The sequence below is a fragment of the Paraburkholderia translucens genome, assembly GCF_020881035.1.
Classification (GTDB): Bacteria; Pseudomonadota; Gammaproteobacteria; order Burkholderiales; family Burkholderiaceae; genus Paraburkholderia; species Paraburkholderia translucens.
The window spans coordinates 55696-166450 of sequence record NZ_JAJITC010000015.1 but is presented as its reverse complement, the minus strand read 5'-3'; the positions used below and the strand labels follow the sequence as shown (position 1 = coordinate 166450).

Sequence of the window (110755 nt, the reverse complement as noted above, 5' to 3'; positions counted from 1 at the left end):
TGAGCTGCTTGGTGTTCATGAGGCAAGAAAAAGCCCCTAAGAACCAAGTTCAAAGGGGCTTCGAAACAACGCCGGCGTCAGTCTACCCAAACCAAATCGTCAACAGATTAGGCGATGGGCTTGCCCGATTGCGCCGCTTTTTACCGTGACCGACGATCAGACCTCGGCCGGCAAGCCGTAGGGCAGCGTCAGGAAGCGCAGCGCCGGGCCGTCGGCCGCGCCCAGATGCACGCCGCCGCTCTCGAGCGCCGCGAGCTTGATCTCGACCAGCACATCGACGCCGCCCTCGTGCGCCGAGGCCGCGTTGACGATCATTCCGCACGGCTGGCCCGGATCGTCCGAGTGGAACAGCTCGGTGCCGGGGCGGACCATGTCCAGCTCGCCCGCGACGTTGGCGAGCGACGTGCGCCGCTTGATCGTGCCGCGATATTGACTGCGCGCGACCACTTCCTGACCCGGATAGCAGCCTTTGCGGAAATTGACGGCGCCGAGCACGTCGAAGTTGACCATTTGAGGCACGAACTGCTCGACGACCGGCTGCGTGATGCGCGGTTCGCCGGCGCGGATGTCGAGCCAGTCCCACACCGCCGGCGATACGCATTTGAGCTTGCCGTCGAGCGACGGCAGCAGCGCTTCGACCTGCGCCTTCGGCCCGACCCACAGATAGCGCAGCCGCTCCAACGCATCCGGCACGCGGATCAGCGTGCCCGCCGTGCCGTCGACCTGCACGTGCACGCCGTCGGGCAGCGCATCGAACACGCCGGAGAGCGCGCCGCGCACGTCGCCCGCGAGGCCGATCACCGCGAGTTCGCTGCTCGCGTCGGCGAGCTTCGCCTTGGCGCGCAGCACGAACATGGACAGGCGCTTTTGGACCGCGGGCTGCACGTCTTTCGAGACCAGCAGGCGGATCGTGTCGCCGCTGCGCCAGCACAGGAACGACGCGAGCAGCCGGCCCTTTGCCGAGCAGTAGCCGGCAAGGCGCGCGTTCGCGGCGTCGAGATGCTGAACGTCGTTGGTCAACTGGGCGTGCAGGAAGCTTGCCGCATCGTCGCCGGTCGTATCGATCACGCCGAACTGCGGCAGCGGCATGTAGGCGCCATGGTCGAGCACGGCGGCGAAATCTTCGGCCGACGGGCGCGGCAGCACCGGCAATGCGGCGGGCGCGTGAGCTGAGGCTTGACCAGATGCACTAACGAGCGGTGTGTTCATGGATTCCGGGAACAGTCAATTCTGAATTTGGCTAGGGCAAGCAGCCATTATATTCAGTCCGATCCTTCTGCGTTTTGTATGTCCCTGGTGAATAGAGGCTTTCCGAGAGCCTTATTTGGCAAGGGTTTGCTCTTCGTGCCCGCCGGTTGCGCGCAAACTGGGACCATGTTTGCGTGCTGTGCCAGATGGTCAGGCGCAAGATGGGCATGCCGATGAGTGTGCCCATTCTTCGCCCACGCACAATTCCATCACACGGTGGAGGGGTGCCCCGCCTGGACGTGCTACGCCGCCGAGCTAGCGGATCGGGATAGTGCGCGGGCTCGCCGCCTCGCGGTCGTACGGCTACATGCGTAAAGAAGCCCGCACCAGGCGGGCTTCGGGCGCAACTGTGGCGCTGCAATGAGGCTATTTCACCACGAGGCGGCTAGTCGTCAAGCGCGACGGTGCAACCGATCGCCTCCATCATTGCGCGCAGATCCGCTCTTCCCCGATGTAGCGCTCGACGTCCTTTCTCGACGGCACGAAAAGCAGACTGCCCCGTTCAATCTCGCGCAGATTGCCCCCGCGACCTGCAGATTGTTCATTCTGAAGATGGGAGGACGCGCTGCATCATTCGTTCTCCCAAGCAGTCTGCGCAGGCTATCCATTCCCACGACGTCCGGGGTCCACGACTCCGGTCTCGCCCACTGCAGAAGTCATCGCGAGCGGCCTGCAAGGCCACCTGCAATTCGTCGTGCTCCTCGCGCGAAAGCTGTCCGCCCACCCCGCGCCACCATGAAGCAATGCTGAATCCCCACGCCTCCTTTATGTCCATGAAACTCCGGCTGAACCGCATCCCGACTCCATGCTATTCGCTGTTAGACCGACCGCAACGCTAGCAGGCAGCGACGGTATAGGAAATGGGCGGTGGATGGTTTCGATGTTCAAGATGGTGCGGGCGAGAATGTAGGCCCGTCGCTTCCTGTGCCGCTCGTGCCCGCTGTGGACGCCTACCTCGTCGCGCATAAGGCCGACCGGCTCGGTGTCTGCGCCAAGGGCGATTTCGTTAGTCAGCTGGTGGATTCGCAGGCGAAGAGTGGCGCCCCGCGCGGGGCCGGCGGAGCGCTTGTGACCAAAGCGGGCCCACATCTATACAATACGGGGCGGAAAGGTTCTAAAAGCCTGCAAGGCGGCGAAGTCCCAACGCTGACCGGCGCGAGACTTTTTCGTTGAAAATCAGTTCGTTGCAATCTAACCGCTACTTCTTTCCTGTCGTGTCCCTTTTGAAGAAATGTTCCGTCGCCGGCGCACTTGTCGTTGTGCTGGCCGCGGCGGCCATCGCCGCCGGATACTACTGGGCCACCCGTCCGCTCGAATTGACCCCGGCGCAACTCGACGTCACCGTCAAACCGCACAGCAGTCTGCGCAGCGTCGCGCTGCAGCTCAATCGCGGCGGCGTGCCGGTCGAGCCCGAGCTCTTCATTGCGATGACGCGGCTGCTGGGCCTGCAAAGCGACCTGAAATCGGGCAATTACGAGTTCAAAAGCGGCATTACCCCGTACGAGGTGCTGCAAAAAATCGCGCGCGGCGACGTCAACGAATACGTGGCGACGATCATCGAGGGCTGGACCTTCAAGCGTATGCGCGCCGAACTCGACGCGAATCCCGCGCTCAAGCACGACACGCTCGGCATGAGCGATGCCGATCTGATGAGCGCGATCGGCGCGCCGGAGGCGTCGATCGGCAACGGCGAGGGGCTGTTCTTCCCGGATACCTATCTGTTCGACAAGGACACGAGCGATCTCGACATTTACCGCCGCGCGTACCGTCTGATGCGCGTGCGTCTGGACGAGGCGTGGCTCGCGCGCGCGCCGAACCTGCCGTACAAAACGCCGTACGACGCGCTGACGATGGCGTCGATCATCGAAAAGGAAACCGGCAAGCCATCCGACCGGCCGCTCGTCGCCGCGGTGTTCGCCAACCGTCTGCGCGCGGGCATGCCGCTGCAGACCGACCCGACCGTGATCTACGGGATGGGCGACGGCTACGCCGGCCACATCAGGAAGAAAGACCTCCAGACCGACACTCCCTACAATACCTACACCCGCATGGGCCTGCCGCCGACGCCGATCTCGCTGCCGGGCGTCGCGTCGCTGCAGGCGGCGCTGAACCCGGCGCAAAGCAGCGCGCTGTACTTCGTGTCGCGCGGCGACGGCAGCAGCATCTTTTCTGACACCCTCGGCGACCATAACAAAGCCGTGGACAAATACATTCGAGGCCAATGATGGCGCGCGGCAAGTTCATTACGTTTGAAGGCATCGACGGCGCGGGCAAGACCACCCATCTGGGCTGGTTCCGCGAACGGCTCGAAGCGAAGCTCGCGCCGAGCGGCCGCGCGATGGTGATGACGCGCGAACCGGGCGGCACGCCGCTCGGCGAACAGATCCGCGAGATCGTGCTGCATCAGAAGATGGACCTCGAAACCGAGGCGTTGCTGATGTTCGCGCTGCGCCGCCAGCATCTGGCCGAGGTGATCGAGCCGGCGCTCGCGCGCGGCGACTGGGTGCTGTCGGACCGGTTCACCGACGCGACCTTTGCGTACCAGGGAGGCGGCCGCGGCTTGCCGCGCGACAAGCTGGAGACGCTCGAGCGCTGGGTGCAGGGCGGATTCCAGCCGGATTTGACGGTGTTGTTCGACCTGCCGCCCGCGGTCGCGAACGAGCGGCGCAGCGCAGCGCGCAATCCGGATCGCTTCGAGAGCGAGTCGGCGGCGTTTTTCGAGCGCACGCGCGCCGAATACATGCGTCGCGCCGAAGAAGCGCCGCATCGCTTCGCTATCATCGACTCCTCGCAAAGCATAGCGCGGATCCAGAAACAACTTGAAGAACTTATTTTAAGCCTTTGATTTTAAAGCGATATAATCCTTCGTTATGGTGGTCCGCGAATTCACGTGTCACGTGAAATTGCGCTTACAACGCATTGATTTAACAAGATAAACGATGATCTATCCGTGGCAAGCCGACGACTGGAACCGCCTGCAGCAACTGCGGGGCCACTGGCCGCACGCAATGTTGCTGCACGGCCAGGCGGGCATCGGCAAGCTGCGCTTCGCACAGCACCTCGCGCAGGGTCTTCTGTGCGAGGCGCCGCAGCCGAACGGCGAACCCTGCGGTGCGTGCGTGGCCTGCAACTGGTTCACGCAGGGCAATCATCCCGACTACCGCATCGTGGTGCCCGAGGCGCTCGCCGCCGAGGCCGGTCCCGCGAGCGCCGCCAACGGCGCCGAGGACAAGGCCGAAAAAACCGACAAGCCCGATGGCGACGAAGGCAAGAAGACCCGCGCGCCGAGCAAGGAAATCAAGATCGAACAGGTCCGCGGTCTACTCGACTTCGTCGGCGTCGGTTCGCATCGCGGTGGCGCACGCGTGGTCGTGCTGTATCCGGCAGAGGCGCTCAACGTCGCGGCCGCCAATGCGCTGCTGAAGACGCTCGAAGAACCGCCCGCGGGCGTCGTGTTCCTGATGGTGTCGGCGCGCATCGACCGTTTGCTGCCGACCATCATCAGCCGCTGCCGTCAGTGGCCGATGAGCGTGCCCGCTCCGGACGCCGCCGTGCAATGGCTCGCCGCGCAGGGCGCCGAAGACGCGCCCGCGCTGCTCGCCGAAGCGGGCGGCGCGCCGCTCGCCGCGCTCGCGCTCGCCAGCGACGAAAACCGCACGCTGCGCGACTGGACGCTCAAGCAACTCGCGGCCGGCGCCGGGTGCGACGCATTCGCGTGCGGCGAGGCGCTGCAGAAGCTGCCGGTGCCGCTCGTGCTCGGCTGGCTGCAGCGCTGGATGTACGATCTGCTCGCGCAGCGCACCGCTGGCTCGCCACGGTATTTCCCGCAGGCGTCGGCCGCGCTCGCGCGTTGCGCCGGGCAGGCCGACGCCAATGCATTCGCGCGCTTTCTGCGCACCGTTACCCGCCAGCGCGCCGTCGAGAACCATCCGCTGAACGCGCGGCTCGTGTTCGAGGAACTGTTTATTGGTTATCGCTCGCTGTTCGCGTGACCCGGTCGTAAAGCATCCTGTCTTTTTCATTCAAGCCTAGTCACCATGAGCCTCTCCTACCGCGACGCCACGCTCGACGATCTGCCCGCGATCGTCGCCATCTACAATTCGACCGTTGCGTCGCGCCAGGTCACCGCGGACCTCGAACCGGTCAGCGTCGAGAGCCGGCACGCGTGGTTTCATGCGCACGGTCCGCAGAAGCGGCCGCTGTGGGTGGTCGAGGACCCGCAGCAGCCGGGCCGCGTCATCGCATGGCTCAGCTTTTCCGATTTTTATGGCCGTCCCGCCTATCAGCGCACCGCCGAAGTCAGCATCTATCTGGACCAAAGCGCGCGTGGCCAAGGCCTCGGCAAGCAACTGCTGGCCGCGGCGCTCGCGGCGGCACCCGGCCTCGGCATCGACACGGTGCTCGGCTTCGTGTTCGGCCACAATGAACCGAGCGTGCGGCTGTTCCGCGGCTTCGGCTTCGACGCTTGGGGCACGCTGCCGCGCGTCGCGGTGCTGGACGGCGTCGAGCGCGATCTGGTGATTCTCGGCAAGCGCCTCGCGCACGCCAACTGAGCAAGCCGTAACAACCGGCCTCGGGCACGGAATGGCCCGGCCGCCAGCCCATTTTTCGCAGGACCTGATCATGTTTGTCGATTCGCACTGCCATATCAACTTCGAAGGACTCGCGGACCGTCTGCCGCAAGTGCTCGAAAACATGCGCAGCCATTCGGTCTCGCACGCGCTGTGCGTGTCGGTGGATCTCGAAACGCTGCCGTCGGTGCTGGACATCGCCACCCGCTACGACAACGTGTACGCGTCGGTCGGCGTGCATCCCGATCACGAGCACATGCGCGAGCCGAGCGTGGCCGAGCTGGTCGAGCTGGCCGGGCACCCGAAGGTCGTCGCGATCGGCGAGACCGGGCTCGACTACTACCGCCTCGAAGGCCGCTCGATCGCCGACATGGAGTGGCAGCGCGAGCGCTTTCGCACCCACATCCGCGCCGCGCGCGCGACCAATAAGCCGCTGATCATCCACACGCGCTCGTCGTCGGAAGACACGTTGCGCATCATGGCGGAGGAACGCGCGGGCGAGCCGGGGGGCGTGATGCATTGCTTCACCGAGCCGTGGGCGATCGCCGAACAGGCGCTCGCGCAGAATTTCGACATTTCGCTGTCGGGCATCGTGACGTTCAAGAGCGCGACCGAGGTGCAGGACGTCGCGCGCCGCGTGCCGCTCGACCGTTTGCTGATCGAAACCGACTCGCCGTACCTGGCGCCGGTGCCGTATCGCGGCAAATCGAATGAACCCGCGTATGTCAGTTATGTCGGACGCTTCATCGCGCAGCAACGCGACATGCCGGACGAGGCGCTAGCCGCCGCGACCACGCAAAACTTCTTCAGGCTGTTCGGGATTGCCGCGCCCGCTGGTGCCTGACATCAAATCCGCGTAATATCAAATGGATAGGGAAGTTTCCTAAAGTACTCTATGAGAAATATTTCGACGTCGAACGCTGCTTTCCAACCGGCCGGCACCGGTCCGGCCGCCCGTGCGCTGGCGCCTGCCCGCCGCCTTGCGTGCGCCGCTGCGCTCGCATGCGCCGCGCTGGTGGCACTGCCCGCGCAAGCGGCGCCCATCGACTCGCTGATCAAGTTCGTCAAGTTTGACGACGTCGACGGCGTCAATAAACTGCTTGCGAAGGGCATGGACCCGAACAGCGTCGACAACGAGGGCATGCCGCTGCTCGTGATCGCCGCGCGCGAGAAGTCTGACAAGGTCGCGGCCGCGCTGCTCGCCAATCCGAAGACCGACATCGAGATTCAGGACAAGGCCGGCGAAAACGCGTTGATGATGGCCTCGCTGGTCGGCGACCTGAACCTGGTGAACCTGCTGATCGCGAAGGACGCCGAGGTCAACAAGAAGGGCTGGGCGCCGCTGCACTATGCGGCCGCGAACGGCCACGACGACATCGTCAAGGTGCTGCTCGACCACTCCGCCTACGTCGACGCGGGCTCGCCCAACGGCACCACGCCGCTGATGATGGCCGCGCGCGGCGGCCATGTGTCGACCGTCAAGCTGTTGCTCGACAACGGCGCGGACCTGTCGGTGAAGAATCAGATCGGTATGACCGCGCTCGATTTCGCGAAGACCTACAAGGAGCCCGATGTCGTCGAAGGGCTCACGGCGCGCATGCAGCAGACCCAGCAACAGAAGCAATGATGCACTCGGCAGCCGGTCTGCTGCCGCGCAAAACAGTGCAGAATGACGACTTTGGCGCGCCGCGCGGCGCGCCGTCCCGATGCGGCAGAAAGACCGCGTGACAAACAACCCTGGAAAGGAACACCATGCTGCGGGCTTTGATTTTCGCCGGCGCGCTTGCCCTGCCGCTTTCGGCAGCCGCGTTTACGGGGGGCGACCTCAACAAGTTGTGCACAAAGACGGACGTGGCTTCGCGTAGCGCCTGCGCGGCCTACATCGAGGGCGCGGCCGACGGCATCTTCAACACGATCGACGCGATCGGCGGCACCACCGGTCCGCGCGTCGGCCAGTACTTCTGCCTGCCGCCGGACGCACGCTCGGCGCAGTTGACCGACGCGGTGCGCAAGTACATCGCCGAGAACCCGAATGCCGTGGGCTACAACGCGAGCACGGCGATTTCGCTGGGACTCGGCAAGGCGTTTCCCTGCAAGAGCGGTGGCTGATCGATAACCGCCGGGTATCGGAGAACCGTTGTACCACCCCGGTGCGATCGTGTGCACCGGGCGTCGAGATCCATCGCTGGCGTTGGCGGCGATGATCCTGGAGGCCAGTAGTCCCGCAGGCGCGCCGCCGCTCACCGAGCACGGAGGAGATGCCCGTTATGCCTACTATCGACGACTTCTACCGTGTGGCCGCCGCGCCGCTGCATACATGGTTCGGCGCGCTGATCGTGATGGCAATCGTGACGATCGTGGCCATCGGCATTCACCGCTTCGGCGCGCGGATCGTGATGCGCCTCGCGCAGCCCTATCCGCTGACGAGAGTCGTGCTGCGCTACATCGACAAACCGTCGCTGTTCGCCCTCGTGATCCTCGTGTTCGCGTGGGTCTGGTCCGAGGCGCCCGATACCCTCAACTTCATCGAACCAATGCGCGACGTCACCGGCATCGCGCTGATCGCCGCGCTCACGTGGCTGTCGGTGCGCGTGGCCGCGGGGATCGGCGAAGCGATCGTCCGCGCCCATCCGCTCGATACCGCCGACAACCTGCACGCGCGCCGCATCCATACGCAGGCGCGCGTGCTTGCGCGCTCGGTGATGATCGTGATCGTCTTCATCGGCGTGGGCGGCGCCCTGATGACATTGCCGAACGTGCGCCAGATCGGCGCGAGCCTGCTCGCCTCGGCTGGTGTCGCCGGTCTGGTCGCCGGTATCGCGGCGCGGCCGGTGCTCGGCAATCTGATCGCCGGTTTGCAGATCGCGCTGTCGCAACCGATCCGCCTCGACGACGTCGTCGTCATTCAGAACGAGTGGGGGCGTATCGAGGAAATCACGGGCACTTACGTGTCGGTGCGGCTGTGGGATCAGCGCCGGCTGATCGTGCCGCTGCAATGGTTCATCGAGAATCCGTTCACGAACTGGACGCGCAGCAGCTCGCAGATCATCGGCACCGTATTCCTGTTCGTCGATTACCGGATGCCGCTCGCGCCGCTGCGCGAGGAACTCGCGCGCATCGTCGAGAGCGCGCCCGAGTGGGACCGCCGCGTGCAGGTGCTGCAGGTGACGGACTGCACCGAGCGCGCGATGCAACTGCGCGCGCTCGTGAGCGCGCCCGATTCCGGCCTCGCGTGGGACCTGCGCTGCCGCGTGCGCGAAGGACTGCTCGATTTCATTCACCGTCACTACCCCGAATATCTGCCGCGCGCGCGCGCCGAGGTGTCGGGGGCGCCGGAGACTGGCGGCGCGGGACCGACCGACTGGCAGCCGCGCAGCCGGCAGGCGCCGGCCGGCAGCACCGCCGCGCATACCGAGGCCGACCCGGTGGCGAGCCGCCTCGGCCGGCCTGGCACGGCCGAGGCCGCGCAGAAGGCGAAGGAGCAGGCGTAGCTGCACGTCGTGAATCGCGAATCGCGAATCGCCAATCGATGCGCGGGCATGTCGATTGCTACCGTTGGGGCGCACCACGTCCGCTCAGGGGGCGCGGGACGCGCAACGAACTACGGAGGAGATGCAACATGGGCCGACTGATCGTCGTGTCGAATCGCGTCGCGAAGCCGACGGAGACCAAAGGATCGGCGGGCGGACTCGCGGTCGGCGTGTTCGGCGCGCTGAAGGATGCAGGCGGTGTCTGGTTCGGCTGGAGCGGCGACGTGGTCAGCGAAACGATCGCCAACGCGGGGCCGATGCTGGAACAGGACGGCGCGGTGACCTTCGCGACCGTCGGCCTCACACGCAAGGACTACGACCAGTACTACCGCGGCTTCTCGAACGCGACCCTGTGGCCGGTGTTCCACTACCGCAACGACCTCGCGCGCTATGAGCGCGCGGAATACGCGGGCTATCGGCGCGTCAACGCATGGCTCGCGCACAAGCTGATGAAGCTGCTCGAACCCGACGACATCATCTGGATTCACGACTACCATCTGATCCCGTTCGCGGAGGCGCTGCGCAGCGAAGGCGTGACGAACCGGATCGGTTTCTTCCTGCATATTCCGTTTCCCGCCCCGCAGCTGCTGCTGAATATTCCACCGCATGAAGAGCTCGTGAAGTCGCTGTCGTGCTACGACCTGCTCGGGTTCCAGACCGTCACCGACCAGCAGGCGTTTCACGACTACGTGACGCGTCATGCGCGCGGCACGGTGAGCGCGAACGGCATCGTCGAGGCGTTCGGCCGTCGGCTGCGCACCGGCGTCTACCGCATCGGCGTGTTCCCCGACGAAATCGCCGAGCAGGCGAAGCGCTACGAAAGCCGCCAGCACGTGCTCGATCTGAAGCAGAGCCTCGAAGGACGCAAGCTGATCATGAGTGTCGACCGGCTCGATTATTCGAAAGGACTGGTCGAGCGGTTTCGCGCGTTCGAACTGCTGCTCGAACGCTCACCCGAATGGCGCGGCAACGTCACGCTCGTGCAGATCGCACCGCCCACGCGCTCGGACGTCGCGACCTATCAGAAGATCCGCCAGGATCTCGAATACGAAGCAGGGCGCATCAACGGCCGCTACTCGGGGCTCGACTACACGCCGATCCGCTACCTCAACCAGCAGTACGACCGCTGGAAGCTGATGTCGCTGTTTCGCGAGTCGCAGATCGGCTTCGTCACGCCGCTGCACGACGGCATGAACCTCGTCGCGAAAGAGTACGTCGCCGCGCAGAATCCCGACGATCCGGGCGTGCTCGTGCTGTCGATCTTCGCGGGCGCGGCCGCTGAGCTTTCCGGCGCGCTGCTCGTCAATCCGCACGACGCGATCGGCATGTGCGAAGCCCTGCAACGCGCGCTGCAGATGCCGCTCGATGCGCGCCGGCGGCGTCACGAGATCGACATGGCCGCGCTGCGTAAGAACGATCTCGGCGTGTGGCGCGATACTTTTCTCAACGATCTGCGCAGCGTGCCCGCGCGCGCTTCGGGCGAGGGCGGCGGCCACAAGTGATGTTGCCCGCTGTCACCGGATGTAAGCCGCATGTAACACCACCGAGCAATTGCAAGGCCTGCCGCTCTTTGCGCCCAGGCCAGGCAATACTGTCTGCAGCGACGATGCACACGACGCTCACGCGCGACGTGCATTGATCCAACGTCATGGCGCTGTCATACTCGCCATCGCCGACGGCACCGCGGGTTGCGCGCCAGCCGTCGGCTCACGGAGACACAATATGAAGATTGCGCAGATCGCCCCGCTGACCGAATCGGTGCCGCCGAAGCTTTACGGCGGTACGGAGCGCGTCGTGTCGTACATCACCGAAGCACTGGTCGAGCAGGGCCACGACGTGACGCTGTTCGCGAGCGGCGACTCGGTCACGAGCGCGAAGCTCGAACCGGTGTGGCCGCGCGCGCTGCGCCTCGACCCGGGCATTCGCGATCGCATCGCGCCGCATATGCTGCTGATGGAGCTCGTGCGCCGCCAGGCCGAAGAGTTCGACGTGCTGCATTTTCACCTCGACTACTACTCGTTCTCGGTGTTCAAGCGCCAGGACACGCCGTTCGTCACGACGATGCACGGCCGGCTCGATCTGCCCGAGCAGCAGCCGGTGTTCGACACGTTCAACACCGCGCCCGTGATCTCGATTTCGAATGCGCAGCGTCACCCGCTGCCGCAGGCGCACTGGCTCACCACCGTCTATCACGGCTTGCCGGAGCGGCTCTATACGCCGCAACCGGTCGAGCAGAAGTACCTCGCGTTTCTCGGCCGGATTTCGCCGGAAAAACGCGTCGATACGGCGATTCGCATCGCGGGCCGCTGCGGCTTGCCGATCCGCATCGCCGCCAAGGTCGATGCGGCCGACCGCGAATACTTCGAGCGCGATATCCGGCCCTTGCTCGACCTGCCGTACGTCGAGTACATCGGCGAGATTGCCGATCATCAGAAGGCCGAGTTTCTGTCGGGCGCGCATGCACTGCTGTTTCCGATCGACTGGCCGGAGCCATTTGGTCTCGTGATGATCGAGGCGATGGCGTGCGGCACGCCGGTCATTGCGTTCAACCGCGGCTCGGTGCCCGAAGTGCTCGAAGAGGGCGTGACCGGCTTTATCGTCGAGGACGAGATCGGCGCGGTGGCGGCCGTCAACCGCCTGCACCTGGTGTCGCGCGCGGGCGTGCGGCGGCGCTTCGAGGAACGCTTCACGTCGCACCGGATGGCGCGGCAGTATGTGGAGGTGTATCAGTCGATCATTCGAGCGCAGAAGCGCTCGAGGTTCAAGGTGGTCGATTCGTCGGGCGGCTGACGCGCGATCGTTGCAGAGGGCCGGCGAAGGGCGGCGCTGTGCGATGCGCAGCGTCGTCTTTGATGGGAGCCGGAGCCCCGCGGCAGCTCCTCAAAAAGCCGTGCGAAAACCCCAGTGGGGCGCTTCGCGCGGCCTTTGCCGCGATGCGATCGGGCGCGCGAGCCGGGGTGGTCAGATCTTCAGCCGCGTGACCTTCGTGCCTTGCAGCGACACGTCGCCCATCAGGCCCGCGTTGGTCAGCACGAACACCTGCACCGGCGCGGTGGCCGTGGTCGTGTCGATTGCGCCGTTCGCGCCGACCTTCACGAGCGCGACGGACGCATCGACGCCGGCCGACCACCCGTCCGCGTTACGGAATTTGTCGAGCGAATCCTGCGTCATGAACAGGAAGATGAGCGCCTTCGACTGCGCGCCCGCCGTCAGGCCAAACGAGCCCGACACGGTGCTGAAATAGCCGACGGTCGCGCCGCCCACACGCAATGCGCCTTCGCCGTACTGGCCGCCGACGATCAAGCCCGCCTGCAGCACCGAGGGGAACACCAGCACGCCGCGCGCCTTCGACACCAGCTCGCGCGAACCCGGCACGGTCGTAAACAGCTTGGACAACGTGCCGTCGACGCTCGCGTCGATCGCCTGTCGTTTCGAGGCGTCGATGTGGGCGTTCTCCGGCGTGCTGCCCGTCGTCGTGCACCCGGCGAGTGCAAGGCCTCCGAAAGCAAGCGCAGCGGTCGTCTTCAACATGAAGTGTCGTCTTTGCATCGTTGTTCTCCGTCGTGGATCCGGGGCGCAACCGTCGTGGTGCCGCCCGGTTGCCTCTCAGTTATAACACAGGCTAGTTCAAAAGGCGCGCCGCGCGACCACGCGAAAAGCCTTATGGAACAAGGCTTTGAGCCGGATCACAGGAGGCTGTGCAGTAACTTTGACCGGCCGCTGGCCCGGCGTCGAAGCACGCGTCGAGCGATGAGCGGACGGGGCGAGGCGGCAGAGCGCCCGAGGCGCCGGAATCTGCCGGCCGTTCGAACCGGGTGGGCGATGCGCCGCTTTTTACCGATTTTCGCGTGGCGCGGCGGGCCATCGACATGAAAATGAAAGTGTTGTTTCGATGCAGCGGAGTTGCAGCAGGGCGCTGGCGGGACGGCCGCCTCTCACCCGTGGTTCGCCGGACTTTTAACCGAGGGCGGGCGCCGCAGCGCGCGGCGCACCATGCCGATGATCGCGCCGATCGCGAACAGGATCGCCGCGGGCACGACCCAATAGCCGACGAATGCGTGCCACAGATAAGCGAACAGCGTCGAGCGGCGCACGCTGTATTCGTCGAGCGCGTCCTGCTGGCGCCGCGCGTTGGCCGCCAGCACGTCGGCCGGGCAGCCGGCGGCCTTCGCCTCGTCGGGCTTGCCGTGGCAATGCGCGGGCGCGCCGGCCGCGCGCTGCGCGTCGGTGAAATTCCAGGTGGTGAGCGCGCGGTCGAGATCGACCGCGTTGTACGACATTTCCTCGCGCATCTCGTTGACCGCGACGATCGCCACGGGCACGGCCCAGAAGACGATGACAAGCAACCACCGCCTTAACCAGCGGTTTTTATGCTTCGATACCATTCTTGCCTCCAATCGATGCTCGGTAGCATCAACGACAAGATGGCGGCCCGCATTCCTGATTAGTTCTATGTATGAGGGTGGGCCGTCTCCGCAGCCATCATAGAAGAAAACGGTGCGTTCCGGCGGCTGGACGGCGAAGGAGGGGACGCGATCGAAGCGTGTTGCGAGTGAATCGATGCACCGGCGCCGAGTTGATCGGGGGCGCCGGCGTGGGAGATGGCCAAGCCTGCGCTCAGTTGGCCGGCGCCGAGGACAGGCAGGTCTTCATGAACGCCTTGCGCTCGTCGCCCTTCTTGTCGGCCGCCTGCTTGTTACACATCTTCATCTTGTCCTGCTGGCTCATCGGCGCGGCGGCGGCGGGTTTCGCGGACAGACAGGTTTGCATGAACGCCTTGCGCTCGTCGCCTTTTTTGTCGCCGGCCTGCTTGTTGCAGTCGGCCATTTTGGTCTGCTGACTGTTCTCCGCAAACGCCGGCGATACGAGGACCGCGCCCAACACCAGCGTAGCGATAGCGGATCGAATCTTCATGGGACACTCCATCAGTGGTGATGAAAGGGTTGTCTGGTCATTCATGCACGCGGGTGACGACGGCATTCGGTGACCGCTCTGCGCATCCATTATGGCAAACGCCGTCTGCGAGAACGGGCGAAAATGCATGCTGGTTGACAGCGGTCTGCGTTCGCTTGCCCGGCACAGGGCGGCGGAAGCGCCGATGCAGCGCTTGAACGAGCCGAATGAACGGGAGTGCGAATTATCTTATGCGATGCAGGTTAATTGGCTCGTCTATTTCAAGTCGCATTGAAAGGAAATTCCACTACGTTCTATTGCGCTACGCTACTCAAGGGAATTGAAATTTCTGCATTGCTGCGAATGCAACTGAATAAAAAATCGTCATTAAATTCGGTGGGCATCGTTATGCGAAAAGCGTGACCGGCGGATGCCGCCGTGGGTCGATCTTCTCCAACCTCGCAAGGAGACTCACCATGCATTACCTGTTGATGTACGAGCTGGTGCCCGACTACCTGGAGCGACGCGGCGAGTACCGCGACGCACATCTGAAGCTCGCATGGGCCGCGGCAGGGCGCGGCGAACTCCTGCTCGCCGGCGCGCTCGCGGAGCCGACGGACGGTGCGGTGCTGCTTTTTTCCGGTGCGTCGCCGGCGGTCGCGGAAGCTTTTGCCAAAGCTGATCCCTACGTGCTTTCCGGACTCGTCACGCGTTGGCGTGTGCGCGAATGGACCACGGTGGTCGGCGAGCACGCATCGAACCCGGTGCGCGTTTGACCTCGCTCGAAATCGACGATCGGCCCGCCATCGAAACGCATTGAAATGCTTCCGGGTTCGGCAATCGCATTTCGAAAAGCTATTCGGCCTGCTTACGCGGCATTGTGCTTTGCAATACACCGATCCGACGCCAGATAAGCGGTAGCCTCTGTTACGCCAATACGAGAATCGACGCAGCGAAACCGACAATTTTGTTTCTTTCGGTAACAGATGTCTAAATTGTGTTCACGCCAAGGATCGGATGGTATGCTTCGTGCACAAATTTTCCCATGCACGAGTGAGACCGCGTTTTGTGCTTCGCAATAGGGATGAGCCGCACCACGTGTGGGCGGACTGTTCCGGCAAAGCGAACGGACAAAACAAATTTGTGCAACCGAGGGCCGCACACGGATCGTGAGAATTCGTGGCAGGCTCAACGCCGCTGCCAGGCCAGGCCGCGTGGAGAAAATCCAATGTTTTTCGACGAACTGAATAACGACGAATGGGCGTTGCTTGCGCCGCTCGTCTCTGACGAGCCGGCCGTCCGTCTGAACCGGCGTGGCCGGCCGCGCGCCGAACCGCGCATCGTGACGAATGCCGTGCTGTGGATTCTGACCACCGGCGAGCCGTGGTCGAAGCTGCCCGGCCGCTATCCGTCCGGTCCAACGTGCCGCCGCCGCTTTGAAGAGTGGCAACTGAACGGCACGCTGCTCGAAATGGTCCGTCTATTGTCGCAGCGTGGCCGCACGTTCGCGTACATTCCCCAACCGGCGCCGCCCGTTACGGCCAGACCCGCGGCACCGGTTGCGCAAACCCCGAGCCCGCGCGAAGACAACAGTCTGCGCGGCGTGTCGTGGAAGAGTCCCGAGTCGTGGCAGGCGCCGGGCGGCGCCAGCGCGCTGAGCCAATGGCGCACGGCCGATCCGATCGCCGACATCACGCGGCAGTTGTCCGGGCTTCACCACGCGGGGGCCGCCCACGCGGGGGCCGCCCATGCGGGGGCCCCTCACGCGGCATCCGCGCCCGCGGCGTCCGCAGCTGAGGCGGTGACGCACACCGAAGCCGCCGCTGGGCAGGGCGATACGACGAGCGTGACCGATGTCATGCCGCCCGCGCCCGATGCGCTTGGCGCGGCGAGCGCGCCGGTCTCGGCCGGCGAGCCGCGCCCCTCGCTATCGATGGTCCTCGCGCCGCGCGGCATGCAGGTCGCCGATTCGCGTGGCTATTTGATCTACGTGGTGGTCGAGGAAGTGCCGGGCGCGATGTATCGCGCGTGGGCGGAGATCATGAGGGACGGCAAGCGCGTCGAGCGCTCCGGCCTCATCGGTCCGCGCTTTGCCGATGCTCAGCACGCGCAGCAGTTCGCGCTCGACTGGGGGCGTCAGTGGATCGATCGCGAGAGCGCAACCGACGCGGCGGCCACGACGCTGACCCATGCAAGCGCCGAGTCCGCGTCAGCACCGGTGTCGGTCAACCCTGCGCAGCGAGCGGCGGGCCGTTTGTTGCCGGGCTCGCCTCATGTGCCGGAACCCCCGTCGGGCAAAAGCATGGCGAATTACACGGGAAATCACGGCGCGCCGTTGCACGCGCCGCTGAATTCATCGTCGCATGCACTGCGCGCGCCGGTGCGCCGCTATCCGTCCGACGCCGGTAGCGCGGGGGTGGCAAGCCCACCCGCGGTGACGACCGAAAGCAGCGCCACGGAGCGCTTTTCAGCCGCCTACAAGGAGCTCATCTCGTACGTGGGATGAACGCCCGGCGGTGCCCGTGGCCGCTTTACGCGGCCACAGGTTCTCGCTTCCGGATTGCGCCCGATCGTGCTTCACTTCCGTCCGTACGTATCGTCGAAGCGCACGATGTCGTCTTCGCCGAGGTACGAGCCCGACTGCACCTCGATCATTTCGAGTGGCATCTTGCCCGGGTTTTCGAGGCGATGCGTAACGCCGAGCGGAATATAGGCGGATTCGTTCTCGGACACGAGAAGCCGTTCCTCGCCGCGCGTGACGAGCGCGGTGCCGCGCACGACGATCCAGTGCTCCGCGCGGTGATGATGCATCTGCAACGAGAGCCGTGCGCCCGGTTTCACGACGATGCGCTTCACCTGAAAGCGCTCGCCGGTGTCGACGGAATCGTAGTTGCCCCACGGACGATGCACCTTGCGATGATTGGCCGCTTCGAGCCCGCCGTCTTCGCGAATCCGGTTGACGATCTTCTTGACGTCCTGCACGCGCGAGCGGTCGGCGACGAGAATCGCATCGGCGGTCTCGACCACGACGAGATCCTGCGTGCCGACGCAGGCGATCAGGCGCCCGTCGGAATGCGCGAAGGTCGAGTTGGCGCCTTCGAACATCACGCGTCCGCGGCCCACGTTGCGATCAGCGTCTTTCTCGGAGATGTCCCAGATCGCGTCCCACGAGCCGACGTCGGACCAGCCAGCCTGGAGCGGCACGACCACGCCGGGCGCGATGCCCTGGTCGCCGCCGAGCTGCTCCATCACCGCGTAGTCGATCGAATTCGACGGCGAGGCGCTGAACGCATCGCGTTGCAGCCGGAAGAAGTCGCCGTCCGACTTGCCGCCCGTGAAGGCCGCCTCGCACGCTTCGTAAATGGCCGGCTGGAAATGGCGGATCGCTTTGAGCCACGTCGAGGCGCGCATGATGAAGATGCCGCTGTTCCACCAGTACTCGCGCGATTCGACATAGCGTTGCGCGAGTTCCAGATGCGGCTTTTCGACGAAGCGGTCGAGCCGGTGCGCAACGAGGCGTTCAGGTGCTTCGGCATCCGTAGCATCCGGCGTGGCGGCACGATCGAGCGGCGCGCCGATGCGAATATAGCCATAACCGGTTTCCGGACGAGTGGGCACGATGCCCATCGTGACGATATGGCCAGCTGCCGCATGCTGCACGCCGGCGGCGACCGCCGCGTGAAAACCTTCGCTGTCGGAGACCACGTGATCGGCGGGCATCACGACCATGATGCCGTCTACGTCCTGGGCGGCGACGGACAAGGCAGCCACCGTCAGCGCGGGCGCGGTGTCACGGCCCACGGGCTCGAGTATCAGCCGGCTCGGCTTGCCGCTCGTGCGCAACTGCTCGGCCGTCGTGAAGCGTTGTTCCTCATTGGCCACGACCACGAGCTCGCCCGCGAGCGGGTAGCCCGCTTCCAGCAGGTCGAGACGGCGCGTTGTTGCTTGCAGCAGCGACTCTTCGCCGAGCAGGCCGATCAACTGCTTCGGATGCTGCTCGCGCGACATCGGCCACAGACGGGTGCCTGAGCCGCCCGCGAGAATCACGGGATGAACCTTGAGCTTGACGCTCGCCGCGGTTGAGGACACTGGCGATTGCGCGGGGGTGGGCCGGGTGCCGTTGGGCGTGACCGGAGCCGTAGCTGTCATGTGGATCTCCTCGAGACTGGATGAGTGCGTCGAGTTTTATCACGAAGTCGAGAATCAATAAAAGCGCGTTAAATACAATTCGGATAAAAAGCGCATATTCTTTATTCGAAATGCACGAAAAAATGACCGGCCAACTTATTAAAAAATAAAAATTACTTCAAAAAAATAGGCGAGCATTTTTTTACGCTTAATGATCGGCAAGAATGACTGCAAGCAGGTCGTGCGTGTCTCACAGACCAAGCTCGCATGAAAGGAGAGGCTGCGCTGAGGAAAGGCTCGAATCGTATGTGCGGATGCAGCGATCGAGCCGCGCCGCGGCAACAATTGCCGAACAAAACGTCAAAAAATTAGCGAAATATTGACCGATACAATTTGAGATATTTTGCAGCCTTGTCTTGTGAATTTTAATCCCGCTTTATTGAGCTATGTACAAGGGTATTCACTCATTTGGAGTCGGCTTTTCCGATCCTGGCATTCGGTCTCATTCAGGCAACAGGCAGAAGGGAAATAAAGAGCGCAATGACGCAACACCGGTGCGGCACCCATTTCAACCAGGCGACGGATCCCACTTGACTGACCAACAGAGAGGCGGCGCATGCTGAGCGTTCTAGCGAGAATCATCGATATCGCCATGGTCGCGCTCGGCGCGATGCTGGCGGCGGCTGTGCATAGCGGCAGGGTGGTCTGGCTCGACGACATGCAAAGCGTGTCGCTCGCATTCGGCTGCCTGCTCGTGGTGGTGTTCTTCCCGGCGCTCGGCATCTATCAGTCGTGGCGCGGCAAGCCGCTCTACGATCTGCTCTCGCGCGTGGCGGGCGGCTGGCTGATGGTCGAGGTGGCCGGCGTGCTGATCAGCTTCAGCGTGCATCGCTCGGACAGCCTGTCGCGGCTGTGGCTCGTGTACTGGGCGCTCGCATCGATCGTGCTGCTGGTCGTCACGAAGGTGATCGTCTATTCGATCCTGCGCGGGCTGCGCCGCGAGGGCTTCAATCAGCGCGCGGTCGCGATCGTCGGCGGCGCGCCCTACGGGCGCTTTCTGATCGAGCAGATGCGCAGCCGTCCCGAAGCGGGTTTTACGCCCGTCGTCGTATTCGACGAGGACAGCACGATCGGTCACGGCGAAGATGCGGACGCTGCGCACGCGATCGCGGGCGTGCCGGTCGAGCGCGACTATCAGCGCATGATTCAGCTCGTGCGGCAGCGCGCGATCCGCGAGTTGTGGCTCGCGCTGCCGATCTCGAAGGAGAAGGCGATCCATCGCTACGTGATGGATCTGCGCAACGACTTCGTGAACATCCGCTTCATTCCGGACGTCGGCAGCCTCACGCTGTTCAATCAGCCGATGGTCGAATTGCTCGGCGTGCCCGCGATCAACCTGGCCGCCTCGCCGATCACCGATCTGCGCGTGCTGCCCAAGCGCGTGTTCGACACTGTGTTCGCGCTCGCCGCGCTCACCGCACTCGCGCCGCTGATGCTCGTGATCGCGCTGATGGTGAAGCTCAGCTCGCCCGGACCGGTATTTTTTCGCCAGCGGCGCAAGGGCATCGACGGCCGCGAGTTCGAGATTTTCAAGTTCCGCTCGATGAAGGTCCACACGGAAGCGGCCGGCCAGGTCACCCAGGCGACGCGGCGCGATCCGCGCATCACCGCGGTCGGCGCGTTTCTGCGCCGCACGAGCCTCGACGAGCTGCCGCAGTTCATCAACGTGCTGCGCGGCGAGATGTCGGTGGTGGGTCCCCGTCCGCATGCGCTCGAGCACGACGACATCTACAAGGATCTGGTGAAGGGCTACATGCACCGCTACCGGATCAAGCCGGGCATCACCGGCTGGGCACAGATCAACGGTTATCGCGGCGAAACCGATCGCATCGAAAAGATGATGGGCCGCGTGAAGCTCGATCTGTACTACATGCAGCACTGGACCTTCTGGCTCGACATCAAGATCGTCGTGCTGACGCTGTGGAAGGGCTTCGCGGGCAGCAACGCCTATTGAACGTGGTGCGCCGGGCCGCGCCGATGCCACGCATCGCGCGAGCGCATTCCTGAATCAACTTCATTTATCGAGGTGCAATCCATGAACCTGACGATCATCGGTAGCGGCTATGTCGGCCTCGTGACCGGCGCGTGTCTGGCCGACATCGGCCACGACGTGTTCTGTCTCGACGTCGACGAGCGCAAGATCGACGTGCTCAACAACGGTGGCGTGCCAATTCACGAGCCGGGGCTGCAGGAGATCATCGCGCGCAATCGCCGCGCGAAGCGCCTGACGTTTTCCACCGACGTCGAGGCTGCAGTCGCGCACGGCGACATCCAGTTCATCGCGGTCGGCACGCCGGCCGACGAGGACGGCTCCGCCGATCTGCAATACGTGCTCGCGGCAGCACGCAACATCGGCCGCCATATGAACGGCTTCAAGGTGATCGTCGACAAATCGACGGTGCCGGTCGGCACCGCCTCGCGCGTGCGCGAAGTGGTCGCCGCGGAGTTGGCCGCACGCGGGGCGGAGCACATGTTCTCGGTCGTGTCGAATCCGGAGTTCCTGAAGGAGGGCGCGGCAGTGGAGGACTTCACGCGGCCCGATCGCATCGTGCTCGGCTGCGACGAAGACGTGCCCGGCGAAAGGGCGCGCGAGCTGATGAAGCGCCTGTATGCGCCGTTCAACCGCAATCGCGAGCGCACGCTGTACATGGACGTGCGTTCCGCCGAATTCACCAAGTACGCGGCCAACGCGATGCTCGCGACGCGCATCTCGTACATGAACGAGCTTGCGAATCTGGCCGATCGTATCGGCGCCGATATCGAGGCGGTGCGCCGTGGTATCGGCTCCGATCCGCGCATCGGCTATGACTTCCTCTACGCCGGTTGCGGCTATGGCGGCTCGTGCTTTCCGAAGGACGTGCAGGCGCTGATCCGCACCGCGGCCGATCAGGGTGCGAACCTGCGCATTCTCGAAGCGGTGGAAGCGGTCAACGACGCGCAAAAGCACATCCTCGCGCAGAAGATCGTCGCGCGTCTCGGCGAGGATCTGACGGGCCGCACGTTCGGCGTGTGGGGCCTCGCATTCAAGCCGAACACCGACGACATGCGCGCGGCGCCGAGCCGCGAGCTGATCGCCGGGCTGCTGCGCCGTGGCGCGCGCGTGAAGGCCTACGACCCGGTCTCGATCGACGAAGCGAAACGCGTGTTCGCGCTCGATCTGAAGGACGTGCCGCAGCAGCATGCGCGCCTGTCGTTCGTGAACGACGAGATGGAAGCGGTGAGCGGCGTCGATGCGCTCGTGATCATGACCGAATGGAAAGTTTTCAAGAGCCCGGACTTCGATGCGCTCAAGCGCATGCTGAAAACGCCTTTGATTTTCGACGGCCGCAATTTGTACGAGCCGGACGTGCTGCTCGAACTCGGCATCGAGTATCACGCGATCGGCCGGCGGCATGCGCTGCGCAATGCGCCGGCTCGGGTCGGCGCGCACGGATTGGTGCCGGAGGCGGAAGCGGCCGGCCGCTAAGGCCGCCGTGATTGCCGCAGGACCGACCGCCCGAACGATGCAAGCCGAGCACCGCGCCACGAAGGATTCCGCCATGTTCGAGAACGTTCTGATCGTGTGCCACGCCAACGTGTGCCGCTCGCCCGCCGCCGAGATGCTGTTCAAGGCAGTTCAGGCGCGCGTCCCGCGTGGACGCGCCGCGCCGATCGCGTTTCATTCGGCGGGCATTCGCGCGGTGAACGGCAACGGCATGGACCCGGTGATGCGGCGCCTGCTCGCTGAGCGCGGCGTCGCCGCGGACAATCACCACGCGCGGCGTCTCGACCGCTCGCTCGTGCGGGCGGCCGATCTCGTGCTGGTGAGCGAGCGCGCCCAGGTGGGCGAGGTCGAAGCACTCGATCCCGCCGCGCGCGGCAAGGTTTATCCGCTCGGCAAGTGGGAAGCCGACTCGGACGTCGCCGATCCGCACGGCCGCGCGGAAGACGAATACAGAAAGAGTCTCGTGCTCATCGAACATCTGGTCATGGGATGGCTGAAGAAAATATGCTGAAGAAAACCCTCGTTGCACATTCATGCGCGAGCTTGCGCGCAAAGCTCGCCGCCTCGCTTCTGCTGACGTCTATTCTGTCGGCCTGCGCGACCGCACCAGGCAACTATCTCGACACCTCGCGGCTCGAGGACCACGATCAGCCGTCGAGCGAAACCTATCCCGTTCATCTGATCGACGGCAACCTGATCATGGCGCAGGCGAAGGCCGCCGCCGAACAACAGCAACCGCTGCCGCCGTCGGCGCTGCCCGACCGGTCTCACTACGTGTACCACCTCGCGCCGCAGGACATTCTCGGCATCACCGTGTGGGATCACCCCGAGCTGACCACGCCGCAGGGCAGTACCTTGTCATCGGGCGGCAATACCACGCAGACGATCGCGGGTGCCCTGCAGCAGCCGTACACGGCGGCCTTGCCGGGCCAGGCCGATCCGTACGGCCAGACCATCGCCGCCGACGGCACGATCTTTTTCCCGTTCGTCGGCCGCATCCAGGCGGCGGGCAAGACCACGAGCGAGCTGCGCGAGCAGCTCACCAAAGGCCTCGTGCGCTTCATCCGCGATCCGCAGGTCGACGTGCGCGTGCTGTCTTATCGCAGCCAGAAGGTGCAGGTCACCGGCGAAGTGAAGCAGCCGGGACCGCTTGCGATCAGCGACGTGCCGCTTTCGCTGGTCGACGCGATTACGCGCTCGGGCGGCACGAACCCGGACGCCGACATCCAGCGCGTGCGCCTCACGCGCAACCACAAGCTCTATGTGCTCGACGCCGATCGCATGCTCGATCAGGGCGACACCACGCAGGACGTGATGCTGCAGAACGGCGACGTGGTCAACGTGCCGGACCGCACCGACAGCCGCATCTTCGTGATGGGTGAAGTGAAGACGCCAATCCAGGTGCCGATCATCCGTGGGCGCATGACGATCGCCGACGCGCTCACGCAGAGTGGCGGCATCACGAACACCGACGCCAACCCGCGCCAGATCTTCGTGATGCGCGGCATGCGCGAGCATCCGACCACGCCCGAGGTGTTCCGCCTCGACATGACGCAGCCCGACTCGATCATGCTGTGCTCGCAGTTCCAGTTGCAGCCGCTCGACGTCGTGTACGTGGGCACCGCCGCATCGACGACGTTCAACCGCGTGTTGAACCAGGTGCTGCCGAGCGTGCAGACGCTGTTCTATCTGAAGCAGCTGACGCGCTGAGCGTCCTGGCTGAAAGCGCGTTCCGCGCCGCTGTCATGCGGGCGGCGCGGGATGCGCAACGAAAGCAGAAGTACCGCTGACGCGAAAGCCGAAGCCAACGACACGGGATCGAACTGTGAGCAATCAACTCTCTCCACACATGGCTGGTCCGATCAAGACCGAAGAAGAAGACGTCGTCCTCGGACAACTGGTGCAGGTGATTCTCGACGACATCTGGTGGCTGCTCGCCATCACCGCGATCATCATCACGATGGCGGTCGCGTACTGCTACCTCGCCAAGCCGATCTATTCGGCCGATGCGCACGTACGCGTCGAGCAGTCCGACAACACGTCGCAGGCGCTCACGCAGACGCAGACGGGCGCCGCGATCACGAGCGGCTCGACATCGCTGCCGACCGACGCCGAAATCGAAATCATCAAGAGCCGCGGCGTGGTCGGCCCGGTCGTGCAGCAGCTGAAGCTCAATTTCAGCGTCACCCCGAAAACGATTCCGCTGCTCGGCAACATCGCCGCGCGCCTCGCGACGCCGGGCCAGCCCGCGCGAGCGTGGCTTGGGCTCACGTCGTACGCATGGGGCGGCGAAAACGTCGATGTCGATTCGATCGACGTGACGCCGTCGCTCGAAGGCGAGAAATTGCTGCTGCGGGTGATCGACGCGCAGCACTATGAACTGTTCGCGCCGAACGGCTCGCTGCTGCTGCGCGGGCAGGTCGGCCGGCAGGCGCAGGGCGGCGGCGTGACGATGCTGGTCAATGCGCTCGTCGCGCGGCCGGGGCAGGAGTTCACCGTCGTGCGCTCGAACGATCTCGACGCGATCACCGCGTTCCAGTCGGCGATCACGGTGCAGGAGCAGGGCAAGCAGACCGGCGTGATCCAGATCTCGCTGGAGGACAAGAGTCCCGAGCATGCGGCGCTGGTCGCCAATGCGCTTGCACAGTCGTATTTGCGCCAGCACGTGTCGAACAAGCAGGCCGACGCGAGCAAGATGCTCGACTTCCTGAAGAGCGAGGAGCCGCGCCTGAAGGCCGACCTCGAACGCGCGGAAGCGGCGCTGACCGCGTATCAGCGGCAGTCCGGCTCGATCAACGCGAGCGACGAGGCGAAGGTCTACCTCGAAGGCAGCGTGCAGTACGAGCAGCAGATCGCCGCCTTGCGTCTGCAGATGACGCAGCTCGCCGAGCGCTACGGCGACGACCACCCGACGCTGGTCGCCGCGCGTCAGCAGATGGCCGAGCTGCAGGCGCAGCGCGCCAAATACGCCGACCGTTTCCGCGATCTGCCCGCGACCGAAGTGAAGGCCGTGCAGTTGCAGCGCGACGCGAAGGTCGCCGAAGACATCTACGTGCTGCTGCTCAATCGCGTGCAGGAACTGTCGGTGCAGAAGGCCGGCACGGGCGGCAACGTGCATATCGTCGACGCCGCGCTGCGGCCCGGCGCGCCGGTCAAGCCGAAGAAGCTGCTGATCATCTCGGCGGCCGTGATTCTCGGGCTGATCGCCGGTACCGGCTTCGTGTTCGTGCGGCGCAATCTGTTCAAGGGTATCGACGACCCCGACCACGTCGAGCGCGCCTTCCATCTGCCGGTGTTCGGTCTCGTGCCGCACAGCGCCGAGCAGGTGCAGCTCGAAAACAGCTACACGCGCGGCGGCGAACGGCTGCGTCCGGTGCTCGCGAATGCGCGGCCGAGGGACGTGACGATCGAAAGTCTGCGCAGCCTGCGCACCGCGATGCAGTTCACGCTGATGGACGCCCGCAACCGCATCGTGATGCTGACGGGCCCGATGGCCGGCGTCGGCAAGAGCTTCCTCAGCGTGAACCTCGCGATGCTGCTCGCGCATTCGGGCAAGCGCGTGCTGTTGATCGACGGCGACATGCGGCGCGGCGCGCTCGAACGCCAGGTGGGCGGCGTGCAGGAAAACGGCCTGTCCGAACTGCTGAGCGGCCAGATCTCGCTGGAGGAAGCGATTCGTGCTTCGGAGATCGAGAACCTGAGCTTCATCTCGTGCGGCCGCCGTCCGCCGAATCCGTCCGAGCTGCTGATGTCGCCGCGTCTGCCGCAGTACCTCGACGGCCTCGCGAAACGCTACGACGCGATCCTGATCGACACGCCGCCGGTGCTCGCGGTGACCGACGCGTCGATCATCGGGGCGTATGCGGGCTCGACGCTCTTTGTCATGCGCTCGGGCATGCACAGCGAGGTGGAGATCGCCGATGCACTGAAGCGGCTGCGCGCGGCGGGCGTGCACGTCAAGGGCGGCATCTTCAACGGCATGCCGCCGCGCTCGCGCCTCGGCTACGACCGCGGCTACGCGGCGACGCAAGAATACCTGAGCGCATGACGCAAGCTGACCCTCGAGAGGACATCACGATGAAAGTGACGGTACTGGTACCCACTTACCGCCGCCCGGCCGATCTCGCGCGCTGCCTCGCGGCGCTCGCGCGGCAATCGCGTGCGCCCGACGAAGTGATCGTGGTCGCACGCGTGGACGACGACGCGACCCATGCGTGCCTGCGCGATCCGTCCGCGCGCGGCAGCCTGCCGCTCGTAATCGCGCCGGTCGACGTGCCCGGCCAGGTCGCGGCCCTCAATCGCGGGCTCGATGCCGCGAGCGGCGACGTGATCGCCATCACCGACGACGACGCCGCGCCGCACCGCGACTGGGTCGAGCGCATCGCGGCCGCGTTCGAAGCCGACGCGCGCCTGGGCGCGCTGGGCGGGCGCGACTGGGTGCACGAAAAAGGCCGCGTGCTCGACGGCGAACGGCCGCTGGTCGGCAAGGTGACGGTGCACGGCAAGATCATCGGCAACCATCATCTGGGCGTCGGCGGCGCGCGCGAGGTCGACATCCTGAAGGGCGCCAACATGAGCTACCGGCGCGACGCGGTGCGCACGATCCGCTTCGACCCCCGTTTGCGCGGCGCGGGCGCGCAGGTGCACAACGACATGGCCTTCAGCCTCGCGGTGAAGAACGCGGGCTGGAAGCTGGTCTACGACCCGCAGGTCGCGGTCGATCATTTCCCGGCCGAACGTTTCGACGACGACAAACGCGACGCGCAGACGATGGCCGCGCTACGCAACGCCGCATTCAACTTTCATCTGATCCTGCGCGACCAGTTGCCGCCGCTGCGCCGGGAAACCGCGTGGTGGTGGTGGACCCTGGTCGGCACGCGGCTTTATCCCGGGCTCACGCATGCGGCGCTCGCGCTGCTGTCGAAACAGGCGCCGCTGCGGCTGTCGCGCTGGCGCGCGGTGCGCGACGGCGCGCGCGAGGCGCGCCGCGCGTTGTCGTGACGCGTACGAGCCGCGAGGCCTCTTTCCACCGGCAGAGCGGAGTGTCTGCATGACTACGAAGGTTCACGTTCATCTGTTTTACGGCGCCGATCCGCGCTTTTATCGTAAGGGCGACGACATCGGCTGCCTGTACGGCTATCACCATGCGCAGTCCGAAGCATTCGCGCTGACCTATTCGCAGGACGCGCGCGAGAGCCGGCCAGTGCGGCTCGTGCGTCGCGCGCTGAAGGCCGCGCTCGGCTTCGATTTCATTCATAGCTGGCGCAATCGCGCGGAGATGCTGCGCTCGGACGTGATCTGGACGCATACCGAGCAGGAGTGGCTGTCCGCCGCGCTGATGCTGCTGCTGTGCGGCCGCAAGGCGGGGCCGGAGGCCTCGCCGCTCCTGCTCGCGCAAAGCGTGTGGCTGCTCGACAAGTGGCCGTCGTACGGCTTCGCGCGCAAATGGCTGTATCGCAAGCTGATGAAGCGCGCGGATCGTCTGACGACGCTCGCGAGCGAGAACGCCGGGCTGTGCCAGGACTATTTCCAGCGCGACGCGACGCCGCTCCTGTACGGCCTGAACACGCGCGACTTCCCGGTCAGCCCGCCCACCCGCTGGACGCCGCACACGCCGTTGCGCATCGCGGCGATAGGCAACGATCGCGACCGCGACTGGGAAACGCTGATCAAGGCATTCGGCAACGATGCGCGCTACACGGTGAAGCTCGCGACGCGGCGGCGCATTCCGGCGTCGCTGCGCGCGTCGAACGTCGAGATCGCGTTGTTCTCGGGCATCAGGAAGCAGCACGAGCTGTACGACTGGGCCGACGTGATCGTCGTGCCGCTGCGGCCGAACTCGCACGCGTCGGGCATCACGGTGATGCTCGAAGCGGCGGCGGTCGGCAAGCCGATGGTCGCGACCGACGTCGGCGCGCTGCGCGATTATTTTCCCGCCGGCGAAGCCGCCTACGTGCCGCCGTTCGATCCGCAGGCGTTGCGCGATGCGGTCGCGCGGTTCGCCGCTGAGCCGCACGAGGCGTTGCGCCAGGCGCAGGCGGCCGCGGCCGGCCTGCTCGCGCGCGATCTGACCACGCAGCACTACGCGATGCAGCATGTGCGCGTCACGCGCGAGATGCTGAGTGCGCGGGGGCAGGCGAGCGTGCACGCCGACGCGGCCCCGCAGCGGCAACAGGCCGCGCAGGTCCGCACGCGCGAATCCCGCGGAGGCCTGTAAGCCATGTCGACGATTCCGCGCGCGAGCCCGCTGCCGCCGAGCGGCGCCGGACTGCTGTCCGGCGGCCCGCAGGAATGGCTGCCGCCGCTGCTGCTGTGGCTGATCACCGCGGTGCTGATCGTCGCGCATCAGGGCACGGTGCTCACGCTCGCCTTTCCGGGGCTCGCGATCCTGACGGGCCTGTGGCTCTACTTCAAGAGCCCGGCGCGCTACCTCGGCTTCATGTGGTGGCTGTGGTTCCTGAGCCCCGAAGTGCGGCGTCTCGCCGACTGGTCCAAGGGCGGATTCACGCCGACGAGCCTGATTCAGGTCGCTCCGCTCGCGGTGACGATGATCAGCGGCCTGTCGCTGCTGCGCTACTACCGGCTGCTCGCGCAGCGCCGCGGGTTGCCCGTGCTGCTGATCCTGCTGGGCCTCGTCTACGCGTTCCTGATCGGTGTGATGTCGAGCGGCCCGCTCGCGGCCACCTACGACCTCGCGAACTGGCTCTTTCCGATCCTGATCGGCTTTCACATCATGGCGCACACGCGCCAGTATCCGCAGTATCGCGACACGATCGTGAACACGTTCATCTGGGGCATGCTGGTGATGGGCGGCTACGGGCTGATCCAGTTTTTCATCATGCCGCCGTGGGACGTGCTATGGATGCTCGGCTCGCAGATGAACTCGCAGGGCGACCCGGTGCCGATGGGCGTGCGCGTGTTCAGCACGATGAATTCGTCGGGACCGTTCGCGTTCGCGATGATGGGCGCGATGGTCTTCGTGATGGCCGCGCAGCACCGCGTGCGCTGGATCGCCGCGGCGCTCGGCTTCTTCTCGTTCGCGCTGAGCCTCGTACGCTCGACATGGGGCGGCTGGGTCATCGCACTCCTGATCCAGCTCGTCAAGTCGAACAACAAGGTGCGCGTGCGCATCGTCGCGAGCGCGGTGCTGCTGGCCGGTTTGTGCGTGCCGCTGCTCGCGGTCGGCCCGGTGGCCGAACGGATGCAGGCGCGGCTCAACACGATCGTCAATCTGCATGACGACCAGAGCTATGCGGCGCGCAACGAGTTCTATGCGACCTTCGCGAAGACCGCATTTACCGACGTTTCCGGCGAAGGCATGGGCGCGACCGGCACGTCCACGAAACTTTCCAACGACGGCGGCCAGCTCGGCCAGTACGGCAACTTCGACAGCGGCGTGATGAACATTCCGTTCGTACTCGGCTGGCCCGGCACGCTGCTCTACATGTCCGGCATCGTGTGGCTGCTGACGCGCGCGGTGCTCGCCTCGTTCAGGCTGCGCGACGACAAGTTCGTCTCGGCGTGCATGAGCCTGTGTCTCGCCATCTTCGCGATGCTCGTGTTCACGAACTCGCTGGTCGGCACCGGCGGCCTGCTGCTTTTCATGAGCGCTTTTTCGATTCTTTCCGCGGTCCACTACGAAAAAATGAACCGCGCACGCACGCTATTTCTCCACGGAGGCACGCATTGAGAGTTGCCATTGTCACGCACGTAGTGCGCCATAACGACGGCCAGGGGCGCGTCAACCACGAAATCGCGCGCGCGGCGCTCGACGAGAACATCCGCGTGACGCTGGTCGCGTCGCACGTGGCGCCCGAGCTGCTCGCGCATCCGAACGTGCGCTGGGCGCCGGTGAAGATCGGCCGCTGGTGGCCGACCAATCTGCTGCGCCAGCAGGTCTTCGCGGCGAAAAGCGCGCTGTGGCTGCGCGCGCATCGCCGCGACTACGACGTGCTGCACGTCAACGGCTTCATCACGTGGATGCACGCCGACGTCAATACCTCGCACTTCGTGCATAGCGGCTGGTTCGCGAGCAAGTACTACCCGTTCGGCCTCACGAAGGGCGTGTGGTCCGCGTACCAGTCGGTCTACACGCGCTGCAACGCGTTGCTCGAGCGCTGGGCATACCGGCGCTCCAAGGTGATCACCGCCGTGTCGCAGAAGGTCGCCGATGAAATCCGCGCGATCGGCCTCACGCCGCGCAACCGCGTGGACGTCATCTACAACGGCGTCGACACGCAGGGCTTCGCCGCGGCGAGCGGGGACCGCGCAAAGTTCGGCTTGCCTTCCCAGGCGTTCCTGCTGCTGTTCGTCGGCGATCTGCGCACGCCGCGCAAGAATCTCGGCACCGTGCTCGCCGCGTTGAAGCATCTGCCCGAGCACGTGCAGATCGCGGTGGCCGGCTTTCTGCCGGGCAGCCCGTATCCGGACGAGGCGAAGGCGCTTGGCATCGCGCATCGCGTGCATTTTCTCGGACTCGTGAAGGAGATGCCGGTGCTGATGCATTCGGTCGATGCCTTCGTGTTCCCGTCGCGCTACGAAGCGATGAGCCTGTCGCTGCTCGAAGCGATGGCGGCGGGGCTGCCCGTCGTGACCGCGCGCACCGCGGGCGGCGCCGAGATCATCACGCCCGAGTGCGGCATCGTGCTCGACGATCCCGACGATCCGCAAGCGCTCGCGCGAGCGGTCGCGCAACTGGCCGGCGACGACATCGCGCGCCGCGCGATGGGCCGTGCCGCGAGCGAACTCGCGACCGGCTTTGGCTGGGCGCGCATGGCCGCGCAATACATCGCGCTGTACCGGCAACTGGCCGGGCAGCAGGAAAACCGCCGGCGCGGTCAGACGGAAGCGCCGGCCCTCCCGCAGAACGATGCGCTGAGGCAAAACCATCTGGCCGGACAGAAAAGCGCGGAATGACCGCGCGGACCGCGCGATCCACGCATCGACCTCACGACAAACCGCAAACAACGCACAGGGGCACACCTACATGACGACTGGCTCAATCAAATCACTGCAGATCGGGATGCACTGGTTTCCCGAACGCGCGGGCGGCCTCGACCGCATGTACTACTCGCTGGTCGGCGCGCTGCCGGGCGCGGGCGTCGCGGTGCGCGGCGTCGTCGCCGGCTCGCCGAAAGTCGCGGCCGATACCAACGGTGCGATCAACGGCTTCGGTTCCGCCGCGCAATCGCTGCCGTTGCGGCTGATGGCGGCACGCCGCGCGTTGCGCCACGAAGTCCGCACGTCGCGGCCCGACGTGATTTCGTCGCACTTCGCGCTCTATACGTTTCCGGGGCTCGACGTGACGCGTGGCATTCCGCAGGTCTCGCATTTCCAGGGGCCGTGGGCCGACGAGAGCCACGTCGAAGGCGCCGATTCGCTCGGCCAGCGCGCGAAGCGATATCTGGAGCAGTCGGTGTACGCGCGCTCGTCGCGGCTGATCGTGCTGTCCGACGCGTTCGGCAAGATCCTCACGACGCGCTACGGCATCTCGCCGGAACGCGTGCGCGTGGTGCCGGGCTGCGTCGACGTCGAGCAGTTCAATCTGCCGCTCACGCAGGCCGAGGCGCGTTTGCGGCTGCAATTGCCGCAGGACCGGCCGATCGTGCTCGCGGTGCGGCGCCTCGTGCGGCGCATGGGACTGGAAGACCTGATCGATGCGGTGAAGCTGGTGAAACGCAGCTCGCCCGACGTGCTGTTGCTGATCGCGGGCAAGGGCCGGCTCGAAGGCGAGCTACAGGCGCGCATCGACGACGCGGGGCTCGAGCACAACGTGAGGCTGCTCGGCTTCGTGCCCGATCAGCATCTGGCGGCACTGTATCGTGCGGCCAATATCAGTGTCGTGCCGACCGTCGCGCTGGAAGGCTTCGGGTTGATCACGGTCGAATCGCTGGCGTCGGGCACCCCGGTGCTGGTGACGCCGGTCGGCGGATTGCCGGAGGCGGTGGCCGGGTTGTCGCCGGACCTGGTGTTGCCGGAGACCGGCGCGCAGGCAATCGCCGCGGGTCTGACCGGCGCGCTGAACGGCACGCTGAAGCTGCCCGATTCCGACGCGTGCCGCCGCTATGCGCGCGAGCACTTCGACAACGCGGTGATCGCGAAGCGGGTCGCCGCGGTCTATGCCGAGGCGATCGCAGGGGACGCGTTGCATTGAAGCGCCGCGGCAGCGGGGCGAGCGAATCGGAACGAGGCGAGGCACCGAACGTTGCGAGCGGACCTCGCATCGATGTCGCTTTCGGCCTCTGCGGTTGAGCGGCAGGGCGCCTCCGCGCCGCGATTGCGCATCATCGCGCGCAAGATATGTCAAATGCACTACCGTGCGCAAGATAGTGCTCACAATTAGTGCGACGATCGCGCGACAGCCCGAGCGCGAAAATGAGCGTCATGGTGCGCAAAACTAATAGTTTGAGCTATAATGCGCACTATGATGCGCAAAAAGACCTCCTCGCTTCCGATCACCAGCATAGAGCGCCTCGCGGCCAGCCTGCGCGCTACCCGGCGTGAACGCAAGGTTACCCAGCAGGCGCTCGCCGAGCGCGCGGGCGTCGCGCGCCGCACGATCACCAATGCCGAAGGAGCCGAGAACGTCGGCATACAGGAGTGGTGCCGCCTCGTGAGCGCGCTTGGCTACGAGCTGGTTCTGCGCCCGCGCGACACCGTGATGCTGGACGAGCTCGACACCATCTTCAAGGACGATGACTGATGAGCGGCGGCAAGACATTGGACCTGGAGCGGCTGTTTGGCAACATCCGCACCCTTGAGGTACACACGCCCCAAGGGACGAGTGGCCTGCTGGCCAAGGAGAGCCGCTACTCCTTCAATTACGGACAGGTGTCCGACGCCGCCGCGGTATCCCTGACAATGCCGGTGCGCCGCGAAAGCTATGCCAGAGGCGACCTGATGGGTGTCTTCGCGATGAACCGCCCCGAAGGTTATCTGCGGCACATCATTGAAGACCGGCTTGCACGTCTCGGCACGCCAAGCGACCTGTTCCTGCTGTTCCTTGCTGGGTGTAACCAGATTGGGCGGCTTACGTACTCCATGCCGGGGGAGCGGGTGCCTGAGCACCAGGGCGAACACCTCGAGGAGCTCCTGTCCTCACCGTCCGGCAAACTCTTTGCGCGTCTCGTCGACCAGTATGCGCTCGGCTCTGGTATTTCGGGTGTCCAGCCCAAAACCGTGGTGCCGATCGCGCAAGAAAGCCCGCGCGCGCTCGACGAGCATACCGCGCTGCCCCTCAATTCGGTAATCGTGAAGGCGGAGGGCGACGACTTTCCGGGCATCGCGCGCAACGAATTCTTCTGCATGTCCGTCTCAAAAGAGGCGGGGATGGAGGTTCCTCAGTTCTGGCTTTCCGATGATGGCAAGCTTTTTGTGATGGCGCGCTTTGACCGGCACCCGGACGGCTCACCGTTGGGCTTCGAGGACATGGGCGTGCTGACCGGAAAGTCCAAGTACGAGGGCAGCTACGAGATGATCGCGAAGGCCGTCGACATCTTCACGGGCTCCGACTATCAGCAGAGCGTTCGCCTCTTTGAGCGGGTCGCCTTGTCGTGTCTATTGCGCGATGGCGATGCGCATATGAAGAATATCGGCATCCTCTACGAGGACCCGACCGGGCCTCGCCGCCTCGCGCCCGTGTTCGACGTCGTGTGCACCGACATCTATCCGGAGCTCGACGGCAAGTTGGCGCTCAAGCTCAACAAGTCGACGGTGTTTCCCATCCCTCAAGTCCTCGTGGAGTATGGCCGCCGCCTGGGTTTGCGCGAGGACGAATGCAAGTCCACCATGGACCGTCTGCGCAATGCATATGAGCGGGTCGCGGTCCGGTTCGAAAGCGACCCGCGCTTCGTCGAGGATGGGCTCCTCGCGAGCATCCGGCGGGTCATCGAGCGCGTCGGCGTGCAGCCGGTCGTGAGGCCCAGGGGCAGATAACGCGGCCTATGGCGATGCAATTGCGGTAATGCCGAGCATCGCCACCGGTTGCCGATGGTCGCACCAACCGCGCCTATGGCTGAACTGCTGTCCTGCAAAGAGCCGGGAAAAGGGCGACGCGGTGCTCGAGACGTTCGGAAAACTGGCAGTCTGATCGCGAGCGACGCATCGGCGGCGCCGTGCGCGGCGAACGCCGCCGCACACGGATGGGCGCGTCAGAACGTTTCGTGATGCTCGTTGCGCGCGATGTCCGCCTGCACCATCATCTGGCACAGCTGTTCGAGCGAGGTCCGCGGCTGCCAGCCGAGCGTATCGCGCGCCTTGTCCGCGCAGCCGATCAACAGGTCCACTTCGGCCGGCCGATAGAACCTCGGATTCACGCGCACGAGCGTCTTGCCGGTCGCGACGTCGATACCGGTTTCGCGCTCGTCCTTGCCCGACCATTCGAGCTGATAGCCCGCCGCCGAAAACGCCATGCGCACGAAATCGCGAACGGTTTCGGTGCGGCCGGTCGCGAGCACGAAGGTGTCGGGCGCGTCGGCCTGCAACATGCGCCACATGCCTTCGACATATTCCAGCGCAAAGCCCCAGTCGCGCTGCGCGCTCAGGTTGCCGAGTTCGAGCACGTCGAGCCTGCCGAGCTTGATCTTCGCGACCGAGTCGGTGATCTTGCGCGTGACGAATTCGCGGCCACGCAGCGGCGATTCGTGATTGAACAGAATGCCGCTGCTCGCGAACAGGTTGTACGACTCGCGGTAGTTGATCGTCGACCAGTGCGCGAACAGTTTGGCGACGCCATACGGGCTGCGCGGATAGAACGGCGTGCTCTCGCGTTGCGGCACCGCCTGCACGAGGCCGAACATCTCGGAGGTCGACGCCTGGTAAAAGCGCGTCTTCGGGCTCAGGATACGCAGCCCTTCGAGCAGATTGAGCGCGCCGATGCCGGTCACTTCGGCGGTGGTCGCGGGCTGGTCGAACGACACGCCGACGAAGCTCTGCGCGGCGAGGTTGTACAGCTCGTCGGCCTGGGTGCCGTCGAGCAGACGCAGCGTCGAGCCGAGGTCGGTCAGGTCGTGTTCGACCAGACGCAGATTCGGATGATCGAGCACGCCGAGCTCACGCATGCGCCAGAAGTTGACCGAACTCGTGCGCCGATAGGTGCCGGTCACGTGATAGCCCTTGTCGAGCAGCAGCCGGGTCAGATAGGCGCCGTCCTGTCCGGATACGCCGGTGATGATCGCTTTGCGTGGTTGGCTCATAGCTTGCCTTCTAGTTGATGAATGGAAAAAAGCGGAACGCGCCTGAAAAAATCGCTCAATGTGGGTTGTCCAGCAGCCGCCGCACCAGCGGTTCGACGACCCGATAGTCCTGTTCGGCCTTCAGCCGGTACAGCTCCGGCTTGGGATGCGCACCGTCCGACATCAGCGCCTTCCAGTCCGGCAGGCTGCACACGTACGCGTATTGATCGACGAGCGGCACCTGCTCTTCGGCGGCGACGCGACGCGTCATCGCGACCATCGCGGCGAGCCTGGCGTTGAGCCGGTTGTCGGGCATTGGGTTCGAGGTCTGCAAAACCGGCTCCTTGCCGAGCGCGCGCGCGGTTTGCACGAGCGTCGTTTCGGCCGCGTAGAACTGCTCGGGCGTCTGGTTTTGCATCACTTCGTTGATGCCGTAGTTGATCAGCACGATCTGCGCGGGCGACCCCGCGAGTCGTTCGCGCCACGGCAGGCCTGCTGTCGGGCCTGCGCGGCGATTGCCGGTGCCGTCGCGCAACTGCGTGGCCATCGTGCCGCCAACGCCGTAGTTCGTGACGCGCACGCGCTCGCCGTCATGCGCCGCTAATGCCAGTTGCAGATACGTCACGGCGTTGCGTGGCTGGGGGGCGCAGTGGCCGTCGCCGCAGGTGATGCCGAGCGTGGTCGAATCGCCGTAGGCGTCGATCAGTACCTGGTTGGGCGATGAGGTTTGCGCTTCGGCGGTGGCCGTGCTCGTCGCGGGCGCGAGCAGCGTCAGCGCCGATACGGCGCCGAGCGCGCAGGCAGCGGTAGCAGCCCGGCGGTTCATGCGCGGCTTTGCGGCGCTGGCCGCGCAACGTTGGCACCGGCGCTGGCCGTCGTTCTCGCACCGCGCGTGCCGAAAATCAGGCGCTTCTCGAAGGCGAACCACGAGATGCTCGCGTACACGAGCGTAATCGCGAGCGCGATCGCGGCGCTCAGATAGCGATTCAGGTGCAGCGGCCACACCATGTAAAGCACGCTCAGGTGGATCAGATAGATCGTGTAGCTGATGGTGCCGATATAAACGAGCACGCGATTGCACAGCAACCGCTTCACGATGCCCTTGCTTTGCAGCGCGATCACGACGATCGACGTACACAGCACCAACGACACGCTATACAGCCCCGCATTCGAGAGCGGCGTATTCGCCGCGCGAAAGCGCGGGAAGTGCAGATGCAGCCACGCCAGCACCGCGAGCGCGGCCAGCGCGCCGAGCACGGCGAGTGCCTTGAACGGTTCGAGCGCATTGCGATCTCGCCGCACCGCAACCGCGAGCAGCGCGCCGGCCGCGAGCAGATCCATGCGGAACGGCGTCAGGTAATAGATCGGCCAGAATGAATCGAACCACGGCGACGCGAGCGCACGCAGCAGCGGCACCAGCACGATCAGCGCGGCCGCCACGAGCCCGAGCAGACGCTCGGGCACGAGCAGGATCACGAACGGCCAGAAGATGTAGAACTGCTCTTCGACCGCGAGCGACCACAGCACGTTGAGACTGTCGTGACCGCTTTGATTGAGCGCATCGCCGATATTGGTCGCGAAAAACGCGTACCAGTACCAGTGCTGCGCCCATGCGAGGCCGAACAGCACCGATGACACGGCCATCAACAGCAGGTACGGCGGCAGGATGCGGCGCGCCCGGCGTGCGTAGAAATAGCGGAAATACGACTGCTGACGCGACTTGCGATCGAGCAGGATGCCGCTGATCAGAAATCCGCTCAAAACGAAAAACAGATCGACGCCCATCCACAGCGGCGCTTTCAGCGCGTGTTGCGCGAACACGGCGAGCACGGCGATCGCGCGCAGGCCATCGAGCTGCACGATGCGGGAATGGGAGGGCGCGAGGGGCAATGCGCTGGCTGTCATGAACCGTCCATGGTGAAAAGCGGATGGGCCGGGCGAAGGGCCGCGCGGTTCGCAGGCAACGACTCACGAACAGGCGCGCGCTTCGCGTCGCAACGGAAATGCAATCGATTCTAGGGAAAAGAAATTCGCGAAAAAACCGGTATGAATTGGCTAAATGAATCAGATTGAAACAGGGTGTTTCATTGGCAATTCATGCGAAATTTATATGTTTATGCTTTGGGGAGGTTGTGCCGTAATAAGTACGGATTGCGTGATATTGCGTCGGTAAAGAAGGGCGGAATTGCTGCGCCAGAAACGGACGCCGACCAAAAACGGTTTTTATCGATTTTCAAAAACGTTTCTTTATTCGCATTCAATGAGACAAATATTTTTGAATTATTTTTGATTTTCGTCGCCGCGTTTTTTCCGCGTAACGTAGCCGAGTGGAAGGCTGTCTAGCCGGGCCGCGCGTAGTGGCCATGCGTCCACTTGCCCGCTCGCGTGGGCTCAGGCGCTGCATTTCGATCCGTTGCGCTTCGCTTCTCGTTGCCACATCACCGAATTTCGCCCCGCGCGGGCACAGGTCCGCGTGCATCGCGTTGACCGGATATCGACTGGAGGATCCGCCTTGCCCCGTTTCACGTTCAGAAGCTGGTTCGCGCTAACGGCGTGCGGTGCCGCACTGATCGCGGCATCGGCCGGGAGGCCGGCTTGCGCCGAAACCGAGTTGAACGCGAAGACGTCATGGATCGGCAACAGCTTCGGCTTTGGCGATGGCACGTGGACGCAAATCAATATCACCGCGATCGCGGTCACGCCCGACGGCAAGGTCTATACGAACGCGCCGTGGGATGAAAGCGGCGCCGAAGCGAGCGTCTACCAGGACGGCAGGATGCTCGGCTTCTCGGGCGGCACGCACGGCTGGGGCAACGCCGGCGGCAATGCGATCGCGGTCAATCGCAAGTACGCGTTCGTCGCGATCGCAGTCGGCAATGAGAAGGGGCATCTGGTCGAGCCGGGCGTGTGGCCCGGAAAGGGGCAGCAATGGTTCGGCATTTCGCGGCGCCTGATCGGCGATCCGCAACGCGTCGCCCCGTTTCAGCCCGCCTCGAAAAGCGCGGACCCGCATGCGCAGTTGGCGGCCGGCTTTCTGATGATGAACGAAGTGCCGACCGGCACGGACGCGGCGATCGGCGGGCTCGCCGCGAACGATACGACGCTGTTCGCGGCCAATACCGCGCGTAATCGCATCGAAGTCTACGATGCCGAGTCGATGCAGCAGAAGGCGGCGTGGAGCGTGCACGAGCCAAGACGTATCGCGCTTGCGCCCGACGGCACATTGTGGGTGCTGAGCGGCGCACGCAGCGAACGCGCGCCGGGCATCGAGCATTACACGGCGACGGGCCAGCGCCTCGACGAGAACTTCACGTTGCCGGCCGATACGGTCGCGGTCGACGTCGCCGTCGATGCACAAGGCCGCATCCTGATCGCCGACAACGGTCCGCGCCAGCAGGTGCTGTTCTTCACGAAGCACGATGGCCGTTACGCGGAGTCGGGCACGCTCGGCGAGCGCGGCGGCATTTTCAGCGGCGTCGCGGGCAAGCCCGGGCCGTTGCGCTTCAATGGATTGACCGGCGTCGGCGTCGATGCGCGCGGCAACGTCTATGTGTCGAGCAACGGCATCGGTCCGCGTTACGAGCCGATCGGCGCGGGTCTCGGCGCGACGCTCGAAAGCTATGCGCCGAACGGCAAGCGCAACTGGGAGGTCGAGGGGCTGCTGTTCGTCGACGGCGCGTGGATCGATCCGGCCAGGCCCGACAGCGTCTATACCGGCAACAAGCGCTTCGAACTCGATCTGTCGAAGCCGCCTGGACAGGACTGGAAATATGCGGGATTTCTGTCGAATCGCTTCAGATACCCCGACGATCCGGTGTTTCACACCGACCAGTATCCGGGCCTGCCGATCGCGCGGCGGCTCAAGGGGCGCACGTTCCTCTATCTGACCGACATGTATGCGGACCATCTGAAGATCTATCGCTTCGATCCGCAGCACGACGGCGAAACCGCGATTCCTTCCGGCTTTATCGCAGGCCGCGAGCGCGCGGTCGCGAAGGTGCCGGATGCGCCGCCGGGCGGCGACTGGATCTGGCGCGATACGAACGGCGACGGCCGCTTCGATCGCGACGAATTCACGCCGAACACGAGCGGCACGAAGCTCGCGGGCGGCTGGGGCTGGTGGGTCGATACGGCGGGCGACATCTGGCGCACGCGCGATACCAAGGGCATCTACCGGTTCCGCTTCGGCGGACTCGATGCGAAGGGCAATCCGGTCTACTCGTATTCGAGCCTGACCCAGTACCCGGTGCCGCCGCCGTTCACCGAGCTGCGTCGCGCGATCTACGACCCCGGCACCGACACGATGTACGTGAGCGGCTATTCGGCCGACATGCCCACCGCCCAGGGCTTCTGGAAAGAAGTGGGGCGCGTGCTCGCGCGCTATGACAAATGGTCGAGCGGCAAACCGGTGCAGCGCTACGCGATAGCGTTGCCGTGGCAGACCCAGAGCAAGCCCATCGCGACGGTCATCGGCCTCACCGTCGAGGGGCAATACGTGTTCGGCGTCGAGCCGGTCGGCACGGTGCACGTATGGGACAAGGACAGCGGCAAGGAACTCGGCGTGATCCGGCCGGGCTCCGAAGTAGGGCGCGCGTCCGGCTGGGTCGACGTGCCGAACGGTATCAGCGCCGCAAAACGCAGCGATGGCGAGTACCTCGTGTTCGTCGAGGAAGACGCGCGCGGCAAGGTGCTGATGTACCGCTGGAAGCCTTGATGGCCGCGCTGTCGTCAAAGATGCGGCTGCGCACGCAAGCTAACCGCAAAACTCAAGGGATTCGATGGACAAAGGCATTCTCAGGAACGTAGCGATCAATTTTTTCGGGCTCGTGCTGCCGACCTTCGTGTCGCTCGTGACCGTGCCGTGGTATATCCGGCTGCTCGGCGTCGAGCGCTACGGCGTGATCAGTCTCGTGTGGACGCTGATCGGCTACTTCGGGATTCTCGATCTCGGCATGAGCATGGCCGCGCAAAACCATATTTCGAAAGCGCGCGCGTCGGGCGATAAGCAGGAGAGCGCGCGCGTCTTCTGGAGCGCGACGTGGCTCAATCTGACGACCGGCGTGATCGGCGGTCTGATCATCTACTTCGGCGCGTTCCTCTACACCGCATATTTCACGAAGGTGTCGCCCGAGCTGCAGCACGAGGTTTATATGGCGCTGCCGTGGCTCGCGGTTGCGATTCCCCTCGCGAACGTGTCGTGGGTATTCGCGGGCGCGATCAATGGCGCCGAACGCTTCGGCGTCTACAACACGAACCAGACGATCGGCACGTTCCTGTTCCAGCTGCTGCCGCTCGGTGCCGCTCTGTGGCTCGGCGCGAACCTGCAGAACGTGCTCGCCGCGGCGGTGGTCGCGCGGATTCTCGCGGCGGTGCTGCTTGGCCGCTCGGCGCTGAAAGTGCTTGAAATACGCAGCATTCTGCCGCCGCAGCTCGGCGTCGCAAAGGGACTGTTCAACTTCGGCGGCTGGATGCTGATTGCGAGCGTGACGACGATGATCGCCGATTCGCTCGATCGCGTGATGCTCGGCTCGCGCCTGGGCGCGCGTTTCGTCACGTACTACACGGTGCCGCAAAATCTCGTCACGCGTCTGAACATCGTGCCGACCGCGATGGTGCGCACGCTGTTTCCGCGCTTGTCCGCGGTCGGCCGCGCGGATGCCGACACCATCACGCAGCAGTCGCTCGAATTTCTCAACGGCGTGTTCACGCCGGTCGCGCTCGTCGCGATGCTGGTGCTCGAACCGTTTCTGCATCTGTGGGTGGGCAATGAGATCGCGACTGTCGCGGCACCCGTGGGCCGCATCATGATCGTCGCCGTGTGGCTCGTGGGCCAGGCCAACGTGACCCGCATCCTGATCCAGTCGCAGGTCAATCCCGCTACCGCCGCGCGCGTGGGCCTCGTCGAGTTGCCGTTTTTCGCCGGCGCGTTGTGGCTCGGTATCACGCATTTCGGGCTGACGGGCGCGGCGGTCGCGGTCTGTGCTCGCGCGCTGTTCGACTACGCGGTGCTGCTGCATTTCGCCGCGATCCGCGCGCGCCAGATCGTGCTCGACATGCTCGCCCATCTCGCCTTTCTGCTCGCCAGCCTGTGGCTCGCGAGTTTTCTGCCGAGCCTCGCGCTCGCGATCGGCGCGGGCGTGTTGATGGTCGGCGCGAACGTCGGGTGGTCGCTCACCATGACGCCCGCCTTGCGCAATCTTGCGCGTTCACTGCTGTTGCGACTGAATCCGAGGAAAAGCGCATGAATCACGACGTCCTTGAAAACAACCTGTTGAGGCCCGCGAAGCGCAGCGCGCTCGACGAACTCACGAGCGTGCCCGGCGTGCAGGCGGCGCCGCGCCGCACCGCGCAGCGCGCGAGCAAAGACGTGCGCATCGCGATCGTGCACGACTGGCTCGTCACCTATGCGGGCGCGGAGAAAGTGCTCGAGCAGATCATCGCCTGCTTCCCGGACGCGGATCTGTTCAGCCTCGTGGACTTTCTCGACGACCGCAGCTTCCTGCGCGGCAAACCGGTGACGACCTCGTTCATCCAGAAGCTGCCGCTTGCCCGCAGCAAGTACCGCTCATATCTGCCGCTGATGCCGCTCGCCATCGAGCAGCTCGACGTGTCCGCGTACGACGTCGTGATTTCGAGCAGTCATGCGGTCGCGAAGGGCATATTGACGGGCCCTGACCAGGTGCATATCAGCTACGTGCATTCGCCGATCCGCTATGCGTGGGATTTGCAGCACCAGTACCTGCAGCAGTCGAAGCTGACCAATGGGCCGAAGTCGGCGCTCGCGCGGCTGATTCTGCATTACATGCGCAATTGGGATATCCGCACGTCGAATTCGGTCGACCACTTCGTGGCGAACTCGGCGTTCATCGCGCGACGGATCAAGAAGGTGTATCAGCGTGATGCGCAGGTGATCTTTCCGCCGGTCGACGTCGAGGCTTTTTCTATGTGCACGCAGAAGGAAGACTTCTATCTGACCGCGTCGCGCATGGTGCCGTACAAGAAGATCGACCTGATCGTCGAGGCGTTCGCGCAGATGCCCGGGCGCAAGCTCGTCGTGATCGGCGACGGGCCCGACATGGCGAAGATTCGCGCAAAGGCGGGACCGAACGTCGAGATCATGGGCTATCAGCCGTTCCAGGTGCTGAAGGACCGCATGAGCCGCGCGAAGGCATTCGTGTTCGCGGCCGAAGAGGATTTCGGCATTTCGGTGGTCGAGGCGCAGGCCTGCGGCACGCCGGTCATTGCGTACGGCAAGGGCGGAGCGCTCGAAACCGTGCGCGATCTGTCCGAGCCGAAGCCAACCGGCATGTTCTTCGATGAACAGAACACCGGCTCGATCATCGCGGCGGTCAATCGCTTCGATGAACTGGCGCACTGGTTCCTGCCGGAGAATTGCCGCGGCAACGCCGAACAGTTTTCTGCCGGGCATTTCCGCGAGCGCTTTTTCGCGCATGTGCGCGCGTCGGTGCCCGCGCTGCGCACGGCGACGCTGCCCGCATACGTTCCGTATCGGTCGTGCGGGCAGACCGACACCAACGTGCCGCGCATTCTCGCCGTCGATCAGAGCGGCGTGCTCGGCGGCGCGGAGCTGTCATTGCTCGAAATCGTCAAGGCGCTGCGCTCGCGCATCGAGGTCGTGCTGTTCGACGATGGGCCGTTTAACACTGCGCTCGCGAAGACCGGCGTCGAAGTCAACGTACTCGATGCGGGTGCGCTGAAAAACGTGCGCAAGCAGGGCGGTTCGCTGCCGAAAGGCCAGGCGTTGAAAGGGCTGATATCGCTCGTGCGGGAAACCGCGAAACGCGCGCGCAAGGCGGACGTGATCTACGCGAACACGCAGCGCGCAATGGTGATCGGCGCACTAGCGGGCAAGCTCGCGAGACGCCCGGTGGTCTGGCATCTGCGCGACATCGTCAGTGCCGAGCATTTCGGCGGCAAGCAGCTCGCGATCATCAAGTGGTGCGCGCGGCTCGGTCTCACGCATGTGATTGCCAATTCGGCCGCGTCGGCGCAGGCGTTCGCGAAGCTCACGCGGTTCGACAGCAGGCGCATCGACGTCGTGTTCAATGGCATTGACGCACAGCCGTTCGACGCGTTGCGCGCGGTGCCGCAAGCGGTGTTGCGCGAGCGCCTGAATCTGCCGCGCGAGGCGTTCCTGGTCGGCTCGTTCAGCCGGCTCGCGCGCTGGAAGGGGCAGCATGTGCTGCTCGAAGCGATGGTGCTCAATCCACAGATGCATGCGGTGCTGGTCGGTGCGCCGCTGTTTGGCGAGGACCAGTACGAGGTCGAACTGCGTGCATTCGTCGCCACGCACAAGCTCGGATCGCGTGTGCATTTTCTGGGCTTCCAGCACGATATTCCCGCGTGCATGTGCGCGGTGGACGCGGTCGTGCATACGTCGATCACGCCGGAGCCGTTCGGCCGCGTGATCGTGGAGGGGATGCTCGCGCAACGGCCGGTCGTGGCGTCGCGCGCGGGCGGTGTGCTCGAAATCATCGACGATTATGAAAACGGCGTGCTGTGCACGCCGGGTGATGCGCATGCGCTCGCCGATACGCTCGCCGAATTGCGCTCGAACGGCGAGCTGCGCGACAAGCTGATCAGGAATGGGTATCGGACCGCGCAGGAGCGGTTTGGTACGCGCGGCTATGTGGATGGGGTGGCGGGGATTTTGAAGGGGGTGGCAGGGGGTAAGGCGGTTCGCTTTATTCGAGGGTAGGCAGGGGCTTGATCAGTTCTTGCTGGCATAGCGGAGCGAAGGTCGAACGACGTTCGCTCCGTTTTATCCGTTATTCGTCAGCGTCAGGCCTGGCGAGCTCATTGAGTCTGTCTTTTGTTATTCGGGTCATGCAGTCCCAGAATACCATGTAACGCATTGATGCCTGACCTAGTGAGTACGTATCAGAGTAACACTCGTCATCGCGAAACGCCTTCCAATGTTGCTGGGCCGCCTCGAAATAGGGTAGTGCAGCTGGCTCGCCGTTCGCCTTCAAAGCGATATCGTTATTTTGGAGTTTCATGGAAATTTCCGATACAAGTTTGGTAAGCTTTTCATCGGATTTCTCAAAGTAAAAATGCGAGCACTGCCACAGCTCCTCCGTGCCCATTGAGTTTCGCTTGCAATAAATTGTGATTTCCGAATCGGATTTGTTCAAAAAAAATTCTTTATAGGAACGTGCTTTTGAATAATCGAATTCGCCGGAATAGATTGAGTCCGCAAAAACTTTTTGCGCAAATAATACAAGCATCAAAAATAAATTAATGGCGCGCATCATATACTCCGGTCGCAAAGAGTCGCGCCTCGCTTTCCCGGCGATTACCGACACGCCCCGCGAGAAACCCGCGTATCGTATCGGGCATGCCGCGATAGTCTCCGCTGTTAAGGATCTTTGTAACGTGCGCGACGCGAGTTTCGGGCCATGAGTCATGCTTTGCGTGGTACGGACCAGTATTCCATATAACAGAAACAATGGCGTCATATTCATACTGAAATAGCGGAACCTTGATTTCCCTGTTAATGGCCCTTTCGAATTCCACCAAAGTTTGGCGCATGTACTCCTGACACTGCCCAACAGATACCGTATCGCCAATCCTGAGATTATCGCCGGGATTGACGCGATGGCCTAATCCTACTGTCGGAATGCCGTAGCCATCGTCGTAGACGGTCAAAACGAAACCATCTACTACTCGCCTACCTTTAAATGTTCCGTTCAAGATTCCACTTTCCCATATGGCTATAAACTGCAATCCTTGTTCAGAAATTTGCCACGGCTTGCCGAGCCTATCCGATTGGGCTGTCACAGATGAATTCGGGTCTGTGCTTGTTAGTGCTGTTCCAAGTGCATCGGGCATTACGCATCCTTATGACCAAGGTAGATGACGATTTGTCGCGCGTCGTTGGTCCGGAATCGTCGGGTTCGGCCTTCCGTGTCAGTCGTGCCGCGTGCGAGGCGATTGTCGGAAAATCGAACCGTGTAGTGGGTGTCGCTCAGTACCTTCCCCTGACTATCGCGGAGCACGAATTGCTGATGAAACCAGCCTCTGCTGCATTGACACGCCCATGCGGTACCCAAGGCCTCGACCATCTCCCGTCCAGTTGAGTACGAGCGAAGCTGATCAAACGGGAAGAATTCGCCGGTTTCAACGTTCAAAGCCATTGCGTGCGGCATTGGCGAGTAAGTGGAGAATATCGAATATGTCACGCGGCAAAGCAGGCAATTCTCCTCACTCGCCATAGATGTCCGGGTAATCTTCAAATTTTGCGACTCCATTGGAAATTTTCGAGCTTGAAGGAAACACCGAGCAAATTAATCATCTAAACGGTCTAATGTCAATATATATGACTAAATACGAGTTAGTTTTTGACAAAAATTGACATTCATTGTCAAAACGGCTCTATCCCAATTTAAAGTTATTGACTGTAACTCGCCAAATGGTTAATTTGTCGAATGTTGCCTGCTGGGTTAAGGCCAGTGGCGATCCAGTAGCGTCTCCTTACTTCGAGAAGGCTCAAAGCGGGTTGACATCGTATCGTGACAACGAATGTTATAGCGAAGTTTACGCGATGGGCGAAGCAGCTGAACGCGAAATATTCTTTTGGGAATGTATGGCGAATATCACAGATAGTCGTGTAAAAGAGCTAGAAGAACTGCTAAAGAATTGATTGGCAGTTCGAGAGAATGATTCCATCGGCGTTGAGGCAATCAAGCGACGCATTGAAGTTTGGAAGGTGGGGCCCTGAAAAAAAGGGGGAGTTTTATTTTACACCAAGGTGGCGGATTTCGGCGCAGAATCATCTAGTGAAGGCAATTGAAAATACAGATAACATAACTGGATATCTGGCGGCGTCGGATTAATTAATATCAAGATGGGCCGGAGGATGAAATTTTGATGCCGCACATTGGTCGCTGCGCCAATCCTATCGACGATTTTTGTGCATCGTTTTTTGAAGAGCGTGTATTTGCAATTGCCATTCAGCAGTACTGCACTTTCGAAGGAAAATCGGCAGTTAGTGGAAGATGCTGTGAAGAAGGCAAAAAATGGCCCCGATGGGAGAATTCACGCAATCGTAATCGCCGGTGCATATATTGGCGAACGTGATCTGGATGTCTTGCAGGACCGCCGTGGGGAGGTAGTGAAGACGTACCTGACGAAACTTGGAATTCCGAGTGCAAACATTTATGTCGAACCTGCAACCATGACTGACAGTTATCTGGTGAAGCGCCCTGATGGCGAAGTTGCTGTTCGGCAAATCGAGATCGAATTAAGCCCGATTTGCAGAGGTAGCTGCGAATGGAAGTGCGCCGATTTTACGTTTTGGCCGTCTGACACGCCTGGCAACCATTAATCATACCCACAAGATCCAGCGTCGGGAGAGCCCCGCAAAGCTAGGCCACACATGCAAGCGTCTGGCTTCAGGACACACGGGACGCCGTTCAATGCTGGGCCCGACTCCGATCACTATGATCGCGTGCCCCAAAAAGAAATTCTGAAATACACCGTGACGAGTGGTGCGTCCGCGTGGACTGGTCAAACGCCGTCGCTCAGAAGGCAATCTTTTCAAAAATGGAAATTATGACCACAATCATTAAGGCAACGGCGGCCGGAATAATTATATCGCTATCTATTTCCGTGTTTGCGGATACTCTATGTGAAAAAAATGCAAAGACACGAAACGATTTTCTTGCCTGCACCAACGCCGACACGGAAAAAATTCTCGCTGACGCGGAGAAGCTGTATCGAGGCATCAGGAAAAACACATCGAAAGATAAGCAAATCGCCCTGGACGAAAGCTTTGAAATATGGAATAAGAAAATCTCATCGGACTGTTCATTAATTGCCTATTCGTTTAACGAATGGAGTGATCGCTATGCTCCTGATACTGGTTTCCATGTTGCAGAATGCCGTTTGAATATTGCGTCGCAGGAACTAAAATTTTACAAGTGGCTGGCTTGTCCTGAAGATATGGAAAGATCGAAGATTCCAAAGTGTGCAGCGATCAACAAACTACTTCGAAAAAATCAATAGAGAGGATGGCGAGAGCGACGCAATGTATTTGAGCGCGACCTATCCGATCAAAACGGGTTGAACGCCCCGTTCCGGCGGGGCTCAGAAAAAACGGGTCACGCAAACCGGCACCACCATTCCGGTGGGCATGACTCGGTATCCAGGTTCCGTTAGCGCCTTTTAGGCTTGAGGCTCGCCGACCACTTCATCGCCGGAAGCTCGACGATCCGATAGAACACATAGGCCGCCGGCACGGCGACCAGCATATAGCCGAACGACGGCCAGATCGACATCTGCAGCGACGAGCGGAACAGCCACGACGACAGCAGTACGAAAATCGGCAGATGGATCAAATACAGCGAGAAGCTGAAGTCACCGCAGCGCGACAGCAAGCGCGCCATCGCATGCGAGCCGGCGCGAACCAGCGCGCGCAGACCGCTCGCTTCACGCAGCGAGGCACGACGCGCATCGAGCGCCTTGTACAAACAGCAAGCGAAGCCAAGTGCCCAGACCTGGAACGCGCCGTACTGGCCGAAACGAAACGCGAAGCAGCCGGCCGCGATCAATGCCGCCGCGAGCACATAAAGCGACGCGGGCGCACGCGCATCCCGCGCGCTGCACGCTTTCGTGTCGGCGATCCACGCGCCGAGCATCCACGAGAACCAATACGACGTGAAGAACTGCAGATCGTGGCGTTCCAGAACGTATGCGGATGCGACGTTGATCGCGGCGACGAGCGCCAGCGCGGCATTCATGCCAATGCGTCGCCGCAGCGCAAATAGCAGCGGGTAGATCGCATAGAACTGCACTTCGAGCGACAGCGTCCACAACGCGCCGTTCGAGCCATACGTTTTGCCCGCCACACCCTGCAGCGACAAGAGGTTGACCAGAAACGGCTGCCAGCCGATGTCGCGAATCTTATGACTGACGGGCGGCAATTGCAGGCTCAACGAATCGAGCGCGAACGTCAGCACGAGCGCCGCGAGCAGCACCGGATAGATGCGCGCGAAGCGCCGCAGCCAGAAGTTGCCCGCATCGAGCCGATAGGCGGGATTGTCTGCGAGCCGCAGCGCGCCGCCGCGATGAATGCAGTAGCCGCTGATCACGAAGAAAAGCGGCACACCGGCCGAGCCCCACGCGATCGGAAACGTCAGATACGCGGCGACGGCGCTCAGGCTCAACGAATGTCCGACGCTCTGATGAAACGCCTGCATGCCGACCCACACGATCTGGCGGCAATGAAAATAGGCCACCAGCAGCGCGGCGAAGCCGCGCATCGCGTCGATCACGTCCTCCTTGCCCGCGCTGTCGATACGCGCATCGCTGCGCGTATGCGGCGCGGCAGGCGTTTTCTCAGGGCGCGACAGCGGAGAAAGAGGCAGGGATGAGCCAGCGGCATCCAGTGCGGGGTCGCTCATAGGCGGTCCTTATCTGAATCGGAAATGAGAAAAGATGGAGGCGGAATATGCATCTGGCTGGGCCATCTGGCCGGGCGCCTCGCGCACCCGCGACGCACCCATGCTAGAGCACCGCGGCCGCAAAAAATGAATAAAAATTTGCATTTCAGATCGATTTAAATATTAATTGTGTGACGAATTGTAATTATGCATTGGCGAATGCAACGTCGAATTATTTGTCGCTTTTGTCGTGCTAATTTGAAGCACGGATTCTCTGACCTGAGGTGAAGTCATGAACCTGCATTTACTCGCGGGCGCGGCCGTATTGCTGATCCTGGTCGCCGCCTCTGCCTACCGCGATGCCCTGCGCAACGAGCCGATCCGGCGCCATCGCATGAACCCTGGCAAGCTGCCGCCGGTCGACGAACAGGAATGACGCGATGCCGGAACCGGTTTTCAGGGCGCCGGAAAGGGCGCTCTGGCGGCCGCCCGAAAGGTAAGAGTTTCGGATTCGCTGATCATTGTCTTATGCGAGACATGTAATAATGTCCCCAATTTTCCCTGATACGGTCGAGCTATTAACTGGCCGAATTATTTGAATTAAATTCGAGAAAACGCTTGCGTGAACCTCACAGCTTTTTCTGCTAGTCTCGCGCCGGCATCGATCGGCCGCCAGGTCCGCGAACACACCAATTTCTAACCGATGTGGGAATGCCTACCATGCTGAAAGTCACCAAAGCCGTGTTTCCCGTAGCGGGCCTCGGGACACGATTCCTGCCGGCTACCAAAGCAAGTCCGAAGGAAATGCTGCCGATCGTCGACAAGCCGCTGATCCAGTACGCGGTTGAAGAAGCGATCGCCGCCGGCATCACCGAGATGATCTTCGTGACGGGCCGCAGCAAGCGCGCGATCGAAGATCACTTCGACAAGTCCTACGAGATCGAATCCGAGCTCGAAGCGCGTAACAAGCAGAAGTTGCTCGATCTCGTGCGCAGCATCAAACCGGCCAATGTCGATTGCTTTTACGTGCGCCAGGCCGAAGCGCTCGGTCTCGGCCATGCGGTGCTGTGCGCGGAAAAACTGGTGGGCGACAGCCCGTTCGCGGTGATTCTCGCCGACGACCTGCTGCATAGCACGAAGCCGGTGATGAGCCAGCTCGTCGATACGTTCAACCACTATCACAGCTCGGTGATCGGCGTCGAAACGATCGCGCGCGAGGACAGCCGCTCGTACGGCGTCGTCGACGGCCGGGAGTGGGAGGACAACGTGATCAAGTTGTCGGGCATCGTCGAGAAGCCGGCGCCCGACAAGGCGCCGTCGAACCTCGGCGTGGTGGGCCGCTATGTGCTGATGCCGACGATCTTCAAGCATATTCGCGCGCTGAAGCCGGGCGCGGGCGGGGAGTTGCAACTGACTGACGCGGTGCAGTCGCTGCTGACCGAAGAGCAGGTGCTCGCGTACCGCTACTTCGGCACCCGCTTCGATTGCGGCAGCAAGCTCGGTTATCTGAAGGCGACCGTCGAGTTCGCGCTGCGCCATCCCGAGGTGAAGGCGGAATTCGAGGCGTATCTGCAGGCGTATATGCAGAACGAAGCGTCAGAGGCCGAGCCGGCGCGATTGACGGCTCAAGCCGCGTGAAGTGACACGGCCCTGATAGAAGAACGGGCGCCGCTTGTTGCGGCGCCCGTCGTCATTTCAGCCGCTCCCCAGCGGCCTCAAGCCTGCTTCTTCACTTCGAGCCGGAACTTGTGCAGCAGCGGCTCGGTATAACCGCTCGGCTGCTGACGCCCCTCGAACACAAGCGCCTGCGCGGCTTTGAACGCGATCGTGTCGAAGCCCGGTGCCATCGGCTGGTAGAGCGGATCGCCCGCGTTCTGCGCATCGACGACCTTGGCCATGCGCTTGAACGTCTCCTCGACGAACTCGCGTTTGATCACGCCGTGATAAAGCCAGTTGGCGATGTGCTGGCTCGAAATGCGCAGCGTCGCGCGGTCCTCCATCAGGCCGACGTCGTGAATGTCCGGCACCTTCGAGCAGCCGACGCCCTGGTCGATCCAGCGCACCACGTAGCCAAGAATGCCTTGCGCGTTGTTGTCGACTTCGGCGCGGATTTCGTCGTCGCTCCATTGCGCTTTGTCGACGACCGGAATCGTCAGCAGGCCATCGAGGAGTTCGTCACGCACCTTCGCGTAGTCCGACCGTTCGAGCTCCTGCTGGACCGCCTGCACGTCGACCTGGTGGTAGTGCAGCGCGTGCAGCGTCGCGGCGGTCGGCGAAGGCACCCACGCGGTATTCGCGCCGGCCTTCGGATGCGCGATCTTCTGCTCGAGCATCGCGTGCATGAGGTCGGGCATCGCCCACATGCCCTTGCCGATCTGCGAGCGGCCGCGCAAGCCCGCGCTCAAGCCCACCAGCACGTTGCTGCGTTCGTACGACGCGATCCACGCGCTCGACTTCATGTCACCCTTGCGTATCATCGGGCCGGCTTCCATCGCCGAGTGCATCTCGTCGCCGGTGCGATCGAGGAAGCCCGTGTTGATGAAGGCGACGCGCGCCGACGCTTCGGCGATACAGGCGAGCAGGTTCACGCTGGTGCGGCGCTCCTCGTCCATGATGCCCATCTTGATCGTGTTGCGCGGCAGCTTCAGCAGGTCTTCGACGCGCGCGAACAGCTCGCTCGCAAATGCGACTTCGGCCGGACCGTGCATCTTCGGCTTCACGATATAGATCGAGCCGGTGCGCGAGTTCAGTTTGTTCTGGCGGTCGCGCAGCGCGCACAGCGTCGTGATCACCGCATCGAGAATGCCTTCCGGAATCTCGTGGCCGTCTTGCGTCAGCACGGCCGGGTTCGTCATCAGATGGCCGACGTTGCGGATGAAGAGCAGCGAGCGGCCATGCAGCTTGAGTTGCGACTTGCCGTCCGCAGCGGTGTACTCGCGGTCGGCGTTGAGCCGGCGCGTGAAGGTCTTGCCGTCCTTCGTGACCTCTTCGGTCAGCTCGCCGTTCATCAGGCCGAGCCAGTTGCGATAGAGCTGCACCTTGTCCTCGGCATCGACGGCTGCGACCGAGTCCTCGCAATCGATGATCGTGCTGACCGCCGCTTCGACGACGACGTCCTTCACATGGGCGGCGTCGGTCTTGCCGACCGGATCGTTGGCATCGATCTGGATCTCGACGTGCAAACCGTGATGCTTGACGAGCACCGCCGACGGCGCGCTCGCGTCACCCTGATAGCCGACGAACTGCGCCGGCGTGGCGAGCGCGCTCGTGCCGTTTTTGAGCGCGACGACCAGTTGGCCGTTCTCGACGCTATAGCGCGACGCATCCGCATGCGAGCCGTTCGCGAGGGGCGCGGCCTGATCGAGGAACTTGCGCGCATACGCGATCACCGCGGCGCCGCGCACCGGGTTGAAGCCTTTCTGCTTTTCCGCGCCATCGCTTTCGGGAATCGCGTCGGTCCCGTACAGCGCGTCGTACAGGCTGCCCCAGCGCGCGTTCGCGGCGTTCAGCGCGTAACGCGGGTTCGACAGCGGCACGACGAGCTGCGGGCCGGCCTGCTCGGCGATTTCGCTGTCCACGTGGTCGGTCGTGGCCTTGACGCTGGCGGGCGCGGGCACGATGTAGCCGATGCCTTCGAGAAACGCCCGGTACGCGCGCAGATCCCGCACGGGGCCGGGATTGGCCCGGTGCCAATTGTCGAGTTCGCTTTGCAGGCGGTCGCGCTCGGCGAGCAACGCACGGTTTTTGGGCGCCAGTTCGTGCACGAGGGCGTCGAATCCCGACCAGAAGGCGGCGCTGTCGATTCCGGTGCCGGGCAGGGCTTCGGTTTCGACGAACTGGTCGAGGTTGGCGGCGACCTGCAATCGGCCGCGCGGGTTCATCTGAGTCATCGACTGCTCCATCTGTTATGGGACCGGTGGGAGGGCACCGGTCCGCGTTGTGTCACTGGGATGCCTGCGCGCTCGGCGCCTCAGACACCGAGCGCGTGAATGCCGGCCTTCGCGATCTGCGCGTCCTGCTCCGACTTGACGCCCGACACGCCGACCGCGCCGACCACCTGGCCGTCGACGATCACCGGCACGCCGCCTTCGAGCGTGCCCTGCAGCGGCGCGCTGAGGAACGCGGTGCGGCCGTTGTTGATCATGTCTTCATAGACCTTGGTTTCGCGCCGGCCGAGTGCAGCGGTACGGGCTTTCTCGGTGGCGATATACGAGGTGGAGGGCGCCGCGCCGTCGAGACGCAGCACCGCGAGCGGATGACCGCCGTCGTCCGCGACCACGATCGCGACGGGCCACTTGTTCTTCTCGGCCTCCGCGCGGGCGGCATCGAGAATGCGGGTCGTCTCGGCGACGGTCAACACGGGTTTGCTCAACATAATGATTTTCCTGTCTCGGTGAGGGGAGGGTGGTTTCCTGGGCTTCTACCAGTAATGGGTGATGCGGCGCCCCGGCACGCGTGTCTCGCGGCTCTGTCGCGAGCCGCACGCCGCGCAAGGGCGCGAGGCTGATCCGAGGATTCTACTTCCAGGCGCTGCCAGGACGAAACCGCGGCGTCCCTCGTCAACTCGATGCGCAACGACGTCTGACCAGGCTATGCTGCGAGCCGACGGCGCTTTGTCCAGACCATTCATCCGGATAACAGAAATCAGACTTTGGAGGTGCGGATGTTCGCAGTACCGTGGATCGCAATTTTCCTTGCCGCCCCGGCGACGTGGTCGTCTGCTTTTCGATGGCTGGCTCTGGGACTGCTCGTTGCGGGCTATGGCGCCGCGCTTGCGAATGGGCAGCTCGATCCCGCGGCGGCGGTCGCGGTCGCCTTGCTGCTCACCGCTGCCTATGCCGTATCACCGCGCCGGAAGCCGTATGTTCAATACATCGGGCACACGCTGTTCATCGCGCTGGCCATTGCACTCAGCATGCATTGGCTACCGGGTTTTCATAATCCCCGCGTCATCGGCCCCGAACGTTTCACTGCGGATGCCGTGCCGTTCACGATGTACCTCAACCTGGATAAGCCCCTGCCAGGCTTCTGGCTGCTGTTGGTCCTGCCGTGGGTCCGGCCGCCGCACGAGTTGCTGACATCGCTGAAAGCGGGTGTTGGCGGCATGCTGATGACGACGGCCGCCTGTTTGTTGATTGCAACGCTGCTGGGACTCGTCGCATGGGAACCGAAGTGGCCTTCGGTCAGTTGGCTGTGGCTGCTGAATAACCTACTGCTCGTCACGGTTACCGAGGAAGCGTTGTTCCGCGGCTATCTGCAGGGCGGCCTCAGCCGTCTTCTCAAACAGTGGCCGAACGCAAACGCGCTCGCCATCTGTGTCGCGGCGGCGCTGTTCGGGCTCGCGCACGCCGCGGGCGGGTGGCAATGGATCATGCTTGGCAGCATTGCGGGAGTCGGATACGGATTGGCTTACCGCTTCGGCGGGCTTCAGGCTGCAGTGCTCGCGCATTTCGGCTTGAACGTGACGCACTTTTTCCTGTTCAGCTACCCAATGCTGCAGTCGACCGGACAGTCGTGAGTTGAGGTAAGCCAGTGCTGGAACCGCACACGCGGAGCGCTTTACAATCGTGTCTTCACCCAAAAGCTGCGTTCCCCTAGGAGACCTCAGGCCATGCCCACCATCAGCGAACTGTTTGTCTACCCGATCAAATCCTGCGCGGGCGTCGCGCTCAGTGAGGCGCGCCTGCTGGCGACGGGCCTCGAATACGACCGGAACTGGATGATTACCGATCCTGAAGGCGCGATGTTCACGCAGCGCGCGTATCCGCGCATGGCGTTGATCAAGGTCGAACTCGGCAAGCAGGATCTGATCGTGCGTGCGCCGGGCATGCGCGAGCTGTGCACGCCGCTCGATGCCGCGCGGCTCGCCGGGGCGCCGAGGGTCGATACGACGGTTTGGAGCGACGCGGCCTACGGTCTCGATACCGGTGAAGAAACCGCCGCGTGGTTCACGGAGTTCCTCGGTCTGCCCGCGCGCTTGCTGCGCTTCGACCCGGAGCGCGCCCGCATCGTCGATCCCAGCTATACGGACAGCACCGGCGGCGCCACGACGTTCTTTGCCGATGCCTTCCCGCTGCTGGTGGCGGGCCAGGCCTCGCTCGACGATTTGAACGCCCGCCTGAACGGCAAGGGCGCGCCGTCGATCATGATCGATCGCTTTCGGCCCAACATCGTGCTCGCCGGTCTCGATGCGTATGAAGAGGACTATGTCGAGACGCTCGCTGTCGACGCGAATGCGGACGCGAGCGAGCGCGTCGAGCTGCGTCTCGTCAAGCTGTGCTCGCGCTGCCCGATACCGACCATCGATCAGGCACGCGGCGCGCCCGATCCTGCCTGGCCTAATGAACCGACCGACACGATGCTCGGCTATCGCGTCAGCGAACGCATGGGCGGCGCGGTCACGTTCGGCAATAACGCGCTGGTCGCGAGTGGGGCGGGAGCGTGGCTGCGGGTCGGGCAGCAGATCGACGCGGAGTTGGGGTTCGGCGACTAAGCATGTCAGGCTGCCCGCGCAACGGCTGGCGCGGGCAGCGTATCACCATCTGGAGCGCCGCGACGTTCGTGTTCCCAGCAAGGCGCTTCGGCACTCTCGCCAACCGCACTGCCCACCAGAATCACCGCCGGACTGCCGAAGCCCGCACCGAGCGCATCGGCAGCGAGCCGATCGAGCCGCGTCAACAGGCGCCGCTCGTCGCTGCCGCCCGCCCATTGCACGACCGCGGCCGGCGTATCGGACGGCAGGTGCGCGAGCAACGACGTGGCAATGCTGTCGATGCGGCGCATTCCCATATAGATCGCGAGCGTCGTGCGCGTCGCGGCGAGCGCGGCCCAGTCCGGCTCGCCGTGATCCTCCGTGTGCGCCGTGACGAAGCTCACGCCGTGGCAATGCCGCCTATGCGTGAGCGACATGCCGAGCCCCGCCGCCGCCGCGAAGCCCGACGAGATGCCGTTGACGATATCGACCGCGAGGCCCGCATCGCGCAGCATCGCCAGTTCCTCGCCTGCGCGGCCGAATAGCAGCGCCTCGCCGCCCTTGACGCGCACCACGTGAAGTCCCTTTAGCGCGTAGCGCCGCATCAGCCGCTCGATGAACGCCTGTGGCGTCGAGCGGCAGCCGCCGCGTTTGCCGACGCGAATCACGCGCGCCTGAGGTGCGAGCGTGACGATTTCGGGATTTGCGAGGTCGTCGAGCAGCACGACGTCGGCGGCGGCGAGTGCCTTGACGGCCTTCAGCGTCAGCAGATCGAGGTCGCCCGGGCCTGCGCTCAACAGCGTGACCTTGCCGGTGGTGGTGGTGTTCATGTGCGTGTCCTTGTGCTATCCGTTTCTCGCGGCTCGAAACGAAAACGGCGTCCGCTCGTGGTGCTCACGGGGGGACGCCGTTGTCCGTTGCATTGCCTGTTGATGCGTGTTGACGCGCCGACTGTTCTCATCGCAACGACGTTGCCGCGATGAAGTCGTGCATGCTCAATGCAAAGACCGCGCCATCGTTCGAATGAAGATGCGCAAGTCATTGCCGCGCCGTGCGATTCGCGCGCAAAACGCGGGATCGAGCGCGTCTGCGCAAGCGCCGGTTTCGCACGCCCGCAGTGCTGCGTCGCACCATCCTTGTGCCTTGCCGCATCAAAACGCGTCGCGCACGGTGGTGGCTCCGAGGCCGCGCGAGAGGCCGCAAAGTCCCACCACCCGGCGCTTTGCAGCGCATTGCTTTCAATTGGCACAGCCTTTGCAATAAGCGTTGCCATCGGACCAACGTCGGTCCGTCGCGCATGCAACACAACGGCACGCGCCACGCAGCACCGAACAGGACAACGGCGTCCCCCGGACTCAGCCCTCGGCTGGGTTCGCGGGACGCCGTTTTTATTTCCGCAATCGCTTTCGCCAGACACCAGAGGACAGTGCGCTCATGAAAATCATCGTTATCGGTCACGGGATGGTCGGCCACAAACTGGTCGAGAGCCTCGCGCAACAGGCTGCGGACGATCTCGACATTACGGTGCTGTGCGAAGAATCGCGACCGGCCTACGATCGCGTGCATCTGTCCGAGTTCTTCGCGGGCAAGACCGCCGACGATCTCTCGCTCGTCGAGCCCGGCTTCTTCGAGCGTCACGGCGTGCAACTGAAGCTGAACGCGCGGGCGGTGACGGTCGATCGCGATGCACGCACGGTGACGGTCTCGAACGGCGAAACGCTCTCGTACGACCGCCTCGTGTTCGCGACCGGCTCCTATCCGTTCGTGCCGCCGGTGCCCGGTCGTGAGCGCGGCGATTGCTTCGTCTACCGAACCATCGACGATCTCGAAGCGATGCGCGAATGCGGCGCGCGCTCGAAAACGGGCACGGTCGTCGGTGGCGGCCTGCTCGGGCTCGAATGCGCGAAGGCGCTGCGCGACATGGGGCTGCAAACGCACGTGGTCGAATTCGCGCCGCGCCTGATGGCGGTGCAGGTCGACGACGGTGGCGGCCGCGTGTTGCGCAGCCGGATCGAGGAGCTTGGCGTCACGGTGCACACGCAGAAGAACACGACGGCGATCGTCGACGGCGATGCAGGCACGCACCGCATGCAGTTCGCCGACGGCAGCCATCTCGACACCGACATGATCGTGTTCTCCGCGGGCATCCGTCCACGCGACGAACTTGCGCGCGCGTGCGGCCTCGAACTCGGCGCACGCGGCGGCATCGTGATCGACGACGCCTGCCGAACCAGCGACCCGCACATCTACGCGATCGGCGAATGCGCGCTGTGGCATGGTCAACTGTTCGGGCTGGTGGCGCCCGGCTACGAGATGGCGCGCGTGGTCGCCAGGCAATTGCTCGGCGACACGGCTGAATTCGCGGGCGCCGACATGAGCACCAAGCTGAAGCTGATGGGCGTCGACGTCGCGAGCATCGGCGACGCGCACGGCAATACGCCCGGCGCCCGGACCTATCAGTTCAGCGACGAACGCAAGCAGATCTACAAGAAGCTCGTCGTCTCCGACTGCGGCAAGTATCTGCTCGGCGGCGTGATGGTCGGCGACGCGAGCGAATACGGCACGCTGCTGCAGATGATGCTGAACCGCATCGAGTTGCCCGAGTCTCCCGAATTCCTGATCCTGCCGCAAGCGGACGGTCAAACCAAGCCGGCGCTCGGCGTCGAGGCGTTGCCCGCGGCCGCGCAGATCTGTTCGTGCAACAACGTGTCGAAGGGCGCGCTGTGCGCAGCGGTCTGCGCGGGCGCGACCGACATCGGCGCGTTGAAGAGCGCGACGAGTGCGGGCACCTCGTGCGGCGGCTGCGTGCCGCTCGTCACGCAGGTGATGAAGGCCGAGATGAAAAAGCAGGGCCTCGCGGTGAACAATCACGTCTGCGAGCATTTCCCGTATTCGCGCCAGGAGCTGTATCACCTCGTGCGCGTCGAGGGGCTGCGCAGTTTCGGCGCGCTGCTCGCGAAGCATGGCCGCGGCCTCGGTTGCGATATCTGCAAGCCCGCGGTTGCGAGCATTCTGGCGTCGTGCTGGAACGAATTCGTGCTGAAGAAGGAGCACGCGTCACTGCAGGACACCAACGACTACTACCTCGCGAACATCCAGCGCGACGGCACCTATTCGGTCGTGCCGCGCATGGCGGGCGGCGAAGTGACGCCCGACGGCCTGATCGCGGTCGCACAGGTCGCGAAGAAATACGGCCTCTATACGAAGATCACCGGCGGTCAGCGCATCGATCTGTTCGGCGCGCGCGTCGAACAATTGCCGTTGATCTGGGAGGAGCTGATCGCGGCCGGCTTCGAGTCGGGCCATGCGTACGGCAAATCGCTGCGCACCGTGAAGTCGTGCGTCGGTTCGACGTGGTGCCGCTATGGCGTCGGCGATTCGGTCGGCCTCGCGGTCGAACTCGAGAATCGCTACAAGGGCCTGCGCACACCGCACAAAATCAAATTCGGCGTGTCGGGCTGCACCCGCGAATGCGCGGAAGCGCAGGGCAAGGACGTTGGCGTGATCGCTACCGAGAAGGGCTGGAACCTGTACGTGTGCGGCAACGGCGGCATGAAGCCGCGTCACGCGGAACTGCTCGCGGCGGACCTCGATAAGGCGACCCTCGTGCGCTATATCGACCGCTTCCTGATGTTCTACGTGCGCACCGCCGACAGGCTGCAACGCACCAGCGTGTGGCGCGACAACCTCGAAGGCGGGCTCGACTATCTGATCGACGTGATCGTCAACGACCGCCTTGGCGTCGCCGCGGAACTCGAAGCGGAGCTGCAGCACGTGGTCGACACGTACGAATGCGAATGGAAGAAGGCCGTGACCGACCCGGAAACACGCAAGCGCTTCCGCCATTTCGTCAACAGCAGCGAGTCCGATAGCAACGTCGCGTTCGTCGAGGAGCGCGGACAGATCCGGCCGGCAACGCCCGACGAGCGAAAGTTGCGGCGCGTCACGATTCCCGTTGTCGCCGAGACGGTTTGATCTCATTCGATTCCCGCTTAACTCAAAGGAGCCCGGTCATGAAGAACGAACACTTGCCCCGCGCCTGGACTGCGGTCTGCGCGCTCGACGACATCGTGCCGAACACCGGCGTCTGCGCGCTTGTCAACGGCGAACAGGTGGCCGTCTTTCACGTGGAGGGCGGCGAAGGGGAGCCGCATTTCGCGCCCGCGGTCTATGCGCTCGAAAACTTCGATCCGGGCTCGCAAGCGGCGGTGCTCTCGCGCGGGCTGGTCGGCAGTCTCGGCGAACGTGTCGTGGTGGCTTCGCCGATCTACAAGCATCACTTCGACCTGCGCACGGGCGAATGCCTCGAAACGCCGTCGTATTCGGTCAGTGCGTTCGCCACGCGCGTCGAAAACGGCCAGGTGTGGGTCGCGGTTTGACGTAACGGCCTCGCTTCATCGATCCGCGCTTCATCGTTCCGCCTCCTAACCAGATCATTCGCGCATGTCTGCAACCAGCGTAAAAAGCGTGTGTCCTTATTGCGGCGTCGGCTGCGGCATCGTGTTGCACGTCGAGGACGGCCAGGTCGTGAAGATCGCCGGCGACAAGGAGCATCCGGCCAATTTCGGCAGGCTTTGCACGAAGGGGCAGTCCGCCCACGTCGCGCTGCGCAGGTCGGGCCGCCTCGAAGGCGCGTTCGTGCGTCATGCGCGCGACGAAGACCCGGTGCCGCTGCCGATGGCGCAAGCGTTGAGCAACACCGCTGCGCGCCTGCGGCATCTGCTCGACGAGCACGGTCCCGACGCGCTGTCGTTTTATGTCTCGGGGCAGATGTCGCTCGAAGCGCAGTACCTGGTCAACAAGCTCGCGAAGGGTTTTATCGGCACGAACAATATCGAAGCGAACTCACGGTTGTGCATGGCGAGCGCGGCGAGCGGCTACAAGCTGTCGCTCGGCGCGGACGGCCCGCCCGGCTCGTACGAAGACTTCGATCACGCGGACCTGTTTTTCGTCAGCGGCGCGAATATGGCCGACTGTCATCCAGTTCTGTTCCTGCGCATGATGGATCGCGTAAAAGCGGGCGCGAAGCTGATCGTCGTCGATCCGCGCCGCAACACGACCGCCGAGAAAGCCGACCTGTTCCTGCAGATCAAGCCCGGCACCGATCTCGCGCTGCTGAACGGCCTGCTGCATCTGCTGCATGAAAACGGCGCCACGGACGCCGCATTCATCGCCGAACACACCGAAGGCTGGGACGCGATGCCCGCGTTCCTCGCGCAGTACACGCCGCAGAACGTCGCGCGCATCACGGGCCTCGCCGCCGACGACATCCGCCGCGCCGCGCAAATGATCGCGTCGGCCAAAGACTGGATGAGTTGCTGGACGATGGGACTGAACCAGAGCACGCACGGCACGTGGCATACGAATGCGCTGTGCAATCTGCATCTGGCGACGGGCCGCATTTGCCGGCGCGGCAGCGGACCGTTCTCGCTGACCGGCCAGCCGAACGCGATGGGCGGCCGGGAAATGGGCTACATGGGCCCCGGGCTGCCGGGGCAGCGTTCGGCGCTGGTCGCCGAAGACCGCGCGTTTGTCGAAGAGCTGTGGGGCATCGCCCCGGGAACGCTGAAAGCAGATGCGGGCAACGGCACGATCGATCTGTTCGGGCGCATGGCCGCGGGCGACATCAAGGCGTGCTGGATCATCTGCACCAATCCGGTTGCGACGGTCCCGAACCGGCAGGCCGCGATCGCCGGTTTGCGGGCAGCCGACCTCGTGATCGCGCAGGACGCGTTTCTCGACACCGAGACGAACCGTTACGCCGACGTCCTGTTGCCCGGTGCGCTGTGGGCGGAAGCCGAAGGCGTGATGGTCAACTCGGAGCGCAATCTGACGCTGATGCAGCAAGCGGTCGAGCCACCCGGCGCGGCCTTGCCCGACTGGCAGATCATCGCCCGCATCGCGTGCGAGATGGGTTATGCCGACGCGTTCAGCTATGCGAGCGCCGACGAAGTGTTCGCCGAACTCACGCGTGCGGCGAATCCGGCGACGGGCTACGACCTGCGCGGCGCGAGCCATCGCCGACTGAAGGACACGCCGTTGCAATGGCCAGTCGCGTCAGCCGATTCGTCCGACCGCAATCCGGTTCGCTACCTCAATGACGGCGTGAGTCAGACGCTTCGAGAAGCTGACGATGGCAGCCGGGCGCGCCTCGCTTTTCCGACCGCCAGCGGCAAGGCGAAATTCTTCGCGCGCGCGTATGCGCCGGCGGCCGAGTTGCCTGATCGCGAATTCCCGATCGTACTGAACACGGGCCGCGTGCAGCATCAATGGCACACCATGACCAAGACCGGCAAGGTCGCGATGCTGAACAAGCTGAACCCCGGACCGTTCGTCGAGGTTCACCCGGACGATGCGGCCAGGCTCGGCATTCGTGCGAAAGACGCGGTCGAGATCCGTTCGCGGCGCGGTCGCGCGATCCTGCCCGCCGTCGTCACCGAGCGCGTGAGCGCGGGCCAGTGCTTCGCGCCGATGCACTGGAACGACGTGTTCGGCGACGACCTGTGCATCAACGCGGTGACCAACGACGCGGTCGATCAGGTTTCGCTGCAGCCCGAACTGAAAGCCTGCGCGGTCGCGCTGAGTCCGGTCAGAACCGATCGGGTCGCAGACACGCCCGATGAACACGACGCGCTCTCTCCCCCTGCCGACGCAGCGGCATTCACGCCCAGCGTCAAGGATCAAGCCATGCCTCGTATCGAAGCCCTCACGAGTTTGCTGCAATTGCCGCCGGAGCCTGTGATCGCCCCCTCGCTCAGCGAGGCTGAGCGCGCGTATCTGGCGGGCTTCGTCAATGGCCTGCGTTCTGCGGAAACTCAAGGCATCGACAGTGTGCCGGTGCTGCCGCACAGCGCGCCGTTCGATGCGGCGAAGCGGCTCTTTGTCGATGGTTTGCTCGCCGGGCTGTATAGCCGCAGCCCGACAGCGCTCCCGCGGCCCGCCACTGCAATGCTGAACGCGGCGCAAGCGGAAGCATCACGCGAATCCGGTGTGCGCATCGTGCGCGCACGGCCCAAGGTCACGCTGTTGTGGGCCTCGCAAACCGGCAACACCGAATCGCTGATGGAGCGGTACGCGACGCGTCTGATGGAATCGGGCTTCGAGATCCGCACCGCGTGCATGGCCGACTTTCCGTTCGCGACGCTCGCCAAAGCGCAATACCTGCTGCTGATGACGAGTACGTTCGGCGACGGCGATGCGCCCGACAATGCGCAGGATTTCTGGACGCAACTGAACGCCGATACGGCGCCGCGCCTGGACGGCGTGCGCTTCGCGGTGCTTGCGCTCGGCGATCGCAACTACGATCAGTTCTGCGGTCACGGTCGCCGTCTCGACGAGCGGCTCGCCGCGCAAGGGGCGCTGCGCCTGACCGAGCGTGTCGATTGCGATAGCGACTATCAACAGAGTGCCGACGCCTGGCTCGAACGCGTGATCGTGTGCATCAAGGAGGCGGACGTCGCGCTGCATGCGGTGCCCCCGGGCGGCATGATCAACGCGGTCGTGGGCGCTGTGCCGACCAAGGCGCGGCCGGCCGCGTCGCGCGTCGTCGGCAATCTGCGCCTGAACCGGCAGGGCACCGCGAAGGATACGCGCTACGTATCGCTGCAAACCGGCGACACGAACCTCGAATACGAAGCGGGCGATGCGCTCGGCGTGTGGCCCAGCAACTGCCCCGAACTCGTCGACGAGCTGCTCACGCTGACTGGTCTGCACGCCGAGGCGCCGGTGCACGTGGCAGGTCTCGGGGAGATGCGGCTCGCCGATGCGCTCGGCAAGCACTACGAAATCGCGAGGCCGAGCGCCGAAGCGCTCGCGTTCGTTGCCGCGCGTAGCAAAAACAGCGTGCTGCGCGATCTCCTTGCGCCCGAACGCAAGGCCGATCTGAAGCAATGGCTGTGGGGACAGCAGCTCGCCGATGTATTGCACGAATTCCCGGTGAGCCTGACGGCCGCCGAACTGACCGGCATGCTCAAGCGCTTGCAGCCGCGTCTGTATTCGATCGCATCGAGCCCCAAGGCACATCCGGGCGAAGTGCATCTGACGGTATCCGCGGTGCGTTACAGCAACGGACGGCGGCATCGCAAGGGCGTGTCGTCGACGTTTCTCGCCGATCGCGCGGCCGACGCCGACGTGCCGGTGTTCGTGCAGAAGTCGGCGCACTTTCGTCCTCCTCATCAATCGGACGCGCCGATGATCATGGTCGGACCAGGCACGGGCATCGCACCGTTTCGCGGCTTTCTGCACGAACGGCAGGCGCGTGGCGAGCGCGGACGTAACTGGCTGTTCTTCGGCGAACAGCACGCCGCGACCGATTTCTACTATCGCGACGAACTCGAAGCAATGCGCGCGAGCGGTCTGCTGACCCGGCTCGACGTCGCGTTCTCACGCGACCAGGCCGACAAGATTTACGTGCAGGACCGCATGCGCGAACACGGTGCGCAATTGTGGGCATGGCTCGAAGACGGTGCGCATTTCTATGTGTGCGGCGACGCGAACCGGATGGCTCGCGACGTCGATGCGGCACTGAAGGATGTGGTCGCGACACACGGCGGCATGAGTGAAGAGAAAGCACACGAGTACGTCAGTCGTCTGACGCGCGAAAAGCGCTATGCACGCGACGTGTATTGAGCCCGCGGCTCATGCGAACCGGAAGCTGCGAGATGAAAGGCGAAATGGCATGACGCTTGCATGTTGATTCCCGGTGAAAAGATTCTGGTCGACATGCCAGTGCAAAAGCTCAGTAACGCTACAACCGGATTACCAGGCAACTTGTTTAGTGAGGATATCTGATGAAAAACGTGATGCACTCTCTCCGAAGCGGTGACTGGCGCGCTCTCGTCGCCTGCTTCCTGTATTTCGACACGGGCTTCACCGTCTGGGTGCTGTACGGACCGCTCGCGCCGTTCATCAGCAAGAGCATTTCGATGACGCCCGCGCAGCAGGGTCTGCTCGTCGCGGTGCCGGTGTTGTCCGCGGCGATTCTGCGTGTGACGCTCGGCAATCTGTATCAGTCGGCGCACGGCAAACGCATCGCGTTGATGGGCGTGCTGCTCTCGGCGGTGCCGACGATCGTGCTGCCGCTGCTGCAAGCGGTGCCGTCGTATGAAATGCTGCTGGTGCTCGGCGTGTTTCTCGGCGTGGGCGGCGCCAGCTTCGCGGTCGCGCTGCCGATGGCCGGCAGCAACTATCCGCCGAAAGTGCAGGGGCTGGTGTTGGGTCTGGCCGCGGCCGGCAATATCGGCGCGGTGCTCGACGGCTTTCTGTTCCCGCAACTGGCGACGCGCTACGGCTGGCAACTCGCGGCCGGCGGCGCCTTGCCGCTGCTCGCGATCGCCGCGATCACGCTGTACTTCTGGGCCAACGACGCGGGCGTCAAAACCGGCAGCGTGCTGCGCGCCTTCGGCAGCTTCGTGACCACCTTCGCGGGATTGATCGTGCTCGTGCTGCTCGTCGAAGCGGGGCTGTTCGGCGCGGGCAAGACCGGCGTGCTGCTGTTGCCGGTGGTCGGCGCGCTGCTCGCGATCGCGGTGCTGCCTCAGCGCTACCGCTCGGTGCTCGCCGAGCGCGATACGTGGGTCATCATGCTCGTCTATAGCATCACGTTCGGCGGTTTCGTCGGCATGTCCTCGTACGTGTCGCTGCTGCTTACCAATCTGTATCAGCTGTCGAAGATCGACGCGGGTCTGTTCATGGCGCTGCTCGCCGCGACTGGCGCGATGGTGCGTCCGCTCGGCGGGCTGGTTGCCGACCGCGTGTCGGGCGTACGCGCGCTGACCGTGCTGCTCGCGGTCATCGCGATCTGCGATTTCCTGTTCGCCTCGGCAATGCCATCGTTCGCGGCGGGCATCGCGCTGCTGCTTTGCATGTACGTCGCGTTCGGTCTCGGCAATGGCGCGACGTTCCAGCTCGTGCCGCATCGCTGGGCTGGGCGCACCGGGCTGATGTCGGGCATCGTCGGCGCGGCGGGTGGCATCGGCGGCTTCTATCTGCCGGTCGTAATGGGCATCGCGAAGGAGAGCACCGGCAGTTACCAGATGGGCTTTGCGACGTTCGGCACGTTGTCCGCCTGCGCGTTTCTCGCGATCGTCGCGCTGCGCCGGCCGTGGATGGCGTGGTCGATGCAACGCGGCGTCATGCCTGCGCATGCAACGGAGTGAGGCAGGGCGTGCGGCGTTCGGTCGTTGCGGCGTCGCACGCATCAGCAATGGGATCAGGGGCTGCTGAGGCTGAAGACGATGGTCGAAGCACGACGGGCGGTGGCGGCGGTCGCAGATTTTACAGGTCCGCAGCAGTGCGCCTGGGTGGACCGGCCGATCGTGCAAAGCAGCGCGATACAACGCAAAGGGGCCAGAAACTGGCCCCGGAACCGCTGCACAAAGAGAGAAGAACCGCAGGAATAAAAGCCGGCGCGCACCTAGTCGGCGATGCGTTTGTCGGCTAGCGCGTTCTGGCAGTCGGCCAGAACCTGCCTGACGAGCCGCGCTTGCGGGTCGAGTTCGTCGGTGTCGAGAATTTCTTCGACCGCGTCGCGCGCCCAGTCGGTGTCGACGAACCGCGCATGGCGCCGCGCGATCTCGACCGCGGTGGCCGACAGCCTGGCGATACACAGCCAGTCGGCCTCCCGCGCGCGGCGGTCGAGCCACTTATGCGCGGCCTGCACGTGAAACGCCGCGTCGGGCCAGTCTTCGTTCAGGTAATAAGCGCCGAGGCTTCCGCATGTGAGCCAGCACAACAGCTCCAGACGGTCACGGGGACTCAGATGTTGGCGTACATCACTCATGGCGACGCTCGCTGCAGTAAATGGCTTCCCGGTGAGGCCGGCGGGCGCCGTCCTCCGCTTTCTATCAACATTAGCATGCGGAATTCCCGGGCGGCAATTCCTGTGCAACCCTGGCGCGCAACGCGGCCACAGGTGGGCTCGCGCGGCGCATCGGCAGGGGGTGCGGGCGCGCCGAACGACTCGCGGACGGTCTGCGGGAGCGATTTCAGCGCTCGCCGCGCGTCGCCACGATGAAAAGCCGCGGAAACGGCAGCAGCACCGTGCCGTCGGGGAGCGCCGGGTAGGCTTTGGCGATTTCGTCGCGATAGAGTTGCAGGAACGCGTCGCGCTCGGCCGGGCCGCGGTCGGCCGGGCCGCGCTCGGCGTTGTCGAGCGCGGCGAGAAACGGCCGCAGCGCGCTGCCCTTGAACCATTCGACCACTGCGTCGGCGCCCGCGAGCGGGTGGTGGTACACAGTGCGCCACACATCGACACGCGCGCACAGCGGTTCGAGCAGTGCGTAGTACCAGCTCGCGTCGTGGCGAATCGCGCGGCCGACGCCCTTCAGCTTTGGCGCCCACGGCCCGTCGGCGGCGATTTCGCGCAGCAGGCGGTGCGCGGGCTCGTCGAGATTGTCGGGCATCTGCACGGCGAGGCTGCCGCCCGCGGCCAGTTTTGCGACCAGGGCGGGGAACAGCCGCTCGTGGTCCGGCACCCATTGCAGCACCGCGTTCGCGAGGATCACGTCGTAGGGACCGCGCGCGTCCCACGTCGAGATGTCGCCGATGTCGAAGCGCAATTGCGGCAGACGCTCGCGGGCCGCCGCGATCATGTCGGCCGAGCTGTCGATGCCGCTGACCTGCGCGCCCGGCAGCCGCCCGGCCAGCACCTCGGTGGAATTACCGGGCCCGCAGCCGATGTCGACCGCGAGCCGCGCGCCGTCCATCGGCACCGCAGCGAGCAGATCGCGCACCGGGCGCGTGCGCTCGTTCTCGAACAGCATGTACTGCTTCGCGTGCCAGTCGCGATGCTCGCTGGTGGTCTTCCCGGTCATTGCTCGCTCCTCGGTGGGGTTCGGTGAGGGCATTCTCGGCCGCTCGCGGGGCAGAGTAAAATGAATTTATGATTCCGATTGCTTCATTTTTCTAATGAAAATCGACACCCTCGGCGTGCAGGCTTTCGTCGCGATTGCCGATCGCGGCAGCTTCCAGGCCGCGGCCGATTCGCTGCACGTGACGCAAACGGCGATCACGCAGCGGCTGCGCAAGCTCGAAACCTATCTTGGCGTCACGCTGATCGAGCGCACCACGCGCTCGATGGCGCTCACGGAAATCGGCCGCAATTTTCTGCCGCAGGCGCGCCGGCTGCTCGGCGAACTCGCCGATGCGCTGGCCGAGATTCGCGAAACGGGGATCGCGCGGCGCGGTGACGTGTCGATCGCGTGCGTGCCGACTGTCGGCGTTCAGTACCTGCCGCGCATCCTGCAGGCCTATTCGGCGCGCTATCCGCATAACCGCATCAAGATTCTCGATCATGCGTCGTCGGCGGTGGAGGAGGCGGTGCTGCGCCGGGAGGTCGAGTTCGGCATCAATATCGCGCGCGAGCATCATCCTGATCTCGCGGCCGTGCCGCTCACCAAAGACCGCTACGTGCTGATCTGCCACGAGGATCATCCGCTCGCGAAGCGCCGGCGCATCGCGTGGCGGCAGTTGCAGGCGTTTCCGCTGATTTTCGCCGGCGAGGTCAGCGGCAATCGGGCACTGCTCGACGTCGCGCTGGAATCGAGCGAGCTCGCGCTGCGTTCGTTCTACGAGGTGCAGCGCAGTTCGACCGCGCTTGGGCTCGTCGCGCAACGCGTCGGCGCGGCCGTGGTGCCCGCGCTCGCGTTGCAGAAGGGCGCATATCCGAACGTGCGTACCGTCGAGCTCACGCAACCTGCCGTGTCCCGCACGCTGGTGCTCGTGGCGCGCAAGACCGCCCAGTTCTCGCCGGCCGCGCAGGCGCTGTACGACATGATCCGCGAGCAGGCGACGCTGAAAACCGCATGACAATCCGCGATGCGCATGCCAAACGGGCGCACTCCGGCGCTCCAGTAACGCGCGAAGCAATTACATAGCGGGAGCCGATGGAACAGTGGCGATGGGCCTAGTAGCGGGTGTCAGTCAGTCGCAACAAGGCCAACGTGTGCAACAGCGAGTGACCGGCTGGTGTGAGTCTTGGCAGCGAAGCGCCGCTTGCGGTTTTTTCGAGCGCGACCAGGTGCTGGTCCATCAGTGCCATCAATTCACTGCGGTCGAGGCGACTGTGCTCAGGCTCGGTTTCGACGAGGAGCAGTGTCGCGAATTCATGCGGGCTCAGCATGGCTGTCTCCTTGTTGTGTGTTGCTGGTGCACTGGACTTTAAACCGCTGGGACCGGCTTGATAAGTCTGACGAACCGTTCGTATGGCAACACTTTCGTACAGCCGTCGCTAACGCGGGAGTGCGCAGCGCGTGCGGTCCGCTTGTTGCTTCATCGAACATATACAGTTTCGGCGGAGGATTCCATGGACCCATCAACGCCAGATGACCAAAAGCCCCTCAATCCCGGTGATGAAGGGCCGGCCGACGCGCCTGGCGTCGGCGAGGACCTCTGTCCGGCCTGCCTTGGAGCGGGCTCGGTCGGGGGTGTAGCGTGCGCCCTGTGCGGCGGCACGGGCAAGGTGCTGCAGGGGATAGGCGGTGGCTGAGGTTAGGGAGAATGCGTCGGAATTCCTCGACGCGCCGCGGAGCATCCAGGTGATTGAAAAAACTGCACAGTGCCGTGGGGGCCAGAGCGGGGCCGCTCGCTGGGCATCTTGAGGAGTCGCAGCAGCGTGCTGCGGCGCGCTGCCGCGCGGGCAATGGCCGCGCAATCGGTGCGGGAGGCGGGGCGGCCGAGCGCCGCCTGCGCTGTTGCCGCAGCAGCAAGAGCGGGTCCGCCTCGGCGTTCACCCCGAGAAGGCGCTCGCGCAAGCGTCAGAATCAGTAGCCGCCGCCACTGCTGCTACCGCTGCTACTGCCGCTGCCGCTGCCCGACGAACTCATGTCGCCGGTGGATTGACAGGCGGTCAGCGAGAGCGATGCGAACCCCAGCGCGAGGATCACGAATGTGGTCGATACCAGTCTTGACAGTCTCATGTTCAACTCTCCTATGGACGGACCACGCGGCGCCGCGCGCACGCCATGCTAGTGGGCGGATGCCGCGGCCCTTACGGTGATGTCGCTACGGTAAACGATTGGGACGTGCGAAATATTCCCCGACATCGTTCTCTCATTGCAGGCGGTAGCGTTTCGGAAATGAATCGGCTGAGTGATGCAACGGCCAGCACCCGCTACAGACAATCACCCGGTAGCGAAGCAATCGCATACGGACCAGCAATTCGCATACCTTCATAATCCGCGACTGCGAAGGAGCGAAGATCCGGTCCGGTTTGGGCGACGACAATCCGGCCGAATCCGGCAAGAACATGCACGCACAGTGATGTCTTTCATATATCCCAGGTACAGGTGCTACCCTTCTTAATGAATCGGGACTAATCCGGTACCCATTCGACGTCGACGGATAGGTGGGGCACAGTCATGTTGCGGATGAGCAAGCTGGCCGATTACGCCACCGTGATCGTGATCACGATGGCACGCAGTCCGGACGCCGTGAAGAGTGCCGGCAGCCTCGCCGAGACCACCGGCATCCCGGCGCCGACCGTGTCGAAGCTGATGAAGACGCTCGTCCGCGGTGGCGTGCTCGTGTCGGTGCGAGGGGTGAGCGGTGGCTATCAGCTCGCGCTGCCGCCGCAGCAAATCACGCTGTCCGACGTCATCTCCGTCATCGACGGGCCGTTCGGGATGACCGAGTGCAGCGCGTTGCCGGGGCTGTGCACCCAGGAGGCGGTTTGCAGCGCTCGTGCGAACTGGCAGAAGGTCGACCGGCTGATACTGGAAGCGCTCCGCCAGGTGTCGCTCGCCGATATGGCAGGCTCGACACTGAGGAAGGCCGACATCAGCGCAATTCACGCGCGCGGCGGGTTGCCGCTGGATCATGCGGGAATCGACCGCACACAGGTGATTTCGTTCTCGCCACGCAAGCCTGCCATGACGCCGCAGAAACGTTGAAGGAGGTCATGCATGAGTTCGACCGCGTCAAGCATCGACGATCTGATCCGGCGCGGCTACCCGCATGGATTCGTGACGAACGTGCTGTCCGATACCTTGCCACGCGGTGTGTCCGAGGATGTAATCCGGCTGATTTCGGAAAGGAAGAAGGAACCCGAGTTCATGCTCGAATGGCGCCTCGCTTCGTACCGGCACTGGCTGACGATGACCGAGCCGAACTGGGCCACGGTCGCGCACCCGCCGATCGACTATCAGGACATCGCGTATTACTCGGCGCCTATCGCCCCGGAGAATCGTCCGAAGAGCCTGGAGGAGGTCGATCCGGAGTTGCTGCGCACGTACGAAAAACTTGGCGTACCGTTGAAGGAGCGTGAGGTTCTGGCGGGCGTCGCGGTGGATGCCGTATTCGACAGTGTGTCGGTCGCGACGACCTTTCGCGAAAAGCTTGGCGCGCTCGGCATCGTGTTCTGTTCATTTTCCGACGCGGTGCAAACGCATCCTGAACTCGTGCAGCGTTACCTCGGCTCGGTGGTGCCACCTACCGACAACTTTTTCGCCGCACTGAATTCCGCGGTGTTCAGCGACGGGTCGTTTTGCTATATCCCGCCGGGCGTGCGCTGTCCAATCGAGCTCTCCACCTATTTCCGGATCAACGCCCGCAACACGGGGCAATTCGAGCGCACGCTGATCATCGCGGATAAAGGGGCATACGTCAGCTACCTGGAGGGCTGTACTGCGCCGATGCGTGACGAGAACCAGTTGCATGCAGCGGTGGTGGAACTGGTTGCGCTGGAAGGTGCGCAAATCCGCTACTCGACGGTGCAGAACTGGTATCCGGGCGATGCACAGGGGCGCGGCGGGATCTACAACTTCGTGACGAAGCGCGGCGACTGTCGCGAAGCGAACTCCAGGATTTCGTGGACCCAGGTCGAAACAGGCTCGGCCATTACGTGGAAATACCCGAGCGTGATCCTGCAGGGCGACAATTCGGTCGGCGAATTCTATTCGGTGGCGCTCACCAGCAACTATCAGCAGGCCGACACCGGCACGAAGATGACGCATCTCGGCCGCAACACGCGTAGCACCATCCTGTCGAAAGGCATTTCCGCGGGTCACGGCAGCAACGCCTATCGCGGGCTCGTGAAGGTCGCCCGCCGCGCGGAAGACGCCCGTAACTACACGCAGTGCGATTCGCTGCTGCTTGGCGACAGATGCAGCGCGCTCACGTTTCCGTACATCGAGGTGAAGAATCCGACTGCAAAGGTGGAACACGAGGCATCAACGTCGCGCATCGGCGAGGAGCAGCTCTTTTACTGCCGGCAGCGCGGCCTGTCGGAGGAGGACGCGGTGTCGATGATCGTCAATGGCTTTTGCAATGAAGTGTTCAAGGAACTGCCCATGGAATTCGCGGTGGAAGCACAGAAGCTGCTCGGCGTGAGTCTGGAAGGCAGCATAGGCTGACGGGACGACGACCATGCTTGAAATCAGCAACCTGAGCGTTGAAGTGGACGGCAAGGCGATTCTGCGCGGTGTCGATCTGCGCGTGAAAGCGGGCGAGGTGCACGCGATCATGGGCCCGAACGGTTCGGGCAAGAGCACGCTTGCGCACGTGCTGGCCGGGCACCCACATTACCGCGTGACGGGCGGCAGCGTGCGGTACGCGGGCCGTGACCTGCTCGCGATGGCGCCGGAGGAGCGGGCACGGGAAGGGCTTTTTCTCGCGTTTCAGTACCCGGTCGAAATCCCGGGCGTGAGCAACGTGTACCTGCTCAAGGCTGCGTTGAATGCGCAGCGCAAACACCGCGGCGCTGCCGAACTCGACGCAATGGAATTCCTGGAGGTGGTCAAGCAGAAGATGGCGCTCATGCAGATGGACGAAGCCCTGCTGTATCGCGCAGTCAACGAAGGGTTTTCGGGGGGCGAGAAGAAGCGCAACGAGATCCTCCAGATGGCGGTGCTGGAGCCACGCCTCGCGGTGCTCGACGAAACGGACTCGGGCCTCGATATCGACGCGTTGCAGGTGGTGGCGCGGGGCGTCAACCAGATGCGCAGCGCCGAGCGCGCGATCGTGCTGGTGACGCACTATCAGCGTCTGCTCGAGTACGTCGTGCCTGATTACGTGCACGTGCTTTCGCACGGGCGCATGGTGAAGTCGGGAACGCGCGAGCTCGCGCTCGAACTGGAACGCAAGGGTTACGGCTGGCTCGATGTCGATGCGCAGGGCGAGCGGCAGGCCGGACCGCCTGCCGCGCACTGACGCGAGGTAACCCCACATGATGTTGCGAGGAGTGGACGTCCAATGAGTGAAACGACGCTCGAGTACCTCCATCAGGCATTCCGGACCGAGTCGATGTCGCTGCCCGGCGCAGATCTCCCGTGGCTGAGCAGCGCGCGGCGCGATGCGTTCGAGCAGTTTGAAGGGCTCGGCTTTCCCTCGATCCAGCTGGAAGACTGGAAGTACACGAATGTGGCCACGATCGCGAAGCGGCCGTGGCATTTGACGTCGTCGCGCAGCGAGGACCCGGACCTTGCACAGATCGTGGAGGACCTCGTACCCGATAAGGCGGCAGGCCGGCTCGTGTTCGTCAACGGACGCCATGTGCCGAGACTGTCGCACGTGCCCGCGTTGCCGGATGGCGCATTCGTCGGTAGTTTCGCGCGCGCGATACGGGAAATACCGGAACGGCTGCGGGGCGTCATTGCGCAGCACGCTGCGCATGATGGCTTCGAGGCGCTGAACACGGCTTTTCTGAGCGACGGCTATGTGCTGCTGCTGCCGCCGGGCTGCGTGATCGACGCACCGCTCGTCGTGCTTTTCCTGACCGATGAGGCCAACCTCGCGATACACCCTTTCAACGCGATACTGGCGGACGCGCGCTCGCGCTGCTCGGTCGTCGAGCAGTTCGTCGGCATCGCCGACGATGCATATTTCCTCAACACGGTGACGAAGATCGTGGCCAGCGACGAAGCAAACGTCCAGCATTGCCGTCTCCAGCAGGAAGCGCGCAGCGCCTTTCACATCGCGCGCGTCGACGTCGCGCAACAGCGGGCGAGCCGCTTTACGTCACATTCGTTCGCGCTCGGCGGCGCACTGTCACGCACGCAGATCGACACGAGGCTCGAGGCCGCCGATGCATACGCCGAACTGAACGGGCTGTACTTCGTGGGCGCGAGGCAACATGCCGATCATCACACGCGCATCGATCACGAGAAGCCGCATGGCACGAGCCGTGAATACTACCGTGGGGTGCTCGACGGCGCATCGCATGGCGTATTCAACGGAAACGTGATCGTGCATCGGGACGCACAGCAGAGCGACACGCATCAGGCAAACTACAACCTCCTGCTGTCGCGCGACGCGCAGATCGACACGAAGCCGCAACTGGAAATCCATGCCGACGACGTGAAGTGTACCCATGGCGCAACCGTCGGTCAGCTCGACGAGAACCAGTTGTTCTATCTGCGCTCTCGCGGCATCGACGAGCGCATGGCGCGGGCATTGCTCGTGTGGGCGTTTGCGCGCGACAGCGTGGAACGGGTGAACATCGGCTCGGTGCGCAGCGGACTGACGCAACTGCTGCTGGCGCGTGTGCCGGAAGCCGAGCATATGCGGGGGCTGATATGAAGCCGTTTGAAGCTGTGTGTGTCCCGGACCCTGAAACGGTCGCGCGCTGGCGAAGCGACTTTCCGATTCTGCGCGAACAGGTGCGCGGCGCACCGCTGGTGTACCTCGACAACGGGGCGACCACCCAGAAGCCGTCATCCGTGATCGACGCGGAACGCGCCTATTACGAGCACATGAATGCCAACGTGCATCGCGGCGTGCATTACCTGTCCGAGCGGGCCACGGACGCTTATGAAGCCGCTCGTGCGCGGATTGCGCGCTTCGTCAATGCAGCGGGTGCGGAGGAAATCGTGTACGTCCGCGGTACGACGGAGGCGATCAACCTCGTTGCCCAAAGCTATCTGCGTCCACTCGCGAGACCAGGTGACGAGATTCTCATTAGCGCCATGGAACATCACTCGAACATCGTGCCTTGGCAACTCGTGTGCGAGCAAACTGGCGCGGTGCTGAAGGTCGTGCCGATCGATGACAGCGGCGCGCTCGACGTCGATGCCTATGCCCGGCTGCTTGGCGAGCGCACCCGCCTCGTTTCCATCGTGCATGTGTCGAACGCGCTCGGCACCGTCAACCCCGTCGCGCGGCTGACCAGCATGGCCCATGCGCGCGGCGTGCCGGTGCTGGTCGACGGTGCGCAGGCAATGGCACATCTGCCCGTCGACGTGCGGGCGCTCGATTGCGATTTCTATGCGTTCTCGGGGCACAAGGTGTACGGCCCGACGGGAATCGGCGTGCTTTACGCGCGCGCGGACAGGCTGGAAGCGATGCCGCCGTGGCAAGGCGGCGGTGAAATGATCCGCTCGGTCACGTTCGAAAAGACCGTTTACAACGCCATTCCATGGAAATTCGAGGCGGGCACGCCGAACATTTGTGGCGCGATCGCACTCGCGGCGGCGCTCGATTATGTGAGTGCAATCGGCGCCGATCCGATCGGCGCGCATGAGGCCGAGCTGCTCGCGTATGCAACAGCGGCATTGCGCGCCGTCCCGCAAGTGCGGCTGATCGGCACCGCGCGCGAAAAAGCGGCCATTCTGTCGTTCGTGCTCGACCGGGTTCACGCGCACGACGTCGGCACGATTCTCGATCATTACGGTATTGCGGTGCGTGCTGGCCATCATTGCGCGATGCCCGTCATGCAGCGCTATGGTGTTGCGGCAACCGTGCGCGCATCGTTCGCGCTGTACAACACGCGGGCCGAGGTCGATGCGCTTGTCGAAGGAATTGCGCGTGTGCAGGAGGTGTTCGGGCAATGAGCAACTTGCGCGATCTCTACCAGGAAGTCATTTTCGACCACTATCGTCGGCCGAGAAACTGCCATGCGCTGACCCATGCGAATCACAGGGCGGAGGGATATAACCCCCTGTGCGGAGATCGCATCACGCTGTATCTGCGTATCGAGGACGGTGTCGTGAAAGACGCCGGGTTCGAGGGGGCCGGTTGTGCGATCGCGATCGCATCGGCTTCGCTGATGACGGAGTCCTTGAAGGGCCGCACCGAGCAGGAAGTGGAGGCGCTCTTCGGGTCCTTTCATGAGATGGTGACGGCCCCGGCGGACACGCCGGCGCAACACGGCACAGAGCTGGGCAAGCTCGCGGCGCTCTCGGGCGTGCGCGAGTTTCCGGCGCGTGTGAAGTGCGCGACGCTCGCATGGCATACCTTGCGTGCAGCGTTGCATGACGAGCATGACGCCATATCGACGGAATGATGCAATGGGCAGTGAGGGCGAACGGACATGAGCGGGTTCGATTGGTTGAAACGGGCCGACGCGCTGGACTCCGGTGACGGCGATCTGCGTTTGCGCGTGATCGAAGCCTTACGTACGGTGTTCGACCCGGAGATTCCCGTCAACATCTATGATCTCGGGCTCGTGTATGGCCTGGACGTGGACGATGAAGCAGGCAAGGTGACGATCCGCATGACGTTGACTGCGCCCGGTTGTCCGGTCGCGCAGACGTTTCCTGCAACGGTCGAAGACGCCGTGTATTCGACGGCAGGCGTGAACAGCGTGCGGGTGGAACTGGTCTGGGACCCGCCGTGGACGAAAGAGCGGATGTCCGAGGCCGCACGATTGCAACTGGGGATGCTCTGACATGTCTGGCTGGGTCGATGTCGCAGCGATATCCGATTTCCCGCCGGGTTCGGTGCGCAGTGTCGATGTGGACGGCACACAGGTGGCGGTATTCAATCTGGATGGCACCTGTTACGCGATCGAGGATATCTGCCCGCATGACGGCGGGATCCTGACCGGCGGTACGGTCGAGGACGACGCGGTAGTGTGCCCGCGACACGGCGCGCGATTCTGCATCAGAACGGGCAGGGTGCTTGCGCCGCCGGCGTACGAAGACGTGGCGGTGTTTCCAGTGCGCATCGAGGCCGGAATCGTGCAGGTGCGCGACACGCGGTGGGATGAGCGTGATTTCTGATACGAACTGCATGCCGGCTGGCTCGCGGTTCACCTCACAGGAAAGCAACGTCGCGTCTAAGGCTCTCTTAAGGATGCGTCATGCACCCTAGAGGCCAACGTTGACTTACTTTTCTTGACGGGATGCCCCGTATTGCGGAGAAAGACGCGAAGCAGGCGCCCTGGCGCCGCGTCGTTTCTGCATGTCGATGACGGGCGCCCTGGACTGTCTACATGAGGGAATATGGATACAACGAAGCAAATGACGATGACCAAGGTGCCCGAGGTCACGCTTGGTTTCTGGATCGTCAAGATCGCGGCAACCACACTGGGCGAGACCGGCGGAGATGCAGTCACGATGTCGATGAATCTGGGCTACCTTGTCGGCACTATCATTTTCGCGGCGATATTCGTCGTCGCTGTCAGCGCTCAAATCCGCGCAAACCGGTTTAATCCGCTGCTTTACTGGGTCACCATCGTCGCCACAACGACAGTCGGTACGACGCTTGCCGACTTTGCCGACCGGTCTCTCGGGATCGGCTACGCGGGCGGAAGTGCGATCCTTCTCGTTTTGCTGCTGGGCTCGCTCTTCACCTGGTACAAGGTGATGGGTTCGGTGTCCGTGACGACGGTATCTTCGCCCAAGGCGGAGATGTTTTACTGGGTGACGATCATGTTTTCCCAGACGCTCGGCACCGCGTTGGGCGACTGGACCGCTGACACGGTTGCGCTCGGCTACACCGGCGCGGCCATCGTTTTCGGCGGCCTGCTGCTGGTGCTCCTGGTTGCGCGCTACTGGACCAGCATCTCGTCGACGATACTCTTCTGGGCCGCGTTCATTCTGACTCGTCCGCTCGGGGCGGCGCTGGGTGACTTCCTCGACAAGCCAATCGACCATGGTGGTCTGGCGATGAACCGTTATGCCGCTTCGATCGCGCTTCTCGGCTTCATCCTGACCAGTCTGCTGGTCTTCAGGCAAAGAGCAGCAAAGGCCGCACATTGATTGAAATGACCGTTCGCACAAAAGGTTTCGACGCGGTTCGCACGGTCGTCAAGCGGTGATTGGCGGCCGATGCCTGGTGGTCGCGAGGCCCATGGCAAACTGGCCTGCTTTCGTGCACCATTCGTTGAATCCCGTTCAACCCGCGCGACCCACGACAACTCATGCTGCGAATACTCGGCAAGACCACCTCGATCAACGTGCGCAAGGTGCTGTGGACCTGCGCGGAACTCGGGCTCGCGTTCGAACAGGAAGACTGGGGCTCGGGCTTCCGTTCGACCGATGTCGCCGAGTTTCGCGCGCTCAATCCCAACGCGATGGTCCCCGTGATTCGGGACGGTGACTTCGTGCTGTGGGAATCGAACTCGATCATCCGTTACCTCGCGAACCGTTATCGCGGGGACGGACTGTATCCGGCCGATCCGCTCGAGCGCGCGCGTTGCGATCAATGGATCGACTGGCAGGCGAGCGAACTGAACCGCTCGTGGAGCTATGCGTTTCTCGCGCTCGTGCGGCGCTCACCCGAGCATCAGGATCCGCGGCAGATCGCCGCATCGTGCGTGAACTGGTCGAAGCATATGGCGATCGTCGAACAGCAGCTCGCGCTCACCGGCGCGTATATCGCGGGCGAGGCATTCTCGCTCGCCGATATTCCGATCGCGCTGTCCGCGAACCGCTGGCTCGAAACGCCGCAGCAGCACGATGATTTTCCGGCGCTGGCCGGGTATATGGAGCGATTGGCCGGGAGGGACGGGTATCGCAGGTATTGCCGTAACGGCACGCCGTGACGACAGGTCCAGCGTCAACGTTGACGGATTACCGAGCGCGAGCGCTTCTGCGCGGTACACGCCCGTCGCCTACAATGGCGCCCATTTAGCGACATTGAAGGTCCAACGATGCGGGTAAAGAAATTCGCGCTGGCTTTGCTGACGGCGTGTTTCGCTCTGAACGCGAGCGCCGAGATGACGGCCGCCCAATACAAGCAATGGGCGCACGCCGACAACAACTCGATCTATGCGGCGTATATCACCGGCACGATCAACGCATTCGGCTGGGCGAACGGCGATCTGGTCTCGAGGAAACTGAAGCCGCTGTTCTGTCCGCCGCAAACGCTCGCGATCGGCAATCAGACGGTTTATCCGATGCTCGATGCGTTCTTCGCGAACCATCCAGGCCTTTCCGACGACTTTCCGATCGGGCTCGCGATTCTGCGTGCCTTGCAAGGCGCCTATCCGTGTTCAGGCGGCGCGGCCGCACCGGAGAAGCGGTGAGGGGAGGGAGGCGGGAACGGGCGAACTCGCGAGGCGAGCCCGCCTTACGGCATCAAACCTGCACGAGATTCGGAATCTGCACGTCGGGATTGACGTCCGCGTCGTAATCGACGCCCTTCATTTCAAAGCCGAACAGACGCAGGAAATCGGTCTTGTAGCCGGCGAAATCGGTGAGCTCGTAGATGTTGTCGTTGGTGACCTGGTTCCACAGCTCCTGCACGCGGCTTTGCACCTGCGCATCGAGCTCCTTGTAGTCTGCGCGCAGACGGCCTTCGTCGTCCAGATGCGGCTGGCTCCCGTAGAGGCTCTCCTTGTACAGGCCGTAGACCTGCTCGATGCAGCCCTCGTGCGTGCCTTTCTCCTTCATCACCTTGAAGAGCAGCGACAGATAGAGCGGCATCATCGGAATGGCCGAGCTTGCCTGCGTGACGACTGCCTTGAGCACCGCGACGCGCGCATCGCCACCCTTGGCCGCGAGCTTGGCGCGGATGCCGAGCACCTTCTGGTCGAGATCCTTCTTGGCCGCGCCGATCGAGCCGTTCCAGTAGATATCGTGAGTGATCTTCTCGCCGAGGTAGGTGAACGCGGTGGTCTTCACACCGTCGGCGAGCACGCCGGCCTCGGCGAGCGCGTCCATCCACATCTGCCAGTCCTCGCCGCCCATCACCGCGACCGTGTGCGCGATTTCTTCCGGCGTCGCCGGTTCGAGCACGGTTTCCTTGATGACTTCCTTGTCGGTGTCGATGCCGCGCAGGTTCACCGCCTTGCCGATCGGCTTGAGCACCGAGCTGAACACTTCGCCCGTCTTCGGATGTTGGCGCTTGGGCGCCGCGAGGCTATAGACGACGAGATCGACCTGGCCGAGATCGCGCTTGATCACTTCGATCGTGCGCGCCTTCACTTCGTCGGAGAACGCGTCGCCGTTGATGCTGGTCGCGTAGAGACCTTCGGCCGTGGCGAACTTTTCGAACGCGGCGGTGTTGTACCAGCCGGCCGTGCCCGCCCTGGTTTCGCTGCCGGCGCGCTCGAAGAACACGCCGAGGGTCGACGCGCCCGAGCCGAACGCCGCGCTGATGCGGGCGGCGAGGCCATAGCCGGTCGACGCGCCGATCACGAGCACCTTCTTCGGGCCGTTCGCAATGGGGCCGCGTGCCTTCACATACTCGATCTGTTCCTTGACGTTGGCTTCGCAGCCGGTCGGATGGGTCGATACACAGATGAAGCCACGCACACGCGGTTTGATGATCATGAAGCACCTCTTGTCGGAATTGGCGACATTATAGTGGCCCCGCCGCAGCCGCACGCCATCGCCCGAATCAAGCAAAAATCGGCGCCCCCTCCGCATCTTGGTACGATTGCGCCTTTCCCAGCCGACGACAGCACGTGAAGCGCCTCTTTTCTTCCTTTCTGGCGGCCCTCGACCAAGGGCTGACCCTCGTGAACCCGCTGTTCGCGAAGGCCGCGTGGCATCTGCGCCACCCGAGCCGCCGCACTTTCGCGTGGGGGCTTGCCGCGCTGCCGGTGCTGTTCGTGCTGTACGTGCTGTTGCTGATTCCGTTCACGCCGAGCATCGGCGACATCCGCAAGGCGAAAATCGAGCAGCCGGCGCAGATCCTCTCGGCGGACGGCAAGCTGCTTGCCGAGTTCAAGCCGTCGAACCGCGAGTGGGTCAAGCTGCAGGAGATCTCGCCGAACGTCGTCAATGCGCTGATCGCGACCGAAGATCACCGCTTTTATCAGCATTTCGGCCTCGACTGGCGGCGCACCGCGTCGGCCGCGCTGCACACGTTTTCGGGCGAGCGCCAGGGCGGCTCGACGATCACGCAGCAGCTCGCGCGCAATCTGTATCCCGATGAAATCGGCCGCGCGCCGACGTTGACGCGCAAGCTGAAGGAAGCGATCACCGCGCTGAAAATCGAGGCGTTCTACACCAAGGACGAGATCCTCGAAACCTACCTGAACACGGTGCCGTTCCTCTACAACGCGTACGGCATCGAGATGGCCGCGCGCACCTATTTCGACAAGTCCGCGTCCGATCTGAACGTGCTCGAAGCGGCCACGCTGACCGGCATGCTGAAGGGCAACGCCTATTACAACCCGGTGCTGAACCCGGAGCGGGCGTTGCAGCGGCGCAATACGGTGCTCGGGCAGATGGTCAAATACGGCAAGCTGACGCCTGCCCAGTACGACACGCTCGCCCGCAAGCCGCTGCGCCTTGACTTCGAGCGCCAGATCGAGCCGCCCGGGCCCGCGCCGCACTTCACGCAGCAGTTGCGCAAGTGGCTCGTCGCATGGGCCGACCGCAACGACTACAACATCTATTCCGATGGGCTCGTCGTGCGCACGACGCTCGACTCGCGTCTGCAGACGATGGCAAATCAGGCCGTGACGCTGCAGGGCAACCAGTTGCAAGGCATCGCGAACTCGGCGTGGGGCGCGCACGCGGGCTGCTCGGCGGACAAGGAGCTGCTGCGCACGTTCCTGCGCGAAACGCCTGACTTCCGCGCGGCAAAAGACACCGGCCTCTCCGACGACGACGCGCTGAAACACCTGCTCGCCGATCGCAAGCTCGTGCAGAGCGTCTGCGACACCAAGACGCGCGTGCAGGCGGACTTCCTCGCGATGGACCCGCGCACCGGCGAGATCAAGGCGTGGGTGGGCAGCCGCGACTTCGGCGAGGATCCGTTCGACCACGTGCAGCAGGCGCGCCGTCAGCCGGGCTCGACCTTCAAGCCGTTCGTCTACGCGGCGGCCTTCGAGGCCGGCGCGAAACCGGACGATAAACTGCCCGACAACCCGGTCCAGATCCAGCTTGCCGGCGGCGAAATCTGGAAGCCGAACGACGAGGACGAGCCGAGCGGCCGCATGATCAGCCTGCGCGACGCGCTCACGTATTCGCGCAACCGCATTACCGCGCAAGTGATGGAGTCGGTCGGCCCGAACCGGGTCGCCAAGCTCGCGCGGGCGATGGGCGTGCGCGACAGCCAGCTCGACCCGGTGCCGTCGCTCGCGCTCGGCACGAGCCCCGTCACGCTGAAGGAAATGGTCTCGGCGTACGGCACGATCGCGAACCTCGGCCGTTATGTCGAGCCGCTGATGGTCACCCGCATCGAGGATCGCAACGGCAATGTGCTCGCCGAATTCGCGCCGGCCACGCCGAGACGCGAACTGCCCGCCGACACCGCGCGCACGCTCGTCGACGTGATGCGCGACGTGGTCAGCCGCGGCACGGGCGCCAGCATCCGCACGCGCTTTGGCGTGCGCGGCGACGTCGCGGGCAAGACCGGCACGACCCAAGGCAACGCTGACGGCTGGTTCATCCTGATTCAACCGCAACTGGTGGCAGGCGCGTGGGTCGGCTTCAACGACAGCCGCGTGACGCTGCGCAGCGATTACTGGGGGCAGGGTGCACACAGCGCGCTGCCGATCGTCGGCGATTTCTTCCAGCGCGCGCAGCGTGCGCGGCTCGTCGATAGTCACGTGAAGTTCGATACCGAGCCGCAGCCCGGCTGGTTCGCGCAGCGCGCCGAGCGCTTGCGCGACTGGATCGCGCACCTGTTCACGCACACGCCGTCCCAGCCGGACCGGCAGGTGGTCGCGCATGCGCCGGTGCGGCGTGCGCCGATTGTGTCGGCTGAGCCGGCGGCGTCTGCCGCGGCGGCCCCGGCGGCGTCAGAGGCAGCGGGCGCGTCCGTGGTGCAGGGCGAAGCGCGCGCGTTGCCGCCGTTGCTGCCGGCACCGGGGGCGGAGCCGCCACCCGCGCGGGAGCCCGGCAATACCGTCGACGGTGAAACGCATGGCGGCGGTGCGGCGGCGCTCGCGCCAACCCCGACGCCGGACGACGTCATGCCGTCCGACGCGGGTGGACAGAATGCAGAAGGGGCGAATAACGGGAGCGGGGCGAACTGAGTGCGCCCCGGGGCGGCCCGCTAGGACCTCGCGACTCCCGGTTCGCCCGACGGCCGTGCATGCGGATTCCCATGCGCCGTCTCGAGCGACGAGTCGTGATGCAGCAGCAACACCGCCGCCACCCCGACGAGCCCCGCGCCCGCGAGGCATAGCAGCCCGGCGCCGAAGCCGCCGGTGCTGTCCTTGATCCAGCCCATCGCGAACGGACCGAAGAAGCCCGCGAGATTACCGAGCGAATTGATCGCGGCGATGCCGCCCGCGGCCGCCGCGCCCGACAGGAACGCGGCCGGCAAGGTCCAGATCACCGGCAGGCAGCCGAAGATGCCGAAGCCGGCGATCGACAGCGCAATCATCTTCTGCACCGGATCGTCGAGGCCGGCCGAAGCCGCGATGCCGCCGGCCGCGATCAACAGCGCAATCGCGACATGCCAGCGGCGTTCGAGCCGGCGATCCGAATGCCGTCCCCACACGATCATGCCGATCAGGCCGACCACGTAGGGCAGCGACGTCACGAAACCCGTCTGCAGATTGGTGAGGCCGAACGACTTCACGATCTGCGGCAGGAAAAAGCTCAGGCCATAGTTGGTGGCATTGGCGCCGAAATAGATCAACGCGATGGCCAGCACGCGCGGATTGATGAGCGCCTCCTTCACGCTGAAGTGGCGCACCGCCTCGCGATGCTCGCGCTCCTGCTTCTGGCGCGCGATCAGCCAGTCGCGTTCCTCGCTGCTGAGCCAGTGGGCGTCGGCGGGTTTGTCGGTCAGATAGAACAGCACCGCGAACGACAGCAGCACCGCGGGCAGCGCCTCGATCAGGTACAGCCATTGCCAGCCGCCGAGTCCGGCGCGGCCGTCGAGCGACAGCAGCGCGCCGGAGATCGGGCCGCCGATCACCGTCGAGAGCGGAATCGCCGCCATGAAATAACCGACTACGCGCCCGCGATAAGCGGCCGGAAACCACAAGGTCAGCAGAAAGATGATGCCGGGGAAGAAGCCGGCCTCAGCGATGCCGAGCAGAACGCGCAGGCTGTAAAACACGTGTGCGGGCGAAAGCCCGGTAAAGCTCGCGATATTCGGAATGAACGCCATCGCACCGGCGAGAATGCCCCACGTGAACATGATTCGCGCGATCCAGCGGCGCGCGCCGAATCTTTCGAGCAGCAGATTCGATGGCACTTCGAAAAAGAAGTAAGCGATAAAGAACACGCCCGCGCCGAAGCCGAACGCGCTCGCGGACAGGTCGAGCGCCTTGTTCATCTGCAACGCCGCGAAGCCGACGTTCACGCGATCGAGATAAGCGATGAAATAGCAGAGCATCAGGAACGGTATGAGCCGAACCGTGACGCGATGAAGGGTACGTGCCTCGAGATCCATGTATGTCTCCTCCGGTTCCATGACCGGTGCATGCCGCTATGTTGTCGGGTCTGCTTGCGGTTGGTATGCCTTTCTGTCGAAAAGGCATCGGTACAGACTAGCCGCTTAATGGCGATTCGGGAAGTTCTTTTGTGGACCTATGGTCCGCTCATTGTTGAGGTTCGTAGCGGCGTTGACGCTGGCATCGATTGTTAAGAGGCCCGCAACAGTGTTTTCGGTGGCATCGGCTGATCCCCAGCGAACGATTCCGGATAATTGCGGCCTCACTATTAATTCAAGATGCAGGCGCTCCGTGATGTCGAATCAGTGTTCGGATAGTCTTGCCGAGGCGGGCAAAACGGTGCGGATACGCGGCGCCGTATCCATTGCGCGGGTGGCAAACATGGAAAGGAAGAGGGGCTGGCTCATTACGCGCTTGCGCGGTGCGGCCGTGGTGGCACTCGCATGTGCGAGTCTCGCCGGGTGCGCGTCGAGCACGGATGTGGTCGCGAGCGACAAGCCCGGCACCTACACGGTCGCTGCCAGTGCGACCGGTGGACGCATGGCCTGGGCGCGCGCCCACGAACGCGCGATCAACGAGGCGCGCGACTACTGCGAGCGTCGCGGGATGCAAAGCAGCGTGGAAAGGGAGACGGTCAGCGGCATCAGCGTGATGACCGAGCATGGGTCGTCGGTCAGTTTCGAGTGTCATCCGAAGTTCTGACGCAGCGTCGCGCGCGGATCGCAGCATCTGCATCGATGCGGGCGGGCGGCGAGTGCCGCCCTCAGATCCCGATTACTTCCTGTCGAACGTCACACCTTTCCAATCGTTCCTCAATCCTCGCGTGTTCCAGGGGTCGTCGAACGTTTGACGAATGCTGCACCTGAAAAAACCGCCGTCGCACGGCCTTGCGCGGGCGATTTCTCGCGAGTGCGGCGGGCAGGGCGCGCGGATGTGTTATTTGTCCGCGCCGTTTCGATCCGCCGTGACAGCATGTCGATACGTTCGCGCAACCGGTCGGTCGCAGCCTCGCGGTCGGCCAGCAATTCATCCTTTTCCGCGAGCTGCGCACGGATCGCGGCATGCCGCGCGTTCGCGGCAGCCAGTTCGCCTTTCGATTCGGCCAATTCGTCGCGCAGCGCATCGTGCTCGGCTCGCGATTGGGCTTCCAGCGTTGCCGCCCGTTCGCGGCTGGCTTGAAGCTCTTTGCGCAGACGCTGCGCCGTCGCCCGTTCGCTGTCGATTTCGAGCAATGCCCGCTTCTCCGCCGCGGCCAGCCGCTGCTCGTTCTGCTCGTGCGAGCGGCGCAGCTTGGCGAGCTCGTCGGCGAAATCGCGCCGGGCGTCGGCGAGCGCGGCGGTTGCGGCCGTGATTTCTTCCTTCGATGCCGCCAATTGCGTCGTTAGCATGTCGTTGGCGGTTTGCAGCTCGACGATGCGCGCCTCGAGCCCGGCAATCCGTACGCGCAGGGCCGCGGCATCGTCGGCCGCCTGGTTGGCTTTGTCCACCGCTTGCTGACGCTGCTTGTCCTGTTGCTCGGCCTGTTCGCGCGCCGCGGCGATTTGCCCTTCGGCGTCCTGCCTGAAAACGTCGAACGCGGCGGTCGCGGCATCGCTCGACAGACGCCACATCCGGGCCGCGAACTCGCCCGCGGCCGCCGCGACCTCGGGCGGCAAATCCGGGCGGCCGACATCGACACGCGTTTTGTCACGCACGTCAGCCCAGAAATCCCGCAACGCCTTGGCCGGCGCGCTCATGCTGCCTTTGCGCACCAGTTGATACAGGCGGTTCGCGGTGGGTGTTTCGCCGTACCTGAAGAACAGTAATGCGCACACCTCCCGATAAAGCGTTTGCGTGTCGGACGTGTTGTGGCGAGCGACTTCGATGTCGGATTCGAGAGTCATGGGGAGCGTAGGCTGTGAGATTGGCGATATGTTGATAATACAACGTAAAACGGTCGAAATACTACATGTGCCACTCATTAACACGACATTAGTACTATAATGTCGTGTTCCACATGGACTCATCATCTGACTGCGTAACAGGTCTGCGCAACGATGTGCGACTGCAACTCCGAGGGCTTTTAGCGTCTCGATCGGACCCAGCGACACCAGTCGTGATGATCAAGATTACGCAGTAGATCAGCACGACGCCGCTCGCGGCGGTAGTGCGCGATCACGCCGTACGCGGCGATCATCAGCACGATCAGGCCCACAGCCGCACCCAGCCACGATTGGTCCACGTCTGCCTCCTTAGGTACACCCGAATCGCCACCCCCGCGAAGGCGGCGCGCCCATCGAGTATGGGTCGTCAGAACACGTCGTCTGTGCGGCGGTCAACATACCCGTGAATGCGCCCGCAGCTCGGCGTCGCCGCGCGGCGTCACGCAAGGCGCCCAATAGCCCGACACGGCTGAATCGTTCGCGATCAACTGCGGTTCGCGCAACGTTCTGTGGTAGCGCGCAAGCGCCGGCGAGGAATGGGTGGGACAGTTGCGACACGATGATCGGAACGGGTATGGTGAATGGCATCTATTTAGGGTTGCTCACGGTACTTGACCGATGACACGCGAGAATCGGGTTGTAATATCCTGCTCACAAGAACTTCCGCGAGCGGCACTGGGCGACACCAAGACACCAACCGGCCTCGACGGAGACCATGGGGGGACGGCATGAGGGGCTTCCTTCTGGCATTGGCCTGCGCGTCGGTGCTGTCGGCCGCTTCGGCGCAGGATTTATTGTCTGCCGCGAAGCCCGGAGTCCCGGTCGCCGCGACGGACTTTCTGACTCTCGCGAAGCGAGTCGTCGACGCCGCCTCGCGACCCGCTGCCCCCTGGAGCGGGCCGCGCAACGGACCACGCGCGCAACCCGGAAAACACATCGCGGTCGTCGCCGAGGATTTGCGCAACGGCGGCATCCTCGGTGTGGTCGACGGCGTGCTGGAGGCGGCCAGGGCGATAGGTTGGCGCGTGAAGATCTTCGATTCCGCGGGGGCGGCTGACCTGCGTCTGAAGATGCTCGCGAATGCACTGGCAAGCCACCCCGACGGCCTGATCCTCGCGGGCGGCGACGCACACGCCCTGCTCCCTGCCCTGCGGCCGTTTGCCGAGAGCAACATCCCGATCGTCGGCTGGCATGTCGCCGCCCGGGCTGGGCCCGTGCCGGGCACGCCCGTCGCGATGAACGTATCGACGGATCCACTGGAGGTTGCGCGCGTGACCGCGCTCGCGGCCATCGTGCAGTCCGGCGGGCATGCGGGCGTCGTCATCTTCACCGATAGCGGTTTCCGGATTGCACAGGGCAAGGCGGATGCAATGGCGGCAGTCGTTCGCGCGTGCAGTGGCTGTACCCTGCTTGACGTACGCGACGTGGCGATCTCGCGCAGCCAGGAACTGGTGCCGGGAACGACACGCGCTCTGCTCGCACGTTACGGCAAGCGCTGGAACTGTGCGCTGGCGATCAATGACATCTACTTTGACTACGCCGCCCCGGTGCTGACCCAGGCGGGAATGCCAGACGCGGCGATGATCATGCTGTCGGCCGGCGACGGCAGCGAGTCCGCCTTCCTGCGCATCCGCACCGGCACGTTCCAGACGGGCACCGTGGCCGAACCGCTGAATCTGCACGGCTGGCAACTGGTCGACGAAATGAACCGGCTGTTCGCCGGAGAAGGCGTCACGGGTTACGTGAGTCCCGTGCATCTCGTGACGGCGGAGAACATCGCCGCGGACGGCGGCGATCACCTGCTCTACGACCCCGACAACGGCTATCGCGACATTTATCGTCGGATCTGGCAACGACCGTGAAACTGCCCTTCCCCCAATCGCTCACCGCGCAGTTCGCGCTCGTTGTTTCGTGCCTGGCCGCGCTGGTGGCCGTGGGCGGCGCCACGACGATCTACTCGTTGGCCGGTTCTGCCCACTCGATCCGTCAGCTCGCCGAAGAGCGGCTCGCGCGCCTCGCGGATGCGCAGGACCTGGTGCAGCACACGCTGACGATCGAGCGCCTCGCGTTGCAGTTGTCTCGCGACGATACGGTCGATGCCGTGCGCGAGACGCATCGGCATGTGCTCGAACAGCTGGCATCCTTCGACAAGGTGGTCGATCGCCTCGCCTCCGCCACCGCAAGCGACGCCCCAGGTGTCGACACACTGACGCTATATCGATCGAGCCAACGCTTTCGCAACATCGTCAACATCGAGGCGCAGGTGCGCGAGACCGCGCTCGGCCCTGAGGGCGCGCCGGCGTCCGCGCCACGGGCGGGCGTGTCGCTCGCCAGCCTCGACAAGGATCTGCGCGAAGCGGCCCAGGCGCTCGCCGTCGCGGCGCACCGGCAATCGGACTATTTGACGCGCGACTACCGCGAAGCAGTCCAGAGTCTGGCCGCTCGCGCAGACCGCACACGCAAATGGGTAAGCGCTGAAGTCGCAGTGAGCCTGCTGCTCGCCTGGCTGATCGCCCGCGAATTCCTGGGGCGCCATGTCGTGGCGCGCCTGCGCCGCGTCAGCCACTTTCTGCGGCACGGCGACGCCGGGGACACGCAAGCCGGAGTCCCCGTGCACGGCGGCGACGAGATTGCCGATATGGCGCGTGCAGTCGAGCAGTTCCAGGAAGACCGGCGCCAGCGCCGCCAGGCCGAGGATGCGTTGAAGGAGCTTAACGCGCGCCTCGAGGCGCGCGTCGCGGAGCGCACGGCCGAACTCAGTGCGGCGCTGGCAGGTCAGGCCGCCGAAATCGCCGAACGTCAGCGCGCCGAAGATGCTGTCCGCGAGAGCGAGACCTTTCTGAACAGCATCATCGAAAACATCCCGGACATGGTGTTCGTCAAGGAGGCCGCGACCTTGCACTTCGTGCGTTGCAACAAGGCGACAGAGCGGCTTCTCGGCTACCGGCGCGAGGAACTCCTCGGCCGCTCCGTGCACGACCTGTTTCCCTCGGAGGAAGCTGAATTCTTCGCGCTCAAGGATCGGGCCGTGCTGGAGTCGCGACAGATGATCGATATCCCGGAGGAGCGGGTTCATACACGTCATGGACTGCGCCTCGTGCACACGATGAAGATACCGATCGCCGATGCGCGCGGCGTGCCGCAATTCCTGCTCGGAATCTCACGCGACATCACTGAGCAGAAGCTTGCCGAAGCGGAATTGCGGCGCTATCGCGAGCATCTCGAAGACATGATCCGCGAACGGACGGCCCAACTGGCCGTTGCCAAGGAACACGCCGATGCGGCGAACCAGGCAAAGAGTGACTTCCTCGCGCACATGAGCCACGAACTGCGCACGCCGCTGAACGCGATTCTGGGTTACGCGCAAATCCTCAAACGTGACGCGAGCCTCGATCAACGCCAGAGCAACGGCCTCACAGTCATCCAGCGCAGCGGCGAGCATCTGCTGATGCTCATCGACGACATCCTCGATATCGCCAAAATCGAGGCCGGAAGAATGGAACTCAATCTTTCCGACGTTCCGCTGGAAGCGTTCGTCCATTTCATCGCCGAGACGATCCGGGTGAAGGCTGCGGAAAAAGGCCTGGCCTTCGTCTGCGAGATGCCGCCCGATCTGCCCGCGGGCGTGCGGGTGGACGAAATTCGGTTGCGCCAGGCGCTGCTCAATCTGCTCTCCAATGCGATCCGGTTTACCGAACAGGGAAGCGTGCGTCTGAGCGTCGCTTTCACGCCGCCCGCGCGACTGTGCTTCGAAGTGCAGGACACCGGCATCGGCATCGACGAAAACCGGCTGGAGGAAATCTTCAGGCCATTCGAGCAAGTCAGCGACGAGCGCCACCGGTTTGGCGGGACCGGGCTCGGGCTCGCCATCAGCCGGCGGCTCGTGCGCCTGATGGGAGGCGATATCCATGTCGAAAGCCGCCGCGATATGGGCAGCACCTTCTCGATCGAGCTGGACGTCCAGGTGGTGGCGCCCCCTGCGGCGCTCGCCGTGCCCGTACGGATCGTGAGCAGCTACAAGGGGCCGCGCAAAGTCATCCTGGTGGTGGATGACGTGGCCGAGAACCGGGCCGTGATGGTCGATATGCTAGGTCCGCTCGGATTCGACATGGAGGAGGCTGGCAGTGGAACCGAAGCTATCGAGAAAGCTCGCTCCCTGCTTCCTGCGCTCGTCCTGATGGATGTCGTCATGCCCGGGATGGACGGTCTCGAAGCCACGCGCCGCCTGCGCCGTATGCCCGGGTTCCAGGATTTGCCCATCGTGGCAGTCTCCGCAAGTGCCTCTGGGATCGATGCGGCGCAAAGTCTCGCGGCTGGCGCAAATGCTTTCCTGGCCAAACCGATCGACTTCGGCCGGCTGTTGTCCCATGTCGCGGCGCTCCTGAATGTCGAGTGGATCGACGCGGCGACAGAGGCGCACGTCACTAACGCGGGTCAAACGGTTCTGCCCGCCGCCGCTCCCGTTACCGGGCCCTTGCTGGCACCGCCGCAGCAGGAGGTCGAAGCGCTGCACTACCTGGCGCGGCTCGGCGACATGAGTGCCATCGTCCAACACGCTCAACACCTGAGCGTGCTTGACGAGCGCTATCGACCTTTCGCAGACCACCTTTGCCGCCTGGCGAAGGCTTACCGGTCCAAGGCGATCCTCAGCTTCGTCGAGGGCTATCTGGAAAGAAGGCTCATCCGATGATGTGCGCCGCGGAACGTGAACCGCTTCGCCGCCCGTTTTCTACTCGACGATCATTCCATGCCGGATCGCGTACCGGATGACCTCGGCGTTGTTGGAAAGCCCGAGTTTCTGCATCAGTCGCATCTTGTGCGTACTGATGGTTTTCGCGCTGAGCGCACATGCCTGGGCGATTTCATTGATGCTCCTGCCTGCCGCGAGCATCTGCAGCACCTGGAATTCGCGGTCCGACAGTACTTCATGCGGCGGCACATCGCCGCGCTGTGTTTCGAACACCATTGCATCGACGAGCTTCGGATCGATGAATCGGCCGCCGCCCGCGAGCTTGCGGATCGCCCCGAGCAGCACTTCCGGGTCGCTGTCCTTGGTCAGATATCCCGTTGCCCCCGCACGCAGCGCGCGCGACGCGACCTGAGCCTCGTCGTGAATGCTCAGCACCAGCACGGGCAACGAAGGATGATCGGCCCGTACCCTGCGGATCAGAGCGACGCCGCTGATGCCGGGCATCGTCATGTCGAGCAACAGAAGATCGACTGCGCACGAGCGCAGCTTGTCGATCACTTCCGCTCCTTGCGCCGCTTCGGCCGCCACGACGAGATCGCTCGTGGTCGCGATGATCTGCCTGAGTCCGCCACGGACTATCGCATGATCGTCCGCAATGAGTATCCTGATCATGTTCGAGGTCCGTCACCGAGCGGAATACGAATCGAAACCATCGTGCCCGCACCGGGCGAGCTGTCGATCGATAGCGATCCGCCGATCAGCCGCGCGCGCTCGTTCATGCCGAGCAGGCCATAGGAATAGTCGCGCCTCACCAATTGCGGGTCGAAGCCGCGGCCGTCGTCACGCACCTGCAACAGGAGCTGCGCCGCCGTCGAAGCGAGCGTCACGTCGACACGGGTGGCGTCGGCATGACGCGCGACGTTCGTCAGCGAAGCCTGCGCGATGCGGAACAGGGCCGTCGCGTGGGCATCGGACAGCGCGGGCTCGCCGCCTTCGATGCGCAATTCACATGCAATGGCATGGCGGCGGTTGAACTCGTCGACAAGCCATTCGAGCGCAGACACGATTCCAAAATTGAGCGCAGCGGGCCGCAGGTGGCTCGCGACATTGCGCACCATCGAGATCGTGCCTTCGACCAGTTGGCGCATGTCGTCGGTCTTTTTTGCTGCTTCCGCGTCGTGCGCGATGCGCATCTTCAGCAGAGACACGTCCATCTTGAGCGCGGTCAGCAACTGCCCCAGTTCGTCGTGGATCTCCATCGCAATGCGCTTTCTCTCCTCCTCGCGGATCGCCTCCATGTAGGCTGACAGTTCGCGCTGCTGCTCCCGCGATTCGACGAGCTCCTGTTCCATCTGCTTGCGCCCGGTGATGTCGTTCAGGCCGACATAGATCGCGGGAGAATCGTCGTAAGTCGCGACGCGCGCCGCCACCATCGCCCAGAACCGTGTACCGTCAGCGCGCTGGAACTGCACCTCCGTATTGCGCACGCTGCCGTTCGTGCGCAGATGCCCGATCAGACGCTCGCGCTCGCCCCTCTCCGCGTAGAAATCCGCGATATTGGCGGACGAGCCTTCGCCCATGCCGAAGAGTTCGCGCAGCGGCCGGTTGGTGTACAGGATGTGCCCATCGGGCATCGACGTGATACCCAGCGGCACCGGACTCGTTTCGACGATCGCGCGAAAGCGGGCCTCGCTTGCCTGCAAGTTCGCGTTGGCGCGCGCCAGTTCTTCGGTGCGCAAGGCGACACGCCGCTCGAGATCGTCGCGCGCCTGCGATAGCGCTGCCTCCGTTTGCTTGCGCACGGCCACTTCCGCGAGCAGTTGCCGGTTCTGCGCGAGAGCCTGCTTGTGCATCACCCGCAGCTCGAGGTGCACACCCACGCGCGCGACCATCTCTTCGACGCGCAACGGCTTGGTCACATAATCGACACCGCCTGCGCGAAAGCCTTCGACGCGGTCCTCGTTTTCCATCAGCGAGGTCATGAAGATGACGGCGATATCGCGCGTGCGCTCATCACGCTTGAGACGCCGGCAGGTTTCGAAGCCGTCGATGCCCGGCATCTTCACGTCGAGCAGGATCACATCGGGCTGCGAGAAGGCCGCGCGTTCCAGCGCTTCGATACCGTCGAGCGCCACCAGCACGCGAATGCCGCGCGCCTCGAGACTGTCGACGACCACGCCGAGATTGCCCGGCGTATCGTCGACGATCAGAATCGTGCCCGTACACGCGACCGGAGCGGCGAGATGGCTCATGATGCGGTGTTCCCTTCGAGATACCGCTCAACGAGTTGCAGGATCACGTTCCACTGAAAGGCGCACGCGAGCCGAGGCAATTCGTTCAATGCGTCGAAAACGTCGAACGCCATATATCCCCGTGAGTGCCGCCATTATGGGCGTCCTATTCTGCACTCGATGCCGGAGCCTGGTCTACCGCGCCCTCCCCGGCATTCAAACTTCCGATGAAACGGTGCGCGCCGCGGCCTCACGGCTAGCGTACGCCGATCTGCTCGATGACATTCTGCCGCTCCGACGGATAGCCCATCATGATGCATCAATTCGACCTTGCGTTTCGATGAGTCATCATCGATGAGCAGAACCTGGATCGCATTCAGCGCAAGCTGCAAAACGAGAGTGCGACTTCCTGATTCGCGTGTCAGGAAATCCTGAGTGCCATTCACGCGGAAAGCGCCCGCCGATCGGTGAAAACCCTTAAATGCCGGTTTCCACGCCGGTTCCGTTCAGGAAATCCTGACTGCTGAAACCATCCTTTCCTGAGGCGACATTCCGCCGCCGCCGATTGGACGCATGCACGGGCCGCCATAGCATCGAATCATCTTGCATCGCGGGGGAAGTCATGGGGGGCAACAGATCGCTGCGTTCTCAGGTCGAAAAACTCGTTGGCCCGACGCGGGGCCGAGGGGCGCGCGTGCGTCTGCTGGAACGCTCGCGCTCAGGCGGGACATGCCGGGTGCACATTCAAATCGATTGGCCGACGGGTGCATTTTCTCTCTTCTTTTTTCGCCACGCGGACCGCACATGGCACGTGTTTCCGCCGGACCAGCGCCGTCCGGAAATGGGGATAGGCCGCATGGCGGCCTGATCATTCAGCAAGCCAGGGAAACGCACATGCACGACGACGCTTTGAATCCTCTGCCGCAGGAAGTGATCGAGTTGCGCGCGTGGCTCAGCGACTGGTACGACCATGCGTTCGCCGTGGGCTACGTCCATCCGCCCTTCACGCTCGATGAAGCGACAGCCGATCGGCTCGAAGGCTACTTCAAGGCGGGTCTGACGCCAGCCGAAGGCGCAATCCTGTACTTCGGCGTCGTGCATTGAGAGGTGAGCCTCGACAAACGTCGAAGTCGATCAATGAAACATCACATTGTCGGGCGCTATCGCGGATTCGTCATCGAAGCGCACATGGAGCGGCGCACGATCCGATTGTCCGATGGACTCGCGCTGACGTATTGCGTGACGTGGTCGTTGCATAGCAGCACACGAAAACAGGAATTCACCGGTCAGTTCGCCGACCCCGTCACCTACGAGTCGGAGAGCGTTGCGCTCACGAGCGTTGACCGCGAGGCTCGCGCTGTTATCGATGCGATGCTGGCGAATCAGGGAGCGTTAAAAACTTGGGCGTGGTAACTACGATGCTGGCCCGAACCGACCCTGGCCGCGCGGTCCGCACGCGGCATGGCGGCAGGCTTGCCGGGCCAGCAGATCAACCTCTCGAGCGGGCAGCAGCCTGGGAGTCCAGACGAAAGAACGAAATCGCCTGGTTCAGTTGCCCGCCCTGATCCTCGAGCGATTTCGACGCAGCCGCGGCTTCCTCGACCAGCGCGGCATTCTGCTGCGTCACTTCGTCCATCTGCGTGATCGCCTGATTGACCTGCTCGATCCCGCGGCTCTGTTCGGTCGACGCGGCTGCGATTTCTCCCATGATGTCAGTCACCCGCGCCACGGCCTGCGTCACCTCCGCCATCGTCCTTCCCGCCTCGTTGGCAAGGGACGATCCATCCTGGATCATCTGCACGGACTCATTGATCAGATCCTTGATCTCCTTGGCGGCACTCGACGAGCGCTGGGCGAGGCTGCGCACTTCACTCGCGACCACCGCGAACCCACGTCCCTGCTCGCCTGCACGGGCAGCCTCCACCGCGGCATTCAATGCAAGGATGTTGGTCTGGAAGGCGATCCCTTCGATGATGCCGGTGATATCCGCGATCCGGGTGGAACTCGTCCTGATGTCGCTCATCGTGTCGACCACCTTGCCAACGACCTGATTGCCGCGTCCCGCCACTTCGGATGCGTTGGCCGACAGCGAGCTCGCCTGCTGTGCGTTCTCGGCATTCTGCTTCACTGTCGAGGTCAGCTCTTCCATGCTCGAGGCGGTTTCCTGCAACGACGCGGCCTGCTGTTCCGTGCGCGAGGAAAGATCCACATTGCCCGCCGCGATCTGGCTCGAGCCCGTCACGATATTGTCTGCCGACGTGCGAACCTGGCCGATCAGGCGAACGAGGCTTGTCTGCATCCTGCCCATCGAGGCGAGCACGCTTGCACTCGGCGCAGTGTCCGCCCCCGGCACCGGACTCAGGTCGCCGCCGGCCACGCGCTGGGTCACTTCGACCAGTTCCGCGGGCTCGGCGCCCAGAGCGCGCAGCAGACTGCGCGTGATGACTACGCCTGCGACGACCGCCAGTGCGAGCGCAGTCAGACAGATCACGATCAGCAGGTTGCGCTGGGTCGCGATTTTCTCCCTCGACTCGCGGACCAATTGTCGGGCGCGTTCGTGGGTAAAGTCCGCATATTCGTTGGACGCCTTGATCAAGGCCGAAAGCAGCGGCCTGCACTTGGTATCGATGTCTGCAATCGCCGCGTCGCGCTGATTGTTCACCGCCAGCCTGTCAATTTCCAGGGCCACGGGACGGTAAAGCGCCTCGATTCGCGGAATTTCAGCCGCGAGACGCCGTGCCTCGTCACTCATGTCGGAGGCGCTCGCGACCATGGCATTAAACTTGTCAAGGCTGGCCTCGACTCTGCGTTCCGCGTCGATGACAGCGGCCTTTTCCTGCTCGACATCGGCAGGCGCGGTGACCAGTACCAGATTGCGCACCGCTATCGCTCGATCATCAACGGCGGTGCGAACGGCTTCGGCCATGTCGGCGCGTGCCTTGATGCCACTGATATAGCCGGAAAAGCGCTCGTTCGCGTCGTTCAGTTCCTTCAGCGATAGTCCTGAAATGATCAGCACGACGACGACCAATGCCCCGAAAGCACCCGTAAGCTTTGCCTTCACAGATAGTTTATTCAGAGTCATCTTTTGATCCCACTTTCAACGGATGGGCAAAGTAAAATCGGCGATTGCGTTCGTAATGCCGAAGTCACTCAACGGTATGCGTCCGCGCTTCCAGCCCAATGCGCCTCGCATATTCTTTTACGGCGGCGGACGTAGCGAACTGAAGTACGGATTGGTCCAAAATTCCATCCGCAAACGTTTGCAGAACATTGAATTCTTCTATCGAAACTGATTGTCGTTCGCGGTTTTTATTTCCTGGACAAATAGAAACTGGCGATTATCGTCGACTGTGCGGGCTTGTATGATTTATGTAAAACAGGCGAGATATTCACGAAAGGCTTTTAATTTACGGTTTTCCGTAATTTTTTTATCCGGCCAATCCTTAAACCTCATTTCCTCGACATCGGTTTGACGAGCGCTTCCGTCAGGAAGAGTACCGCCCCGAGCAGCTCCGTCACAGGCTTTACCTGAGCACGCTTCCCGGATCGACTGCGGGCAGATGGCGAATTGACTGCAGTGGTCGTGGCGGCGCGAAGTATCATTCCCCTTGCACAAAGTCGACCGATGATCTGACTTGAGGAGCCGGGCCAATGGGAAGCATCTACGCGCTTGTCGTGGCGGCATTCGCTTTTGTCGGCAGCCACTTTCTCCTGTCTCATCCGCTGCGGGCGGGTATGGTCCACGCAATCGGCGAACGGGGCGCCATGGGCGTCTATTCGCTGGTTGCGATACTGACATTCGCCTGGATGGTCATGGCGTACGACAGGACGCCCGTGTCCGCGCCGCTATGGCCGGCAGGCGACGCGTTGTGGGCAGTCGTGACCGTGCTCATGCTGATCGCGTCGATCCTCCTGATGGGCTCGCTGATCCGCAACCCGGCGTTGCCCACCGCAGGCCGGTCCACCGCGTTTCCCGACGAGGCGCGCGGCGTGTACGCAGTGACGCGTCACCCGATGATGTGGTCGTTCGCGCTTTGGGGACTGTGCCATATCGTCATATTTCCGGTCACCCGGAACATCGTGCTTGCTGGCGCGATCGTCATCCTGGCGCTGGTCGGCGCCGCGTTACAGGACCGCAAGAAGCGGCGGCTTCAGCCCGATCTATGGCCCGCATGGGAATCGAAGACGAGCTATCTGCCGTTCGCCGCGATCGCCGCGGGCCGGGCCCGGCTGGGCGGATTCGGCATGCACGCGCTTCTTGGCGGCGTCGTTGTCTGGCTCGTGGCGACCTGGGCGCATATTCCGCTTACCGGTTGGCCCGCAGGCATCTGGCGCTGGCTGTAGCGGCCGGCGCTCATGCTTGCGACTAGCCGAGCAATCGGCACCGGCGGGCCAATCCGCATGGGCTTGAGCTGCACTTCGTTGAAGTTGGCATCGACCCACACGCCGTCGCGCGGCACGATCGCCATCAGCGGCGTGCCCGGCGCAACGCGCTGGCCCCAAGTCGGCTTCGCGCTGCGTGACGTTTGCCGCGTAGAAGTCGTTGTCCCTTGAAGGCACATTGCCAAGAGAGACTGCTCAGTTCCAAACCGATTGCAGCCGCTCGATACTTTCGCGCGTCTCGCGCTCCAACTGCGCCATCAGTTCGCGCGCGGGCAACGAACGCGCCAGCGGCGCGGCCTGGCCCGCCCATTGTGCGCCGTAGCCGAACTCGCCTTGGGCTTTGGCGGCTGCATTCAGAGCCTTGCCCGCGTCGTAGGCGATCGGATAGGACGGCGTGCGCGGCGCCTGCGGATCCTCGCCGAGCGCGGTGAAGCGATTGACGATGCCGCGCGCGAGACGCCCTGAAATGGCCGAGGTGAACGTCGTGGAGCGCGCCGCATCGCTGAGCAAGGCGCGGCGATAACCGTCGTCGATCGAGGTTTCGGGGCACGCGACGAACGCCGTGCCCAGTTGCGCCGCCTGCGCGCCCAGCGCGAGCGCGGCGGCGATGCCCGCGCCGTCCATGATGCCGCCTGCTGCGATCACGGGCACGTCGCATTCACTGACGAGCAGGCGCGTGAGCGCAAACGTGCCGAGACGTTCGTCGCGTCCGGTCGTGTCGAACACGCCGCGATGACCGCCCGCTTCGATGCCCTGGGCGACGATCGCATCGATGCCCGCCTCGACGGCCGCTGCCGCTTCGTCAAGATTGGTCGCGCTCGCCAGCAAACGCACGCCCGCGTGCTTGAGTTCCGCAATCACCGCATCGGGCGGCAAGCCGAAATGGAAGCTCACGACGGCCGGCTTCTCTTCGAGCAGCATCGCCTGCATCGCTTTATCGGCGACGAAGCTCGTGTAGATCTCGGAGAGCGACGGCGGCGGCGTCGCGCCGTATTGCCGGAAAACCGGTTCGAGCCAGTCGAGCCATGCGCGCTCAACCTCGGCATCGGCGGTGGCCGGGCGATGGCAGAACACGTTGACGTTGAACGGCCTCGTCGTCAGTTCGCGCGTCTGGTGGATCGCGCGGCGGGCGTTCTGCGCATTCATCGCGGCAACGCCAAGCGAGCCGAGGCCGCCCGCGTTGGACACCGCGGCAGCCAGCGCCGGCGTAGTGACGCCCGCCATGGGCGCCTGAATGATCGGCTTCTGGATACCGAGCGAGCGCAGCAAGGCGCGATTGTCAGCTTGAGCGTTCATGTTCCTGTTCCACCCGATGCGTTGGAGAGTTCGATGTGCGTGTCAGCCTGTCAGCCGCCCCCGAGACCGGCGGCGAAGCGCAGCGCGAACGGTGCGTACACATTGTGCACCACGCAGGTCGGCGACATCAGTGCGTAGAGGTTCGAGTGTGGCCTTTTTCCGGTCCACTTTTGCGGCAAAGCTCAGCCTTAAGGAATCGTTCAGCAGATCCTGGTACGCTCCGTTGGCGCTGGCAGGCTGCGTGCGTCAAACTTCGCTGCCTTCTGATTTCTGGCACCTTACTGTTCCCAATCCGTTCGCTCGATCCAATGACCATGCTCAAACATTCACCCACGCCCTCTGACACCACGCGAATCGCGGCCGTCAACGACCGCACCCAGTACGACTCTATCTCGATCCTGTTGCATTGGCTCACGGTGATTCTGGTGCTGGCGCAATTCGCTCTGGCCCATACCTGGGGGTTTGCGCCGAAGCCGACGCGCCATCTGATGATCGTCTCGCACATGTCGTTTGGAATACTGCTGTCGGCCGTGTTGATCACGCGCATCGGGTGGCGTCTGACACCCGGGCATCAAAGCCGCGCGAGCGCCTCGGGGTGGGCCGAGACGGCCGCGAAAGGCGTCCACTATCTGCTGTATGCGCTGCTGGTGGGCGAAGCGGTACTGGGTTTCGTGTTGCGCTGCAGCGGCGATGAATCGATGAGCTTTTTCGGCCTGCTGATCCCCGCGCCGTTCGCGCCGACCGACAAGGCCACGCATCATGCGATTGGCGAGGCTCATGATTTCATCGGCTGGGCCATCATCGTCATCGCGGCGGGGCATGCGGCCGCCGCGCTGTTTCATCACTTCGTCCTGCGCGACGACGTGCTCAGACGCATGCTGCCCGGAGAGCCGGGCGACGCGTAAATCACGTAACGGCAGCTCCGCGACCGTCGATCGACAGACGATCGACGATCGCTTTCACGCCCGGCGTCGAGCGCGCCGCGCCCCATACCACTGCCCTTTCGGCCGCCGAACTGACGCGGCCCGACAGCGTGACCTCGCCGTTCTCGACCTGGACGCCCAGGTGCTTCAGTTCGCGTTCGGTATGGCGCTGGATCGCTTTACGGATGTTGTACTCGATATCGGTCGGCGACGCGCTGCCCGTGATGCGGATGCTGTTCGTCAAACCGGTCACGCCGCGCATGTGGCGAATGTTTTTCTCGGCGATATGGCTGCGGTAAGCGTCGCGCACCTCGCCGCTCAACGTAACCCAGCCGTTCTCGACCTTGACCTTGACCGTGCTTTCCTCGAGACCGGCGATCCAGTCGAGCACGGCCCGCGCGCTCAGCGCGATGTCCTCGTCGGTTCGCCGGTCCGCGTCGCGAAGCGCCACGTCGATATGCATGACGACGGCCACCACACCGGCGATGGCAAGCGCGCATTTCTCGGCGGCGACCTTCTGCGCATAGTTCGGCACCTGACCGCTTAGCGTGACGATGCCGTCGGCCACCGCGACGCCAATCCGGTTCGCTTCGATCGCAGGATTGTTCGCCAGTTCGTCCTCGACTTCCTCATGCAATTGACTGTCCGATTTCATGGTCATTGCCCCTCCGGGAATTCGCATCGACGCGGCAGCGTTTCGACGCAACAGAAAGATCGGCTTGCTTGCGCTCCCGCCTCCCATTCGTTATGACTTCGCGTGAGCACCTTCCTGCAGACTAGCGTGCGAGCACTGCGCGACCGATGATCCAGATCAAAGGCGAGGCGCCCGCATCCGCTGAAATGGTCCCATGCGGCACCTCGTGCCGATGCAATGGAGGAACCATGAAACTGACCTTTCTGGGAGCGAGCGAGACCGTCACGGGTTCAAAGTATCTGCTTGAAGAACCGGGCTTGCGCATCCTCGTCGATTGCGGGCTGTTTCAGGGAGTGAAGAACCTGCGGCTGCGCAACTGGGCGCCCCTTCCCGTACCAGCCGATTCGATCGACGCGGTGATCCTGACTCACGCGCATCTCGACCATAGCGGCTATTTGCCGTTGCTCGCGCGAAACGGCTTTCGCGGCCCCGTCTATTGCACGCCCGGCACCGCCGAGCTGTGCGAGATCATGCTGCGCGACAGCGCGAAGCTGCAGGAAGAGGAAGCGGATTTCGCGAACCGGCACGGCTTCTCGAAGCATCGGCCGGCGCTGCCGCTCTACACGCTCGACGACGCGCAGCGAGCGCTGCATCTGATGACGCCACGGCGCTTCGACACGCCCGTCGAGCTGTCACATGGGCTTTGCTTCCGATTCCTGGCGTCGGGGCACATCCTCGGGGCAGCGAGCGTCGTCATGTGCCGCAATCACAAGGTGCTGGCATTTTCCGGCGACGTGGGCCGCCCCGCCGATCCGATCATGCGTGCGCCCTCGCCGCTTGCGCACGCCGATTATCTCGTCGTCGAATCGACCTACGGCAACCGCCTGCATCCGGATTCGGATCCGCAGGACGAACTCGCAGAGATCTTTAGCCGAACGTTCGCCAAAGGCGGCGTGGTGGTGATGCCGTGTTTCGCAGTCGGACGCGCGCAGGCAATCCTTTACTACATCGCGAAACTCAAGGAGACCGGGCGCATGGCGCACGTGCCCGTGTATCTGGACAGTCCGATGGCGACCAGCGTGACGGACGTGTATCGCAGGCGCATCGCCGAGCATCGGTTGACGATGTCCGACGCCAATGCGATCGACAAGGCCGCGATCATGGTCAGAAGCGTCGACCAGTCGAAGGCGATCGCCTCGCAGAAGGGGCCGATGGTGATCATCGCGGGCAGCGGCATGGCCACCGGCGGGCGCGTGCTGCATCATCTGCGCCTGTACGCGTCCGATCCGCACAATACGATCGCGCTCGTCGGCTATCAGGCGGCGGGCACGCGCGGCGCGGCGCTGGCCGATCACGAGCCGTCCATCAAACTGTTCGGCGAATATGTGCGCGTGCGCGCGAACGTCGTATCGGTCTCGTCGCTCTCCGCGCATGCCGATTACCGCGAACTGCTGAACTGGCTGTCGAGTCTGAGCGACGCGCCCGCCCGTACGTTCGTCACGCACGGCGAACCCGCCGCGGCGGATGCGATGCGGCGGCACATCACGGAGAGGCTCGGCTGGTGTTGCGAGGTGCCCGTTGATGGGCAAAGCGTCGAACTCGCGCAACTCCAGGCTTGTCATTCGACGACCAGATCGTCGACCACCGCGCAAACGCCTGGCGTGCTCCACGCGACACCCCGCGCGACTTTGCGTTCCGCGTAGGAGCCCACCTTGCCCGTCAGCGTGACCGTGCCGTCCTTCACGTCGATTCCGATGTGCCTGATTTCGCGCTCGGCGTGCCGCCGCAGCGCCTCCCCGATGCTCTTCCCGATCTGGTCCGAGGCGACCTTAGGGTGCACCTCGATTGCGTTGGTCACGCCGCGTATGCCGCGCATCTGACCGACGGCGCGCGCGACGACATGGCGCTGGTAGGCCCAGTCGAGCGTGCCCGTCAGCGTGACCCAGCCTTTTTCCACCTGAATCTTCACCGCATCGTCGGGCACCGCGACGCTCCAGTGCAAGATCGCGCGGACCGCGCCGGCTACGTCCTCGTCGCTATGTTGGTCCCGCTGCGGCAGGCGGACCTCCATCTCGACCACGACAGCCTTCACACCCGCCACGCGCTGCGCGGCTCTCTCGGCACCGAGTTTTTCGGCGAGACTCGCCGGATGGCCGGACAGCGTGACCACCCCATTGGCCACCTCCACGCCGATATCGGTCGCGGTGACCGCCGCATCCCATTCGAGCTCCTCCTCGACTTCCTGCTTCAGTTGCCCGTCGGTTTTCATCCCGTGTCTCCTTGCGGTGAATCAATGCGACAGATCGTGGCGCGCACGGCCGCAAAACAGATAAGCAGGCCACGAGCGGGTCCAGCCGGGCGCGCCGTGCTCGGCTCACCATTCCTTCAGCGTAGCCGTGCCCGATGCCGCGTCGTTGATCCACGTCAAGCGCGGATCGCCGATGAGCGCCGCAAACGCGGACCGGCGGGGAGGGTCAATCATCCGCGCGCGTCACCGAACTTGCATCCGGGTCGCGCCGGTGCGCGGGGCCGTCGAGCGTCTGGCGCAATGCTTTCAGCTCGGCGTGCATGCGCGCGATCTCGTCGTTCAGGCGCTTGATATCCCGGTGCATCTCGCGCCGTAACGCCCTCTCCTCCTTGCCGATGAATACGGCGGCGATGCTCGCGAAGACCAGCGACAACATGCCGTAGCCGAGCAGCACGACGAATGCCGCGAATACCCGCGAGGCGGGCGTCGTCGGCGCGATGTCGCCGTAGCCGACGGTCGCGCTGCTTTCGAACGCCAGCCACAGCCCTTCCGCGTACGAATGCACGCGCGGTTCGAGCCAATAAAAGCCGGCGCCGGCCATCGCGAGCACGAGCGCGCCGGCGAGCAGCAACCACATCAGACGGTTCGGCGCGAAAAAGCCTCGTAGCGACAGCACGATGCGCAACGCCACGAGCCCCATGAACGACAGCCTGAGCAACCATTCGACCGGCTGCCAGGGCGGCGTGCCGAAGCCGATGCTGAACGCCGCGCCTAACGCGATCGTCAGGTCGAGCCAGTTGTTCGCGAGCAGCGTCTTCGGCCGCCGGCTCAGATGGGCCAACCAGGTGAACGACAACGCAAAGCCGGCGAATATGCCGAGGTACAGAGTCCGCGAGAGGTTCAGCGCAAACGCGGTCGGCACCGTCAGTTCGGCGTAGAAGGCGGGAATCGCGCAAAAGCTCAGCGCGCAAAGGCCCCAGCGCAGGTGCCGCCATGCGCGCACGGCTCGTGGGCTGTCGTTTGCGCTTACGCCGCCCAATCCGTAGCCGGCGAGGCCGTTGTCGAATATGTGGTCCGTCATCGCGCGAATGGCTTGCGGCAGGTCGGGGTTTCGCGCGGTACCGTCCGGTTCCGCAAACGCCCGCAGGCCGCGCGATCATCTGTTGCAGGCTACCCGACGCCCGGTTGTCCGCCTTGATGCAGATCAGTGCTTGTGAAAGCGTGCTCGATCAGATCGTCAGGCCCTGGTGCAGCACCGCTTGAGCAATGCCGGCCGCCACGCAAAGCACGACGACCGCGAGCGGCGGCACCTTCCAGCGCATCAACAGGAAAAAGCCGATGCACGCAACGGCGAAATCCGCTGGCGACAATACCGCGCTCGTCCATACCGGCGAATAAAGCGCGGCAGCCAATAGGCCCACCACCGCGGCATTGACGCCGGCAAGCGCCGCCGACATCGTTGCGCGCGCGCGCAGCGCCTGCCACCACGGCAATGCCGCGAGCACGAGCAGCAGCCCCGGCAGAAAGATGCCCACGGTCGCCAGCAGCGCGCCGCTCCAATGCCGGGGTGACACGGCCATCATCCAGCCGAGGAACGCCGCGAACGTGAATAGCGGTCCGGGTACCGCCTGAGCCGCGCCGTAGCCCGCAAGGAAATCATTCGGCGCGACCCATCCGGTTGCGACGGTTTCACGCTGCAACAACGGCAGCACCACGTGCCCGCCGCCGAACACGAGCGCGCCCGAGCGATAGAACGCATCGAATACGCGCAGGCCTTGCGAGCCCCCGCTTGCCGCCCATAGCGGCAACGCAAAAAGCAGTGCGCAAAACACCACGAGAGCGGCGATACCGGCCGCGCGCGACACCTGAAAGTCGCCGGCCCGGCGCGCAACGGGACGCGGCGCTTGCGCCGCCGTCGTGCGGCACAGCGCGACACCGAGCAATGCACCCGCCCCTATCACGATCAGTTGAGCGTAGGCGCCGCTCAGCAGACTCAGCAAGGCAAGCGACGCGAGCGCGATCGCCGCGCGGCGGCGATCTGGACACAGACGCCGCGCCATATCCCAGACGGCCTGCGCGACGACGGCCACCGCGACGAGTTTGAGGCCGTGAATCACGCCCGTGCCGGCAGCACCGCTCAGGTCCGGCGCGATCGCGGCAAAGGCCAGCATCACGCATACCGACGGCAGCGTGAAACCGCACCAGGCGGCCAGGCCCCCAGCCCAGCCTGCCCGCAATACTCCGATCGAGAACCCGGCCTGGCTGCTCGCCGGTCCCGGCAGAAATTGGCACAGTCCGATCAGATCGGTGAAGGCTTCGTCGTCGAGCCAGCGCCGGCGCTCGACGAACTCGCGCCGGAAGTAGCCGATGTGTGCGATCGGGCCGCCGAAGCTGGTCAGCCCAAGTTTGAGAAAGACGATGAGAACTTCGAATACGCGCGGGAGCGAGCGGTGCGACGACGGCAGATCAGTATCCATGGATGGGTGCGTTCGAGCGATGCCGGGGCCAACCGTCCGCAGACAGGCGGCGAAAGTTCTTTGACGGGTGTTGTGCTGCACGGCCGTCAGTATAAAGGCCGGACTCGCCGACAATGCGGTGCGCGCTCGCTCGCCCGCGCACCGCTGGGTCTGACAAAATGCTCAGGCAAGAAAACGCGCACTCATCGCCGGCGACTCCACGACGGGCGGGAACACGTCCCACGAACCATTGCCGTGCCGGAAAAATACGATCGTCAGAGGTCCCGAAGAGATCGCGCCTTCGAGGCGGACATAACGCGCCCGCGTGGCCGCCATACGGCCGGTGTGCATCACATGCGCGGGCGTCGTGCGGGTCGGGGCAAGCCATTTGTCGACCAGGGTCCGCAAGGGGATGACGGTGTCGTTCATTGCTGCCTCCTCAGTCGCGCCGGCGTGGCGCCGTGCATTGCGCCGTGCCGTTGAAACTATTATCGGCAACGCCCGGCGTTATCTGAATCAGCGACGGCGGAAACGAGGGTAGTCCGTCGGGGACGATCGTAGGAATCGGCTGACCCCTCATGGACGGACTGGCGACAATCTCACCTGCTCACGCTCTGCAGGAAGAAGTGCTTATGCTGCCGTTCATGGACGCCGAGAAAAGAAGGCGGGACAAGTGACGACATGTTGCCTGACGGTCAATTAACCGGACCCGATTGTGCAACACGTCAGTAATAGCGCCGCTTCCTCGCGGCGGAAGACGGCTCCGCGCGCGGCGCTCGCGCAGCCCGCAGTCAGCACGAAAGCAAGCATCGACACGCGCGCCGACGCGGCGCGCTTCATGGCTGCGCTCCTGCCGCCGCAGCCGCCGGCGCACAGGCGCCCGTCGCGGCCAGTTCGGCGATTTCGGCGGTGATCTCGTCCTGCCGGACGATCCGATAGTCGCGCGTGAGCGCCTGCAACCGGTCCTTCACATGACGGCTCGCCGCCAGCATCGCCGCGACGCGCGCCGCGTTTTCCGCCGCGAACGACTGCATCAGGCCATCGCATAGTTCGAGGTACACGTAGCGCTCGGTAAGGCCCGTCAACAGCTTGTCGAGCGGCAGGTTCAGAAGCGGCGCCTGCCCGCGCGACGGCACCTCGAAGCGCGTGAAGTCGAACGGCACGAGCCGCCGCGTCACGATGCGCTCGTCGAGAACGGGACCGGGCGTCGCGTGCACGAGCCACACCTGAGACGAAGCCTCGTCGCTGAAGCGCGCGAATACCGCATCCGCGACCTGACCGGCCACGCGCACCACATCTTGCGCATGCGCGGCCATCCCCACGGACCAGCCATAGCGCAATGCGCGTTCCTGCGCGAGCATCGTGCCACGCGTGCCGACGATGAAAACCTCGCCCGGCTCGTGCGCCTTCAGCCGTTCGGCGCGCGCGAGCAGATGCTCGTTGAAGCCGCCGACGAAACCCTGCTCGGTGCACACCACGATGAGGATGCGCGCGGCGTTCTCCGGCGGCGCGAAGCGCTCGGCACGCGCCGGCGGCGCAGCGGCGAGCACCATGCCGATCGCCTCGCCGACGGTCGCCGCCGCCGAGCGGATGCCCGCGAGCCGCGCCTGCGCCTCGCGCTCGCGCGCGGCAGCGATGCCGCGCATTGCGCCGATCACCGCGTCAAGCTGCGTCGCCGAAGCGGTGCGGGTTTCGATCTCACTTAGCCGGCTGCTCATCGCGACTCCCTGATGCTTGCGGCGCGTGCGGACCTTCGTGCGTCACCCGTTCGACGAGCGCGCGAATGCGCTCGCTCAGACTGTCGCGCAGCGCGTCGTCGAGCGGCTCGTGCAGCCATGCCGCCGCTGCCGCTTCGCGATGCACGTCGTCCGCCGTGCTGAGCTTGTCGCGCACCCACGTCGTCACCTCGGGCGCGACACCGTCGAACACGCCGGCGGCGAGCGCCGCGAGCAACGCGACCTGATCGGCGGCGCCCAACGCGTCGAAGCGCGGCTGCGTCAGCAGCGCGCGAATCCGTTTGCCTCGCTCGATCTGCGCGGTGACGCGTGCATCGGCGAGACCGCCGAAGCGGCTGAACATTTCGAGCTCGAGAAACTGCGCGTAGTCGAGCCGCAGGCGGCCCGCGACGTCGCGCAGCGCGGCGTACTGCGCCTTGCCGCCCACGCGGCTCACGCTCAGGCCGACGTCCACGGCGGGCCGCTGGTTCGCGGCGAACAGCGCGGCGTCGAGCACGATCTGTCCGTCGGTGATCGAGATCAGGTTGGTCGGAATGTAGGCCGACAGATTGCCGGCGTCCGTCTCGGCGATCGGCAGCGCCGTCAGCGAACCGCCGCCGCGCGCGGGCGACAGTTTCGCCGCGCGTTCCAGCAGCCGCGCGTGCAGATAAAAAATATCGCCGGGATACGCCTCGCGCCCTGGCGGCTCGCGCGTGAGCAGTGCGAGCTCGCGATGGGTCGCCGCATGCTTCGTCAGATCGTCGATCACGATCAGCGCATGCTGGCCGCGATCGCGAAAGAACTCGGCGATCGAGCACCCCGCGAACGGCGCGATCCACTGCAGGCCGGGCGGCGCGGCCGCCGAAGCGACGACGAAGATGCAGCGCTCGAACGCGCCCTGCTCGCGCACGGCATCGATCACGCGCTGCACCGCCGTCGCGCGCTGGCCGACGGCGACATACACGCAGATCACGTCGCTGTGTTTCTGATTGACGATCGCCTCGACGGCGAGCGAGGTCTTGCCCGTCGCGCGATCGCCGATGATCAGCTCACGCTGCCCACGCCCGATCGCGAACAGCGCATCGACGACGAGCACGCCCGTCTGCAACGGCTCGCTCACGAAGTCCCGCTCGATGATCGCGGGCGCCGCGCGCTCGACGGGCAAACGCATGGCGGCCCCGAGCGCCTCGCCGCCATCGAGCGGCCGGCCGAGCGGATCGACGACGCGGCCGAGCAGCGCGTCGCCGACCGGCACGTCGAGCACGCTGCCGGTCCCCGCGACGCGCATGCCCGAGCGCACCGCCTCCCCGCTGTCGAGCAGCACGACGCTCGCGCTCGCCGCGTCGAGCGAATGAATGAAGCCGCGCACGCCGCATTCGATTTCGACGACCTCGTCGAGCGCGGCGTCGGGCAGGCCCGACACGAAAGCAATGCCGTCGGCGATCTGTTCGACCCGGCCCATGCTCGCCGCCCGCGGCTGCGGCGTAACGCGCGCAAGCGCCTCGCGTTTGCGCGCGAGCCACGCGTGGGCGAGGTCAGCGCGCGAGTCCATCGTCGCGAAGCAGTTCGCCGTGGATCTGTTCGAGCTGGTCGCGCCAGCTATTGCGCACGACGCCGTGCCCGCCCGACAGTTCGAGACCGGCGAGCAGCGTCCGGTCGATCCCGGTCTCGAACCGGATCTGCTGGGCGAAGGCGCCCGTGAGCGCGGCTTCGCAAGCGGCGCGCTCCTGCTGCGTCAACTCGCGCGGCGCGCTCAGGCGCAGCGGCACATCCCCGGCCAGCGCGGCGCGCGCGCCCGGCGACAAGCGGCGCACGCCGTCCGCGAGCCCGTCGATGAAGCCGGCGACGCGCAGGTCCTCGGGCGACCGTTCCAGCAACCGGTCGAGCAGCTTGCCCGCGATATCGACGGCCAGCTCGGCGGCGGCCGCCGACGCCGCTTCGGCTTGCGCCGCGCTCTCGCGCTGCCGCTCCGCCGCCGCCTGGGCGCGCAGCCGCCCGGCTTCGTCGCGTGCGGCGTCGAGCAGCGCCGCGTGCTGCGTGCGCGCGTCGGCCTCGATCGTGGCAAACGCCTGCGCGCGCCGCGCGGCGAGCTGCTCGCGTTCGGCTTGCAGCGCATCACGTTCGGCCTGCGCCGCGAGCTTCGCCGCGTTTGCGTCGCCGATCAGCGCATTCGCGCTCGCCTGTCTGTCCGCGATGATCTTCGCGACCGGACGGAACAGAAAACGCGCGAGCAGCCAGATCAGAATCAGTGCGTTGAGCGTCTGCAGCGCCAGCGTCGACCAGTCGATTTTCATCACGCGCCCTACCTGACGAACGGATTGGCGAACAGCAACAGCAGCGCGACGACGAGGCAATAGATCGCCATCGTCTCGATCATCGCGAGCCCGACGAACAGCGTGCGCGACAGCGTGCCCGCCGAGTCGGGCTGGCGCGCGATCGCGTCCATCGCGGCGGCGACCGCGCGGCCCTCGGCGAGCGCTGGCCCGATCGCGCCGAACGACACGGCAAGCGCGGCGGCGGCGATGCTGACGATTTCGATAAGGTTCATGCCTGTCCTTTCTGATTGTCGTGAACGACGGCGCGCGACTCGCCGACGGCGGCGCCGATGAATACCATCGCGAGCACCGCGAAAATGTAGGCCTGCACCGCGCCGGTCAGCAGATCGAGCGCCATCAACGGAATCGGCACCAGCAACCCGGCCAGCGACAGCACGATGCCGACCACGAATACGCCGCTCATCACATTGCCGAACAGGCGCACCACCAGCGAAAACGTGCGCGTGATCTGCTCGACGACGTTCAGCGGGATCATCACCCACGCCGGTTCGGCGAACGTCGCGAGGTAGCCGCGCCAGCCGCGCGAGCGCACGCCGCACACGAGCGTCGCGGCGAGCACGACGAGCGCGAGCGCCGCATCCGTTTCCAGGTGCGCGGTGGGCGGCTCGATGCCCGGAATCAGCGACGACCAGTTCGCGATCAGCACGAACAGGAACAAGGTGCCGATCAGCGCACGATACGGCGCCGGATCGGTTTGCATCGTGTCGCGGATTTGCGTGTCGAGCGTGCCGACCAGCAGTTCGAGCGCGGTCTGCGTACGCGACGGCCGGATGGACAGCTTGCGCGTGAGCCATAGCGAGACGAGCGTCATCGCCGCCATGATCGCCCACGTGACGACCACGGGCGCGGTGATGACGAGCGGACCGGCACGCACGAGCGGCGCGGTGACGAGCGGCGAATGGATCACGGCGCCGCCCTGCGCATGCCGAGCGCGATGCCGCGCGCCCACAGGAAGCCGCCGATGCCGCCGAGCAACGCGAACGCGCCCGCTTTCGCAAGCAGGACGAACAAAGCGGCCGTCAGCGCGAGCCGCGCCAGTTGCAGCGCGAAAGCGTGCATCACGCGGCCTCGCGCGAAATACGCGACGTTCCAGCGCAGCGTCGCGAAGTGAAGCGCACCGCTCAGCAAGCCGACCGCCATTCCCGTGGCGGCAAGCGCGAGCGTGTCGGCGAAGTGAAGCGGGGTGGTGTCAATCACGATCTCTCCTTTCCTGTCGATGCATCCAGCGCCATGCTGACCATAGACCGATGCCCGCGCCGATCATCAGAAGCGGCGCCGCAAAAAATACCCGCGTACCCGCCAGGCGGTCGAGCCAGCGCCCGAGCAGAAGGCAAAGCAGGATCGGCAACACGATCGTCCAGCCGAGAATGCCGATCTGGCCAAGCCGCGCGCCCAGCGATGGCTCCGGGTTCGCACGGCCCGTGCGCGCCCGGCTTGCCGCGCGCTGTGCGGCTTGCGCGACGCGGTCGCCAGCTTCGCCGGGTTCGCCATCGGCCTGACGGTCCGCCTCGCCGGCAGGCGGCCGCGTCGTCATCCCGGTTCTCCATGTGTGGCGCGCGGGCGCAGATAGAGCAGCATCTGACGCACGGCCTGCGCATGCAGACGCGTCTGCTCGACGCGCGCGCGCCGCATCGCGTCGATCTGCGCGGCACGCGCGCGGCGCACGTCCGCTTCGAGCGCTTCGAGCGAGTCGCCCGGTATCGCTTCGCGGCAAGCGAGCGAGACGGCCGTGCCGCGCGATACGATCAGCACGCCGCCATCGACCGCGCAGTAATGCTCGCCGCCGTCCGGCGTGCGCCAGCGCACGACCGACGCGCTCAGCAGCGTGACCATGTCCGCGTGCCCCGCGCGCACGCCGAACGCGCCGCTCTCGTCCTCGGCGCGCAACGACACGACAGGCAGCCCGTCGACCACGACGCGCGCCGGTGTCGCGATCGTCAGAGACAGGCCACGCTGCGGCATCGCAATCTCCTTCTCACGCCACGACGGCGCTTGCACCCGCCGACCTGCCGCGGGCTTCCTTGTCGCGCGCCTCATCGAGCGCGCCGACCATGTACAGCGAGCGCTCCTGCCAATCGTCGCACTCGCCGGCGAGAATCGCCTTGCAGCCGGCGATCGTGTCGGCGAGCGCGACCGCTCGCCCGGGCTGTCCCGAGAACGCTTCGGTGACCGCGAACGGCTGCGTCAGAAAGCGCTGCAAACGACGCGCGCGCTGTACGGCACGGCGATCGTCGAGGCCGAGTTCCTCGATGCCGAGCAACGCGATCACGTCCTGCAACTCGCGCTGATGTTCGAGCACGCGCCGCACCTCGTTGGCGACCGCCGCGTGCTGCGCGCCCACGACGAGCGGATCGAGCAGGACCGACGACGACGCGAGCGGATCGACCGCCGGATACATGCCCTCGGCGGCGAGCGCGCGCGACAGCACGATCATGCTGTCGACGTGCGAGGCGATCGTCGTCACGGCGGGGTCGGTGAAGTCATCGGCGGGT

At 64.2% G+C, this 110755-nt stretch carries 101 protein-coding genes (1 of these 101 cut by a window edge); 60 read left to right on the top strand and 41 right to left on the bottom strand.

Going from position 1 to position 110755, the window contains the following annotated elements:
- Positions 1-156: 156 nt before the first annotated feature.
- A complete protein-coding gene (gene ygfZ, locus LJ655_RS24395) occupies positions 157-1209 on the bottom strand; it encodes a CAF17-like 4Fe-4S cluster assembly/insertion protein YgfZ (RefSeq protein WP_230563774.1) in 1053 nt (350 codons plus the stop codon).
- Between the two features lie 1253 nt (positions 1210-2462).
- Here ygfZ and mltG point away from each other — a divergent pair.
- The 10 genes from mltG (at position 2463) to LJ655_RS24345 (ending at position 12139) form a co-directional block, all read left to right on the top strand.
- On the top strand, positions 2463-3473 hold the full coding sequence (mltG, locus tag LJ655_RS24390; protein ID WP_230563784.1) for an endolytic transglycosylase MltG: 1011 nt from the start codon (positions 2463-2465) through the stop codon (positions 3471-3473).
- Complete coding sequence (gene tmk / locus LJ655_RS24385; protein ID WP_230563783.1) at positions 3473-4093, top strand: dTMP kinase; 621 nt, start codon at positions 3473-3475, stop codon at positions 4091-4093. Before mltG ends, tmk begins: the two co-directional genes overlap by 1 nt.
- A 94-nt stretch (positions 4094-4187) precedes the next feature.
- Complete coding sequence (locus tag LJ655_RS24380; protein WP_230563773.1) at positions 4188-5240, top strand: DNA polymerase III subunit delta'; 1053 nt, start codon at positions 4188-4190, stop codon at positions 5238-5240.
- A 45-nt stretch (positions 5241-5285) separates the two neighbouring features.
- The gene (locus LJ655_RS24375; protein WP_230563772.1) at positions 5286-5801 is read left to right on the top strand and encodes a GNAT family N-acetyltransferase; all 516 of its coding nucleotides are present in this window, start codon (positions 5286-5288) and stop codon (positions 5799-5801) included.
- Positions 5802-5871: 70 nt separating this feature from the next.
- Positions 5872-6663, top strand: coding sequence for a TatD family hydrolase (locus LJ655_RS24370; protein WP_230563771.1), 792 nt, complete (start codon positions 5872-5874; stop codon positions 6661-6663).
- Positions 6664-6714: 51 nt separating this feature from the next.
- On the top strand, positions 6715-7446 hold the full coding sequence (locus LJ655_RS24365) for an ankyrin repeat domain-containing protein (RefSeq protein WP_230563770.1): 732 nt from the start codon (positions 6715-6717) through the stop codon (positions 7444-7446).
- Between the two features lie 125 nt (positions 7447-7571).
- Entirely contained in the window at positions 7572-7928 is a 357-nt protein-coding gene (locus tag LJ655_RS24360) for a Rap1a/Tai family immunity protein (RefSeq protein ID WP_230563769.1), read from the top strand.
- A gap of 158 nt (positions 7929-8086) precedes the next feature.
- Positions 8087-9310 (top strand): mechanosensitive ion channel family protein, encoded by a 1224-nt coding sequence (locus tag LJ655_RS24355; protein ID WP_230563768.1) that lies wholly within the window; start codon positions 8087-8089, stop codon positions 9308-9310.
- A 128-nt stretch (positions 9311-9438) separates the two neighbouring features.
- Positions 9439-10851: an alpha,alpha-trehalose-phosphate synthase (UDP-forming) gene (otsA, locus tag LJ655_RS24350; protein WP_230563767.1), complete on the top strand. Its 1413-nt coding sequence runs from the start codon at positions 9439-9441 to the stop codon at positions 10849-10851.
- A gap of 220 nt (positions 10852-11071) precedes the next feature.
- Complete coding sequence (locus LJ655_RS24345) at positions 11072-12139, top strand: glycosyltransferase family 4 protein (protein WP_230563766.1); 1068 nt, start codon at positions 11072-11074, stop codon at positions 12137-12139.
- Between the two features lie 171 nt (positions 12140-12310).
- On the opposite strand, the gene LJ655_RS24340 is transcribed toward LJ655_RS24345, so the two are convergent.
- The 3 genes from LJ655_RS24340 to LJ655_RS24330 all read right to left on the bottom strand — a co-directional run bounded on the left by LJ655_RS24340 (position 12311) and on the right by LJ655_RS24330 (position 14263).
- The gene (locus LJ655_RS24340; RefSeq protein WP_230563765.1) at positions 12311-12898 is read right to left on the bottom strand and encodes a BPSL1445 family SYLF domain-containing lipoprotein; all 588 of its coding nucleotides are present in this window, start codon (positions 12896-12898) and stop codon (positions 12311-12313) included.
- A gap of 386 nt (positions 12899-13284) precedes the next feature.
- Positions 13285-13734: a hypothetical protein gene (locus tag LJ655_RS24335; RefSeq protein ID WP_230563764.1), complete on the bottom strand. Its 450-nt coding sequence runs from the start codon at positions 13732-13734 to the stop codon at positions 13285-13287.
- Positions 13735-13966: 232 nt separating this feature from the next.
- Positions 13967-14263, bottom strand: a complete 297-nt coding sequence (locus LJ655_RS24330) for a PsiF family protein (protein ID WP_230563763.1) — start codon at positions 14261-14263, stop codon at positions 13967-13969.
- A gap of 455 nt (positions 14264-14718) precedes the next feature.
- On the opposite strand from LJ655_RS24330, the gene LJ655_RS24325 reads away from it, so the two are divergent.
- Together LJ655_RS24325 and LJ655_RS24320 are read left to right on the top strand one after the other, a co-directional pair.
- Positions 14719-15018 (top strand): YciI-like protein, encoded by a 300-nt coding sequence (locus LJ655_RS24325; RefSeq protein WP_230563762.1) that lies wholly within the window; start codon positions 14719-14721, stop codon positions 15016-15018.
- A gap of 452 nt (positions 15019-15470) precedes the next feature.
- Complete coding sequence (locus LJ655_RS24320) at positions 15471-16748, top strand: transposase (RefSeq protein WP_230563761.1); 1278 nt, start codon at positions 15471-15473, stop codon at positions 16746-16748.
- A 71-nt stretch (positions 16749-16819) separates the two neighbouring features.
- Here LJ655_RS24320 and LJ655_RS24315 read toward each other — a convergent pair whose 3' ends face one another.
- Positions 16820-18391: a mannose-1-phosphate guanylyltransferase/mannose-6-phosphate isomerase gene (locus LJ655_RS24315; protein ID WP_230563760.1), complete on the bottom strand. Its 1572-nt coding sequence runs from the start codon at positions 18389-18391 to the stop codon at positions 16820-16822.
- A gap of 595 nt (positions 18392-18986) precedes the next feature.
- Between LJ655_RS24315 and LJ655_RS24310 the strand changes: the two genes are divergently transcribed.
- The 12 genes from LJ655_RS24310 (at position 18987) to LJ655_RS24255 (ending at position 33848) form a co-directional block, all read left to right on the top strand.
- Positions 18987-20384: an undecaprenyl-phosphate glucose phosphotransferase gene (locus LJ655_RS24310; RefSeq protein WP_230563759.1), complete on the top strand. Its 1398-nt coding sequence runs from the start codon at positions 18987-18989 to the stop codon at positions 20382-20384.
- Between the two features lie 81 nt (positions 20385-20465).
- Complete coding sequence (locus tag LJ655_RS24305; protein ID WP_230563758.1) at positions 20466-21896, top strand: UDP-glucose dehydrogenase family protein; 1431 nt, start codon at positions 20466-20468, stop codon at positions 21894-21896.
- A gap of 73 nt (positions 21897-21969) precedes the next feature.
- Entirely contained in the window at positions 21970-22425 is a 456-nt protein-coding gene (locus tag LJ655_RS24300; protein WP_230563757.1) for an arsenate reductase/protein-tyrosine-phosphatase family protein, read from the top strand.
- The gene (locus LJ655_RS24295) at positions 22419-23624 is read left to right on the top strand and encodes a polysaccharide biosynthesis/export family protein (RefSeq protein WP_230563756.1); all 1206 of its coding nucleotides are present in this window, start codon (positions 22419-22421) and stop codon (positions 23622-23624) included. The genes LJ655_RS24300 and LJ655_RS24295 overlap by 7 nt, the downstream gene beginning before the upstream one ends.
- Positions 23625-23763: 139 nt before the next feature.
- Complete coding sequence (locus tag LJ655_RS24290; protein ID WP_230563782.1) at positions 23764-25962, top strand: polysaccharide biosynthesis tyrosine autokinase; 2199 nt, start codon at positions 23764-23766, stop codon at positions 25960-25962.
- Between the two features lie 29 nt (positions 25963-25991).
- Positions 25992-26915 (top strand): glycosyltransferase family 2 protein, encoded by a 924-nt coding sequence (locus tag LJ655_RS24285; protein WP_230563755.1) that lies wholly within the window; start codon positions 25992-25994, stop codon positions 26913-26915.
- A gap of 49 nt (positions 26916-26964) precedes the next feature.
- Positions 26965-28131, top strand: coding sequence for a glycosyltransferase family 4 protein (locus LJ655_RS24280; RefSeq protein WP_230563754.1), 1167 nt, complete (start codon positions 26965-26967; stop codon positions 28129-28131).
- A gap of 3 nt (positions 28132-28134) precedes the next feature.
- A complete protein-coding gene (locus tag LJ655_RS24275; protein ID WP_230563753.1) occupies positions 28135-29604 on the top strand; it encodes a glucose-6-phosphate isomerase in 1470 nt (489 codons plus the stop codon).
- A complete protein-coding gene (locus LJ655_RS24270) occupies positions 29601-30830 on the top strand; it encodes a glycosyltransferase family 4 protein (RefSeq protein WP_230563752.1) in 1230 nt (409 codons plus the stop codon). The genes LJ655_RS24275 and LJ655_RS24270 overlap by 4 nt, the downstream gene beginning before the upstream one ends.
- Positions 30831-30900: 70 nt before the next feature.
- Entirely contained in the window at positions 30901-32067 is a 1167-nt protein-coding gene (locus LJ655_RS24265) for a glycosyltransferase family 4 protein (protein WP_230563751.1), read from the top strand.
- A 270-nt stretch (positions 32068-32337) separates the two neighbouring features.
- Positions 32338-32616: a helix-turn-helix domain-containing protein gene (locus LJ655_RS24260; protein ID WP_230563750.1), complete on the top strand. Its 279-nt coding sequence runs from the start codon at positions 32338-32340 to the stop codon at positions 32614-32616.
- Positions 32616-33848 carry a type II toxin-antitoxin system HipA family toxin gene (locus LJ655_RS24255; protein WP_230563749.1) on the top strand — a complete coding sequence of 411 codons (1233 nt, stop codon included), beginning with the start codon at positions 32616-32618 and terminating at the stop codon, positions 33846-33848. Before LJ655_RS24260 ends, LJ655_RS24255 begins: the two co-directional genes overlap by 1 nt.
- Before the next feature lie 215 nt (positions 33849-34063).
- Here LJ655_RS24255 and gmd read toward each other — a convergent pair whose 3' ends face one another.
- The 3 genes from gmd to LJ655_RS24240 are packed head-to-tail and all read right to left on the bottom strand — an operon-like array spanning position 34064 to position 36991.
- Positions 34064-35107 (bottom strand): GDP-mannose 4,6-dehydratase, encoded by a 1044-nt coding sequence (gene gmd, locus LJ655_RS24250; protein WP_230563748.1) that lies wholly within the window; start codon positions 35105-35107, stop codon positions 34064-34066.
- Between the two features lie 55 nt (positions 35108-35162).
- Complete coding sequence (locus LJ655_RS24245; RefSeq protein WP_230563747.1) at positions 35163-35912, bottom strand: SGNH/GDSL hydrolase family protein; 750 nt, start codon at positions 35910-35912, stop codon at positions 35163-35165.
- On the bottom strand, positions 35909-36991 hold the full coding sequence (locus LJ655_RS24240; RefSeq protein ID WP_230563746.1) for an acyltransferase family protein: 1083 nt from the start codon (positions 36989-36991) through the stop codon (positions 35909-35911). Before LJ655_RS24240 ends, LJ655_RS24245 begins: the two co-directional genes overlap by 4 nt.
- Positions 36992-37598: 607 nt before the next feature.
- Here LJ655_RS24240 and LJ655_RS24235 point away from each other — a divergent pair.
- The 3 genes from LJ655_RS24235 (at position 37599) to LJ655_RS24225 (ending at position 43805) form a co-directional block, all read left to right on the top strand.
- Positions 37599-39800 (top strand): NHL repeat-containing protein, encoded by a 2202-nt coding sequence (locus LJ655_RS24235; protein ID WP_230563745.1) that lies wholly within the window; start codon positions 37599-37601, stop codon positions 39798-39800.
- A 64-nt stretch (positions 39801-39864) separates the two neighbouring features.
- Positions 39865-41331: a flippase gene (locus tag LJ655_RS24230; protein ID WP_230563744.1), complete on the top strand. Its 1467-nt coding sequence runs from the start codon at positions 39865-39867 to the stop codon at positions 41329-41331.
- Positions 41328-43805 (top strand): glycosyltransferase family 4 protein, encoded by a 2478-nt coding sequence (locus tag LJ655_RS24225; protein ID WP_230563743.1) that lies wholly within the window; start codon positions 41328-41330, stop codon positions 43803-43805. The genes LJ655_RS24230 and LJ655_RS24225 overlap by 4 nt, the downstream gene beginning before the upstream one ends.
- Positions 43806-43875: 70 nt before the next feature.
- Here LJ655_RS24225 and LJ655_RS24220 read toward each other — a convergent pair whose 3' ends face one another.
- Both LJ655_RS24220 and LJ655_RS24215 read right to left on the bottom strand, forming a co-directional pair.
- Positions 43876-44361 carry a lysozyme inhibitor LprI family protein gene (locus tag LJ655_RS24220; RefSeq protein WP_230563742.1) on the bottom strand — a complete coding sequence of 162 codons (486 nt, stop codon included), beginning with the start codon at positions 44359-44361 and terminating at the stop codon, positions 43876-43878.
- Positions 44345-44938 (bottom strand): lysozyme, encoded by a 594-nt coding sequence (locus LJ655_RS24215; RefSeq protein ID WP_230563741.1) that lies wholly within the window; start codon positions 44936-44938, stop codon positions 44345-44347. Before LJ655_RS24215 ends, LJ655_RS24220 begins: the two co-directional genes overlap by 17 nt.
- A gap of 1108 nt (positions 44939-46046) precedes the next feature.
- On the opposite strand from LJ655_RS24215, the gene LJ655_RS24200 reads away from it, so the two are divergent.
- Together LJ655_RS24200 and LJ655_RS24195 are read left to right on the top strand one after the other, a co-directional pair.
- Positions 46047-46433: an OmpA family protein gene (locus LJ655_RS24200; protein ID WP_230563739.1), complete on the top strand. Its 387-nt coding sequence runs from the start codon at positions 46047-46049 to the stop codon at positions 46431-46433.
- A 173-nt stretch (positions 46434-46606) separates the two neighbouring features.
- Positions 46607-47113 carry a hypothetical protein gene (locus LJ655_RS24195; RefSeq protein ID WP_230563738.1) on the top strand — a complete coding sequence of 169 codons (507 nt, stop codon included), beginning with the start codon at positions 46607-46609 and terminating at the stop codon, positions 47111-47113.
- Positions 47114-47262: 149 nt separating this feature from the next.
- Here LJ655_RS24195 and LJ655_RS24190 read toward each other — a convergent pair whose 3' ends face one another.
- Positions 47263-48510 (bottom strand): acyltransferase family protein, encoded by a 1248-nt coding sequence (locus tag LJ655_RS24190; protein ID WP_230563737.1) that lies wholly within the window; start codon positions 48508-48510, stop codon positions 47263-47265.
- A 271-nt stretch (positions 48511-48781) separates the two neighbouring features.
- On the opposite strand from LJ655_RS24190, the gene LJ655_RS24185 reads away from it, so the two are divergent.
- Positions 48782-48925, top strand: a complete 144-nt coding sequence (locus LJ655_RS24185) for a hypothetical protein (protein ID WP_230563736.1) — start codon at positions 48782-48784, stop codon at positions 48923-48925.
- A gap of 284 nt (positions 48926-49209) precedes the next feature.
- Positions 49210-50127 (top strand): UTP--glucose-1-phosphate uridylyltransferase GalU, encoded by a 918-nt coding sequence (galU, locus tag LJ655_RS24180; RefSeq protein ID WP_230563735.1) that lies wholly within the window; start codon positions 49210-49212, stop codon positions 50125-50127.
- Positions 50128-50204: 77 nt separating this feature from the next.
- Here the strand turns inward: galU and LJ655_RS24175 are convergent, their stop codons facing one another.
- Complete coding sequence (locus tag LJ655_RS24175; protein ID WP_230563734.1) at positions 50205-52379, bottom strand: malate synthase G; 2175 nt, start codon at positions 52377-52379, stop codon at positions 50205-50207.
- An 80-nt stretch (positions 52380-52459) separates the two neighbouring features.
- Positions 52460-52864, bottom strand: a complete 405-nt coding sequence (locus tag LJ655_RS24170; protein ID WP_230563733.1) for a heme-binding protein — start codon at positions 52862-52864, stop codon at positions 52460-52462.
- A 288-nt stretch (positions 52865-53152) separates the two neighbouring features.
- On the opposite strand from LJ655_RS24170, the gene LJ655_RS24165 reads away from it, so the two are divergent.
- Together LJ655_RS24165 and LJ655_RS24160 are read left to right on the top strand one after the other, a co-directional pair.
- Entirely contained in the window at positions 53153-54007 is an 855-nt protein-coding gene (locus LJ655_RS24165) for a CPBP family intramembrane glutamic endopeptidase (RefSeq protein ID WP_230563732.1), read from the top strand.
- Between the two features lie 93 nt (positions 54008-54100).
- Positions 54101-54982: an MOSC domain-containing protein gene (locus LJ655_RS24160; protein WP_230563731.1), complete on the top strand. Its 882-nt coding sequence runs from the start codon at positions 54101-54103 to the stop codon at positions 54980-54982.
- 5 nt (positions 54983-54987) lie between these two features.
- Here the strand turns inward: LJ655_RS24160 and cobA are convergent, their stop codons facing one another.
- Positions 54988-55791, bottom strand: a complete 804-nt coding sequence (gene cobA / locus LJ655_RS24155; protein ID WP_230563730.1) for a uroporphyrinogen-III C-methyltransferase — start codon at positions 55789-55791, stop codon at positions 54988-54990.
- Between the two features lie 604 nt (positions 55792-56395).
- On the opposite strand from cobA, the gene nirB reads away from it, so the two are divergent.
- The 4 genes from nirB to LJ655_RS24135 all read left to right on the top strand — a co-directional run bounded on the left by nirB (position 56396) and on the right by LJ655_RS24135 (position 65118).
- Positions 56396-58936, top strand: a complete 2541-nt coding sequence (gene nirB / locus LJ655_RS24150; protein ID WP_230563729.1) for a nitrite reductase large subunit NirB — start codon at positions 56396-56398, stop codon at positions 58934-58936.
- Between the two features lie 38 nt (positions 58937-58974).
- Positions 58975-59340 (top strand): nitrite reductase small subunit NirD, encoded by a 366-nt coding sequence (gene nirD / locus LJ655_RS24145; protein ID WP_230563728.1) that lies wholly within the window; start codon positions 58975-58977, stop codon positions 59338-59340.
- A gap of 64 nt (positions 59341-59404) precedes the next feature.
- The gene (locus tag LJ655_RS24140) at positions 59405-63589 is read left to right on the top strand and encodes a bifunctional nitrate reductase/sulfite reductase flavoprotein subunit alpha (RefSeq protein WP_230563727.1); all 4185 of its coding nucleotides are present in this window, start codon (positions 59405-59407) and stop codon (positions 63587-63589) included.
- A 161-nt stretch (positions 63590-63750) separates the two neighbouring features.
- Positions 63751-65118, top strand: coding sequence for an MFS transporter (locus tag LJ655_RS24135; RefSeq protein ID WP_230563726.1), 1368 nt, complete (start codon positions 63751-63753; stop codon positions 65116-65118).
- Positions 65119-65375: 257 nt separating this feature from the next.
- On the opposite strand, the gene LJ655_RS24130 is transcribed toward LJ655_RS24135, so the two are convergent.
- Together LJ655_RS24130 and tam are read right to left on the bottom strand one after the other, a co-directional pair.
- On the bottom strand, positions 65376-65741 hold the full coding sequence (locus LJ655_RS24130; protein ID WP_230563725.1) for a hypothetical protein: 366 nt from the start codon (positions 65739-65741) through the stop codon (positions 65376-65378).
- Positions 65742-65946: 205 nt separating this feature from the next.
- Complete coding sequence (gene tam, locus LJ655_RS24125; RefSeq protein WP_230563724.1) at positions 65947-66774, bottom strand: trans-aconitate 2-methyltransferase; 828 nt, start codon at positions 66772-66774, stop codon at positions 65947-65949.
- 94 nt (positions 66775-66868) lie between these two features.
- Here tam and LJ655_RS24120 point away from each other — a divergent pair, with 94 nt between their 5' ends.
- A complete protein-coding gene (locus LJ655_RS24120; RefSeq protein ID WP_230563723.1) occupies positions 66869-67768 on the top strand; it encodes a LysR family transcriptional regulator in 900 nt (299 codons plus the stop codon).
- 97 nt (positions 67769-67865) lie between these two features.
- On the opposite strand, the gene LJ655_RS24115 is transcribed toward LJ655_RS24120, so the two are convergent.
- The gene (locus LJ655_RS24115; RefSeq protein WP_230563722.1) at positions 67866-68081 is read right to left on the bottom strand and encodes a hypothetical protein; all 216 of its coding nucleotides are present in this window, start codon (positions 68079-68081) and stop codon (positions 67866-67868) included.
- Between the two features lie 183 nt (positions 68082-68264).
- Between LJ655_RS24115 and LJ655_RS24110 the strand changes: the two genes are divergently transcribed.
- Positions 68265-68447, top strand: coding sequence for a hypothetical protein (locus LJ655_RS24110; RefSeq protein WP_230563721.1), 183 nt, complete (start codon positions 68265-68267; stop codon positions 68445-68447).
- A 274-nt stretch (positions 68448-68721) separates the two neighbouring features.
- Here LJ655_RS24110 and LJ655_RS24105 read toward each other — a convergent pair whose 3' ends face one another.
- On the bottom strand, positions 68722-68877 hold the full coding sequence (locus tag LJ655_RS24105) for a hypothetical protein (protein WP_230563720.1): 156 nt from the start codon (positions 68875-68877) through the stop codon (positions 68722-68724).
- 441 nt (positions 68878-69318) lie between these two features.
- On the opposite strand from LJ655_RS24105, the gene LJ655_RS24100 reads away from it, so the two are divergent.
- From LJ655_RS24100 to LJ655_RS24050, 11 genes are all read left to right on the top strand, one after another.
- Positions 69319-69849, top strand: a complete 531-nt coding sequence (locus LJ655_RS24100; protein WP_230563719.1) for an SUF system Fe-S cluster assembly regulator — start codon at positions 69319-69321, stop codon at positions 69847-69849.
- Between the two features lie 12 nt (positions 69850-69861).
- The gene (gene sufB, locus LJ655_RS24095) at positions 69862-71310 is read left to right on the top strand and encodes a Fe-S cluster assembly protein SufB (RefSeq protein ID WP_230563718.1); all 1449 of its coding nucleotides are present in this window, start codon (positions 69862-69864) and stop codon (positions 71308-71310) included.
- 13 nt (positions 71311-71323) lie between these two features.
- Complete coding sequence (gene sufC, locus LJ655_RS24090) at positions 71324-72106, top strand: Fe-S cluster assembly ATPase SufC (RefSeq protein WP_230563717.1); 783 nt, start codon at positions 71324-71326, stop codon at positions 72104-72106.
- 42 nt (positions 72107-72148) lie between these two features.
- Positions 72149-73474: a Fe-S cluster assembly protein SufD gene (sufD, locus tag LJ655_RS24085; RefSeq protein WP_230563716.1), complete on the top strand. Its 1326-nt coding sequence runs from the start codon at positions 72149-72151 to the stop codon at positions 73472-73474.
- Positions 73471-74724 carry a cysteine desulfurase gene (locus LJ655_RS24080; protein ID WP_230563715.1) on the top strand — a complete coding sequence of 418 codons (1254 nt, stop codon included), beginning with the start codon at positions 73471-73473 and terminating at the stop codon, positions 74722-74724. Before sufD ends, LJ655_RS24080 begins: the two co-directional genes overlap by 4 nt.
- Entirely contained in the window at positions 74721-75176 is a 456-nt protein-coding gene (gene sufU / locus LJ655_RS24075; RefSeq protein ID WP_230563714.1) for a Fe-S cluster assembly sulfur transfer protein SufU, read from the top strand. Before LJ655_RS24080 ends, sufU begins: the two co-directional genes overlap by 4 nt.
- Before the next feature lie 27 nt (positions 75177-75203).
- A complete protein-coding gene (locus tag LJ655_RS24070) occupies positions 75204-75560 on the top strand; it encodes an SUF system Fe-S cluster assembly protein (protein WP_230563713.1) in 357 nt (118 codons plus the stop codon).
- A gap of 1 nt (position 75561) precedes the next feature.
- Positions 75562-75894, top strand: a complete 333-nt coding sequence (gene nirD, locus LJ655_RS24065) for a nitrite reductase small subunit NirD (protein ID WP_230563712.1) — start codon at positions 75562-75564, stop codon at positions 75892-75894.
- Between the two features lie 240 nt (positions 75895-76134).
- Positions 76135-76875 carry a COG4705 family protein gene (locus LJ655_RS24060; RefSeq protein ID WP_425605836.1) on the top strand — a complete coding sequence of 247 codons (741 nt, stop codon included), beginning with the start codon at positions 76135-76137 and terminating at the stop codon, positions 76873-76875.
- 161 nt (positions 76876-77036) lie between these two features.
- On the top strand, positions 77037-77660 hold the full coding sequence (locus LJ655_RS24055) for a glutathione S-transferase family protein (protein ID WP_230563710.1): 624 nt from the start codon (positions 77037-77039) through the stop codon (positions 77658-77660).
- A 108-nt stretch (positions 77661-77768) separates the two neighbouring features.
- The gene (locus tag LJ655_RS24050; protein ID WP_230563709.1) at positions 77769-78143 is read left to right on the top strand and encodes a Rap1a family protein; all 375 of its coding nucleotides are present in this window, start codon (positions 77769-77771) and stop codon (positions 78141-78143) included.
- Between the two features lie 52 nt (positions 78144-78195).
- Here the strand turns inward: LJ655_RS24050 and fabV are convergent, their stop codons facing one another.
- Complete coding sequence (gene fabV / locus LJ655_RS24045) at positions 78196-79392, bottom strand: enoyl-ACP reductase FabV (RefSeq protein WP_230563708.1); 1197 nt, start codon at positions 79390-79392, stop codon at positions 78196-78198.
- Between the two features lie 134 nt (positions 79393-79526).
- Here fabV and LJ655_RS24040 point away from each other — a divergent pair, with 134 nt between their 5' ends.
- Positions 79527-82052, top strand: a complete 2526-nt coding sequence (locus LJ655_RS24040; RefSeq protein WP_230563707.1) for a penicillin-binding protein 1A — start codon at positions 79527-79529, stop codon at positions 82050-82052.
- 20 nt (positions 82053-82072) lie between these two features.
- On the opposite strand, the gene LJ655_RS24035 is transcribed toward LJ655_RS24040, so the two are convergent.
- Positions 82073-83425, bottom strand: a complete 1353-nt coding sequence (locus LJ655_RS24035; RefSeq protein ID WP_230563706.1) for an MFS transporter — start codon at positions 83423-83425, stop codon at positions 82073-82075.
- A 295-nt stretch (positions 83426-83720) separates the two neighbouring features.
- Here LJ655_RS24035 and LJ655_RS24030 point away from each other — a divergent pair, with 295 nt between their 5' ends.
- Entirely contained in the window at positions 83721-84128 is a 408-nt protein-coding gene (locus LJ655_RS24030) for a hypothetical protein (RefSeq protein WP_230563705.1), read from the top strand.
- A 110-nt stretch (positions 84129-84238) separates the two neighbouring features.
- On the opposite strand, the gene LJ655_RS24025 is transcribed toward LJ655_RS24030, so the two are convergent.
- Both LJ655_RS24025 and LJ655_RS24020 read right to left on the bottom strand, forming a co-directional pair.
- Positions 84239-85516, bottom strand: coding sequence for a DNA-binding protein (locus LJ655_RS24025; RefSeq protein WP_230563704.1), 1278 nt, complete (start codon positions 85514-85516; stop codon positions 84239-84241).
- Positions 85489-85647, bottom strand: coding sequence for a hypothetical protein (locus LJ655_RS24020; RefSeq protein WP_230563703.1), 159 nt, complete (start codon positions 85645-85647; stop codon positions 85489-85491). The genes LJ655_RS24025 and LJ655_RS24020 overlap by 28 nt, the downstream gene beginning before the upstream one ends.
- 429 nt (positions 85648-86076) lie before the next feature.
- Here LJ655_RS24020 and LJ655_RS24015 point away from each other — a divergent pair, with 429 nt between their 5' ends.
- Both LJ655_RS24015 and LJ655_RS24010 read left to right on the top strand, forming a co-directional pair.
- Positions 86077-87210, top strand: coding sequence for a substrate-binding domain-containing protein (locus tag LJ655_RS24015; RefSeq protein ID WP_230563780.1), 1134 nt, complete (start codon positions 86077-86079; stop codon positions 87208-87210).
- On the top strand, positions 87207-90038 hold the full coding sequence (locus tag LJ655_RS24010) for an ATP-binding protein (RefSeq protein ID WP_230563702.1): 2832 nt from the start codon (positions 87207-87209) through the stop codon (positions 90036-90038). The genes LJ655_RS24015 and LJ655_RS24010 overlap by 4 nt, the downstream gene beginning before the upstream one ends.
- A 39-nt stretch (positions 90039-90077) precedes the next feature.
- On the opposite strand, the gene LJ655_RS24005 is transcribed toward LJ655_RS24010, so the two are convergent.
- Together LJ655_RS24005 and LJ655_RS24000 are read right to left on the bottom strand one after the other, a co-directional pair.
- On the bottom strand, positions 90078-90710 hold the full coding sequence (locus LJ655_RS24005; protein ID WP_230563701.1) for a response regulator: 633 nt from the start codon (positions 90708-90710) through the stop codon (positions 90078-90080).
- Entirely contained in the window at positions 90707-92290 is a 1584-nt protein-coding gene (locus tag LJ655_RS24000; RefSeq protein WP_230563700.1) for a response regulator, read from the bottom strand. Before LJ655_RS24000 ends, LJ655_RS24005 begins: the two co-directional genes overlap by 4 nt.
- 601 nt (positions 92291-92891) lie before the next feature.
- Between LJ655_RS24000 and LJ655_RS23995 the strand changes: the two genes are divergently transcribed.
- Genes LJ655_RS23995 through LJ655_RS23985 form a run of 3 tightly spaced genes read left to right on the top strand, consistent with a single transcriptional unit; the run spans position 92892 to position 93682 of the window.
- Entirely contained in the window at positions 92892-93137 is a 246-nt protein-coding gene (locus LJ655_RS23995) for a hypothetical protein (protein WP_230563699.1), read from the top strand.
- A gap of 26 nt (positions 93138-93163) precedes the next feature.
- A complete protein-coding gene (locus LJ655_RS23990) occupies positions 93164-93373 on the top strand; it encodes a hypothetical protein (protein ID WP_230563698.1) in 210 nt (69 codons plus the stop codon).
- 33 nt (positions 93374-93406) lie between these two features.
- Positions 93407-93682, top strand: coding sequence for a hypothetical protein (locus LJ655_RS23985; RefSeq protein ID WP_230563697.1), 276 nt, complete (start codon positions 93407-93409; stop codon positions 93680-93682).
- Between the two features lie 76 nt (positions 93683-93758).
- Here the strand turns inward: LJ655_RS23985 and LJ655_RS23980 are convergent, their stop codons facing one another.
- The gene (locus tag LJ655_RS23980; RefSeq protein WP_230563696.1) at positions 93759-95354 is read right to left on the bottom strand and encodes a methyl-accepting chemotaxis protein; all 1596 of its coding nucleotides are present in this window, start codon (positions 95352-95354) and stop codon (positions 93759-93761) included.
- Between the two features lie 569 nt (positions 95355-95923).
- Here LJ655_RS23980 and LJ655_RS23975 point away from each other — a divergent pair.
- Positions 95924-96616 carry an NnrU family protein gene (locus LJ655_RS23975; protein ID WP_230563695.1) on the top strand — a complete coding sequence of 231 codons (693 nt, stop codon included), beginning with the start codon at positions 95924-95926 and terminating at the stop codon, positions 96614-96616.
- A 234-nt stretch (positions 96617-96850) separates the two neighbouring features.
- Here the strand turns inward: LJ655_RS23975 and LJ655_RS23965 are convergent, their stop codons facing one another.
- A complete protein-coding gene (locus LJ655_RS23965; RefSeq protein WP_230563694.1) occupies positions 96851-97951 on the bottom strand; it encodes an NAD(P)H-dependent flavin oxidoreductase in 1101 nt (366 codons plus the stop codon).
- A gap of 314 nt (positions 97952-98265) precedes the next feature.
- Between LJ655_RS23965 and LJ655_RS23960 the strand changes: the two genes are divergently transcribed.
- Positions 98266-98856 carry a cytochrome b gene (locus LJ655_RS23960; protein WP_230563693.1) on the top strand — a complete coding sequence of 197 codons (591 nt, stop codon included), beginning with the start codon at positions 98266-98268 and terminating at the stop codon, positions 98854-98856.
- Position 98857: 1 nt separating this feature from the next.
- Here the strand turns inward: LJ655_RS23960 and LJ655_RS23955 are convergent, their stop codons facing one another.
- Positions 98858-99529 carry a BON domain-containing protein gene (locus tag LJ655_RS23955; protein ID WP_230563779.1) on the bottom strand — a complete coding sequence of 224 codons (672 nt, stop codon included), beginning with the start codon at positions 99527-99529 and terminating at the stop codon, positions 98858-98860.
- Positions 99530-99756: 227 nt separating this feature from the next.
- Here LJ655_RS23955 and LJ655_RS23950 point away from each other — a divergent pair, with 227 nt between their 5' ends.
- Positions 99757-101211, top strand: coding sequence for an MBL fold metallo-hydrolase RNA specificity domain-containing protein (locus LJ655_RS23950; RefSeq protein ID WP_230563692.1), 1455 nt, complete (start codon positions 99757-99759; stop codon positions 101209-101211).
- On the opposite strand, the gene LJ655_RS23945 is transcribed toward LJ655_RS23950, so the two are convergent.
- The 14 genes from LJ655_RS23945 to atpD all read right to left on the bottom strand — a co-directional run.
- Positions 101127-101777: a BON domain-containing protein gene (locus LJ655_RS23945; protein ID WP_230563691.1), complete on the bottom strand. Its 651-nt coding sequence runs from the start codon at positions 101775-101777 to the stop codon at positions 101127-101129. The two genes, LJ655_RS23950 and LJ655_RS23945, sit on opposite strands and share 85 nt — an antisense overlap.
- A gap of 205 nt (positions 101778-101982) precedes the next feature.
- Positions 101983-102837: a potassium channel family protein gene (locus tag LJ655_RS23940; protein ID WP_230563690.1), complete on the bottom strand. Its 855-nt coding sequence runs from the start codon at positions 102835-102837 to the stop codon at positions 101983-101985.
- A gap of 148 nt (positions 102838-102985) precedes the next feature.
- The gene (gene chrA, locus LJ655_RS23935; protein ID WP_230563689.1) at positions 102986-104233 is read right to left on the bottom strand and encodes a chromate efflux transporter; all 1248 of its coding nucleotides are present in this window, start codon (positions 104231-104233) and stop codon (positions 102986-102988) included.
- Between the two features lie 162 nt (positions 104234-104395).
- A complete protein-coding gene (locus tag LJ655_RS23930; RefSeq protein ID WP_230563688.1) occupies positions 104396-104641 on the bottom strand; it encodes a hypothetical protein in 246 nt (81 codons plus the stop codon).
- Between the two features lie 270 nt (positions 104642-104911).
- Complete coding sequence (locus tag LJ655_RS23925) at positions 104912-105052, bottom strand: hypothetical protein (RefSeq protein WP_230563687.1); 141 nt, start codon at positions 105050-105052, stop codon at positions 104912-104914.
- Positions 105049-105930, bottom strand: a complete 882-nt coding sequence (locus tag LJ655_RS23920) for a F0F1 ATP synthase subunit gamma (RefSeq protein ID WP_230563686.1) — start codon at positions 105928-105930, stop codon at positions 105049-105051. The genes LJ655_RS23925 and LJ655_RS23920 overlap by 4 nt, the downstream gene beginning before the upstream one ends.
- Positions 105911-107479 (bottom strand): F0F1 ATP synthase subunit alpha, encoded by a 1569-nt coding sequence (locus LJ655_RS23915; protein ID WP_230563685.1) that lies wholly within the window; start codon positions 107477-107479, stop codon positions 105911-105913. Before LJ655_RS23915 ends, LJ655_RS23920 begins: the two co-directional genes overlap by 20 nt.
- Entirely contained in the window at positions 107463-108221 is a 759-nt protein-coding gene (locus LJ655_RS23910; protein ID WP_230563684.1) for a F0F1 ATP synthase subunit B, read from the bottom strand. Before LJ655_RS23910 ends, LJ655_RS23915 begins: the two co-directional genes overlap by 17 nt.
- 8 nt (positions 108222-108229) lie before the next feature.
- Entirely contained in the window at positions 108230-108475 is a 246-nt protein-coding gene (locus LJ655_RS23905; RefSeq protein ID WP_230563683.1) for a F0F1 ATP synthase subunit C, read from the bottom strand.
- A complete protein-coding gene (locus tag LJ655_RS23900) occupies positions 108472-109170 on the bottom strand; it encodes a F0F1 ATP synthase subunit A (RefSeq protein ID WP_230563682.1) in 699 nt (232 codons plus the stop codon). The genes LJ655_RS23905 and LJ655_RS23900 overlap by 4 nt, the downstream gene beginning before the upstream one ends.
- Positions 109167-109460: an ATP synthase subunit I gene (locus tag LJ655_RS23895; RefSeq protein ID WP_425605835.1), complete on the bottom strand. Its 294-nt coding sequence runs from the start codon at positions 109458-109460 to the stop codon at positions 109167-109169. Before LJ655_RS23895 ends, LJ655_RS23900 begins: the two co-directional genes overlap by 4 nt.
- Positions 109453-109797 carry an AtpZ/AtpI family protein gene (locus LJ655_RS23890; protein WP_425605834.1) on the bottom strand — a complete coding sequence of 115 codons (345 nt, stop codon included), beginning with the start codon at positions 109795-109797 and terminating at the stop codon, positions 109453-109455. The genes LJ655_RS23895 and LJ655_RS23890 overlap by 8 nt, the downstream gene beginning before the upstream one ends.
- Positions 109794-110225: a F0F1 ATP synthase subunit epsilon gene (locus LJ655_RS23885; RefSeq protein WP_230563681.1), complete on the bottom strand. Its 432-nt coding sequence runs from the start codon at positions 110223-110225 to the stop codon at positions 109794-109796. Before LJ655_RS23885 ends, LJ655_RS23890 begins: the two co-directional genes overlap by 4 nt.
- A gap of 13 nt (positions 110226-110238) precedes the next feature.
- Positions 110239-110755, bottom strand: partial view of a F0F1 ATP synthase subunit beta gene (gene atpD, locus LJ655_RS23880; RefSeq protein WP_230563777.1) — the 3' end only. 995 nt of this gene lie beyond the right edge of the window; the window shows 517 of its 1512 coding nt (coding positions 996-1512); the start codon falls outside the window, past its right edge; it ends in the stop codon at positions 110239-110241.

Excerpts from the sequence above, each read along its gene's own strand:
- ygfZ (WP_230563774.1), bottom strand. The coding sequence starts at position 1,209 with ATGAACACACCGCTCGTTAGTGCATCTGGTCAAGCCTCAGCTCACGCG.
- tmk (WP_230563783.1), top strand. The coding sequence starts at position 3,473 with ATGGCGCGCGGCAAGTTCATTACGTTTGAAGGCATCGACGGCGCGGGC.
- LJ655_RS24380 (WP_230563773.1), top strand. The coding sequence starts at position 4,188 with ATGATCTATCCGTGGCAAGCCGACGACTGGAACCGCCTGCAGCAACTG.
- LJ655_RS24375 (WP_230563772.1), top strand. The coding sequence starts at position 5,286 with ATGAGCCTCTCCTACCGCGACGCCACGCTCGACGATCTGCCCGCGATC.
- LJ655_RS24370 (WP_230563771.1), top strand. The coding sequence starts at position 5,872 with ATGTTTGTCGATTCGCACTGCCATATCAACTTCGAAGGACTCGCGGAC.
- LJ655_RS24365 (WP_230563770.1), top strand. The coding sequence starts at position 6,715 with ATGAGAAATATTTCGACGTCGAACGCTGCTTTCCAACCGGCCGGCACC.
- LJ655_RS24360 (WP_230563769.1), top strand. The coding sequence starts at position 7,572 with ATGCTGCGGGCTTTGATTTTCGCCGGCGCGCTTGCCCTGCCGCTTTCG.
- LJ655_RS24355 (WP_230563768.1), top strand. The coding sequence starts at position 8,087 with ATGCCTACTATCGACGACTTCTACCGTGTGGCCGCCGCGCCGCTGCAT.
- otsA (WP_230563767.1), top strand. The coding sequence starts at position 9,439 with ATGGGCCGACTGATCGTCGTGTCGAATCGCGTCGCGAAGCCGACGGAG.
- LJ655_RS24345 (WP_230563766.1), top strand. The coding sequence starts at position 11,072 with ATGAAGATTGCGCAGATCGCCCCGCTGACCGAATCGGTGCCGCCGAAG.
- LJ655_RS24340 (WP_230563765.1), bottom strand. The coding sequence starts at position 12,898 with ATGCAAAGACGACACTTCATGTTGAAGACGACCGCTGCGCTTGCTTTC.
- LJ655_RS24335 (WP_230563764.1), bottom strand. The coding sequence starts at position 13,734 with ATGGTATCGAAGCATAAAAACCGCTGGTTAAGGCGGTGGTTGCTTGTC.
- LJ655_RS24330 (WP_230563763.1), bottom strand. The coding sequence starts at position 14,263 with ATGAAGATTCGATCCGCTATCGCTACGCTGGTGTTGGGCGCGGTCCTC.
- LJ655_RS24325 (WP_230563762.1), top strand. The coding sequence starts at position 14,719 with ATGCATTACCTGTTGATGTACGAGCTGGTGCCCGACTACCTGGAGCGA.
- LJ655_RS24320 (WP_230563761.1), top strand. The coding sequence starts at position 15,471 with ATGTTTTTCGACGAACTGAATAACGACGAATGGGCGTTGCTTGCGCCG.
- LJ655_RS24315 (WP_230563760.1), bottom strand. The coding sequence starts at position 18,391 with ATGACAGCTACGGCTCCGGTCACGCCCAACGGCACCCGGCCCACCCCC.
- LJ655_RS24310 (WP_230563759.1), top strand. The coding sequence starts at position 18,987 with ATGCTGAGCGTTCTAGCGAGAATCATCGATATCGCCATGGTCGCGCTC.
- LJ655_RS24305 (WP_230563758.1), top strand. The coding sequence starts at position 20,466 with ATGAACCTGACGATCATCGGTAGCGGCTATGTCGGCCTCGTGACCGGC.
- LJ655_RS24300 (WP_230563757.1), top strand. The coding sequence starts at position 21,970 with ATGTTCGAGAACGTTCTGATCGTGTGCCACGCCAACGTGTGCCGCTCG.
- LJ655_RS24295 (WP_230563756.1), top strand. The coding sequence starts at position 22,419 with ATGCTGAAGAAAACCCTCGTTGCACATTCATGCGCGAGCTTGCGCGCA.
- LJ655_RS24290 (WP_230563782.1), top strand. The coding sequence starts at position 23,764 with ATGGCTGGTCCGATCAAGACCGAAGAAGAAGACGTCGTCCTCGGACAA.
- LJ655_RS24285 (WP_230563755.1), top strand. The coding sequence starts at position 25,992 with ATGAAAGTGACGGTACTGGTACCCACTTACCGCCGCCCGGCCGATCTC.
- LJ655_RS24280 (WP_230563754.1), top strand. The coding sequence starts at position 26,965 with ATGACTACGAAGGTTCACGTTCATCTGTTTTACGGCGCCGATCCGCGC.
- LJ655_RS24275 (WP_230563753.1), top strand. The coding sequence starts at position 28,135 with ATGTCGACGATTCCGCGCGCGAGCCCGCTGCCGCCGAGCGGCGCCGGA.
- LJ655_RS24265 (WP_230563751.1), top strand. The coding sequence starts at position 30,901 with ATGACGACTGGCTCAATCAAATCACTGCAGATCGGGATGCACTGGTTT.
- LJ655_RS24260 (WP_230563750.1), top strand. The coding sequence starts at position 32,338 with ATGATGCGCAAAAAGACCTCCTCGCTTCCGATCACCAGCATAGAGCGC.
- LJ655_RS24255 (WP_230563749.1), top strand. The coding sequence starts at position 32,616 with ATGAGCGGCGGCAAGACATTGGACCTGGAGCGGCTGTTTGGCAACATC.
- gmd (WP_230563748.1), bottom strand. The coding sequence starts at position 35,107 with ATGAGCCAACCACGCAAAGCGATCATCACCGGCGTATCCGGACAGGAC.
- LJ655_RS24245 (WP_230563747.1), bottom strand. The coding sequence starts at position 35,912 with ATGAACCGCCGGGCTGCTACCGCTGCCTGCGCGCTCGGCGCCGTATCG.
- LJ655_RS24240 (WP_230563746.1), bottom strand. The coding sequence starts at position 36,991 with ATGACAGCCAGCGCATTGCCCCTCGCGCCCTCCCATTCCCGCATCGTG.
- LJ655_RS24230 (WP_230563744.1), top strand. The coding sequence starts at position 39,865 with ATGGACAAAGGCATTCTCAGGAACGTAGCGATCAATTTTTTCGGGCTC.
- LJ655_RS24225 (WP_230563743.1), top strand. The coding sequence starts at position 41,328 with ATGAATCACGACGTCCTTGAAAACAACCTGTTGAGGCCCGCGAAGCGC.
- LJ655_RS24220 (WP_230563742.1), bottom strand. The coding sequence starts at position 44,361 with ATGATGCGCGCCATTAATTTATTTTTGATGCTTGTATTATTTGCGCAA.
- LJ655_RS24215 (WP_230563741.1), bottom strand. The coding sequence starts at position 44,938 with ATGCCCGATGCACTTGGAACAGCACTAACAAGCACAGACCCGAATTCA.
- LJ655_RS24190 (WP_230563737.1), bottom strand. The coding sequence starts at position 48,510 with ATGAGCGACCCCGCACTGGATGCCGCTGGCTCATCCCTGCCTCTTTCT.
- LJ655_RS24185 (WP_230563736.1), top strand. The coding sequence starts at position 48,782 with ATGAACCTGCATTTACTCGCGGGCGCGGCCGTATTGCTGATCCTGGTC.
- galU (WP_230563735.1), top strand. The coding sequence starts at position 49,210 with ATGCTGAAAGTCACCAAAGCCGTGTTTCCCGTAGCGGGCCTCGGGACA.
- LJ655_RS24175 (WP_230563734.1), bottom strand. The coding sequence starts at position 52,379 with ATGACTCAGATGAACCCGCGCGGCCGATTGCAGGTCGCCGCCAACCTC.
- LJ655_RS24170 (WP_230563733.1), bottom strand. The coding sequence starts at position 52,864 with ATGTTGAGCAAACCCGTGTTGACCGTCGCCGAGACGACCCGCATTCTC.
- LJ655_RS24165 (WP_230563732.1), top strand. The coding sequence starts at position 53,153 with ATGTTCGCAGTACCGTGGATCGCAATTTTCCTTGCCGCCCCGGCGACG.
- LJ655_RS24160 (WP_230563731.1), top strand. The coding sequence starts at position 54,101 with ATGCCCACCATCAGCGAACTGTTTGTCTACCCGATCAAATCCTGCGCG.
- cobA (WP_230563730.1), bottom strand. The coding sequence starts at position 55,791 with ATGAACACCACCACCACCGGCAAGGTCACGCTGTTGAGCGCAGGCCCG.
- nirB (WP_230563729.1), top strand. The coding sequence starts at position 56,396 with ATGAAAATCATCGTTATCGGTCACGGGATGGTCGGCCACAAACTGGTC.
- nirD (WP_230563728.1), top strand. The coding sequence starts at position 58,975 with ATGAAGAACGAACACTTGCCCCGCGCCTGGACTGCGGTCTGCGCGCTC.
- LJ655_RS24140 (WP_230563727.1), top strand. The coding sequence starts at position 59,405 with ATGTCTGCAACCAGCGTAAAAAGCGTGTGTCCTTATTGCGGCGTCGGC.
- LJ655_RS24135 (WP_230563726.1), top strand. The coding sequence starts at position 63,751 with ATGAAAAACGTGATGCACTCTCTCCGAAGCGGTGACTGGCGCGCTCTC.
- LJ655_RS24130 (WP_230563725.1), bottom strand. The coding sequence starts at position 65,741 with ATGAGTGATGTACGCCAACATCTGAGTCCCCGTGACCGTCTGGAGCTG.
- tam (WP_230563724.1), bottom strand. The coding sequence starts at position 66,774 with ATGACCGGGAAGACCACCAGCGAGCATCGCGACTGGCACGCGAAGCAG.
- LJ655_RS24120 (WP_230563723.1), top strand. The coding sequence starts at position 66,869 with ATGAAAATCGACACCCTCGGCGTGCAGGCTTTCGTCGCGATTGCCGAT.
- LJ655_RS24115 (WP_230563722.1), bottom strand. The coding sequence starts at position 68,081 with ATGCTGAGCCCGCATGAATTCGCGACACTGCTCCTCGTCGAAACCGAG.
- LJ655_RS24110 (WP_230563721.1), top strand. The coding sequence starts at position 68,265 with ATGGACCCATCAACGCCAGATGACCAAAAGCCCCTCAATCCCGGTGAT.
- LJ655_RS24105 (WP_230563720.1), bottom strand. The coding sequence starts at position 68,877 with ATGAGACTGTCAAGACTGGTATCGACCACATTCGTGATCCTCGCGCTG.
- LJ655_RS24100 (WP_230563719.1), top strand. The coding sequence starts at position 69,319 with ATGTTGCGGATGAGCAAGCTGGCCGATTACGCCACCGTGATCGTGATC.
- sufB (WP_230563718.1), top strand. The coding sequence starts at position 69,862 with ATGAGTTCGACCGCGTCAAGCATCGACGATCTGATCCGGCGCGGCTAC.
- sufC (WP_230563717.1), top strand. The coding sequence starts at position 71,324 with ATGCTTGAAATCAGCAACCTGAGCGTTGAAGTGGACGGCAAGGCGATT.
- sufD (WP_230563716.1), top strand. The coding sequence starts at position 72,149 with ATGAGTGAAACGACGCTCGAGTACCTCCATCAGGCATTCCGGACCGAG.
- LJ655_RS24080 (WP_230563715.1), top strand. The coding sequence starts at position 73,471 with ATGAAGCCGTTTGAAGCTGTGTGTGTCCCGGACCCTGAAACGGTCGCG.
- sufU (WP_230563714.1), top strand. The coding sequence starts at position 74,721 with ATGAGCAACTTGCGCGATCTCTACCAGGAAGTCATTTTCGACCACTAT.
- LJ655_RS24070 (WP_230563713.1), top strand. The coding sequence starts at position 75,204 with ATGAGCGGGTTCGATTGGTTGAAACGGGCCGACGCGCTGGACTCCGGT.
- nirD (WP_230563712.1), top strand. The coding sequence starts at position 75,562 with ATGTCTGGCTGGGTCGATGTCGCAGCGATATCCGATTTCCCGCCGGGT.
- LJ655_RS24060 (WP_425605836.1), top strand. The coding sequence starts at position 76,135 with ATGACGATGACCAAGGTGCCCGAGGTCACGCTTGGTTTCTGGATCGTC.
- LJ655_RS24055 (WP_230563710.1), top strand. The coding sequence starts at position 77,037 with ATGCTGCGAATACTCGGCAAGACCACCTCGATCAACGTGCGCAAGGTG.
- LJ655_RS24050 (WP_230563709.1), top strand. The coding sequence starts at position 77,769 with ATGCGGGTAAAGAAATTCGCGCTGGCTTTGCTGACGGCGTGTTTCGCT.
- fabV (WP_230563708.1), bottom strand. The coding sequence starts at position 79,392 with ATGATCATCAAACCGCGTGTGCGTGGCTTCATCTGTGTATCGACCCAT.
- LJ655_RS24035 (WP_230563706.1), bottom strand. The coding sequence starts at position 83,425 with ATGGATCTCGAGGCACGTACCCTTCATCGCGTCACGGTTCGGCTCATA.
- LJ655_RS24030 (WP_230563705.1), top strand. The coding sequence starts at position 83,721 with ATGTCGAATCAGTGTTCGGATAGTCTTGCCGAGGCGGGCAAAACGGTG.
- LJ655_RS24015 (WP_230563780.1), top strand. The coding sequence starts at position 86,077 with ATGAGGGGCTTCCTTCTGGCATTGGCCTGCGCGTCGGTGCTGTCGGCC.
- LJ655_RS24005 (WP_230563701.1), bottom strand. The coding sequence starts at position 90,710 with ATGATCAGGATACTCATTGCGGACGATCATGCGATAGTCCGTGGCGGA.
- LJ655_RS24000 (WP_230563700.1), bottom strand. The coding sequence starts at position 92,290 with ATGAGCCATCTCGCCGCTCCGGTCGCGTGTACGGGCACGATTCTGATC.
- LJ655_RS23995 (WP_230563699.1), top strand. The coding sequence starts at position 92,892 with ATGGGGGGCAACAGATCGCTGCGTTCTCAGGTCGAAAAACTCGTTGGC.
- LJ655_RS23990 (WP_230563698.1), top strand. The coding sequence starts at position 93,164 with ATGCACGACGACGCTTTGAATCCTCTGCCGCAGGAAGTGATCGAGTTG.
- LJ655_RS23985 (WP_230563697.1), top strand. The coding sequence starts at position 93,407 with ATGAAACATCACATTGTCGGGCGCTATCGCGGATTCGTCATCGAAGCG.
- LJ655_RS23980 (WP_230563696.1), bottom strand. The coding sequence starts at position 95,354 with ATGACTCTGAATAAACTATCTGTGAAGGCAAAGCTTACGGGTGCTTTC.
- LJ655_RS23975 (WP_230563695.1), top strand. The coding sequence starts at position 95,924 with ATGGGAAGCATCTACGCGCTTGTCGTGGCGGCATTCGCTTTTGTCGGC.
- LJ655_RS23965 (WP_230563694.1), bottom strand. The coding sequence starts at position 97,951 with ATGAACGCTCAAGCTGACAATCGCGCCTTGCTGCGCTCGCTCGGTATC.
- LJ655_RS23960 (WP_230563693.1), top strand. The coding sequence starts at position 98,266 with ATGCTCAAACATTCACCCACGCCCTCTGACACCACGCGAATCGCGGCC.
- LJ655_RS23955 (WP_230563779.1), bottom strand. The coding sequence starts at position 99,529 with ATGAAATCGGACAGTCAATTGCATGAGGAAGTCGAGGACGAACTGGCG.
- LJ655_RS23950 (WP_230563692.1), top strand. The coding sequence starts at position 99,757 with ATGAAACTGACCTTTCTGGGAGCGAGCGAGACCGTCACGGGTTCAAAG.
- LJ655_RS23945 (WP_230563691.1), bottom strand. The coding sequence starts at position 101,777 with ATGAAAACCGACGGGCAACTGAAGCAGGAAGTCGAGGAGGAGCTCGAA.
- LJ655_RS23940 (WP_230563690.1), bottom strand. The coding sequence starts at position 102,837 with ATGACGGACCACATATTCGACAACGGCCTCGCCGGCTACGGATTGGGC.
- chrA (WP_230563689.1), bottom strand. The coding sequence starts at position 104,233 with ATGGATACTGATCTGCCGTCGTCGCACCGCTCGCTCCCGCGCGTATTC.
- LJ655_RS23930 (WP_230563688.1), bottom strand. The coding sequence starts at position 104,641 with ATGAACGACACCGTCATCCCCTTGCGGACCCTGGTCGACAAATGGCTT.
- LJ655_RS23925 (WP_230563687.1), bottom strand. The coding sequence starts at position 105,052 with ATGAAGCGCGCCGCGTCGGCGCGCGTGTCGATGCTTGCTTTCGTGCTG.
- LJ655_RS23920 (WP_230563686.1), bottom strand. The coding sequence starts at position 105,930 with ATGAGCAGCCGGCTAAGTGAGATCGAAACCCGCACCGCTTCGGCGACG.
- LJ655_RS23915 (WP_230563685.1), bottom strand. The coding sequence starts at position 107,479 with ATGGACTCGCGCGCTGACCTCGCCCACGCGTGGCTCGCGCGCAAACGC.
- LJ655_RS23910 (WP_230563684.1), bottom strand. The coding sequence starts at position 108,221 with ATGAAAATCGACTGGTCGACGCTGGCGCTGCAGACGCTCAACGCACTG.
- LJ655_RS23905 (WP_230563683.1), bottom strand. The coding sequence starts at position 108,475 with ATGAACCTTATCGAAATCGTCAGCATCGCCGCCGCCGCGCTTGCCGTG.
- LJ655_RS23890 (WP_425605834.1), bottom strand. The coding sequence starts at position 109,797 with ATGACGACGCGGCCGCCTGCCGGCGAGGCGGACCGTCAGGCCGATGGC.
- LJ655_RS23885 (WP_230563681.1), bottom strand. The coding sequence starts at position 110,225 with ATGCCGCAGCGTGGCCTGTCTCTGACGATCGCGACACCGGCGCGCGTC.